General features: G+C 30.0%; 90 protein-coding genes and 4 tRNA genes (1 of these 94 cut by a window edge). 32 read left to right on the forward strand and 62 right to left on the reverse strand.

Annotated elements, in window-relative coordinates:
• Positions 1 to 210 precede the first annotated feature (210 nt).
• The 14 genes from atpC to FVE73_RS08095 all read right to left on the reverse strand — a co-directional run bounded on the left by atpC (position 211) and on the right by FVE73_RS08095 (position 21,814).
• Positions 211 to 600: an ATP synthase F1 subunit epsilon gene (gene atpC / locus FVE73_RS08030; protein WP_018498553.1), complete on the reverse strand. Its 390-nt coding sequence runs from the start codon at positions 598 to 600 to the stop codon at positions 211 to 213.
• Positions 601 to 705: 105 nt separating this feature from the next.
• Positions 706 to 2,103, reverse strand: coding sequence for a F0F1 ATP synthase subunit beta (gene atpD, locus FVE73_RS08035; protein ID WP_018498554.1), 1,398 nt, complete (start codon positions 2,101 to 2,103; stop codon positions 706 to 708).
• A 113-nt stretch (positions 2,104 to 2,216) separates the two neighbouring features.
• Positions 2,217 to 3,077: an ATP synthase F1 subunit gamma gene (gene atpG, locus FVE73_RS08040; protein WP_018498555.1), complete on the reverse strand. Its 861-nt coding sequence runs from the start codon at positions 3,075 to 3,077 to the stop codon at positions 2,217 to 2,219.
• A 15-nt stretch (positions 3,078 to 3,092) separates the two neighbouring features.
• Positions 3,093 to 4,598 (reverse strand): F0F1 ATP synthase subunit alpha, encoded by a 1,506-nt coding sequence (gene atpA, locus FVE73_RS08045; RefSeq protein WP_018498556.1) that lies wholly within the window; start codon positions 4,596 to 4,598, stop codon positions 3,093 to 3,095.
• Between the two features lie 18 nt (positions 4,599 to 4,616).
• Complete coding sequence (gene atpH, locus FVE73_RS08050; protein WP_018498557.1) at positions 4,617 to 5,144, reverse strand: ATP synthase F1 subunit delta; 528 nt, start codon at positions 5,142 to 5,144, stop codon at positions 4,617 to 4,619.
• Position 5,145: 1 nt separating this feature from the next.
• Complete coding sequence (atpF, locus tag FVE73_RS08055) at positions 5,146 to 5,634, reverse strand: F0F1 ATP synthase subunit B (protein WP_018498558.1); 489 nt, start codon at positions 5,632 to 5,634, stop codon at positions 5,146 to 5,148.
• Between the two features lie 176 nt (positions 5,635 to 5,810).
• Positions 5,811 to 6,053 carry an ATP synthase F0 subunit C gene (atpE, locus tag FVE73_RS08060; protein WP_018498559.1) on the reverse strand — a complete coding sequence of 81 codons (243 nt, stop codon included), beginning with the start codon at positions 6,051 to 6,053 and terminating at the stop codon, positions 5,811 to 5,813.
• Positions 6,054 to 6,180: 127 nt separating this feature from the next.
• Positions 6,181 to 7,077 carry a F0F1 ATP synthase subunit A gene (gene atpB / locus FVE73_RS08065; RefSeq protein WP_018498560.1) on the reverse strand — a complete coding sequence of 299 codons (897 nt, stop codon included), beginning with the start codon at positions 7,075 to 7,077 and terminating at the stop codon, positions 6,181 to 6,183.
• Between the two features lie 420 nt (positions 7,078 to 7,497).
• Positions 7,498 to 8,739 (reverse strand): sodium/glutamate symporter, encoded by a 1,242-nt coding sequence (gltS, locus tag FVE73_RS08070; RefSeq protein WP_018498561.1) that lies wholly within the window; start codon positions 8,737 to 8,739, stop codon positions 7,498 to 7,500.
• 191 nt (positions 8,740 to 8,930) lie between these two features.
• On the reverse strand, positions 8,931 to 10,169 hold the full coding sequence (locus FVE73_RS08075) for a glycoside hydrolase family 10 protein (RefSeq protein WP_018498562.1): 1,239 nt from the start codon (positions 10,167 to 10,169) through the stop codon (positions 8,931 to 8,933).
• 210 nt (positions 10,170 to 10,379) lie between these two features.
• On the reverse strand, positions 10,380 to 16,718 hold the full coding sequence (locus tag FVE73_RS08080) for an autotransporter-associated N-terminal domain-containing protein (RefSeq protein ID WP_018498563.1): 6,339 nt from the start codon (positions 16,716 to 16,718) through the stop codon (positions 10,380 to 10,382).
• Between the two features lie 381 nt (positions 16,719 to 17,099).
• Entirely contained in the window at positions 17,100 to 17,465 is a 366-nt protein-coding gene (locus FVE73_RS08085) for a Rid family detoxifying hydrolase (protein ID WP_018498564.1), read from the reverse strand.
• Positions 17,466 to 17,557: 92 nt separating this feature from the next.
• Positions 17,558 to 19,921: a patatin-like phospholipase family protein gene (locus FVE73_RS08090; protein ID WP_018498565.1), complete on the reverse strand. Its 2,364-nt coding sequence runs from the start codon at positions 19,919 to 19,921 to the stop codon at positions 17,558 to 17,560.
• Between the two features lie 180 nt (positions 19,922 to 20,101).
• Complete coding sequence (locus tag FVE73_RS08095) at positions 20,102 to 21,814, reverse strand: proline--tRNA ligase (RefSeq protein ID WP_018498566.1); 1,713 nt, start codon at positions 21,812 to 21,814, stop codon at positions 20,102 to 20,104.
• A gap of 245 nt (positions 21,815 to 22,059) precedes the next feature.
• Between FVE73_RS08095 and FVE73_RS08100 the strand changes: the two genes are divergently transcribed.
• Positions 22,060 to 22,491: a hypothetical protein gene (locus FVE73_RS08100; RefSeq protein WP_018498567.1), complete on the forward strand. Its 432-nt coding sequence runs from the start codon at positions 22,060 to 22,062 to the stop codon at positions 22,489 to 22,491.
• A 164-nt stretch (positions 22,492 to 22,655) separates the two neighbouring features.
• On the opposite strand, the gene FVE73_RS08105 is transcribed toward FVE73_RS08100, so the two are convergent.
• The gene (locus FVE73_RS08105; protein ID WP_146997856.1) at positions 22,656 to 29,210 is read right to left on the reverse strand and encodes an autotransporter-associated N-terminal domain-containing protein; all 6,555 of its coding nucleotides are present in this window, start codon (positions 29,208 to 29,210) and stop codon (positions 22,656 to 22,658) included.
• Positions 29,211 to 29,438: 228 nt separating this feature from the next.
• Here FVE73_RS08105 and FVE73_RS08110 point away from each other — a divergent pair, with 228 nt between their 5' ends.
• From FVE73_RS08110 to FVE73_RS08120, 3 genes are all read left to right on the forward strand, one after another.
• Positions 29,439 to 30,212 (forward strand): class I SAM-dependent methyltransferase, encoded by a 774-nt coding sequence (locus FVE73_RS08110; RefSeq protein WP_018499415.1) that lies wholly within the window; start codon positions 29,439 to 29,441, stop codon positions 30,210 to 30,212.
• 74 nt (positions 30,213 to 30,286) lie between these two features.
• Positions 30,287 to 30,640, forward strand: coding sequence for an AtpZ/AtpI family protein (locus tag FVE73_RS08115; protein ID WP_018499414.1), 354 nt, complete (start codon positions 30,287 to 30,289; stop codon positions 30,638 to 30,640).
• Positions 30,641 to 30,693: 53 nt separating this feature from the next.
• On the forward strand, positions 30,694 to 31,107 hold the full coding sequence (locus tag FVE73_RS08120) for a hypothetical protein (protein WP_018499413.1): 414 nt from the start codon (positions 30,694 to 30,696) through the stop codon (positions 31,105 to 31,107).
• A 187-nt stretch (positions 31,108 to 31,294) separates the two neighbouring features.
• On the opposite strand, the gene FVE73_RS08125 is transcribed toward FVE73_RS08120, so the two are convergent.
• From FVE73_RS08125 to lptB, 18 genes are all read right to left on the reverse strand, one after another.
• Positions 31,295 to 32,392 carry an RNA-guided endonuclease TnpB family protein gene (locus FVE73_RS08125; protein WP_146997857.1) on the reverse strand — a complete coding sequence of 366 codons (1,098 nt, stop codon included), beginning with the start codon at positions 32,390 to 32,392 and terminating at the stop codon, positions 31,295 to 31,297.
• 221 nt (positions 32,393 to 32,613) lie between these two features.
• Complete coding sequence (locus FVE73_RS08130) at positions 32,614 to 33,561, reverse strand: acetyl-CoA carboxylase carboxyltransferase subunit alpha (RefSeq protein ID WP_018498089.1); 948 nt, start codon at positions 33,559 to 33,561, stop codon at positions 32,614 to 32,616.
• 33 nt (positions 33,562 to 33,594) lie between these two features.
• On the reverse strand, positions 33,595 to 34,446 hold the full coding sequence (gene accD / locus FVE73_RS08135; protein WP_018498090.1) for an acetyl-CoA carboxylase, carboxyltransferase subunit beta: 852 nt from the start codon (positions 34,444 to 34,446) through the stop codon (positions 33,595 to 33,597).
• 308 nt (positions 34,447 to 34,754) lie between these two features.
• Positions 34,755 to 35,726 carry an RluA family pseudouridine synthase gene (locus FVE73_RS08140; RefSeq protein WP_018498091.1) on the reverse strand — a complete coding sequence of 324 codons (972 nt, stop codon included), beginning with the start codon at positions 35,724 to 35,726 and terminating at the stop codon, positions 34,755 to 34,757.
• Positions 35,727 to 35,747: 21 nt separating this feature from the next.
• Positions 35,748 to 36,854: a rod shape-determining protein RodA gene (gene rodA / locus FVE73_RS08145; RefSeq protein WP_018498092.1), complete on the reverse strand. Its 1,107-nt coding sequence runs from the start codon at positions 36,852 to 36,854 to the stop codon at positions 35,748 to 35,750.
• A gap of 43 nt (positions 36,855 to 36,897) precedes the next feature.
• Positions 36,898 to 38,130: a M16 family metallopeptidase gene (locus tag FVE73_RS08150; protein ID WP_018498093.1), complete on the reverse strand. Its 1,233-nt coding sequence runs from the start codon at positions 38,128 to 38,130 to the stop codon at positions 36,898 to 36,900.
• 90 nt (positions 38,131 to 38,220) lie between these two features.
• Entirely contained in the window at positions 38,221 to 39,297 is a 1,077-nt protein-coding gene (locus FVE73_RS08155) for an LptF/LptG family permease (protein WP_018498094.1), read from the reverse strand.
• 13 nt (positions 39,298 to 39,310) lie between these two features.
• Positions 39,311 to 40,408, reverse strand: coding sequence for an LptF/LptG family permease (locus FVE73_RS08160; protein WP_018498095.1), 1,098 nt, complete (start codon positions 40,406 to 40,408; stop codon positions 39,311 to 39,313).
• A gap of 65 nt (positions 40,409 to 40,473) precedes the next feature.
• Positions 40,474 to 41,055: a CvpA family protein gene (locus FVE73_RS08165; protein ID WP_018498096.1), complete on the reverse strand. Its 582-nt coding sequence runs from the start codon at positions 41,053 to 41,055 to the stop codon at positions 40,474 to 40,476.
• 10 nt (positions 41,056 to 41,065) lie between these two features.
• Entirely contained in the window at positions 41,066 to 42,163 is a 1,098-nt protein-coding gene (gene alr, locus FVE73_RS08170) for an alanine racemase (protein ID WP_018498097.1), read from the reverse strand.
• Between the two features lie 63 nt (positions 42,164 to 42,226).
• A complete protein-coding gene (gene secF / locus FVE73_RS08175) occupies positions 42,227 to 43,198 on the reverse strand; it encodes a protein translocase subunit SecF (RefSeq protein ID WP_018498098.1) in 972 nt (323 codons plus the stop codon).
• Positions 43,188 to 44,405 (reverse strand): protein translocase subunit SecD, encoded by a 1,218-nt coding sequence (gene secD, locus FVE73_RS08180; protein ID WP_018498099.1) that lies wholly within the window; start codon positions 44,403 to 44,405, stop codon positions 43,188 to 43,190. Before secD ends, secF begins: the two co-directional genes overlap by 11 nt.
• Before the next feature lie 170 nt (positions 44,406 to 44,575).
• Positions 44,576 to 44,992, reverse strand: coding sequence for a Holliday junction resolvase RuvX (gene ruvX / locus FVE73_RS08185; RefSeq protein ID WP_018498100.1), 417 nt, complete (start codon positions 44,990 to 44,992; stop codon positions 44,576 to 44,578).
• A 98-nt stretch (positions 44,993 to 45,090) separates the two neighbouring features.
• Positions 45,091 to 47,706, reverse strand: coding sequence for an alanine--tRNA ligase (alaS, locus tag FVE73_RS08190; RefSeq protein ID WP_018498101.1), 2,616 nt, complete (start codon positions 47,704 to 47,706; stop codon positions 45,091 to 45,093).
• Between the two features lie 86 nt (positions 47,707 to 47,792).
• A complete protein-coding gene (locus FVE73_RS08195; protein ID WP_018498102.1) occupies positions 47,793 to 48,416 on the reverse strand; it encodes an RloB family protein in 624 nt (207 codons plus the stop codon).
• Positions 48,395 to 49,672, reverse strand: a complete 1,278-nt coding sequence (locus FVE73_RS08200) for an AAA family ATPase (RefSeq protein WP_018498103.1) — start codon at positions 49,670 to 49,672, stop codon at positions 48,395 to 48,397. The genes FVE73_RS08195 and FVE73_RS08200 overlap by 22 nt, the downstream gene beginning before the upstream one ends.
• A 29-nt stretch (positions 49,673 to 49,701) precedes the next feature.
• Positions 49,702 to 50,334 carry a Type 1 glutamine amidotransferase-like domain-containing protein gene (locus FVE73_RS08205; protein ID WP_018498104.1) on the reverse strand — a complete coding sequence of 211 codons (633 nt, stop codon included), beginning with the start codon at positions 50,332 to 50,334 and terminating at the stop codon, positions 49,702 to 49,704.
• A 13-nt stretch (positions 50,335 to 50,347) separates the two neighbouring features.
• On the reverse strand, positions 50,348 to 51,082 hold the full coding sequence (lptB, locus tag FVE73_RS08210; RefSeq protein ID WP_018498105.1) for an LPS export ABC transporter ATP-binding protein: 735 nt from the start codon (positions 51,080 to 51,082) through the stop codon (positions 50,348 to 50,350).
• A 774-nt stretch (positions 51,083 to 51,856) separates the two neighbouring features.
• Here lptB and FVE73_RS08215 point away from each other — a divergent pair.
• Positions 51,857 to 52,234 carry a hypothetical protein gene (locus FVE73_RS08215; RefSeq protein ID WP_026239004.1) on the forward strand — a complete coding sequence of 126 codons (378 nt, stop codon included), beginning with the start codon at positions 51,857 to 51,859 and terminating at the stop codon, positions 52,232 to 52,234.
• Positions 52,235 to 52,354: 120 nt separating this feature from the next.
• On the opposite strand, the gene FVE73_RS08220 is transcribed toward FVE73_RS08215, so the two are convergent.
• From FVE73_RS08220 to FVE73_RS08235, 4 genes are all read right to left on the reverse strand, one after another.
• Positions 52,355 to 53,059 (reverse strand): radical SAM protein, encoded by a 705-nt coding sequence (locus FVE73_RS08220; protein ID WP_018498107.1) that lies wholly within the window; start codon positions 53,057 to 53,059, stop codon positions 52,355 to 52,357.
• 94 nt (positions 53,060 to 53,153) lie between these two features.
• Positions 53,154 to 53,876: a queuosine precursor transporter gene (locus FVE73_RS08225; protein ID WP_018498108.1), complete on the reverse strand. Its 723-nt coding sequence runs from the start codon at positions 53,874 to 53,876 to the stop codon at positions 53,154 to 53,156.
• A 220-nt stretch (positions 53,877 to 54,096) separates the two neighbouring features.
• Positions 54,097 to 54,852 (reverse strand): tRNA1(Val) (adenine(37)-N6)-methyltransferase, encoded by a 756-nt coding sequence (locus FVE73_RS08230; RefSeq protein ID WP_018498109.1) that lies wholly within the window; start codon positions 54,850 to 54,852, stop codon positions 54,097 to 54,099.
• Between the two features lie 62 nt (positions 54,853 to 54,914).
• Entirely contained in the window at positions 54,915 to 55,634 is a 720-nt protein-coding gene (locus FVE73_RS08235) for a YebC/PmpR family DNA-binding transcriptional regulator (protein WP_018498110.1), read from the reverse strand.
• A gap of 191 nt (positions 55,635 to 55,825) precedes the next feature.
• Between FVE73_RS08235 and FVE73_RS08240 the strand changes: the two genes are divergently transcribed.
• The gene (locus tag FVE73_RS08240; protein WP_018498112.1) at positions 55,826 to 56,710 is read left to right on the forward strand and encodes a fructose bisphosphate aldolase; all 885 of its coding nucleotides are present in this window, start codon (positions 55,826 to 55,828) and stop codon (positions 56,708 to 56,710) included.
• Positions 56,711 to 56,876: 166 nt separating this feature from the next.
• Here the strand turns inward: FVE73_RS08240 and FVE73_RS08245 are convergent, their stop codons facing one another.
• From FVE73_RS08245 to nadE, 3 genes are all read right to left on the reverse strand, one after another.
• On the reverse strand, positions 56,877 to 57,413 hold the full coding sequence (locus FVE73_RS08245; RefSeq protein ID WP_018498113.1) for an adenylyltransferase/cytidyltransferase family protein: 537 nt from the start codon (positions 57,411 to 57,413) through the stop codon (positions 56,877 to 56,879).
• 117 nt (positions 57,414 to 57,530) lie between these two features.
• Positions 57,531 to 58,727: a nicotinate phosphoribosyltransferase gene (gene pncB, locus FVE73_RS08250; protein WP_018498114.1), complete on the reverse strand. Its 1,197-nt coding sequence runs from the start codon at positions 58,725 to 58,727 to the stop codon at positions 57,531 to 57,533.
• 1 nt (position 58,728) lies between these two features.
• Positions 58,729 to 59,466, reverse strand: coding sequence for an NAD(+) synthase (nadE, locus tag FVE73_RS08255; RefSeq protein WP_018498115.1), 738 nt, complete (start codon positions 59,464 to 59,466; stop codon positions 58,729 to 58,731).
• 231 nt (positions 59,467 to 59,697) lie between these two features.
• On the opposite strand from nadE, the gene FVE73_RS08260 reads away from it, so the two are divergent.
• From FVE73_RS08260 to FVE73_RS08290, 7 genes are all read left to right on the forward strand, one after another.
• Entirely contained in the window at positions 59,698 to 64,041 is a 4,344-nt protein-coding gene (locus tag FVE73_RS08260) for a PolC-type DNA polymerase III (protein WP_018498116.1), read from the forward strand.
• Positions 64,042 to 64,133: 92 nt separating this feature from the next.
• The gene (locus tag FVE73_RS08265; RefSeq protein WP_018498117.1) at positions 64,134 to 65,804 is read left to right on the forward strand and encodes a formate--tetrahydrofolate ligase; all 1,671 of its coding nucleotides are present in this window, start codon (positions 64,134 to 64,136) and stop codon (positions 65,802 to 65,804) included.
• A gap of 39 nt (positions 65,805 to 65,843) precedes the next feature.
• Positions 65,844 to 66,338, forward strand: coding sequence for a pyridoxamine 5'-phosphate oxidase family protein (locus FVE73_RS08270; protein ID WP_018498118.1), 495 nt, complete (start codon positions 65,844 to 65,846; stop codon positions 66,336 to 66,338).
• 41 nt (positions 66,339 to 66,379) lie between these two features.
• Complete coding sequence (locus FVE73_RS08275; protein ID WP_018498119.1) at positions 66,380 to 67,960, forward strand: SEL1-like repeat protein; 1,581 nt, start codon at positions 66,380 to 66,382, stop codon at positions 67,958 to 67,960.
• A 17-nt stretch (positions 67,961 to 67,977) separates the two neighbouring features.
• Positions 67,978 to 69,183 (forward strand): MalY/PatB family protein, encoded by a 1,206-nt coding sequence (locus FVE73_RS08280; protein WP_018498120.1) that lies wholly within the window; start codon positions 67,978 to 67,980, stop codon positions 69,181 to 69,183.
• A gap of 513 nt (positions 69,184 to 69,696) precedes the next feature.
• Positions 69,697 to 71,343: a L,D-transpeptidase gene (locus tag FVE73_RS08285; protein WP_018498122.1), complete on the forward strand. Its 1,647-nt coding sequence runs from the start codon at positions 69,697 to 69,699 to the stop codon at positions 71,341 to 71,343.
• 34 nt (positions 71,344 to 71,377) lie between these two features.
• Complete coding sequence (locus FVE73_RS08290; protein ID WP_018498123.1) at positions 71,378 to 73,123, forward strand: L,D-transpeptidase family protein; 1,746 nt, start codon at positions 71,378 to 71,380, stop codon at positions 73,121 to 73,123.
• Between the two features lie 159 nt (positions 73,124 to 73,282).
• Here the strand turns inward: FVE73_RS08290 and ilvC are convergent, their stop codons facing one another.
• A complete protein-coding gene (gene ilvC, locus FVE73_RS08295; protein ID WP_018498124.1) occupies positions 73,283 to 74,293 on the reverse strand; it encodes a ketol-acid reductoisomerase in 1,011 nt (336 codons plus the stop codon).
• Between the two features lie 218 nt (positions 74,294 to 74,511).
• On the opposite strand from ilvC, the gene FVE73_RS08300 reads away from it, so the two are divergent.
• From FVE73_RS08300 to cbiB, 15 genes are all read left to right on the forward strand, one after another.
• Complete coding sequence (locus FVE73_RS08300; protein ID WP_018498125.1) at positions 74,512 to 75,546, forward strand: DUF2207 family protein; 1,035 nt, start codon at positions 74,512 to 74,514, stop codon at positions 75,544 to 75,546.
• A 115-nt stretch (positions 75,547 to 75,661) separates the two neighbouring features.
• Positions 75,662 to 76,798 (forward strand): cysteine desulfurase family protein, encoded by a 1,137-nt coding sequence (locus FVE73_RS08305; RefSeq protein ID WP_018498126.1) that lies wholly within the window; start codon positions 75,662 to 75,664, stop codon positions 76,796 to 76,798.
• Positions 76,799 to 76,886: 88 nt separating this feature from the next.
• Positions 76,887 to 77,678, forward strand: a complete 792-nt coding sequence (locus FVE73_RS08310) for a Cof-type HAD-IIB family hydrolase (RefSeq protein WP_018498127.1) — start codon at positions 76,887 to 76,889, stop codon at positions 77,676 to 77,678.
• A 34-nt stretch (positions 77,679 to 77,712) separates the two neighbouring features.
• The gene (gene dnaE / locus FVE73_RS08315; protein ID WP_018498128.1) at positions 77,713 to 81,270 is read left to right on the forward strand and encodes a DNA polymerase III subunit alpha; all 3,558 of its coding nucleotides are present in this window, start codon (positions 77,713 to 77,715) and stop codon (positions 81,268 to 81,270) included.
• A 24-nt stretch (positions 81,271 to 81,294) separates the two neighbouring features.
• Entirely contained in the window at positions 81,295 to 82,065 is a 771-nt protein-coding gene (locus tag FVE73_RS08320; protein WP_018498129.1) for a hypothetical protein, read from the forward strand.
• Positions 82,066 to 82,158: 93 nt separating this feature from the next.
• A complete protein-coding gene (rsmD, locus tag FVE73_RS08325) occupies positions 82,159 to 82,713 on the forward strand; it encodes a 16S rRNA (guanine(966)-N(2))-methyltransferase RsmD (protein ID WP_018498130.1) in 555 nt (184 codons plus the stop codon).
• A gap of 75 nt (positions 82,714 to 82,788) precedes the next feature.
• A complete protein-coding gene (locus FVE73_RS08330; protein WP_018498131.1) occupies positions 82,789 to 83,817 on the forward strand; it encodes a DUF262 domain-containing protein in 1,029 nt (342 codons plus the stop codon).
• Between the two features lie 111 nt (positions 83,818 to 83,928).
• Positions 83,929 to 85,047 (forward strand): AAA family ATPase, encoded by a 1,119-nt coding sequence (locus FVE73_RS08335; protein WP_018498132.1) that lies wholly within the window; start codon positions 83,929 to 83,931, stop codon positions 85,045 to 85,047.
• On the forward strand, positions 85,041 to 85,526 hold the full coding sequence (locus FVE73_RS10965; protein WP_232058505.1) for a hypothetical protein: 486 nt from the start codon (positions 85,041 to 85,043) through the stop codon (positions 85,524 to 85,526). The genes FVE73_RS08335 and FVE73_RS10965 overlap by 7 nt, the downstream gene beginning before the upstream one ends.
• A gap of 175 nt (positions 85,527 to 85,701) precedes the next feature.
• Entirely contained in the window at positions 85,702 to 85,977 is a 276-nt protein-coding gene (locus FVE73_RS10970) for a hypothetical protein (RefSeq protein ID WP_232058506.1), read from the forward strand.
• A gap of 22 nt (positions 85,978 to 85,999) precedes the next feature.
• A complete protein-coding gene (gene xseB / locus FVE73_RS08345) occupies positions 86,000 to 86,221 on the forward strand; it encodes an exodeoxyribonuclease VII small subunit (protein WP_026239006.1) in 222 nt (73 codons plus the stop codon).
• Between the two features lie 12 nt (positions 86,222 to 86,233).
• Positions 86,234 to 87,124 carry a polyprenyl synthetase family protein gene (locus FVE73_RS08350; RefSeq protein WP_026239007.1) on the forward strand — a complete coding sequence of 297 codons (891 nt, stop codon included), beginning with the start codon at positions 86,234 to 86,236 and terminating at the stop codon, positions 87,122 to 87,124.
• Between the two features lie 43 nt (positions 87,125 to 87,167).
• Entirely contained in the window at positions 87,168 to 87,947 is a 780-nt protein-coding gene (locus FVE73_RS08355) for a polyphenol oxidase family protein (RefSeq protein WP_018498136.1), read from the forward strand.
• Between the two features lie 20 nt (positions 87,948 to 87,967).
• Positions 87,968 to 88,525, forward strand: coding sequence for a hypothetical protein (locus tag FVE73_RS08360; protein WP_018498137.1), 558 nt, complete (start codon positions 87,968 to 87,970; stop codon positions 88,523 to 88,525).
• A gap of 67 nt (positions 88,526 to 88,592) precedes the next feature.
• On the forward strand, positions 88,593 to 89,534 hold the full coding sequence (cbiB, locus tag FVE73_RS08365; RefSeq protein WP_018498138.1) for an adenosylcobinamide-phosphate synthase CbiB: 942 nt from the start codon (positions 88,593 to 88,595) through the stop codon (positions 89,532 to 89,534).
• 71 nt (positions 89,535 to 89,605) lie between these two features.
• On the opposite strand, the gene speB is transcribed toward cbiB, so the two are convergent.
• The 9 genes from speB to FVE73_RS08410 form a co-directional block, all read right to left on the reverse strand.
• The gene (speB, locus tag FVE73_RS08370) at positions 89,606 to 90,457 is read right to left on the reverse strand and encodes an agmatinase (protein WP_018498139.1); all 852 of its coding nucleotides are present in this window, start codon (positions 90,455 to 90,457) and stop codon (positions 89,606 to 89,608) included.
• A 31-nt stretch (positions 90,458 to 90,488) separates the two neighbouring features.
• Entirely contained in the window at positions 90,489 to 91,331 is an 843-nt protein-coding gene (gene speE / locus FVE73_RS08375) for a polyamine aminopropyltransferase (RefSeq protein WP_018498140.1), read from the reverse strand.
• 157 nt (positions 91,332 to 91,488) lie between these two features.
• Positions 91,489 to 92,019 carry a glycoside hydrolase family 108 protein gene (locus FVE73_RS08380; RefSeq protein WP_018498141.1) on the reverse strand — a complete coding sequence of 177 codons (531 nt, stop codon included), beginning with the start codon at positions 92,017 to 92,019 and terminating at the stop codon, positions 91,489 to 91,491.
• A gap of 71 nt (positions 92,020 to 92,090) precedes the next feature.
• On the reverse strand, positions 92,091 to 93,554 hold the full coding sequence (locus tag FVE73_RS08385) for an aminotransferase class I/II-fold pyridoxal phosphate-dependent enzyme (RefSeq protein WP_018498142.1): 1,464 nt from the start codon (positions 93,552 to 93,554) through the stop codon (positions 92,091 to 92,093).
• A gap of 589 nt (positions 93,555 to 94,143) precedes the next feature.
• Positions 94,144 to 95,007 carry an adenosylmethionine decarboxylase gene (gene speD / locus FVE73_RS08390; protein ID WP_018498143.1) on the reverse strand — a complete coding sequence of 288 codons (864 nt, stop codon included), beginning with the start codon at positions 95,005 to 95,007 and terminating at the stop codon, positions 94,144 to 94,146.
• A 248-nt stretch (positions 95,008 to 95,255) separates the two neighbouring features.
• The gene (locus FVE73_RS08395) at positions 95,256 to 96,131 is read right to left on the reverse strand and encodes a hypothetical protein (protein ID WP_018498144.1); all 876 of its coding nucleotides are present in this window, start codon (positions 96,129 to 96,131) and stop codon (positions 95,256 to 95,258) included.
• 12 nt (positions 96,132 to 96,143) lie between these two features.
• A complete protein-coding gene (locus FVE73_RS08400; protein WP_018498145.1) occupies positions 96,144 to 96,713 on the reverse strand; it encodes a hypothetical protein in 570 nt (189 codons plus the stop codon).
• Between the two features lie 309 nt (positions 96,714 to 97,022).
• Positions 97,023 to 97,988: an AEC family transporter gene (locus FVE73_RS08405; protein WP_018498146.1), complete on the reverse strand. Its 966-nt coding sequence runs from the start codon at positions 97,986 to 97,988 to the stop codon at positions 97,023 to 97,025.
• An 88-nt stretch (positions 97,989 to 98,076) separates the two neighbouring features.
• On the reverse strand, positions 98,077 to 98,304 hold the full coding sequence (locus FVE73_RS08410) for a hypothetical protein (RefSeq protein ID WP_018498147.1): 228 nt from the start codon (positions 98,302 to 98,304) through the stop codon (positions 98,077 to 98,079).
• Between the two features lie 294 nt (positions 98,305 to 98,598).
• Between FVE73_RS08410 and FVE73_RS08415 the strand changes: the two genes are divergently transcribed.
• The gene (locus tag FVE73_RS08415; protein ID WP_018498148.1) at positions 98,599 to 99,918 is read left to right on the forward strand and encodes an MATE family efflux transporter; all 1,320 of its coding nucleotides are present in this window, start codon (positions 98,599 to 98,601) and stop codon (positions 99,916 to 99,918) included.
• An 83-nt stretch (positions 99,919 to 100,001) separates the two neighbouring features.
• Entirely contained in the window at positions 100,002 to 100,313 is a 312-nt protein-coding gene (locus FVE73_RS08420; RefSeq protein WP_018498149.1) for a winged helix-turn-helix transcriptional regulator, read from the forward strand.
• Between the two features lie 530 nt (positions 100,314 to 100,843).
• Here FVE73_RS08420 and FVE73_RS08425 read toward each other — a convergent pair.
• The 8 genes from FVE73_RS08425 to FVE73_RS08460 form a co-directional block, all read right to left on the reverse strand.
• On the reverse strand, positions 100,844 to 101,893 hold the full coding sequence (locus tag FVE73_RS08425; protein ID WP_018498150.1) for a 2,3-butanediol dehydrogenase: 1,050 nt from the start codon (positions 101,891 to 101,893) through the stop codon (positions 100,844 to 100,846).
• A gap of 788 nt (positions 101,894 to 102,681) precedes the next feature.
• Positions 102,682 to 102,758 (reverse strand) — tRNA-Arg (locus FVE73_RS08430).
• A gap of 35 nt (positions 102,759 to 102,793) precedes the next feature.
• Positions 102,794 to 102,887, reverse strand: a tRNA-Ser gene (locus FVE73_RS08435).
• A gap of 13 nt (positions 102,888 to 102,900) precedes the next feature.
• Positions 102,901 to 102,987 (reverse strand) — tRNA-Ser (locus FVE73_RS08440).
• 172 nt (positions 102,988 to 103,159) lie between these two features.
• Entirely contained in the window at positions 103,160 to 104,605 is a 1,446-nt protein-coding gene (locus FVE73_RS08445; protein WP_018499266.1) for a TrkH family potassium uptake protein, read from the reverse strand.
• A gap of 141 nt (positions 104,606 to 104,746) precedes the next feature.
• Positions 104,747 to 106,099 (reverse strand): Trk system potassium transporter TrkA, encoded by a 1,353-nt coding sequence (trkA, locus tag FVE73_RS08450; protein WP_018499267.1) that lies wholly within the window; start codon positions 106,097 to 106,099, stop codon positions 104,747 to 104,749.
• A gap of 91 nt (positions 106,100 to 106,190) precedes the next feature.
• Positions 106,191 to 107,153, reverse strand: coding sequence for a porphobilinogen synthase (hemB, locus tag FVE73_RS08455; RefSeq protein ID WP_026239101.1), 963 nt, complete (start codon positions 107,151 to 107,153; stop codon positions 106,191 to 106,193).
• A 68-nt stretch (positions 107,154 to 107,221) separates the two neighbouring features.
• The gene (locus tag FVE73_RS08460) at positions 107,222 to 107,692 is read right to left on the reverse strand and encodes a precorrin-2 dehydrogenase/sirohydrochlorin ferrochelatase family protein (RefSeq protein WP_018499269.1); all 471 of its coding nucleotides are present in this window, start codon (positions 107,690 to 107,692) and stop codon (positions 107,222 to 107,224) included.
• Positions 107,693 to 107,905: 213 nt separating this feature from the next.
• On the opposite strand from FVE73_RS08460, the gene cobS reads away from it, so the two are divergent.
• On the forward strand, positions 107,906 to 108,673 hold the full coding sequence (gene cobS / locus FVE73_RS08465; protein WP_018499270.1) for an adenosylcobinamide-GDP ribazoletransferase: 768 nt from the start codon (positions 107,906 to 107,908) through the stop codon (positions 108,671 to 108,673).
• A gap of 129 nt (positions 108,674 to 108,802) precedes the next feature.
• Complete coding sequence (locus FVE73_RS08470) at positions 108,803 to 109,414, forward strand: histidine phosphatase family protein (protein WP_018499271.1); 612 nt, start codon at positions 108,803 to 108,805, stop codon at positions 109,412 to 109,414.
• A 356-nt stretch (positions 109,415 to 109,770) separates the two neighbouring features.
• Here FVE73_RS08470 and FVE73_RS08475 read toward each other — a convergent pair whose 3' ends face one another.
• From FVE73_RS08475 to FVE73_RS08490, 4 genes are all read right to left on the reverse strand, one after another.
• Positions 109,771 to 112,200, reverse strand: a complete 2,430-nt coding sequence (locus FVE73_RS08475) for an autotransporter family protein (protein ID WP_146997859.1) — start codon at positions 112,198 to 112,200, stop codon at positions 109,771 to 109,773.
• 168 nt (positions 112,201 to 112,368) lie between these two features.
• Positions 112,369 to 113,535, reverse strand: a complete 1,167-nt coding sequence (locus FVE73_RS08480; RefSeq protein WP_018499658.1) for a nicotinate-nucleotide--dimethylbenzimidazole phosphoribosyltransferase — start codon at positions 113,533 to 113,535, stop codon at positions 112,369 to 112,371.
• A gap of 141 nt (positions 113,536 to 113,676) precedes the next feature.
• Positions 113,677 to 114,996, reverse strand: coding sequence for a glutamate-1-semialdehyde 2,1-aminomutase (gene hemL / locus FVE73_RS08485; RefSeq protein WP_018499659.1), 1,320 nt, complete (start codon positions 114,994 to 114,996; stop codon positions 113,677 to 113,679).
• A 304-nt stretch (positions 114,997 to 115,300) separates the two neighbouring features.
• Positions 115,301 to 115,343 (reverse strand) — tRNA-Cys (locus FVE73_RS08490); it runs 32 nt beyond the window's last position.

Here is a 115,343-nt window from a genome sequence, read left to right on the forward strand (position 1 = left end):
GCTAAATCTAACAAAATTGTTATTATTAACTTTTTTTCTAAAGAATCTCTTTACTATTCCTTGTTTAAAAAATTTTTTAAACCAAATACTACTTCATAAAAAGAACTTTATTTCTTTGTTTATATTTTATCATAAATAAAAGAGAAATTCAAATATTTTTATTTTAATTTACTTGATTTTTTGAAACTATTTTAACACATTTTTTAAAATTTACTTTTTGCTCAAATTACTCTGAATACGTTTTTTTGTTCCTAAAATATCTCGATCTTCTTTTAACTTTTGATTTTTTGCCTTTTCAATAGCAACTTGTCTTGCCATTCTTTCAGCTTCTGCCTTAGTTGTTTCAACTATATTTACTCCCAAAATAACAACTTTATCCTGTCTAACTTCTAAAAATCCACCTTCCAGATAATATGTCACATCTTCCTTGTCCTTTTCACGTACAAGCATCTCTCCTGCACCAATAGCTGTTATGTAATTAATATGCTTTGCAAGTATTCCAATATCTCCACTTTCTGTACGTAATTTTACAAATTCGACAGGCTTTTCAAAAACGAGTCTTTCTGGAGTTACTGCTTCCAAAATAAATTCTGCTGCCATAAAGCCTCCTTCCATTTAAAAGTGATTTTTAAAAATTTAAAAAAATTTATGGGAAAACAGGGAATGTTAAATCCCTGCTTTCTTTAATATAATCTTTAAAATTAATTATTCACTCATTAATTCTCTTGCTTTTGCAACTGCATCGTCAATTGTTCCAACATATAGGAATGCTTGTTCAGGCAAGTCATCGTGAAGTCCATCTAAAATTTCCTTAAATCCACGTATTGTTTCCCTTAATGGAACATATTTTCCTTTCATTCCTGTAAACTGTTCTGCTACAGAGAATGGTTGAGAGAAGAATCTTTGGATTTTTCTAGCACGGTTTACTGTCAATTTATCGCTTTCATCCAGTTCATCCATTCCCAAAATTGCTATAATATCTTGCAATTCCTTATATCTTTGCAATACTTTCTGAGTTTCCCTTGCAATTTTATAATGTTCATTTCCAACAATTTCTGGCTCTAATATTCTTGATGTTGAATCAAGTGGGTCAACTGCCGGATAAATTCCAAGCGATGCAATTTGTCTTGATAATACTGTAGTTGCATCCAAATGGGCAAATGTTGTTGCTGGAGCCGGATCTGTCAAGTCATCTGCCGGTACGTATACAGCTTGCACTGATGTAATTGAACCTGTACTTGTAGATGTAATTCTTTCCTGCAATGCTCCCATTTCAGTTGCCAAGTTTGGTTGATATCCTACAGCTGACGGCATTCTTCCAAGAAGTGCAGATACTTCTGAACCTGCTTGAGTAAATCTGAATATATTGTCAATAAATAAAAGTACATTTTGTCCTTCCTTATCTCTAAAATATTCTGCCATTGTAAGCGCTGTAAGTCCAACTCTTAATCTTGCACCAGGCGGTTCGTTCATTTGCCCATACACCAACGCTGTTTTGTCGATAACTCCACTTTCAGTCATTTCATTATACAAATCACGTCCTTCACGTGTACGTTCTCCAACTCCTGCAAATACAGAAAGCCCTCCATGCCCTTTTGCAATATTATTAATTAATTCTTGAATTAATACTGTCTTTCCAACTCCTGCTCCTCCAAACAGTCCAATTTTTCCACCTTTTAGGTAAGGAGCTAACAAGTCAACTACTTTTATTCCTGTTTCCAATATTTCTGAATCAGTACCTTGTTGTTCAAATGTTGGAGCATCCCTGTGGATAGATTCTCTTAAAACATCTGCATCCAGTTTTTCTCCATCATCAACTGTTTCCCCCAGCACATTGAAAATTCTTCCAAGTGTAGGTCTTCCAACAGGAACTTGAATAGGTTTACCAGTATCTATAACTTCTAGTCCACGTCTTAATCCTTCAGTTCCAGACATTGCAACTGCTCTTACAACGTTATTTCCATTGTGGGAGTGGACTTCGGCTACTATTTTTTTGCCATTTTCATTATATATTTCAAGTGCATTGTAAATATCCGGCAATGTCTTTTCAAATTTTACATCAATAACCGGTCCAATTACTTGAACTAATTTACCTTTATTCATAGGTTAAGTCTAACCTCCTTCTTAAAATTCTGCTCTTTTATTTTTATTAATATTTCTATATTCATCTCCCAGTTATAGTACAAAGAGATTTCTTGGTATTTTTTTGTTAAAAATTACTGTACACTTGATGAACCACTTATTATTTCTGTCAGTTCCTGTGTTATTTGTCCTTGTCTTTCACGATTATATTGTACTTCCAAGTTCTTTATCATTTCAGAAGCATTATCGTTAGCCTGCTTCATTGCCGACATTCTAGCCGAATGTTCACTTGCTGAATTTTCAAGTAATGACTGATACAGCTTTATATTCAATACTTGTGGTACAAAGGAATTTAACACTTCTTCCTCTGATGGTTCAAATATATATTCCTTAGTTGGTAACCCTTCCTTTTTCTCAATTGGAAGCAATTTTTCCACTTGAATATTATATTCAATTGCTGATACAAATTTTGAATAAATCATATAAACTTCATCATAAAAGTCATTCAAATAAAACTGTACAACATCTTCACTAATTTTTTTTCCTGTTTCAAACATTGTTTCAGGAATCATCTGTGTATATTCACTATCCACATTAATATCCCGATTTTTACAATATTCTTTAGCCTTTCTTCCAATTGTTATAACTGAAACTTCCCTGCCTTCCTTCTGAAATTCCTTTTTCATACTTTCAAGCCTTCTAAAAGTATTTGAGTTAAAACTTCCGCAAAGTCCCCTATCTGATGTCATTACGATAATTCCAACTCTTTTAACTTCAGGCTTTCCATCAAAAATTACAAATTTATTTCCCGTAAGGCTTGCCACTAGATTATCAAAGGCTTCATTCACAGCACGTGCATAACTTCGTGACTTTAAAGTAAGAACTTGAAATCTCTTGAATTTAGTAGAAGATACAATATTCATCGCATTTGTAATTTGACTGGTATTTTTTACGCTGTCAATACGTTCTTTTATTTCTTTCATATTTGCTGCCATATATTTTCACCTGCTTTACCAGACATATTCTTTTTTATAATTAATTATAAATTCGTCAAGTTCATTCTTCAAGTTATCATCTAACGATTTTTTCTCTAAAATTTCACTTAAAATATTTGAATCATTTTTAATTGCTTCTATTAAATCCTTCTCAAATGTTCTCAATTTTTCATTTGGAATATCATCAAAATATCCATTTGTTACACAATAAAATGAAATAACCTGTTCTTCAACTTTATATGGACTATATTGTGGCTGTTTTAATACTTCCATAATTTTAGATCCACGATTAAGCTGATCTCTTGTAGCCTTATCCAAATCTGATCCAAATTGTGCAAATGCTAAAAGTTCATTATATTGTGCAAGTTCCAATTTCACTTTTGAAGCAACTTGTTTCATAGCTTTAATTTGTGCTGATCCTCCAACCCGTGATACTGAAACTCCTGCATTTATAGCTGGTCTAAATCCTGAATTAAATAAATCTGTTTCCAAGAATATCTGTCCATCTGTTATTGAAATAACATTTGTTGGAATATATGCTGAAATATCTCCAGCTTGTGTTTCTACAATTGGAAGTGCTGTAATTGAACCTCCACCTAATTTATCACTTAATTTTGCCGCTCTTTCAAGAAGTCTTGAGTGAAGATAGAAAATATCCCCTGGATATGCTTCCCTTCCTGGTGGACGCTTCAATAATAATGACATTTCACGATAAGCCACAGCATGCTTTGATAAATCATCGTAAACTATCAATACATCTTTTCCTTCATCCATAAAATATTCACCCATAGCAACTCCTGAATACGGTGCTAAATATTGAAGTGATGCTGATTCTGAAGCAGTTGCCGCAACAATAATCGTATATTCCAATGCACCAACTTCTTCTAATTTTTTATAAATTTGTGCAACAGTTGATCTTTTTTGCCCAATCGCTACATAAATACATATAACATTGTTATTTTTTTGATTTATAATTGCATCAATTGTAATGGCTGTTTTACCAGTTTGTCTATCTCCAATTATTAATTCCCTTTGTCCTTTTCCTATCGGTAACATTCCATCTATTGCTTTAATTCCAGTTTGCATAGGTTGTGTAACAGGTTTTCTAGCAATAATTCCTGATGCCTGTCTTTCAATTGGCATATATTTATCAGCAGTTATTGAGCCTTTTCCATCAATAGGATTTCCAAGGGCATCAACTACTCTTCCAAGCAGCTCTTTTCCTGCTGGAACTTCAGCTACTTTTCCCAATCCTTTTACTATACTTCCTTCTTTAATTCCTTGTGTTTTCCCAAAAACTACTGCTCCAATATTACTTTCTTCCAAGTTTAGTGCCATTCCGATAGTTCCATTTTCAAACTCTAAAAGCTCTCCTGCCATAGCGTCACTTAATCCGTAAATTCTGGCAATTCCATCTCCCACTTCCAAAACCGTTCCAGTATTGGAAATATCCAGTGAACTTTTGTAATTTTCAATTTCGCTTCGGATTACTTTACTTATTTCCTCTGGCTTGATTCTCAAAGAAAAGCACCTCCATTTCTAAAAATTTTTCTTTATTTCTTCAATTTGATTTTTTATCGAACCGTCAATAACCTCATTACCGATTCTTAAAATTCCTCCGCCGATAATTCCCTTGTCAATTTCAAGGTCAAGAACGACTTTTTTACCATATTTTTTTTCAAGTTTCCGTACTAACAGATCCCTTTGTTTTTCCGATAGCTCCTTTGCAAATATAGCAGTTATTGGAAGTTTATTATTTTCCTCATAATAAAGTTTTAAAAAATATTCCTTTATATCACTAATTAACGATAACCGCTGTTTTTTTACAATGTATTCTACTATTCCAAGTGCTTCGCTAGATACGTGATTAAAGGATTTTTCCAAGAACTTCTTCTTTTCTGGAAACTTTTTAAGAGGATCTTCCAAAATTTTTCTAAATTCCTCTTCTTCCTCGTAATTTTCCAGAAGAACATTCAATACTTCCCTAACTTCATTTATACTGTCAGAAGATTTTGCTATATTGTAAATTGCCGATGCGTATCTTTTTGCAATCTCATCATTAGCCATTTTAATCTCCTATCTCATTAATAAACTTTTCTATAGTTTTATCCTGCTTTTCATCAATATTTTCCTTGATAATTTTTTCTGCAAGTTCAACTGCCATTTCTCCAACTTCCTTTTGAAGTTCAAATTTAGCATTTTGACGCATTTTTTCAATATCAGCTTCCGCCTTTATCATCATTCTTTCACGATTACTCATAGCCAGCGATATAATTTGATCTTTTCTGTCATCAGCCTGTCTTTCAGCTTTTATCAAAATATCATTGGCACGTCTTTTAGATTCCCTTTTCAATTTTTCAATTGATTTTTTTTGATCTTCCAGTTTTTCCTTTTCATTTTCAACAATTTCCATTTCAGATAAAGCCAGTTTTTTTCTATCTTCTAGAACTTTACCGATTTTTTTTGAAAAAGTTCGTGAAAAAAAATAGACTAATACTATAAAGTTTATTATTTCAATAGCCATCGTAAAGTCGATGTTTATTAATTTTCCTCCCATATTTACTCCTTAACTTTGAGAAATTAACCTGATTTTACATATTAATCCTATTTTCTTTTTTATAGCTCTTCACTTTTTAGAATTTCTTTATTTTTTCTATCTTTAATATCCCTTTAAATTTAATTTTAATCAAAATTCTAAAAATACCTAAATACTGTTTTTTTATTTTTAAAATCTTATCCTTTTAAGAAAATCAATAGGAATGCTATTACTAACGCATAAATTGCTGATGATTCTGTAATTGCAAGTCCTGTAATTAACGTTTGCATAATATCTTGCTTAGCTTCAGGCTGTCTTGAAACTGCTTCTACTGCATAACCAGTTGCAATCCCTTGTCCTAATCCTGCTCCAGCACCTCCTATTGCTGCAATTCCCGCTCCTAATAAAGCTGCTGCCTTAATTAATTCTACTCCTGCCATTTTTAATCCTCCTAATTTTTATTTTTATTTTTTGTTTAATAAAGTTAATCTTGTCCTACAATACTCTTATTTATACAAAATACTAACTTTGAACATATAAAAGAATTTCAGGACTGCAGTTTTTATTTTATTCCTCTTCACCCAATGCTTCACTTATGTAAACTGATGAAAGTATCGTAAACACAAATGCTTGAACAATGCCAATGAATAAATCCAAATAAAGCTGTATAATCATCGGCCATCCAACTGAAAAGGAGAAACTTCCCTTCAGCATATCATGTGTTAATGACTGAAGCAAACCTCTTCCAACAAGGCTATACAAAAGTCCCACAATTACAAGCCCCGCAAGCATATTTCCAAATAACCGCATTGAAGTATTTAAAACTTTTGAAAAAATATCAACAATATTTAATGGAAACATAAACCACATTGGTTCAAACAGTGATTTTATATATCCTCTTAATCCCTTTTGCTTTATAGATACCGCCAAAAAAAGAATAATTACCACAAGTGATAATCCAATCGTAGTATTTGGATCTGCTGTTGGTGTTCTAAAAAACGGTTTTACCATTTTAACTCCATCTTCACTAACTACCATCATAATATATGGAAATAAAAATGTACTTAAATTTGAAAACATTATAAATGCGAATAATGCTGAAAAAAACGGTATATATGTCTTTTTATGTTTCCCAAATGTAGTTAAAAAAGTATTTTCAATAAAATGATAATATTCTTCCATCACAATTTGCATTTTACTTGGATTTTCAACACTTGCCTTCTTTGTTCCAGCTCTTACAATAAACATGATTATAAGCATAAGTACCCATGTATTAACTACTGTCTGACTAAGTGAGAACTTAAATCCCCCTAGAACAAAATTAAAATAATGTGGAGCTTCTACAACTGAACTTGGTGACTCAAATTTTACTGGTAAAAATGTCGAAATAATTGACAAAATCAAATTTACGACAACCATCATAAGAAATAGGAAGCCTAAAAACTTAAAAATCTTATTTTTCATTGATTTCCCTCCTTTCTCTCAACTTTGAGTAAAGATTAAAAAAACTTTGTTACGTAAATTTATTATACTCCAATTAATTCTTTTTTGCAAATTTTATTATTATTCTATCTAAGTCAATATTTATCGCATATCCCTTATATTTTTTATAAAAAACAGTAAATTATTTAAATCACTTTTAAAATCATTTTCATTTTTTTTCCAAAAAGAATATTAATGGTTTTAACAAATAAAATATAAAAAAGTTCACAAGTTAAAAATAACTTTACCAATATAAATTTTATATGTTTTTAAAATCAAAAAAATATTTTTATAAAATTAATAACACACAAAATTTACAATTTAGTAATCTTAAATTAACTTGTGAATCATACATTATTTAATTTGAGTTCTATTTTATTTTTATTACATTTTATTATTTTATCATTTAAAAAATTGTGTAAATACAGTAATAATACTAATATTAACAAAGTCGATAAATAGTGAACCAACTATTGGAATTACAAAAAATGCCATTTTTGAGTAAATGTATTTTTCTGTAACGGCCTTCATATTTGAAATTCCATTTGGAGTCGCACCTAATCCAAATCCACAATGTCCAGAAACCATTACAGCCGCATCATAATCTGATCCCATTGCCTTAAATGTTATCCAATTCAAATAGAAATAAATTAATATAACTTGTGCGATTAATAGAACAAATACTGGAAGCGCCAAATCAATAAGCTCCCACAATCTTAAAGTCATCAATGCCATTGCTAAAAACAGACTAAGGGCAACATCTTCAAGAATACTTATTTCCTTAATTGGAGCATTCAGAGCTTTTACATTGTCAGATATATTTCTAATAATAGCTGCAATAATCATTGGCCCGATATAAATTGGAAAATGTGCTTCAAAACCTGTAAAACTCATAAGATAATCAATAAACATTGATAAATAGGAACCTATTCCCATTGCTATTAAAATATAGAAAAATGCCATTGAAAAACGTTCTCCATCAAGATAAGGCTTTTGTCTTTTTAAAACTTCTTCATCAATATCTTCATCACCGTGTTTCGTTCCATCTTTTATAAAATGTTCAGGCAATAATTTATATTTGTTAATAAGTCTGCTGGCAATAGGACCTCCCATAGCAGATCCTACGATAAGTCCAAAAGTCGCTGATGCAATTGCAATCGCGTTTGCTCCTTTGTATATTGGACCAAGAGCTTCAATTGTAGGTGCAACAGCTGCTGAAGTACCGTGTCCACCAGTCATTGGAGTAGATCCAGTCATCAATGCCAGCAGCGGAGGAATTCCCACAAATTTTGAAAGTGCAACCGCAACAACATTTTGCATAACACATAATCCCGCCGCAACAAATAAAAATATAACAACCTTTTTTCCACCTTTTTTCAATACTTTAAGACTAGCGTTAAATCCCACACTCGTAAAAAACATTACCATAAAAAACTTCTGAAGCGTATCATCAAATTTAATTTGAGCTACATTCGTCTGCCTAAAAATAAAAACAATTATTGAAAATAAAAATCCACCAATAACTGGAGCTGGAATACAATATTTTTCAAAAAATTGGATTTTTTTTCTAAGCTTCATTCCAATTAAAAGCAGAATAACTGCCAATCCAATTGTCTGGATCATATCCATATTAATTTTCACCATAAAACATTATCACCTCGATCTAAATTTTTTTCACAATAAGTTATTATACTATAAAAGCTAGGAAAGTGCAAATTCTAAAAAAATAAAAAATAAAAAACCAGTATCATTTAGTTTTTGAAAACTCTTCTGATACTGATTTTTCTTGATTTTTTTAATTCCAATTCTAAATAAAAATTGCTTTTTCTAAAAAATTATTGATTTTCAATATTAGCATAAGGCCCTTGAGCTAGGCTGTTTGTAGCATTTTTTGGATTTGTCAGCAGGGACTTGTAACTAAAGAATATACTTCCTTTTACTTCTGGATAAGTTCTGTTGAAATTTACTTGATTTATTAATTCCTTTGCATTTTTCCAGTCGTTTACTTTGTAGGCTGCTTGTCCGATATATAAATCTGTATTGGTCTGTCCAGCATATTTGCTCCACCATTTTACAAGTGTATTATATTCAGCAGCTTTGAATCCTTGATTCCAGTAAATTTGAGGTGCAACATAATCTATCCATCCTTTATTCATCCAAAGTAAAATATCTGCATACAAGTCATCATAATTTTGAACCCCAGCAGTCGTAGCAGAACCTCTTGACGGATCAGTAGAGGCATTTCTCCATACTCCAAATGGACTTATTCCAAATTCCACATTTTCATTTTCTTTTTTTATGGCATTATGTAATTTTTCAATCAGTCTATTTACATTATCTCTTCTCCAGTCTCCAACTGTTGCAAAATTTTTACCATATTTTTGATATTGTGCTGAATCGGGATATTCTTGACCTTTAACTTTGTATGGATAAAAATAATCATCCATGTGAATACCGTCAACATCATAGTTTTTTACAACTTCTACAATACTATCTACAACATAATCATCAACTTCAGGAATTCCTGGATTTAAATAAAGCTGTCCTCCATAAGAAACCGTCCACTCAGGTTTTTTACGTCCAATATTATCCTTTGACAATTTATCTCTTGATCCAGATGTTGAAAGTCTGTATGGATTAAACCAGGCATGAAACTCGATTCCTCTCTTATGTGCTTCTTCCACCATAAATTTTAATGGATCATATCCAGGATTTACCCCTTGAGTTCCAGTCAAATATTCAGACCAAGGTGAATATTTTGATGGATAAAAGGCATCTGCTGTTGGTTTTACTTGAACAAACACTGCATTCATATTCCATTTTTTTACATTGTCAAGAATTGTCAAAAATTCCTTTTTTTGCTGTTCTACACTAAGTCCTTTTTTAGATGGCCAGTCAATGTTGCTTACACTTGCTACCCATACACCTCTTAACTCCCTATTTTTTGTTACTTTTTGATTATTAACTTTCGCCGCATTGTTACGATTTCCCATTATAATACTAGAGGCATTTAATGAGGCTGCCGTTAGAACTGTAATTGCTAATAATGATACTTTTCTTAAAATTGTTTTCACCAGTTTCTCCTTTCTGAATGTTAAATCTTCACTATAATTTTAGTACATTTTTTACAAATTTTCAACATATATTCTAATTTTTTTATTAACAGTATAGTTGTAGTAAATCTAAAAAACACAAAAACATATAATAATTATTATAAAAAAATAGTGAAGTCCAAAAAAGTATCACTATTTTTTTTATTAATTTAAATAACAAAGCTTATAAAATTAGTAGATTAATTTAAATCCAAGTCCACCTTTAACATTTTTACCTTTCGTGTCGTATCCTAAATTTGCTGTTACGCCAAATCCTGTATTTTCTACTCCAATATTTAAGTCAAATTTTCCATTTCCTTTTCTATCCTCTTTTTCGTTTCTCAAATTATACCAATCTGCTGTAGTATAATGAACTCTGGCTTGATTTAATCTATTAAGTTTTCCAAGTTCATTTTCATACGCTGCCAAAAGTCCTACTGAAAGTTGCATTCCCAAAATAAGTGGCTGAACATATTTAAATTCCACTCCAACTTCAGGCTTAACTGAGAAATAGTCATTCCCTTTAATTTCCAAGTTCATTTGACCATTATCTTCTTTTATACTCGTAAATCTTCCATATTCCATTTTTAATGCTCCATAAGGTCTCAAGTAAGTTCTCTCAGAAAATCTTATATCATAACCTAATTTATTTTTTACGGATGCTCCATAAGTATAATAATTAGCCTTAGACTCAAATACATCGTCTACAACCCAGAATTTACGGTGCATATAGTTTGTTCCACCAAATATATCTCCTGCGATTGTCCATCTAAGTGAGCCATTGTGGTCATTTGCTGGCGATATTGTCTTGAACACCCCAGCTTTAATCATAGATTGCTGTTCAATCGATTTTCCTAAATCTTTAAACTTAAATCTATTTGTAACAGCTCCAGTATACCATCCAGAAGAATTACCCATTTTAAGTGCTTCACCTTCATGAACATAAGCAACTCCATAAGCATTACTGTCATAATCTATAACTCCAGCTGTATCTGTTTTATACTCATCTTTCATTCCAAATACCTTAATCTTGTCATTTTGCTTAACTGGATTTTTCCATTCGTTTCGTAAATATTCAATTTCCTTATCCAATTTATTCCCAGTTGAATTAATACGCTCTTGAGTATTCGAATATTCATAACCTTTCATTTCATTTATAGCCTGTACAAATATCTTTTTCTCATCTTTTCTCAAATCGTTCAACTTATTAAAGAGCTGTTTTTCTCTCGAATTTACATTTTCAACTCCATATCTCTGTTCGAGTCCATCTAAAAAATGTCCAGTATCTGTATCATTTTTATTTGCAAAATCAGTATAAGGAATTTTTTCCATATATACAGTTTTTATCGGTGCTGCTACATTTCCAGATTCCACCATCTGTGCTTTCCAAGTCAAACTTGCTGAATCTACATTTACCTTAGCACCAACACTTCCCAAAGCATTATTATATGGCTGTAAAATGTTATCTCCTATTTGAATCGTTTTTGCATTCAAAGAATTGGCAACTTCTGTTCCCATTATTAAATTTATGTCTGTAAGTCCAGGTAAATTATTTAAACCTTGAATAGGATTCGTATAATTTATTCCTGAAGTATCCACATACATTCCTATAGTTGACACTTCTCTTGTTGAAATTGTATTATTATTGCTACTATTATTGTTATTGCTATTATTATCAAGATTATGACCTGTCTGTTCTACTGGCATATTTAATGTTGTAACTCCTGTAAAATCAGAAACAGGCATTTTGGGTATCTGTGGCAAAGCTATGTCTGTGTCAACTCTTGACATTCCAGCTTGCACAGCTGGTATCGGTATTGATACCGGGCTTGGATGCGCCGGAACTTTTACTACCAATTTTTCTGCTACTGTTCTACTAACTGCTGTTCCTACCGAAGATTTATTTGTTGAGTTGTTAGTTCCATGTTCTTGGTACGCACTAGCCGTATTAGTATATACTCCTGTATTGCTACCTCCAACGATATTTATTGTTCCATAATTTTTAATAATTCCTCCATTTGCTACAACTACACCTTTTATTCCAGTACCACTTGGAGTCGGTGCCGTTTTAATTGTTCCATGATTTTCTCCAATAGCATGATCGTCAATATACATTCCAATCGTATCATTACCTTCCAAATCAATAGTACCTCTATTTATTGCTTTTGAACCAGAACCTGAAGCGTACATTCCAACACTATTGTCTTTTGTAACATTAATTGTTCCATAGTTTTCTATTGTCCCCATTGATGCAGTCGTACTTCCTGTCGCCATTCCAATTCCATATTTTCCATTTACTGCATCACTTGGACCGACTTCAATTGTTCCATAGTTTTGACCAATTCCTTGAGATGAATAAATTCCGACATTTCCAGTTCCTGACTTTAAGTTAATATCTCCACGATTTATAAAATCTTGAGATGAATAAATTCCATAACTGTTTTTTCCATCAGTCACAATTTTTGACTCAGTTTCAATTTTTCCACCTAAACTTTGTGGCGCTCTAGAATAAATGTAAACTGAACCTTCTCCAATGTGAACATCACTTGATGCCTTTGTTTTTAAATCTGTCTTAGTATTTGCTGCAGTTATCAAATATCCAACTGAATTTTGCCCAACTTTCATATCTACATTTCCCTTAACAATTGTAGGTTTTGGAGCTACAGTAGCATCATCAATGTATATTCCTACTGCATTATTATTTGACACATTAATTTTTCCTGCAATAAGATTGACATCAGGCCCTTGAGAATAAATTCCTACTCCATCATCACCTACATTTATTGTACCACCATTCATTTCTATATTTCTTGCAAAAATACCATAAGAAGATCGTCCAACATTTATTATACTATTATTTCTTATTCTAGTTCCATTTTCAGTTTCTAATACATAAACTTTTGTCTTTGGATCATCTCCATACATTCCTATTGATTCATTTCCAGGAGTAGTTGCAACAACATTTATTATTCCAAAATTTTTCAAATCAGTATTATTTGTACCATACATTCCAAACGATTGTGTCCCATTTATATTAATTATTCCAGAATGATAAACATGAGTTACAGGGTCTTCACCTTCATAATTTGAAACGGCACCAAAACTAGACCCCATTCCTATCGCATGATTATTTCCATTTATTGTAATAGTACCTTCATTTACACCGACAAGCCAAGCTTTAGATGTAGACGGAACAGATTTTATAGTTGGATCAATACTGTTATTTTTTGTAAATATTCCAATTGCACCATCATCATCCATCGTAATTACACCCCATGGCAAATTCATAATATCTATTTTTCCAAAATTTTCTGGATGTACAGCACTTTTAAAATAAGGCTCATTAGATGGATCTATTGCCAAACCTGTAGAAGGGTCTATTCTATACGAAAGTCCTAAAATTCCAATTGAGTTTTTACCACCAACATTTATTGGGCCAGAACTTACCATATTTGAATTGTTTGTTCCGTACATCCCAACGGCTCTGTCATTATGTGTTGCACCTTGCTCCACTTCCAATTTTCCAGCATTATAGTTATTAAGCCATCCGTAATCAGCATAAAATCCTATTCCACCTTGCCCGGCATCTGTTCTGTCAACAAAAACTCTCCCCTTATTTCCAATTTCTGTTGTCCTATTATTAATTGATTTTGAACTTCCAGCAATTGCAAGTCCCACCGGTGCTAAAAATCTGTCATCTATCGCCCTCATCTGTGCTTTATTTAATTCTGCTTTTACCGAACCATATGCTTCTACATGCAGTCTCGAATTTTGATATAAAAATCTCTTTGTGAACACTTCGCTGTCTGAATCGCTTATCAAATTTGCTTTATCAATTGCCGATTTTATTTGAACTGTCGCATCATCCACCAAAGCATATTTATAGTTTGTCTTTCCATTTGAACTTGTAACATTTACATTTCCCCCAAGAAGCCGACTTTTCAAGCTATCGTTGCCAGCTTTATTTTCCACATTTATAATAAGCGGACTTGTTGAATTTCTTAAATCTGAAACTATTACATCATCAGAAAGCACATCAATATTAGTGGTATTATTAAAACTTATAACATTTGGTTTAGCCTGGTCATAAATATATCCAACAGCTCCTCCATCTAGTACCAGCGTTGCATCTTTCATATCAATGGCACTTGTAGAATTACTTGTGCTGTCAGTATAAAGTGCATACCCATTTCCCTTATATTCCACTTTACTGCCTTGTAAATCAATTTTTGCACCGTTAATTGAAGCAACATTTGTCGCTCCATCTGTAACTTTTATCCAGTTCTTCTGTGCATTAATTTTACCGCCATTATTGGCAAAAAGTCCAAATCCTACGCTTTTCTTAGTTTGAGAATCAATTCCACCTGTTATAGAAATATTTTGTGTTGAAGGGAGAGAAGTTCTGTTCATTGTTATTGTTGCGCCATTATCGGCATAAGCTGCTCCAACATTGTCTACTGATACATTTTTTGCATCAACACGGATTGGATCATAATGAAATTCCAGTCCAGATATTTGTACTCCTGCATTTGTTACTTTTATCGCATTTGTACCAATTATTGAAGGAGAAGAAATAGTATCATTTACAGTAATCTTTGCTCCTTTATCTGCAATAAGTGCTACTGAATTTGTGGCATCTTTTGAAACAACTGCATTTACAGTAACTTCATTATTTGCTTTATTTCCAGCATAAATTGCCATATTTCCCCTGTCATTTCTGCCATCACCTTCAATGCTGACAACATCCCCTTTTACTTTCCCATCTGTACTTTGAACTCCAGAAGCCGAAGTATTACTTCCACCAACTACAATACCAGTATTTTCAAATCCACCTTTTAGTGAAATTTCTCCAGCACCAAGTTTAATACTAGCTCCATCTCCAGTCAATACTCCAATACTATTTTTTACATTTTTAAAAAGATTTATTTGATGTCCATTTTCTATATTTTTATTTGCGGTTGATGTTTCCAAGTCAACAGTGCTAGAAGCGAAAATCCCGTAAGATTTATCAATGTACTTGTCATTATTTATTACAAATCTGCTTGGAATACCAGCTGTAGTTTGAGAATCAATATTTATACTATTTTTTGTTTCAAAAATTTCTCTGGAATTTCCACTAGAATCTCCTAAATTTACAGCAAAATTTCCCACAACTGGACCTGAAGCCTTATTTGGAATTAATTTAACAATTTCTTTTGAATCTTTGTCAATTGGAGCATATAGTCCAATACTGTTATCTCCATATATAGTTAGCGGTGCCCAATCGCCATTTGAAGATTTTGTTTTAAAATCAAGATTTGCAGAACTTATATATTTTCCTGTTTTTAAATATACTCCTACATCTTCTTCACCGTATGTATTTATTTTATTTCTATTAACAATTGTTATTTCTCTCGGATTTAATGTGTCATCGTCATAATATGTACCGCTAGGATTTGGAATTGAATTACTATATGGCTGTTCAAAAAATCCTCCATAATTGTGATTGCTATGATTTCTTGTATAATCCCCATTTGGATTCAAGAAAAAAATCGCAGATTTTTTATTATACATTTCTACTGTTCCAGCATTATAAAAAATTTGTGGATTTCCATTCCCTATAACTGATGGAGAAACCATAAATGCTGCTGAATTAGAATCATATATACCACCATTTACCGAATATGGATGAATTACTATATTACCTTTACTTGTATTTACAACGGAAGCAACTGTCGTATCACTTTTACCTCCAATATGTTCATAGCTATTAGAAAAGGTGACATTTCCACCTTCAATTACGTATGTCCCTGAATTTATAAACGTGTTTCCTTTTGCACTGTTTGTTGTTTTACCAGCAATTTTTATCACATCATCAAAAGCTCTGTATTCTGGTGAAGCCGTTCCTAACTTATCCCCTAATTTATTTTTTTCACTTTCAAGATCAGCCCCACTATGCATATCTAAACGGATAAATCCTTTGACATAATCATTAGGATTATTAGAAGCTCTGGTATACAAAAAACTTTTTCTATTTACTAAAGTTTCTTCCTGTCCAGTTATATTATCTCCACCATTTGTACCATGACCGTTATCATCATCTACAATTGTTTTTATAATTCCTGTCTTTTTGTACGAAATATCTCTAGTATATTTAACATCTTTTACTTTATCGCCACGACCTTTATAATGCCCTTGCCAGTTGTTATAAAATCCATTAATTCCAAATTGCCATCCTCCCCAAGGTGATTTTACAACATGCTCTCCTTGTTCCATAAGCTGAATTAATTCCGAATTTGTTTTTTTTATAAGTTTTTCATTTTCCATTCTTGCCCGTTTAAAGTCTTTTTTCTGCTGTGCAATTGAAGTATTTATCACTTTTGACTGGTTTTCAATCTCGCTTCCATCTGAAAATAGATTAGCTGATGCACCTCTTCCTATCGCACCAGTCAATAAAAATGTAATAAGTGCCGAATCTGTGTATTTAAAATCTTTCACTTTTTTAGCAAACGATTTTAATTCTTGTTTGAGTTCTTTTAAATTATTTGTCATCTTTCTTCCTCTCTAAAAATTAAAAAAATTTATTTAAATTATTTTTTATTTCCTATAATTTAATTTTTTATAATTTTTATAAACAAAACATCAATTTTACCTTTATAACAACCTTTATTTAATTATATAAAAGTTTTTGGAAAAAGTAAACTTTTTTACTAATTTTTTTATAAAAATTATTTTATAATATTCCCATCTAAAAAGCAAATATTTACTTTAATTATCTGAAAATAAATATCAGATTTAATCTACTAAAAGATTTATAATAAATTCGTTATTTTAATAGAATTTAGTATTAATTATAAAAATAATATTATTTTTTATTTTTAAAAAAAAAGATGATCCTAGATTTCTCTAAAATCATCAATTTATTTTTCTAAATTATTTTCCAAAATAAGCTATTGCTTCAATTTCTACAAGTACACCTTTCGGAAGTTTGTCTACAGCAAAAGCAGATCTTGCTGGATATGGTTCACTAAAATATTCTGCATAAATATTATTTACTGTTATAAAATCATCAATATTATCTAACAATACAGTAGTTTTTATTACATTTCCTGTTGTTAATCCGTTATTTTCCAAAATTGCCTTTAGATTTTCAAGTACTTGTCTTGCCTGATCCTCTACTGTAACAGCCTCAACCTTCTGATTTTCAGGGTTAATTGCAATTTGTCCTGAAATGTATAAAAAATCTCCTGCTTTTCTAAATGCTGAATAAGGTCCAACTGCTTCTGGTATTTTTTTCATTTTTTCCCTCCTAAGTTTTTATAATTTGTTAAGTTTACAGTTTTATTTTATCACACTTTTTCAATATTAAAAAGAAATTTATTATTTTTTATTTATTCGGGTGAATATCCAAAGTTCAGTAAATATCTCCAGCTTTCTCCAGGTACTTTTGCAAAACCAAAATAAATTGGTATTGTCAATGCTTTTACTCCAACTCCAAATCTATAACTTTCCTTCACATCGTTACCAAAACTATAACTTTTTCCAGAAATATTCGCCCTTGAATAAGTCGTGTCTAAATATACAAGCTTTGATAAATTATACTGGGCTTTTAGACTTCCCACAAAAATACTTCCTCCACGAATCTTATCAGATGGCATTCCTGCAAATTCCAATGAATTATCCGCCGTTCTTATTCCTCCCATTTTAGGTCTATATGTTTCAGGAATATCTTTTCCGTAGGATGTTAAATAGGCTATACCAGGAGTAATTGTTATTTTTTCGCCAATTGGAATATTAATTTCTCCACCTGCATCTAGTGAGTTAAATTTAGCATGCTTTGAATTCGCCAGTGTGTAATTTGAGAAAAAATAAACTCCTCTTGTTGCAAATTTAAGGCTGTCTCTTGTGTCATAATTTAATTTTGCTTCATAATATGGAAATGGTTTTCTCACATTTTCAGCATTATTTTCATGTTTTTCAACATCTGATATCTGATAACCTCCACCGATTGAAAACAATAAATTTTTATATACTTCTACACCTATTCCTGTTCCAATTTTAAATTTTCTATTTTCAAAACTGAAATATCCATTTTTATATTTTTGATTTTCTATAATATCACGTTTATATTCAAATTCTCCATAAATTACTGCCTTCGAATTTTTCCCAAGTTCTGCAGTTGCCTTACCTTTTACTCCATATTCATTTGCAACCGTTCCTTTTACTGAATATCTAACATTTGTATTATTCAAAAGTTTACTTCCTTGGAAACCTACATTTACAGTAGCCAAATCCTCATTATTTATATTTCCAGAAAGTGTTAAATAATCGCTTGGCTTTTCCTGAACATTTATTATCAGGTCATTATCCTTCACTTCATAATAAACAGTTGTAAAATCACCATTTTGATAAATATTATTAACAATTTTTTCCATATCCAGCCTAGTTAAAGTTCCGAGTTTTTTAGGGAAAAATTTGTCAAAATATGTTCTTGTATATTTTTTATTTCCATCAATTACAATTCCGGTAATATTATACTCATCCTTCCAAGTTCGCCTAAATTCTTTACGCTTTTCCTCTAACTTTTCATAAAGCTCAGGATTTGACAATTTTCTAATTTTATCTATGTTTGCTCTTGCCACAGCCTCCCCAGCCGCAATAATTTCCTTAACTTTTGAAAAATCATAAGACTCAAATTTTTCCAAATCAGGTTTCATATACAAATCAAGCATACGAATTTGCCGTTCTACTTCCTGTCTTCCCGCAATTGTTGTAGTATCTGTAATTACATCAATCAGATTCATTTTTGATTCATCCCTTTTTGTAAATCCATCTCCCACATTCACTCCAATTGTATAATCAGCACCAAGCACCTTTACATCTTGAACTGGCAAATTTCGCACTACTCCACCATCAATATAAAGCCTTTTCCCATCTCGTATTGGAGCAAAAACTGATGGAATTGACAAACTTTCTCTTATTGCCGTTGCAATCGATCCCTTATCAATCATCACACCTTCCCCAGATTCCAAATCAGTCGCAACTGCCGCAAATTTTCTTGGAAACTTCCTAAAATCTTCAACTCTCAATGCACCATAAAAAAGTTCATTTAACCTCTGACTAGCTGTCTTTCCTCCAACTACTCCACTCGGTAATTTCGGCATAAAGTTTTTTATCGGAATTACCGTGCTGTTTTTATCCTCAATTGAATTTCTTACAGCTCCCTTATCCTTCCTTTCAATTTTATCACTAAAAAGACTCATCCAGTCCATACTAATCGCTATTTCTTCAATTTCCTCCGGAGTATAACCAACACTATACATTCCTCCAATAATACTTCCCATACTTGTTCCAGTTACATATTCTATTGGCACTTTTTCTTCATCCAAAACTTTTAATATCCCAATATGAGCAAGCCCTTTTGCTGTTCCACCACTAAGTACCAGTCCAATTTTCTTATCTTCCTGATTGACAACATTTTTTTTATTAATATCACTTTCTTCATTTTTAAGATTATTTTTCAAATTTTTATTATTTTTCAAATCTACATCTTTTCTCAATCCAGATTCTTGTTCTTCATTATTTCTATTATCATTGTTATTTTTTAAATCTTTATCATTTCCATTTTCCAAAACAATATAATTTTCAGATTTTTCAATTTTTTCATCTTGACTCTCTTTGTTTTTAGAAAATCCAAAAATATTTACCAATAGAAAAATGACAAAAAAACAAATTACTCTTTTCTTTCCAATCACCGCCTAATCTCCTCCATTCTTTACTTACATTTGATTATTTATTTCAATAGTACAAAATCAGGAAACTTAGGGTAATTTCCTGACTTCTAAACTTATTTAACTTATAAAATATTTTTATTTTTCAATTCTTCTCCCAATTTAGTATAAGCAAGCAAGAAAACTTCTTTAAGTCACTTTATTTTAATTTTTCATAAAATTTTTTACAAAATTAATAACTTCCTCAACCTTAACCTCAACACTTTCTCCAGTTGCTCTATCCTTAATTTCCACAATTCCAGAAGATACACCTTTTCCAGCTACAATTTTAAGCGGGAATCCAATTAAGTCAGCATCTTTAAACTTAAATCCTGCTCTTTCATTTCTGTCGTCTAAAACAGCATCAATATTTTCATTTTTCAGCGCCTCATAAATTCTTTCAGCAACATTTACTTGAGTTTCATCTTTTACATTAGCAATAATCACATCTGCAATATACGGTGCAATTGATTTTGGCCAAATAATTCCATATTCGTCATTTTTTTGCTCAATTACTGCTGACATCAGTCTTGAAACTCCGATTCCATAACACCCCATCAAAATAACTTGCTGCTTTCCATTTTCATCTAAAACTTTCGCATCTAATGCTTTTGAATACTTATCTCCCAATTTAAAAATATGTCCAACTTCCATTCCACGAGCAATTTTTAGTACACCTTTTCCATCTGGCGAAATATCTCCCGCTCTAGCCGTTCTAATATCAGCAACCACATCATAATGCAAGTCTTCCAAATTAACATTAATAAAGTGATAATCCTTTTTATTTGCTCCCAACGCAAAATTTCTCACATATTTTACAGTTTCATCAATAACAACTGTAAGTCCTTCCTTTTTCTCATAAGATCCCGCAAATCCAGGAACAATCCCAAATTTTTCACATTCTTCTTCAGTCATCATTTCCAATTCCATCGAAGCATTCACTGCATTTTTCAATTTAATCTCATTTATATCTAAATCTCCACGAATAAGTGCCAATACATAATTTACCTTATCTTCCAACACTTCCTTCAACATAACCGCCTTAACAGTTTTTTCTTCTGGAATATTCAAAAATTCCGACAATTCCTTAATTGTCTTGGTATTAGGCGTTTCCACCAATTCTTTCGGCAATTTTTCCTCTGTACTTTCTTTCAATTCAATAATACTCGTAGCTTTTTCAACATTTGCAGCATAATCTGATGAATCACTGTATAAAATATCATCTTCTCCATTTTCAGCAAGTACCATAAATTCATTTGAAGAATCTCCTCCAATCGAACCTGAATCTGCATCAACTGCTCTAAATTTTAATTCCATTCTTTCTAAAACTCTAGAATACGCATTTTTCATATTCAAAAATTCTTCATCCAATGATTCTTTTGTCAAGTGAAAACTATAAGCATCTTTCATTAAAAATTCTCTACCTCTCATTAATCCAAATCGTGGACGCATTTCATCTCTAAATTTTGTTTGAATTTGATACAAATTTACAGGCAATTCCTTATACGAACCAATCATATTTCTCACAATATCAGTTACCACTTCCTCATGTGTAGGCCCCAACGCAAATTCTCTTTCATTCCTATCTTTCATTCTCATAAGTTCAGGACCATAAGCGAACCATCTCCCAGACTCTTCCCAAAGTGAAGCCGGTTGCAAAACTGGCATAAGTATTTCCTGCGCACCAGCTCTATCCATCTCTTCTCTAACAATTTTTTCAATTTTCTTCAAAACCTTATACCCCAATGGCAAATAACTATAAACCCCTCTCGTCAACTGTCTAATCATAGAAGCTCTCAACATCAATTTATGACTTATTACTTCCGCTTCTTTTGGCGCTTCCTTATATGTTTTTAAAAATGCCTTTGATAATCTCATATCTTCTCCTTCTATATTTATTTTTTTATTTAAATAAAGTATTTGTAATGCTTATATTGTATATTTTTTTTTGACTTTTAGCAATAGTTTTTTGAAAAATAAATTTTTTGAACCTGAATATTTGGAATTTTAGGAAAGATATAGTATAATTATTTTAGAGAATATAATAAAATTAAAATTAAAAAATATTGTATTAATGTAATTTATAAATTTTTACAAACAATTAAAAAAAGGAGTGATTCAAAATGAAGAAACTTGTTTTATTGGGATTATTAGTATTTTCAGCCTTTGGAATAGCAGAACCTTACAGAGATGAAAGAGGGGTACTTTTTATGTCTGAAGAAGAATGGGTAAAGTTTTATAATAAAGAAGGACAAGATGTGCCTGTATGTCTTCCAATCGGATCTATGATTATGGAAGAAAGCTATATAAAAGATGGCAAAAAAATGCCACATACTTTAACTGAAGTCCAAAATGCAATCAAACAATTTAACGAAATACTAGGTGAAACAGGGCTTCGTGATATTAATGGCGAAAAAGACAAAATTCATGAATTTTACTATGCGGCAGTATGTAAACAACCTACACAAAAGCAATATGATTTAGTCGGATCGCCAACATTTAAAAAAGAAATGGACAGAATTTTTGAAACTCATAAATTTGAAGAAGATAACTAAAAATAATATCTACTTATTTTTTTATGTCTATTAAAACATCTTTCAAGCATCTTTTTTTGAGTGCCATAGTGGCACTTATTAATTTTAATTACCCTGATATTCAAAATAAAACAAGGAGTCAAAACTCCTTGCTAAACAATTACATTAAATTTTAGTGACAAAAATTAATAAATTAATCTAACCCCAATTCCACCTCTAACGTTATTTCCCTTAGTGTCATATCCTGCATTTACTGTAACTCCAAATCTTGTGTTGTCAACGCCGACATTCAGGTCAAACTTACCATTTCCTTTTCTATCTTCCTTTTCTCCTCTGATTCCAAACCAGTCTGCTGTTGTATATCTTACTCTTGCCTTGTTGTTTACATCTCCAACTTTTCCTAGTTCATTCTCATAGGCTGCTGTAAGTCCCACTGTCAAGTTTGTTCTTACTGCTAACGGCTGAACATATTTGAATTCCATTCCAACTTCAGGTTTTACTGAGAAGTAGTCGTTTCCTTTTACTTCCAGTCTCATTTCCCCTCTGTCTTCCTTGATGCTGTTAAATCTCCCGTATTCCATCTTCAAGGCTCCATAAGGACGGAAATGTGTTCTTTCGCCCAGTCTTACATCATATCCCAGATCAGTTTTTAGAGCCGCTCCATAAGAATGGTAGTCAGATTTTGCCTGGAATACATCGTCTACAACCAGGTATCTACGTTTCATGTCGTTAATACCTACAAATACATCTCCGCCGATTGTCCATTGCAATGCCCCGTTGTAGTCCTTCTTAGGCGACATTGTCTTGAACACTCCTGCTTTAAGTATTGTCTGGTTTTCTTTAGATTTTCCAATATCCTTGAACTTGAATCTGTTTGTTACAGCTCCTGCATACCATCCGCTTGAGTTGCCCATCTTCACTTTCTCATCTTCATGAACATAGGCTACACCGTAGGCGTTGCTTGTATAGTTAATGATTCCAGCCGTATCAGTATTGTACTCGTCCCTCATGTCGAATACCTTAATCTTGTTGTTTTGCTTAGATGGATTTCTCCAGTCGTGTTTCAAGTACTTGAACTCTTTGTCAAGCAAGCCTCCAGTTGCATTGATTCTTTGTTGAAGGTTTCCATACTGATGTCCCATCATTTCGTCTGTTGCTTGATAGAATAGAATTTCTTCGTTTTTACCTATGTTATTCAATTTCAAAAATAGTTGTTTTTCTCTTGAATCTAAACTTTCTATACCATATCTTTGTTCCAATCCATCCAAGAAATTGTATGTATCTAATGAATTTACAGGAGTCATCTCATTTCCTGCAAATTCTGTATACGGTCTTTTAGCTAAGTATAAATTATTTATATAGCCTGAAGGACCTCCTAATGTTGCTGTTGCCATCCATGTCAATGAACCTGAGTAAATATTCCAATTTGTTATTCCACTCTGATCTATAGTGTCATTATAAGGTTTTAATATTTCATCACTTACTTTTATATATTTGCTATTTGAAACTTTTGTCGCTTCTGTTCCAATGATTAAATCTGCAGAATCAGTTACTGTTGATAATCCTTTTATTGGATTTGTTCCCCTTAAAGTATCAATATACATTCCAAGTGATGATGTCAGCATATCTCTTTCACCTACAGTCAATGTTACAGCCTCAGGTGTTACTGGTATTCCATTTACTGTTATGGTAGCTTCTGCAGCGCCTTTTGGTGCTCTTATCTTTATTGCACCAGCTTCTTTTGATGTGTCTGAACCTGGTGTTCCTGTTTCTCTTTCCCTGTTTTCAGCAGCTCCACTTGTTCCCAATATAATTGTTCCCGTATTATGAATTATACCTCCTCTTGCATTAAACATTGCTATTCCACCATCTGAAACAATATGTATTGTTCCTGTATTATAAAGTGTTGCTCCCTTTCTTACAACTACTCCTATTGCTACATTTGGTTTCGTTCCTGGTGTTGTCTGTATTACACCGTCATTATACCCTTTTGCCTTTTCATCAAGATACATTCCAATCGCTCCATCAGCTCCAAGATTAATTGTTGCACCTACATTATTTCTAGCTATTGAACCTTCTCCTGTTGCGTACATACCAATGCTGTCATTTCCATTTACATTTATCGTACCGTTGTTTATAATAGTTCCTGTATCTGATGTTTTATATCCTGCTGCCATACCAAGTGCATATCTTCTATCATCTAAGTTTTCTGGAGAAATATCAGAAGCTCCAATTGATATAACCCCATTATTTGTTGCAGTTCCACCATTTGAACTGTAAATTCCTACGTTTCCTATACCAGATAAGAAACTTATATTTCCTGTATTGGTTACACTTCCTGCTGAATATATTCCATAATTTTCATTTCCTGTAGAAGTTAAGTTTGTATTGTTATTTATATGTCCTGATTTATCATTTGAATAAATATATACAGTATTGCTTCCAACATTTACGTTTGATGTATTACTATGTAGTGTATTTCCACCAGATAATACATCATTTTTTATTACAAATCCAAATGAATTATCTCCTATGTTCATTACAGTGGCATTATTTGTAATTGTTCCGCCGTTACCTGTATAATAAATTCCCACTGCATTATCTGCTCCTGCTGTTATTGTTCCACCATTTATATTTATATTTCCGCCTTTAGAATATATTGCTGTTCCTCCCGTTCCTATTTTAGTTAAAGAACCAGAATCTACATTTATGTTATATCCATAAATTCCTACGGCTTTATTTCCTCCATCAATAGTTCCCTTGTTTTCCAGCGTTATAAATGGCTTATCTGTAAACATTCCTGCATTGGGACTGTCTGCATTGGAAGAATTTCCTAATTTTATTGTTCCACCATCATTTACTGCTGTGTATACTCCTGTTCCTGTCGCATACATTCCTGTAGACTTATCACCTTGTAAATATATGACTCCGCTTGCAGTATTTTTTAATACTCGATTGGTTCCGCTTATAGGATTTTCAAAAGTCATACCGATAACATTGTTTGATGAACTTTCTATTTTACCATTATTTATTACTCCTCCATTACTTCCAGTATTTGCTCCTGTTCCTTCAGCTTTATAATAAATTCCTGTTGAATTTTCACCAATCTTTATTAATCCCGTAGATTCATTAGTTACAGTTGCTCCTTGTACCCCAACAGCTCCATTATCTTCTACAAGGTAAATTCCTGTTGAATCCTTTCCAACATTTATTTTTCCGCTATTTTTTATTATTCCTCTTTTTGCATACATTCCAGTTGACTGATCTCCTGAAAGTGCAATTTCTGCTCCAGCTGCATTTTCCAAAGTAACTTTTGTTATGTCATTGACTACATTTTCCTGTGCCATTCCAACTTGTTTTATTTGAGAGCCAATCATTGTTTTTATATTTTTCATAGATGAATTGGATACTTCAAGCTGATTGAATGGATCAGTTACATTATCCAAGTTTACATTCTGATCAATATTCAGTTTACTCAAATAAAGCATAAATGTCTTATAGTTTCCTAAAGGATTTATCGTAGGAGTATTTGTTCCGATACTTGATATTGACGAAGTCAGAGCATTTGCTACTGATAAATCTGTTTCTACGTTTGAAGCTATGAAGAGTCTTGAACCTTCTTCCATATTTAATGTTAGATGATTTAATGTACTGCTACCTGAACCTCCTGTTCCAAATGTGTTATCAAAATAATTTTTTATACCAGCTGCATCAAATATTCCATAACCTGAACCTGTCGAATTGTAATAAAATGCCGTACCTCTTGTGCTTGGTGTTGTACCGCCTTTTATTGTTGCTGTTGTTGGACCTCCGAATGTAATCGTTCCTTTATTTGCACCATTGTCAGAAGTATAGAATAGCAATGACTTTTGTCCAGTGATACTGTTTCCTCCGTTTATTTTTATATCTCCACCTTCAGAAGCCAAAAAGTTTATTGCCCCATCTGTTGCAGTTACATTGGCACTTCCTACAGTTAGTTCCCCTTTTGAATAAAGTCCTATAGATTTATCAGTTGTAATTTTTGCATTTACAGTTGTATTTGTTCCATTAAATTTAGAATCTGCATCATTTACAATAATACCGTAAGAACCTTTTCCGTTTATTGGATTAGAAACATTTCCATTATTGTCAACTGTTATTGTTCCTGTTCCATTTAGAGTTATAGTTGATTTATCATTTGCAACTGCACCTGTAACATTGTCTCCAGAAACTTTTATATTTCCAGCCATTGTGTGGTTACTTTTATTTGTTATAAGAACTCCTGTTGATTTATTTCCTGTTACTTCCACTAATGGTGTCGTACTTCCAACAGTTCCTGTACTTCCTGTTGAACGATCACTTAAGAATACACCTATATTCTCTGTATCTCCTGAACCTTTTATTTGTATAATACCTCTATTTTCAATAACTGCTTGATTAATTCCAACGATACCAATACCATGTTTTTCATTACCATTTGCTTTTGTAATTATAGAACCACTATTAACAAGTTTTGATCCATCAGTAAGCATACCAATTCCGTAAGACCCATTTAATTCTATTATTCCTCTATTATCAACTTTTGCTGTTGAAGCCGCTTGAGTAGCTGCATCCATATCAGAACGCATACCAATATTTACCACTTGATTTCCTGATGTTACTTTGGCTATTTCGGAATCTATTTTAATTTTTCCATCTGTATCATTAATAATATTACTTGCAATATTTACATAAGTTCCAACAGAATTCTCTACACCATTAAGAGCGATTATTCCTTTATTGATTGTTCTATCAATAGGGAAAGTTGCTTTTCCAGTATCATTTATTGTGTTATCTTTCATAATTGCCATACCTACAGAATTATTAGCCTTATCTTTCCCATTTGTTGTTAATAAAATAGTTCCGCTAGCTTCATTTATCATTAAGGCTTGATTTGAAGAATAAGCTGCAACTTTCATTCCATAACTTTCTTTTCCAGATAGCGATATTGTTCCATTATTATGTAGTTGAGCAAAAGTTCCTATTGGAGCCGCATTTCTTCCTTGCCCAGTACTTGTTCCATTAGTCCTATACAAATAAACATACATACCTATTGAATTTGGTCCCTTAAAATCAATAGTCCCATTATTATACATTGGTTGTACATTTCCTATTTCTGTAACATTTTGTGTTGAATTTTCTGAAACCTGTGCTATTCCAACTTTGTATCCTAAATACCCCTCTTCACTTTTCTTTATTGTCAATGTTCCTGTTGCTGGAGTAGGAGAAGGAACATTAAGTACTAAATTATCTGGGGTATCTATTGCAAATTGTTCCTGATTTTCTCCTTCATCTGTAATTTTTCCATTATTTCTGAATATTACTCCATTTTCTTGAGAAACCATTCCTAAAGTTAAAGGTCCGCTTAAATAAAGAGTCTTATTTGCTGGCAAAGTAACATTAGCAACAGCAGGGCAATTATCTACACAACCATCTATAGAAGCTTTTCCTTTATTATCAATCTCAATAAATCGTGAACCTCCTACTAAAAAACGTTGATTATTATAATTTTGTGTATTTCCACCTACTGTCGAATCTCCTATTGGACCACTATACTCATTATTTCCTCCATTATAAGAAAAATTATAAGAATTAAAATAAATTTTGTTGGGCAAATTATTAAATGGATTTATATAATTATTAGCATTGTATTCATAAGGTGGCGCTCCACCGCCTCCATGCCAAGTGCCCCTTTTTGTTTTTCCATTTGAATCACTTTCAACTTCGTACATTCCAAATGCACCACCATCATCCATCCATAATTTGAATGCCACTGTTATCAATGATGTTGGAAAACCTAGTTGTCCTGTATAATTACTGTCTAATGTATAACGCAACTGTGTTCTAATATTCTGTTTACTCCTATTATCAGTTGCTAAAAAATTAGTATCTGTAAGTCGATTAACAAAAGTTGTTCCTCCAACGAGAGGTGACGTTCCCACATTAGAATCTGGACCTAAAAACAATTGAAAGACAGGTGCTGATGGTAAAGATGGATTACTTGGAATATTTATATTTGGATTTATTGCCGAAAATCTAACTACTTCTGGAAACTCTGGTGTATTTACTACTTTCGGCTGTAAACTTAAAGGAGCCCTGCTTATTGCCTTCGGTTTTATCCCAGCTGTAAGTTCAACAGTAACAATTGGTTCTTTTGCATCTTTATAACTTGCTATCCCATATTCTGATATTATACCAGTTCTCAAATTTGTTGAAGCATATTTAGAATTTGTTAATTTGGGTAAATATCCATAAAATAAACTTTCTGGAGATATGTATCTGTTAAACTCATTTGAATCCCTTTCAAAAATTCCTTCATAAGGATACTTTTTAGATTTGTCTCCTTTTCCTTTATAAGTTCCGTCCCAGTTATTATAAAATTCATTAACTCCATATTGCCAGTTACTCCAAGTGCTTTTTATAACATGATCTCCCTGTTCCATTAATTGAATTAATTCAAGATTTGATTGTTTTATTGATTTATTGTTTTTATCTTTAGTTTTTTTTAAGTTTTGTTCAAAATTATGAACTGAAGTGTTTATCTGCTTTATTTGATTTTCAATTGCGGTATCGGTTGTTTGTGCGGAAAACAGATTATTTTCTATTCCTATTGTACCTGTCAACAGGAACATAATTAACAGTTTGTCTGTATATTTAAAATCTTTTACTCTTTTTGCAAAAGATTTTAGTTCTTTTTTTATTCTAGATAAATTTTTAGTCATTGTCACACTCCTCTATTTTTTAGAACTAATATAAATCCTATCCAATGTTTATTATATCACAAAAAAAAGTATTTTCAAATAATTTTTATATATTTTTTTCAGAAATTTTCTTTAATTATTATCTCCATCCAAAATTATAAACTTGTAAAATTACAATATTTACAGTATAATATAAGAGAAATTTATAATATATAGAAAAAACTATATAAAATAGAATGGAGCGGATCTATGCACAAGCAATTTGCGGAAATTTATGATATTTTTATGAAATATGTAGATTACGATGGTTGGTATAATTTTTTAAAGAGATTTATAAAAACAAAAGGAACTGTTCTAGATTTAGGATGTGGAACTGGAGAATTTGTCTTACGATTTCTTAAAGATGGATTTTCTGTTGTTGGAGTGGACTTATCTGAAAAAATGCTGGAAGTTGCAGAGAAAAAATTAAATGATCCAAAAATAATCGGAGAAAAATTTTCAAAAGATAGGTATAGACTTATCAAGGAAAATATTATAAATTTTGAAAATACAGTAGATTTTGAAAATAATAAAAATAACAATTTATGCCAAGTTGATTATATTGTCTGTAATTTTGATACAGTAAATTATTTGAAAAATGAAAAGGAATTTTTGAAATTTATCGAAAAATGTAATAAAAATTTAAAAAAAGATGGATATTTAATTTTTGACGCTGTAACTGAAGATATTTTTACAGAAATATTTGAGAATGACATCTTCCTAGATGAAGAACCAGAATATACAAGCATCTGGCGGCACGAGCAATTATCCAAAAAAAAGCATCTGATAGAAATAGATTTATTCATCCGTGAAAATGAAAATGACAATCTATTCAGAAAATACAATGAAATTCAGAATAAATTTATTTTTGATCCAGAATGGATTATAAAAACCGTCCAAAATAAAGGCTTTGAAATATTCGATACCGCCTCAAATCCTGAATTTGGAGAAAGCCGAATATTTTTTATCTTGAAAAAATTATAATTATCCAATCTGAATTATAAAAAATATTTATTGATAACAATTATTTAATTAAAAAACGAAAAAGAAGGTAACTTATGAAAAAAGAAAATGAAGAAAACAAAAAAAATGATTTAACAGAGGAAGAAAGAATAAAAGAAGAAGAAAAAAGAAAACAAAGACTTTTTGAAATAGAAAAAAAACTTGGAAGACATAATAACGATAAGGCAGTAAAAAATAAAAGAAATAATAAAATTATGAAATACTTTGCCCTTGCAACAAATATGGTTTATATTCTTGCCCTGCCAATTTTAATTATGCTAGGATTTTATTTATTTTTAAAAAAATATTTATTTAAAACAGACCAGCCAATTGTCTTGATTATTTTTCTTATTTTAGGAGCTATCTCAGGCTATTGGTCACTTATAAAGCAAATAAATAATATAAAATAATTTTTATTTTTTCATGAAGTTAAAAAACAACAAGGAAGAAAGGAAATATAGAAATGCTGGAAAAAATGCCTAAAAATATAAAAAGTGCATACATTATCTCAATTTTTACTATGATATTTTTCCCTCTTTTAGGAATATTTTTTAACTGTGTTGAACTTTATTTTGGATATTTAGTCGGAGCAATAATTTCAACAATAAATATAAATTTACTTATAAATGGTGTGGAAAAAATCTTATTTTTTCAAGACAAACCTAAATTAAGAGGAAATTTAGAATATTTTAAACGGATGGCGATATTCTGCCTTGGAATGTTTATTGTTGGAAAAATCAGTCAGAAATATTTTCCAAATCACGTTTTAACAAATATTTTAGCAACTGGAATTGGTGTTTTGAACTTTAAGTTTTCGTATTTTTTATCTCATTTTGGAAAAAAGTTTCTTTTAAAAAATAAAAACAAGGGGTCTTAACCCCTTGCCAAATATATAAATAAGACTTCTTAATAAATATAATAAGACTTTTTACTAAACAATAAGCTCCTTGGTGAACTACTCCCGCTTTTAAAAGCGGGAGCTTCTTGGGAAGTATCTGCTTTTGCTAGCCAAATATATTTACCAAGCTCTTCGAGTAGTTCCTACCCTGTCTTCTTTTATTTTCCTAATATTCCAACATCAATTTTCCAATGTCTTTTATATTCAGTGCCGCATTGTAATCTCTATCAATTTCAATCCCACAGCACTCACATTTATAACTTCTTTCTGATAATTTCAGTTCCTCTTTAACATTTCCACATCTACTACAAGTTTTCGATGACGGAAACCACTTATCTATCTTCAAAAATTGCTTTCCCAAAAACATCAGTTTATACTCAAGCATCCTCAAGAACATTCCCAATCCATTATCTCCTACACTTTTCCCAAAATTTAATGCCTGGCTCATCCCTTTCATATTTAAATCCTCGACAACCACAGCATTATACACTTCAGACAATTTTTTCGATAATTTATGCAAAAAATCCCTTCGACAATCTTTGATATATTCATGCAATTTTGATATTTTCGCTTTTTGCTTATACCAATTTTTAGAAAATTTCACTTTTCTTGATAATGATTTTTGTAATTTTTTCAATTTTTTCTCCAGCATCCTAAAATATTTTGGATAATCAGCCCTTTGATTTTCAGAACTGACAAATAATTCAGACATTGAAAAATCAAGTCCAATTACTTTATCACTATTTGGCATTCTTTGAATTTCTTTTTTAAATTCCATCAAAACAGAAACATAGTAATTTCCATTACAGTTTGTCAATGTTACTGACTTTATCTTGTAATCCTTCGGTATTTCTCTATGATATTTTAATTTTACTCTTTTCAATTTTGGCAAAATCAAATATTTGTTTTCTTCAATTCGTATCGAATTATTCACACAATTTGTCGTGTAACTTTTAACATTATTCTTTTTAGATTTGAATCTTGGAAACTTTGCTCTCTTCTGAAAAAAATTCATAAACGATCGTTTTACATGTAATTGAGCATTTGCAAGCGCCAAGCTGTCTACTTCTTTCAAAAATTGATTTTCCTTCTTCAAACTGGCAGGTGTAATTATTTTATTTTTCCCAGTTTCTTCATAAATTTTATTCGCAGTATACAAAATTGTATTGTAAACAAAACGAACACATCCAAAAGTCTTGTTTATCAACAATTCCTGCTCTTTATTTGGATAAATTCTGTATTTGAATGCTAAATTATATTTCATAAAATTACACCTCCTTTTGATTTTGAATATTATTTTTAATTATTTCTTTAGAAATTTATCATTAGTGATTTCTCTTCGATATTTTATACAAAAATTGTATCATGGATATATCCTTTTTTCAATTTTTTTACAAAAAAAGCAATTGATCTCCCACTTGTAGAAGTCGGAGACTTCTTGCTATCTTTTTGTTAAATAATAAATCCACTAAAATATTATCAGAATTACTCTTCAAAAAAATCTCCAATTCTTCTATATTTTTCATATCTCTTTTTCAATAATTCACGTAACGAATATTTATCAATTCTCTTAAATTCCTCTACAACTGCAGCCTTCAAGTTTTGAGCCATTTCTTCAAAGTTTCTATGTGCTCCTCCCAACGGCTCTTTTATAATTCCATCTATAATTCCTAAACTTTTTAAACTAATTGCATCCATTTTTAAACTTCTTGCAGCTTCTGGTGCTTTTGTCGAGTCATTAAACAAAATTGAAGCACATCCTTCAGGAGAAATAACTGAATACACACTATTTTCAAGCATCAAGATAGAATCAGCCACTCCAATTCCCAATGCTCCTCCACTTCCACCTTCACCAATTACAACCGACACAATCGGCACACGCAGTCCAAACATTTCTGCCAGATTTTTGGCAATAGCTTCACCTTGTCCCTTTTCTTCAGCTTCTATTCCAGGATACGCTCCAGCCGTGTCAATTAATGTCAAAATTGGTAATTTAAAACGTTCGGCCATTCTCATTAATCTTAGAGCCTTTCTATATCCTTCAGGACTTGCCATACCAAAATTTCTGTAAAGATTTGAATCAATATCTCTACCCTTTTGATGCCCAATTACCATTATTTTATAGCCATCAATCATTGCAAGTCCACCAACAATTGCATGGTCATCCTTTGATAATCTGTCTCCATGAAGTTCTACAAAATCCTGTGTCAGTTCATTTATATAATCTAAAGTATACGGTCTTTGGGGATTTCTTGAGATTTGAATTCTATTCCATGCATCCATTTCATTTTCCTCAAAATCCTTATATTTATCTTCCAGTTTTTTTTCAAGTTCTGTGATCTGAGCAGAAAAATCAATGTTTTTTTCAGCTGAAAATGCCTTTAATTCTGATATTGCTTCTTCTAATTCCTTAATTTCATCTTTTATACTCATCATTTTATCCTTTCATTTGAAAAATTTTTAAATTTACACTAATTTTTCCAATACTCTGTAAATTGTTGTTTTCAAGTCTTTTCTTTCTGAAATTATATCAACCATTCCATGTTCCAACAAAAATTCTGCCCTTTGAAATCCTTTCGGCAATTTTTGGTTTACCGTTTGCTCAATAACTCTAGGTCCTGCAAAAGCGATGAAAGCATTTGGCTCTGTTATAATCACATCTCCAAGCATTGCAAATGAAGCTGTAACTCCACCAGTAGTAGGATCAACAGGTACAGAAATGAATGGAATTCCCGCATCATTTAATTTTTTTACTGCTCCTGAAGTTTTCGCCATTTGCATAAGTGACAAAATTCCCTCCTGCATTCTAGCACCCCCAGAACTTGAAACTACCACAACAGGTATTTTCTTTTTAAGTCCACGTTCCAATGCTCTTGTAATTCTTTCTCCAACAACAGAACCCATACTTCCACCCATAAAGCTAAATTCCATTGCCGCGATGCTAACTTCTATTCCATTAATCTTCCCAGTTCCACTTATAACTCCATCTAACATACGGCTTCTTTCACGTGAAACTTCCAGCTTTTCCTCATATCCTGGAAAATTTAATACATTTTTAGAATTAAGCGTCATATCCTCTTCCATAAAAGTTCCTTCATCAATCAAAAGTTCAATTCTTTCAAATGCTGTAAGCCTAAAATAATTTCCACATTTTGGACAGACATTCAAATTATTTTTCAGATCTTCATTGTAAATAATTTCATTACATCTATTACATTTTTTCCACTTATTATCATCTACAATATCCACTGTCAATTTTGATTTAGATGTAAGTGTAACATACTTTTTTTTTGATTTTCTACTTGAAAACAAACCCATTTTTTTCACCTCTCAAAAATTTTATTTTTTATAACAAAGTTATTTTAAAATCAAACTTAAAAATTATAACTATTTTACTCAAATCTTTATTCTTTATAGTTAACTCCCATTAAAAAAACATAAATTCTATTTATTACTTTAAAATATTAAATCTTAACCCTTTACATAATAATTCATTATTAAAATGAAAAATGATATTATTTAGTTTGATATTAATATAATTTGATTTAAACCTAAATAACAGGTGTTATAATACTATTATATAATACATCATTTTTATTAGAATAAAATTTGAAAAATTCATATTTCTAAAAAAATACCCTATCTAAAATCGAAAATTTATATTCATCAAACGAAAGAAAATAACAGCATAGAAAAAATCTGTCACTCCTATCCTTTATTCCATACTTCTTATCTCCAACTATAAAAAGCTCCTTATCAGCTAGCTGAGCCCTAATTTGATGCTTTCTTCCAGTAATCAGTTCGATATCCAAAAGCGAAATATTCTTATTTTTCCCTAGTAAATCCAATATTTTCTTCTGATTTTTCAATTTATCAATATTTGTATATTTAAAATAAGTAATGCTTTTTTTAGATTCCCTTGAAACAGGATTTTCAGAAACAATGACTCTATTTTCAGCCGTTGTCAAATAATTTTCAATTTTAAAGTCTTTTTTATTTTCTTCAAAATTATTTTCCAAAAATTTATTTTTCTTTTTAAATTTCCTATTATGAACAATTGCAAAATATTTTTTATGAACTTCATTATCTCTAATCTTTTGAGAAATATATCGCAAAAATTTCAACGTCTTACATCCAATAACAAGTCCTGATGTTTCAAAATCAAGCCTATTTGCAAAATTAATATTCTCTTTTTTATAAATTTTCTTAAAAACTTCAGCAAGTCCATATTTATGCCCTGTTCCCTTATGCATTGGAATTTTTTCTGCCTTATTTACAATAAAAAAATCTTCATTTTCAAAAATAATCATTTTTTTATATTTTTCAAGCTCATTTTGAGAAATTTGAAATTTTCTTATTTTATTTTCGGTTTTTTTTGTCTTTTTAATATTTTCCATCGACAGATTTTTTATTATAATTTTATCATTTAATAATAATCGATAATTTTCCTTTGTTTTTTCCCCGTTAACTTTCACATCTCCAGATCTTATTGCACCAAAAATCCTACTAAGTGGCTCATTTTTTAAACTCTTTCTCAAGTATCTATCTAACCGCATTCCTTCCATCTCAGAATTTACGTTGATTTCGTTCTTTTCCAAAAATTTCTCCTATTTTCTAAATTATTTATTATTATGGATTTTTATACTTTCCACTATTCCTATTATGATAAACGAAGCCAAAAATGAACTTCCGCCATAACTCATAAATAACAAAGGTTTCCCTGTAACTGGCACAAGTCCGATTGTCATTCCTACATTTACAATTACATGCATAAATATTACACCCGCCAGTCCATACAGTATGAGACGGCCAAAGCTATCCTGTATAATTCGGGCGATCCTCATTATATCATAAATTAATCCAAAATACAGAAGCAAAACTAATGTAGATCCAAAGAAGCCCATTTCTTCAGATAATACTGAAAAAATAAAATCTGTTTGTGCTTCAGGAAGGAATTCCAATCTACTTTGACTTCCTTGTAATACTCCCTTTCCCAATACTCCTCCTGCTCCAACTGAAATTTTTGACTGAATTACGTGCCATCCGCTTCCTTTTTTATCTTTTTCAGGATGTAAAAATGTTTCTACCCGATCTCTCTGATAACTGCTAAGTACGAATCTATAAACTGGATAAACCGATAACATTACTACGATTCCTATTATCCAAATTGGTTTCATGTTTGCATCATACAAAAAAATCATAAATAAAAATGCAGAAATTGTTATTAATGTTGTTCCTAGATCAGGCTGTATTAGAATAAGCAATATAAGAGGCAATGCAGGAAGAATTGAGCCAATAATATCCTTTAAATTATTTATTCCATTCTTATATTTTTCTACAATCCAGTAGGCAATAATCAAAATAATTATTACTTTTACAAATTCTGATGGTTGCAGCTGAAACGGACCTAATGCAATCCAACGCTGTGCTCCAAGCGTCTTTTTTCCAGCAAAACGAACAAGCAGCAACAATACTGCTCCAATTCCATAAATATGCCAGATGTATAGTTTTATACGTTTATAATCAAATGATGCTATAATAAACATCAGTATTGTCCCTATAACAATCCATAGGATATTCTTAACAACCATTCCATTTTGCCTTGTTGCACTATACACAAATATTGTACTAATCGTCACAAGTGCATAAACTATTGATAAAATCATTTTATCCATACGAAAAATATTATTTTTCAGATCTTCAATTATTCTTTGACTTTGAAACATTTTTTTCTCCTAACCCTATTTTTTAATTTATAACTATCATAAACTATTCTTTGCTTATTTTTTCAATATTTCCAAGAACTGTAATATTTTCTGTTAAATATGCAGTTTTTGCAAAATTATTTACATCTGTAAGATCTACTACACTTACTTCTCTTTTTATTCTTTCTGTATCTAAAATCTCATTTTTTCTAATATAATAATTTCCTAAAATTCCCATTCTCGAACGTGGATTTTCCATTGAAAATGCAAGTCTGCTCATATATTTATTTTTTGCCTTTTGAAGTTCATCTTTTGTTACTCCACTTTCACATAATTTTTTAAATTCTGCAAGTGTTATTTCTATTGCTTTTTCATAATTTTCTATATTTGTTCCAATATATGTTGATGTTAAACCTCCAGAAAGATAATACTGATTAAATGTATACACAGAATATGCAAGCCCCTTCTTTTCACGAATTTCCTGAAAAAGTCTAGAACTCATTGAACCTCCTATAATATTTGATAAAATATCAGTATATATTTTATTTTTACTGTTGTAATCTTCACTTTGATGTGAAATACAAATATTAACTTGATTTATATCCTTTGAAATAACTTTTTTACCAGCATTAAATGAAAAATCTATTTTCTCACATCTATCAACTTTTTTATCAGCCAATTTTCCAAAATATTCATTTACTTTCTGAATAATTTCATCTTTATCAAAATTTCCAGAAACAACAATTGAAATATTATCCTTTGTGTATCTTTCCATATAATATTTTCTAATTTCTTCTGCTGTAAATCCCTTCACACTTGCTTCTGTCCCAATAATTGGCTTTCCATATTGTCCATTTATACAATCTGCATAATTTATCTCAAACACTAAATCATCTGGCGAATCCTTATACATTTTAATTTCTTCCACAATTACATCCTTTTCCTTTTCTAATTCCTTTTCGTCAATTGTAGAATTTGTAACAATATCAAACAAAATATCAACAGATTTTCCCAAAAATTGTGTTAAGGCATTTATATAAAAAACTGTTTCCTCCTTTGTTGTATGTGCATTTACATTTGCCCCAAGATAATCAATTTCATCTGAGATTTCAAAATAATTTCTAGTTGGAGTCCCTTTAAAAATCATATGCTCCAAAACATGCGAAATTCCTTCCTCTGTATCACTTTCATCCCGTGATCCAGTTTTTACAAACACGCCAACTGAACAAGTTGAAATATTTTCTAATTTATCAAAAATAACTTCAATTCCAGTATTTGTCCTTATTTTTTCTATCATCTTAATCCTCTCTGAATTTTTATATTTTATTTATTTTTATCTTTTTTACTAAATAAACATTTAAATAAAAAATTAATATTATATTAAATACTAATACTCTGAATCTCTAAACAATTTTATCCCAACTACCAAAAATACAATTAATGGAATAAAACAAGCTGCATAAATTGGAACTGTGCCTGAAACTGCCATTGACCGTAAAATAGTACTAATTCCATAATAGGCATAACCTATTATTACAGACAAACCAATATTCAGTGCTGCTCCCCCTCTTACATATCTACTTCCTAATGAAAGTCCAATTAAACACATAACAAATGATGACAATGCAAAAGATATTCTATAATAGAATTCTATTCTTAAATTTAAAGAATCAGCCCCAACTCTTGTAAAGTAAACTGTTTTTTCACGTAATTCAGGCATTGTCAAGTTTTTAGCCTTTACTGGACTTGCCAGCACATCTTCCATACTTGCAATAAACTTAAATTTTTTTGTATCAGCAGGTTTTGTCAAATTGGTTCTGCTATCATACTCCTTCAAATTTTTAAAAGTCCATACATTTGTCTTTAGATTAATTTTTGCAAATGGTGAAGTATATATTTTACCAATTTTGCTAAATCCCTTTTCAAATTTAAAAATTTCAATATATTCCATTGTTCCAGTATTTTTATTTACATTTTCACTATACAAAACTGTTCTTTTATCAATTTTTACAAAAACAAATTTCTTTTGTGCCCTTACAGGCTCCTTATTATCAATTTTGAGAGATTTTAAATTTTCCTTTTTAGTATTTGACTTTCCTAACATGTCGTAGTTTATCCAAAATACTCCCATGCTTACAAGAAATGAAAAAATCATAGGAAACAATGCTATTCTTGCAAAACTTATTCCGCTTGTTTTCATTGCGGCAATTTCCAGCTGTTTTGCCATTTTGCTTATACACAATAAACTTCCCAGCAATACTCCAAGAGGAGCAGTATTGGTTATAATTTCAGGTGTTCCGTATCTTAGATATTTTATGGCATCGTGACCTTTAAGTTTTCCATCCATAAGCCATCCTGTCAAGCTAATACTTTCTGCAAGTAAAAATATCAAATAAAACATCATCATACCCAAAATAAAACTTTTTATATAATTTGAAATTATATACTTGTCTAATTTATTCATACTCCTCCTCTCGTTAATTTCTTCTATATTTTTTTATTGAAAAATATATACATAACATAAACAAAACAAAATTAGGAATCCACATTGCAATATTTGCAGGTACGTTATTTTTCAGTACCATAATTTTTGCATAACTTGCCATTCCTATATAGCCAAATATAACAATTAAACTTATTCCAAAACTTATTCCTCTTCCACTTCTTCTATGCCCAACTGAAAGAAGCACTCCAAGCCAGCATAAAAACGTACTTGCCAGCGGACCTATAAGCCTTTGGTAAATTTCTACCTGTGCCTTTAAAGCCGTTTCCTTTTCTCCAGGTTTATTTATATTTTCCTTATAAAATTTATTCAATTCCTTTATATTCATTTCTTTACGGCTTTTTTTCACTTCCTTTTTATTTTCTCTAAAAAAAGTAGTAATAGGTATCTCCTGTTCCATATACTCAGCTGAAACTTGATTGCTGCCGTCTTTTTCAAAAGCATAACCTTTTACTTTACTTAAATTTATAATTCCTGGATCAAATTTTGCATTTTCAGCTAAAAAAACTATTGGATAATGATTATCGCCACGTTTATTTATAATCAAAAAGTTCTTAGCTGTTGCTGCTTCATTATTTACCTCGTCAATATAAAAGCCAAATCCCTTTTCTTCATTTACCAGAAATACTTTTTCTTCCGTCAATGAACTAGGCTTTGAAGCAAGCACCTGTTTTGTCTGAGCATTTATATTTTCCAATGCACGAGGATTTACATAAATTTCAAGTCCTAATCCAATCAATGTCAATACTATACCAAAAATAAATGCTGGTCTAAGTATTCTAAAAAGTCCTATTCCAGAACCTTCCATCGCAACAATTTCATTTGTTTCTGAAAGTCCACCATAAACAAGCATTACTCCAAGAAATGCTCCCATAGGTATTGTCTGCACAAGAACTCCTGGCATTGCATAAAACAGATAGTCTATTATGGATATAAACGGTAAATCGCTTGCAAATAGACGCTCCATAACTTCCATTACAACATTTAACATCATAATAAAAGTAAATATGCTGATTCCAAACAATGACGGTAAAATGAGTGAATTGTAAATATACCTGTCAATTATTTTCATTTTTATCAATTTTCCTTTTTTATTTTTCTTTTATTCCATTTTTTTCATAAATTTTTTTATTTATTTTAATTAATCTCTTTTGATTTTTCAAATTTATCTGGTTCTGGATTTTCATAATCATGTAAAACATCATTTATTACTTCCTTTTCCCGTTGACTTATTACATATCTTTTTACATCATTTTCTATAAATCCAGGAAAAGAATCCGTAAACCTTAGTGCATATTTTGTCATAATCTTAATGCAAAAACTTTTATTCCTTGCATTTTTTATGCTTTTACTTTTTATAGATCCTGCAATTACTACAATATATACAATGATTGCAACAAAAAATAATTTTATCATCCCAAATATCATTCCAGAAAATTTATCAAATCTTTCTATTCTTATGCTTCTCAAAAATTTTTTGTTAATTATCAAAATGGCAGAATAGACAATACATTGGACTACAACAATGATAATAAAAATTTTTAATTGATTTTGCGGTTTAATTCTCTCTGAATCTAAAAAAAACTTATAAATATAATTTGTTATAAAAATAATAAAAATATACTTAAACATATTAAAAAATTCTAGAGAAAAACCTCTTCTATATCCAAGAAGAATAAATATTATCAACAAGGCTACAAATCCAATATCCAGTATCATTTTTTTACTCCTATTTTTCTACATAAATTCTAGGCACTCTTTGACTTATTCCACATAAAATTTCATAAGAAATAGTGCCACATAACTCAGCAACCTCCACAACACTAATATTCTCACCAAAAAATTCTACAACATCACCTTTTTTAGCCATATCTTTTAATTCATCAGGAAGCAAAATCATAAGCTGATCCATACAAACACGTCCTACAATTTCACATTTATGCCCTTTGTAAAAAACATGACCTTTATTTGATAAATCACGTCTTACTCCATCAGCATATCCAATGGAAACAGTCGCATAAGTTTTTCCAGCCTTTCCAAGATAAGTATTTCCATAACTTATAAAACTGTCTTCCTTTAATGTTTTTATATAACTTATTTTCGCAAAAAGAGACATTACAGGCTTAAATTTATACGGTGCAGTTTCTTTATTTGTAACTCCTCCATAAATTATAATTCCTGCTCTCACAAAATCCTGTATGCTTTCTTGAAATTTTAACATTCCAAAACTGTTGTGCAGATGTCTATATCGTATTGATGGTATCCCACTTGATATTTTTTCACACATTGCTTTAAATTTTCTTTCCTGCAATTTTGTATATCCTTTGTCGCTGTCAGATGATGAAAAATGCGAAAAGATTCCTATTGGATTAATATGTTTTACATTTTTAAGAATTTTATTTAATTGTTCAACTTCACTTTCTTGAAATCCTACACGTCCCATTCCTGTATCTATCTTTATAAACACATCTACAGTTTTACTATTTTCTGTTCCAGTTTTTTCCAAAAATTCTATTTCTTCAAAATCTGTCACCATAAAATAAATCTTCTTGTCAGCAATGAGATCCATATATTCATTTTCCACAGGTCCCAATATCAGAACCATAATATCATTATGGAGCTCCTTTATTTTAAGTGCTTCATCACTTGTTGCCACAGCAAAATTTTTAATTCCTTTTTTTATTAAGGCATCGCATATTTTTAACATTCCATGCCCATAAGCATCAGCCTTTATTACTGCTATTATTTTCTCTTTAGGCACAATTTTTTCAATTTCATCAATATTGCTATATAAATTATTTATATTTATTTCTGCCCAGCATCGCATTTTTCATTTCACCTTCTAAACTTATTATTTTATTTTTTTCATTATATTTATCAAATAAATTAGCTAAACTAAGACTTTATCCTTTTCATCGTATCCATTTACTGTTTTACCAGAATCTTTTACAGTATCTTTGGCTTTTGGCTCATCTTTACCTTTTTTCATAATATAAACTAAAGGGCTTGCCACAAATACTGATGAATATGTTCCAACTAACATTCCAACAAACAATGTCATACTAAATGTCTTTAACGTATCTCCCCCAAGAATAAGAAGTACAATTACAGAAAATAAAGTAGTCAATGAAGTATAAATCGATCTTGTAAATACTTGATTTATAGATTTTTCTATTATTTCACCAAATGACATCGAAACTTTATTTCTTCCTGCTCTGTTTTTCTTAATATTTTCCCTAATTCTGTCAAATACAACAATTGTATCATTAATGGAATATCCCAAAATTGTAAGAATTGCCGCAATAAATGGAGTATCTATCTCATATCTAAGCATTGTAATAACTCCAAATGCAATAATAACATCGTGAATTAATGCCGCAATTCCCGCTATTGCATAAATAAACTCAAATCTTACTGTAATATAAATAACAATCAATATACTTCCTATTAATAACGCTTGAAATGCATTTGCTGTCAATTCCTTACCAATTACCGCACCTACAGTTTCATTTTTTACAGCTTCAAATTTTCCAGTATTTTGTTTTAACTCTGACATTACTTTTGCTTTTTGAGTGCTGCTCATTTGCTCAGTTCTTATGATAACCGTATTATCCGTATCAGAAAACTGTACTCTCTTTGCCTTCATTTGAGGAATTTTCCCAATTAGACTGTTTAACGTGCTATTTACTGCATTTTGATCTATTTTTTTACTGTATTTCAGTTGAATTAATTCTCCACCTTTAAAGTCAACACCTAAATTTAATTTTATAGTAAATAGTGAAATTAGTGAAATTAAAACCATTACCGTTGAAATTCCCAAATAAAGTTTTCTATTTTTAATAACTTTCAAATTAATCTTCATTATTTAGAGCTCCTTTCCAGAACAACTGTTCTCTTTTTATCTTAAACACCTGTATAAACAATCTTAAAAATATTTTTGATACAAATACCCCTGTAATTACCGTAGCAACCACACCAAGTGACAATGTTACAGCAAATCCCTTTATTGGCCCTGTTCCAAAGAAAAATAACACAGCCGCCACAAGCAACGTTGTTATATTTCCATCAATTATCGCAGGAAAAGCATTTTCATAACCCTTTTCCACTGCATCGTGCAGCGATTCTCCAAACCGTAGCTCATCTTTTATTCTTTCATAAGTAATTACATTCGAGTCAACTGCCATTCCCAATGTCAAGATAAATCCTGCAATTCCAGGAAGTGTCAAGGCCGCTCCAACTCCACTAAGCAATCCTAAAACTAGAACTCCATTTATAAGAAGCGCAATATCTGCCACAATTCCAGGTATTTTATAAATAGCAATCATAAATACTGAAATTACACATAAAGCAATTAATCCTGCTACTCCAGTCTGTTTTATCGAATCTACTCCAAGTGTCGCACCAACCGTTCTATTTTCAACAATTTTGATTTCCACAGGCAATGCTCCTGATTTTAATAGATTTGCAAGGTTATTTGCTTCTTCCATTGAAAATCTTCCAGTTATGACTCCACTTCCTCCACTAATTTCACTGTTAATCGTAGGAGCCGACTGTTCTTTATTATCCAGCATTATTGCCAGTTGCTTTCCAATATTTTCTCTTGTAATCTTAGCAAAGGTATTTGCCCCTTGCGAACTCAATTCAAAACTAACTGATGGCATTCCCATTTGATCTCTTGTTACCCCTGCAGATTTCAAGGCAGATCCTTCCAAAAGCACAGGCCCATAAGAACCATCCCTATTTTTTATTCTAAACTCAAGTTTTGCAGTCGTACCAATTAATTCAACAGCCTTTTGAGGATCTTTTATTCCCGCAAGCTCCACTATCAATTTATCATTTCCACTAAGCTGAATAACAGGTTCAGCCACTCCAATACTGTTTACCCTTCTTTCAATAATACTTTTAACTTTGCTCATTGTATCAGGCTCAATTTTCCCCTGTGCCTGCAATACAACCGATGTCCCACCTCGTAAATCAAGCCCCAATTTTATTTTATTCAATGATAAAATAACAATTGGAACAATAATAACTACAAGTAACCAAATATAATGTGATTTTTTATTTTGCATTTTTTCATCCTTTCTTTTTTTATTTTTTTCTAAAATTTTCTAAAATATACTATTATTAATAAATCATTTCTCTCTTAATTTCTATGATTTTTTTTTACAAGCTGTCTTAATTTCTTGATAAATAAAATCTATAACAACTCTATTATTTAAGAAATAGTGCTAAATAATTTTTAAGCTAATGTATCCAAATATTTTTGTAAAATTATCGAAGCTGCCACCATATCCACAACTTTCCTTCTCTCTTTCCCGTTCTTTTTAGAATAGTTTTTCAAATAATGTTCCGCTTCTGTCGTCGTATATCTCTCATCCACAAAAATAATCTGAATTCCTATTATTTCTTTTTTTAACTCTTCCACGAATTCTTCTACTTTTTCAACTTGACGTTTTTTTGAACCATCAAGACTTTTTGGCATTCCAACGACAATTTTTTTCGTACCTTCATCATCTAAAATCTCTTTTATTCTTGCAATTGGATCTATTTTCGTCCTGTCAATCACTTCAAGAGCAGTCGCAAGAATTCCCAAAGGATCGCATTTTGCAACTCCAATTCTCACATCTCCGACATCAAGTCCAATAAATTTTCTCATCTTTTTCTCATTTCTAAATTTTATTATTCAAATTATAAATTAATTTTTTGACAAGGGGATAAACCCCTTGCTAATTGGCATTTATTCAATTATATAAATTATAATTTTCCATTTACAAACTCAAATACTTTATCAACAGCTTCTTTTACAGCATTTCCATCTTTTCCACCAGCTTGTGCGAAATCAGGTCTTCCTCCACCGTTTCCACCAGCAACTTGAGCCGCAACTTTTACGATTTCTCCAGCTTTTACTTTTGAAATCAGGTCTTTTGTAACTCCGACTACGAAAATCGCTTTTCCATCATTATTTGTTCCCAAAATAATAATTCCAGATTGAAGTTTTTCTTTTCCTCTATCTACGATTTCTTTTAATTCATTTACATCTTTATTTTCAAATGCAGCTTTTAATACTTTTACTCCATTTATTTCATCTACATTTTCAAGTAATTCATTGATTTCATATTTTACTAATTTAGTTTGTAATTGCTCATATTCTTTTACGATATTTTTAGCTTCTGCAATATATTTTTCTACAACATCAACTACATTTTTTCCATCAGTTTTCAACATTCCAGCAACTTTACTTAATTTTTCTTCAAGTTTATTAACATATTTCAAACTCGCATGTCCTGTTGTCGCTGTGATTCTACGAGTCCCTGAAGCTATTCCACTTTCAGATTCGATATTGAATAATCCGATTTCTCCAGTAGATTTAACATGTGCACCTCCACAAAGCTCGATTGAATACCCGTCAATTTCAACAACACGAACTACATCTCCATATTTATCAGAGAAAAGTGCCATCGCTCCTCTTTTTTTCGCATCTTCAATATTTTCAAAATCAATTTTAACTTTCAGGTTAGATAAAATAATGTCATTTACAGCTTTTTCGATTTTTTCAATCATTTCTGGCTCAATCGCTTCATAATGTGAAAAGTCAAATCTCAATTTTTCATCATCCACAAGCGAACCAGATTGCTCAACATGAGTTCCTAAATTTTCTCTTAAAACTTTATGTAAAATATGTGTTGCAGTATGGTTTCTTTGGATATCTTTTCTGCGATCCGCATCAATTTCCATTTTTACTTCTGCGCCAACTGCTGGAGCAATTCCTTTTACAATCTCTACTTGATGAATAAACACATCATGCTTTTTCACAACATTTACAACTTTTCCTTCAAATTCTCCAGAAGTGATAATTCCAGTATCCGCAACTTGTCCTCCTGATTCCGCATAAAATGGCGTTCTATCAAAAATCACTTCATACCCTGAAATTCCTTCACTTTTAGCAATATGCAAAATTTTTCCTTCATCTTCAAATTTTTCATATCCTGTAAATTCAGTTTTTCCGTGTTCTTCAAAGAATTTATCAATAAAGTCATCTTTTATCATATCTGAAACTGTAACTCTACTATTTTTTGATCTTTTTACTTGTTCTTCTAATCTTTGGTTAAATTCTTCTTCAGAAACTTCATATCCTTGATTTTCTAAAATTAATTCTGTCAACTCAAATGGAAGCCCAAATGTGTCGTATAATTTAAACGAAGCATCTGCAGAAAGTTTTTTAGTTCCCTCTTTATCCATTTTTTCAATTTCTTCAGTTAGCATTTCGATTCCATTTTTCAATGTCAACGCAAATCTTTCTTGCTCAAGTCTTAAAACTTTTTCAATATATTCTTGTTTTTCAACTAATTCTGGATAAGCCTCTTTCATATTTTCCACAACATAAGGTACTAACTTATACAAGAACAAATCATCTTTCGTAATTTCTAATTTTTGTTTCGCAACGATTCCCGCACCAAATGCTCTTCTTATAATTTTTCTTAAAATATATCCACGACCTTCATTTGATGGCAAAACTCCATCTGCTATCAAAAATACTGATGCTCTAATATGATCCGCAATAACTTTTACCGTAATTTCAAATTCTTCTTTCTTAATATCTAAAACTTTTTCAATACCTTTTATTATTGGCATAAATATATCAGTTTCAAAGTTATTATCTTTTTTTTGCACAACTGAAGCAATTCTTTCAAGTCCTGCTCCAGTATCAATATTTTTTTCTGGAAGTGGCACAAGCGAACCGTCTTCAAGTCTATTCCATTCAGTAAACACAAGGTTCCAAATTTCTAAGAATCTATCCCCTTCATCTCCTGGCTTACAGTTAATTTCTTCATTATTTTTCCCCATATTTTGTGTATCATAGTAAATTTCACTACAAGGTCCACACGAACCTACAGGCCCAGCTGCCCACCAGTTATCTTCTTCTCCAAGTCTAACAATTCTATCTTCAGGCACTCCGATTTCTTTATTCCAAATTTCATAAGCCTCATCATCTGTTTTATAAACAGAAACATAAAGTCTTTCTGGATCTAATTTCAAAACTTTTGTTATATATTCCCAAGACCATTCAATCGCTTCCTTTTTAAAGTAATCTCCAAATGAAAAATTCCCTAGCATTTCAAAAAATGTATGATGTCTAGGCGTTCTTCCTACATTTTCCAAATCGTTAGTTCTTATACATTTTTGATAAGTCGTAATTCTTGGAAACGGAGCTTCTTTCTCTCCCAAGAAAAATGGCTTAAACGGCACCATCCCAGCCACCGTCAACAACAAACTTTTATCATCTGGTATTAACGAAGCACTTTCAAAATGTTTATGCTCCTTTGATTTAAAAAAATCTACAAAACTTTTTCTTATTTCATTTCCTGTCATTTTTTCTATCCTCTCTTTAATTATATCTTTTTTATTTATAAATTTTACTTATCTTATTTTTAAAAATAAATTTAAAATTTTAATTATTACTCTAAATCAAAATTATAAAAAACTTCTTTAAATTTTTCTAAAATCATATAAAAATTTGTACAATTAAAACTATTATTTATTTTTTCTTCCAATCTCTGATATTTTTCATGTATCTTTTTGGATTGCCTAATCGCTCTTTCTTTATCATCAAGAGTAAATTTTATTCCTTCACTTTTCTTATATTTCTTATTTAGTTTCCTTGTAAGAATATTTTCATAATTTTTTTGACTGCATTCTCCTATCTTTATATTTTCATAATGATATAGCAACCAAACTTCAAAAGAACAATTGGAAAAAATCAATTTATAATTATTTTTCACACATTCCTTGTTAATTTTATCCAAATCATTTTTATCTTTGTCTAAAACACACCAAATTTCAATATTTTCATCAATTATATTTCTTTTTTCTTTATTTATTTCCTTTTCGATATTTTTCCAGCTTCCATCTCCACAGGAAATAAATCTAAATCCAATATCTACTGCCTTATCTTGAAATTGTCCGTAATACTCCTTTATATACTTATCTTCACTACAATTTTTAGAGCCTTCCATAAAAAAATAAATATACTTTTTCTTTAATTTTCGATTTTTGTTATTCATTCCTTTTTTTCTAGCCATAAATCAACCCCAAAATCTTCTAATTTAGGTATTCCACCAAAATTTCCATTCAAATAATCTCTTAACAAGTATTTATTTTTTTCGTATCCTTCTATATCTGATAATGAATAAAGTTCAGTTCCTGTTGACACATTATTATTTTCCAAAAACCATATTTGATCTTCTCTAAATAAATTAAAATCTAATAATAATAAATTGTGAGTAGTAAATATTAATTGAGCGTTTTTTCTATTATATTCTACAGAATTAAACATTTTTATGATTTCCTTTATCAAGCTATAATGCAAAGTAATGTCTAACTCATCTATTATCATTACTCCCCCATTATTTAATAAATTATAGATTGGAAAAAACATTGATAGTATCTTTTGTGTTCCTGCAGATTGCTCATAGTAGTCTAATTTATATTTTTGTTTTTGGTTATCTTCATAAACAAAATGTATTCTATAAATATAAGCTATTTGAGATAACAATTTCTCCTGTTCTTTTTCACTCAATATCTGAAATTCTTTACTTTCTCGTATATTTTTTAAGAAAAATTCATTTTTTTCTCTATACACCTCAATATCATTCACAATAATTCCTATTTTTTTTAAAAATTCTATGACTAACTTTTTGTTATTTTTATTTTCATATATATATTTTCCCAAATCATCACTATAATTATTAATTTTTATTTTATCTATATAAAATATATATTTTTCTATTTCTTCAGGAACTCTCCATTCGATAATTCTTGATATTACACTGTCACTATCTGTCAGAGTCTCATTTATAAAGCCTATAGTTATTTCATATTCTGAAAATATTTCTTTGTCATATTTTACAATTTTATTGTTTTCTCTTTCAAAAACAAGTTTTCTTTCTAAAGCAGTTATATATAACTTTTCTTTTATAATTTTTTTTGTATTAAAATTTATTTCTAATATATATTCATAAATTTTATTATCTACTACATTCCTTACTTTTATCGTTGAATTTTTATCTTCTTCCCCAAATCTAAAGCCTTCTTTATTATATTTTTCTATCCCTTTATTAAACAAATAATACCTAAATATACTTAAAACTGAAGTAAAATTTGATTTCCCACTGGCATTTCCTCCAAACAGCACAGCAGTTTTCAATAATTCAAATTTTTCTTTCCCTACTTCAACTTCAAAAGAATTTCTATCTTCAATTTTATTTTCAGCTTCCATTGAAAAAATTGTTTGATTTTTAAAAGATTTTAAATTTTTTATCTCTATATCTAATAACACTCTTACCCTCCTTATACCACAAGGAATCCTCACCTATTTTTATTTTTTTCTTTTATTATCCTAAAATCATCATTTTCAATCAATATAACTTCCTTATTATTTATTAATTTCAAATCCAATTTATCCTTATACAATTCAACTATTTTTTCAGAACTTTCTGCAAACGGTTCTTCCCCAAAATGAGGAACTATATAAAAATCTATTAGATTCATTCCCGTGTAATCACTCAGTTCCTTTGCCAACGTCTTATCATCTGCAAGAGAAGCATATTCGATATTAGGACCTGTTATTACAGACCCTGCCGATTCTCCAATATAAAGCAATCCTTTTTCTATTCTTTCCTTCAAATAAGAAATTAAATTTTTTCTTTTCAATTCTTGTAATAAATAAAATGTATTTCCACCAGAAATAAAGATTATCTCTGCCTTCGATAATTTCTCCTTTACAGTTTTTTCTGAAAAAATAGAAATATCTAAATTATCTACTTCATATCCAATATCCTCAAAAGCTTTCTCTGTAAGATACATATAATTCTTATATTCTTCCACATTAGCTGCTGTCGGAATAAATAATATTTTTTTACTTTTAGTATTTTTATCCAAAAATTCTTTTACAAATCCTATACTTTCGTATAAAGATGACGTCAAAATCATATTTTTCAAAAAAATCAACCTCCTAATCCAACTTGAAGTTATCTCCAAGGTAAACTCTTCTGGCAGTTTCATCATTCGCAATTTGCTCACCAGTTCCAGAAATCAAGATTGTCCCTTCAGCCATTATATATGCTCTTTCAGTAATTCTCAATGTTTCACGTACATTATGGTCTGTAATTAATATTCCAAGCCCACGTTCCTTTAATTGCATTATTATATTCTGAATATCTTCTACTGCAATCGGATCAACTCCTGCAAAAGGTTCATCAAGTAGTATAAAATCAGGATTTGTAGAAATCGTTCGAGCAATCTCCACCCGTCTACGTTCCCCTCCTGAAAGTGCATATCCCAAACTTTTTGCAACGTGCGATAATTTAAATTCTTCAATCAGACTTTGCATTGTAGCAATACGTTCCTTCTTTCTCACTCCACGCATTTCCAAAACTGAAACGATATTTTCCTCCACAGTCAAGTTTCTAAAAACAGATGCCTCCTGCGGCAAATATCCTAGTCCAAGCCTAGCTCTTTTAAACATCGGTAAGTTTGTAATTTCCTGACCATTATACATAACTCTTCCGTGATTTGGTCTTACAATCCCTGTAATCATATAAAACGTAGTCGTCTTTCCTGCCCCATTCGGTCCAAGAAGTCCCACAACCTCGCCCTTTTCCATCGCAAGACTTACATTTTTTACGACTTCCCTATTTTTATATATCTTTTTCAAGCTATCGGCTTCTATACTAATTTTTCTAGCCATATTCTCTCCTATTTATTTTCTTTTTTCTATTCATTTGTAAAAAATTCTAATTTTTTTATTTCTTTCCCTTTTTTTACAAGATTCAAAATCTCTCTTCGTTATAAACATTACTATTATTCAATTTTACAGCCTTCATTTTTACATTTTTTTCAATTTTTTTCTCTCTTTTTCAATGCCATTTAATGCCATTTATTTATTTTAACTTCTTTTAACTTCAATAAATCTGTTCGGTAATTTAATTTTTTATTTCACAAGGAATCAAAATTTCCTGCTTTAGAACATTTGTTTTATTAAATTCTAAATACATATAGTTTCCGAGCAAGCCTAATAATTTTAAATTCTTAAAATTATTATTACTTCGATATATTATAAATCATTTTTGCTTTTTTTTCTACTTTTTTTTAAAATTGACCACGTAAAAATTTAACAAAAGATAGCAAGAAGTCACCAACTTTCTATAAGTGAGAGATGAATTTCTTTTTTTGTAAAAAAATTGAGAAAAGAGATACATATATGATATAATTCATTTAGATTGAAAGAGATTTTTGAAAGAAGTAGACAGTTTCGCACTTTCAAATGCTCAATTAAATGTTAAACAATCGTTTACGATTTTCATAAGAGAGCGAAGTTTCAAGATCCAAATCTAAAAAGAATAGTGTTAAAAGTTACATAACAAATTGTGTGAATAATTTGATACGAATTGAAGAAAACAAATATTGGAGAAAAAATTTAAAAAATTACAGAAATCATTATAAAAAGAAAGGAAATAAAAAAATGATTTTTTTAGATAAAGCTATTTTGTACTTAACACAAAATATTGAAAAACCACGTGAAGTAATCGAAGAAGAACTGGAATTTGTAATAAAGCAATGCATTTTAAATTATTTAGTAAATGAAAAGAAAATCAATATTAATGAACTTTCTGATTTAAACATAACACTTGTTATAGATTTTGAAGATGATGATGTCAACAATAAGAAAAAAATGGTTGTAGAAGAATATATGTTTGAAGTAAACCATAAAAATACTCCTTTAGTACGAACTTTTAGACTTGGAACCGATAACGAACATTATATCAGAACCGACTTAAAAGAACTAGAAAATGAAATTGATATGTTTGAAAATGGTATTGGTATTTCTAAAAAAGATTAATTTGATTAAAAATACATTGAATAAAAAAGTTTTTAGAATAAATTTTAAAATAATATCATTATTATAATAAATTATAAATTGATAAAAATTATTGAGTGCCACCGTGGCACTCTAAAAATTTTATTGTACATATACTCCAAAATCTTTATTGTCAACTAAAATTTCAATATTTGGCATATCTTTGTATTTTGGATAAATTTCTGATAGAAACCATGCTACAAGTTCTTCATCTCTTTCGATCTCTGTATCATTATTTACAAATACACTTACAACCAGCTCCTTAAAATTTTTCAATCCCTTCTCAATATCGCTTAAAATCTGCTCTTTCGTCTGTCCTTTTGTACAAATCATTAACAGGCACATTTGATATTCACTTTTCAATTTTTCCAAAACTCTTTCATTCAAAATAAAATTTTTCTTCAAAACTTTAGTCCTATAATCATTGTCAAAAGTTTCCAATCCAAATGCAAATCTCACTTCCTGCTCAGAAAAATACTCTCTAATTTCATTCAATCTATTTAAGTACCCAAAATACGCTTCAAAATAAAGTATTTTTATATTTTTCTCTTTACAAACTTCTCTTATTTTCTCCAATGTCATACCATTCAACTCAAACACCGACCCAGAGTTTATAACTTCAAGAACTCCATATTCCCCAGTAACCCTGCTCAAAGCCTCAAAATTCACTTTTTTCATCTCTTCTTCGTTATTCGTATTATCCAAAATGTAATTACAGAAAGCACACTTTCCATAAGCACAGCTAAATCCTTTTAATAACACGATTTCACGAGGATTCTTCTCTTTTATTACACTATATCTTTCCATTTCCCATTTATGTCCCTTTTTATTTTTTAAATAATTTATCTTTTCTATGCTAACAATAATTTATAAAGAATTTAATAATTTTACAGATCCAATATTAATCACTTATTTTACCTTGTTTTTTCCATAAAGTCGCAATATACACAAAAGGTGTATCCAACAGCGAAATTACAATTTTTAATAAATATGTTGAAAATATAATTCCAATTACTGTTTTAAACGGATAAACTCCTGTAAATGCCAAAAATGAGAACACAATATTGTCTAAAATTTGACTTATCATTGTACTGGCATTGTTTCTAATCCAGATGTCCTTAAAAGATGGTCTAAATTTTCTAATAAATTGATAAGACCAAATATCAAATGACTGAGAAACTGCAAATCCGCACACACTTGAAATCGCAAGTCTTGGCATGAATCCAAATACTGCTGATAAAGCACCTTGCATTGTATCATCAGGCGAAACTTTTACTTTTAGCACAATTTGCATTATAAATGTTGTAAATAACATCGCAGCAAAACCTAGCGAAACCACTTTTCTAGAATAATGTTTCCCTTCGTTTTCTGTCAAAATATCCGATGCCAAATAAATTCCTCCGTAAGCAATATTTCCCATTGTAATTCCATCAAAACCAAACAAAGTCATCATTTTCCCAACTTGAATGTTAGCTAGAACGATTGACAATGGCACAACTGATAGCAGCCCTCCTTTTCCCCAAAATCTGTAAGCCAGTGCAACTGCTGAAAAATTCAATATTAAATATCCTAGCCACAATAATTCATTTACCCCAAATTGCAGGTGATTTAAAAAATTAAGCATTCATTTCCTCCTTAAAAATTTTTATTTTTTATTTTTTTCTATAATTTAAGCAATAAAAAAACATACTATCCTTTTGAATAATATGTGTTTCCAAAAGGTTTTTTTTATAGATGGAATATCCCAAACATCATTATATTTTTTATTACTATTATTTATAGTTATTTTTACTGGCTTTTATTATACAAGTATTTAGTCAAAAATGCAAGGAAATAATATTTTTTTATTCTTTTTTAATTTTTAAATCCGAACTTTTATATAAATTTTCAATATATTCATTCTTTTGCCTATTTTCATCATAAACAAAAATAGGCATTTCAATGGAAAATCCCTTCTTAGCATCTTTTATTGCTTCCAATAAGCAAATTTTTGAGTTTTCATTCCATTTTGTGTAGCAATTTTTCATTCTTTTTGGCTCTAATTTATATTTTTGTAAAAGTGCTAAAACTTCTACTAGCCGTTCACTTCGGAACACAATTGAAAAACTGCCCATATTTTTTAATAAATAGGAAGAAATCTTTATAATTTCCTCAAGTGTCAAATCGATATTGTGCCTTGCATTTGCAAGCTGTTCCAAGTCATTGGTTTGTGAAATATCGCCAGTAAATTCAAAATATGGCGGATTTGTAACTATTGTGTCAAATTCATCACGGTTAAAAATATTCTTGTAATTTTTTATATCCTCATTTATTATTTTAACTTGATTCTCAAATTTATTATTTTCAACATTTCTTTCAGCAATTTCCGCCATTGTTTTTTGTAATTCAATACCTGTAATTTGTGCCTTTGAGCATTGTGCTAAAAGTAAAGCGATAATTCCACAGCCAGTTCCAATATCAAGAATTTTTTTTGTTTTTCTATTAATTTTTACAAAATCAGAAAGTAAAACTGAATCAAGTGTAAAGTTTTGAAAATCATTTCGCTGAATTATTTTCATATTTTTTATTGGAGTAATTGTTTCTTCTCCAGTTTTTTTCATAAAATATAGCTCCTTTTTTAAAAAAATAAATGCGGAAATTAATTCCGCAATATCTGTATTTTCTATAATTCTCCAGCATAATTATGATGAACCTTTTGAACATCATCATCATTTTCCAAAACATCAATTAATTTTCTCAATTTTTGTAAATCATTTTCTTCAAGAGTTTCAACTTCAATTGATGGCAAATATTGAATATCCGCTTCCAATAATTTATATCCTGCATTCCTTAAGGCATCTGCCACAGCATCAAAGTTTGCTGGTTCAGTTGTAATATAAAAACTGTCTTCCAAAGTTTCCATATCTTCCATTCCAGCCTCAAGTGCCACTTCCATCAATGCTTCTTCATCAATGTCATCTGTTTTTTCAATAATAATTTCACCTTTTCTTCCAAACATATATGAAACTGACCCAGAAACACCAAGATTTCCACCATTTCTATCAAAAGCCATTTTTACAGATGAAGCAGTTCTATTTTTGTTATCAGTAAGAGCTTCTACAATAATAGCAACTCCTGCAGGTCCATAACCTTCATAATTCAAGGTTTCAAAGGCTGTTGAACCATCAGTTCCTGCTCCCTTCTTAATTGCTCTGTTAATGTTATCATTAGGCATATTAATTGCCTTTGCTTTTTCAATTGCATGTTTTAGGGCAACGTTAAATTCAGGATTTTCTCCACCTCTTGCTGCTACTGTTATAAGTCTGACAAGTTTTGTAAATGATGCAGCTCTTTTTTTATCCTGTGCTTCTTTACGCCCAGCTATTGTACCATGTCTTCCCATTTTTTCCTCCTAAATCGATTATATAAAATTATATCATAAAAAAAAAGTCTAATCAATGGTGAAATTAAAGGAATTTTTTTATTTTAAAAAATTTATATTTATTCTTGACATTTTAAAAAAAAGTGTTATTATAAAGATAGAGATGGAAAACTTTGTAAATCAAATTATCTTATATTAGGAGGATTATTACAATGAAAGAAAGATTAGAAAGAATGAGAAATGGAAAAGGATTTATTGCAGCATTAGATCAAAGTGGTGGAAGTACTCCGAAAGCATTAAAATTATATGGAATTGATGAAAGCGAGTATTCTAATGATACAGAAATGTTTGACTTAATTCATAAAATGAGAACAAGAATCATAAAAAGTCCTGCTTTTAGTGATAAAGAAATTGTAGGAGCTATTTTATTTGAGCAAACTATGGATAGAAAAATTGATGATAAATATACAGCTGACTTTTTGTGGGAAGAAAAAGGCGTTTTACCTTTCTTAAAAGTTGATAAAGGGCTTGAAGAATTGAAAGACGGTGTTCAAGTAATGAAACCTATTCCAGGATTAGATGAACTTTTAAAAAGAGCTAATGAAAGACATATTTTTGGTACAAAAATGCGTTCTGTTATTAAAAAAGCGTCTCAAACAGGAATTGCAAAAGTTGTAGATCAACAATTTGAAGTTGCAGATAAAATTATTGCAGCTGGCCTTGTTCCAATTATTGAACCAGAAGTAGATATTCATAATGTTGACAAAGCAGAATGTGAAACTATTTTGAAAAATGAAATTAAAAAACATCTTGATAAATTACCTGAAACTTCAAATGTTATGTTAAAAGTTACACTTCCAACAGTTGAAAACTTTTATGAAGATTTAACAAAACATCCAAGAGTTGTAAGAGTTGTCGCATTATCAGGAGGTTACCCAAGAAAAGAAGCAAACGAAATTCTTGCTAAAAATAAGGGAGTTATCGCAAGTTTCTCAAGAGCATTAACTGAAGGATTGTCAGCACAACAAAGCGATGATGAATTTAATAAAGATTTGGCAAAAGCTATTAAAGAAATCTATGATGCATCTGTAAAATAATTTTACATAGAATTAAGCACTAAAAATGTAATAAAATAACTATTATTTTGCAAAGGATTAAAGTCTTTTATCAAAAATAAAAGATATTAAACTATCAAATAAAAACTAGCTCGTTTTAAAAGAATGAGCTAGTTTTTTTAGTTGAAAGATAAAAATTAATCTAAAATTATATTTTAATCAAAATTTCCCTCATTTTTTCAAACTCACCCCAATTTTTTTCATTTACAAACTTCCTCCATTTTTCAAAATCATTTTCTTTCATATAATTTCTCAATGTGGAAGCATTTATTTTTATATCATCTCTGGAAATTACAATAAAATTTACAGATTTTTTTATTTTTTCACTAAACCAGCTCTTACATTTAGATTCCTCGCCATAAACAATGTAATCGACTTTTCCCAAAATTTTTTCTGCTTCACAAAACAAATAATCCCCCCATTTTGTAACATTTCCAGCTCCCAAGTCAGCGAGTGGGAAAATTACCAATTTATTTTCCACAATTTCATTTTCATAAACTTTTTTTATCAATTTTTTCCTTAATTCATAGGAAAAAGGATTTTCTATTGTTCCAAATTTATCGCTAGAACCAATAAATACCAAAACTTTGTCACATATCTCAAGAGCTTTATTTATAATATATTCATGTCCTTTGTGAAATGTCTGAAATCTTCCCAGAACCAGGCCTGTCTTATATTTTTTCATTAAAGTTTCTCCATTTTTTTATAAATTAAATATAAAATTTCAAAATTTTTTTTATATTTTTATAAGAGGGCAAGACCTCTTGCCACTATAACTGTTTATTTACAGATTTAAACTTTTTTAATATTCTTTTTCCCTCTCCAACCTAAATTTTACTGATGCCTTCAAATATTTTAAATATTTTTCATCATCACACATAACTTTCCCTTCCACATCACTTAATTTGGCAACTGGTCTACCATTTACATATTGAAGTTTGATTACAATATTTAATGGTTTTTCTTTTGTGTCATTAGTCACAAATGTCCCAATTCCAAAAGAGATTTTTACTTTATCTTTAAATGTCTGATAAATCTTTTCAGCTTCATCAAAATTTAGTGAATCACTAAACAAAAGTGTCTTTGTCTTTGGATCTATTCCATATTTTTGGTAGTGATTCAATATTTTTTCAGCCCAGATATATGGATCACCTGAATCATGCCGCACTCCTGTGTAGTTATTTACCATGCTTCTGTCAAAATCTCTTAAAAATAAGTCTGTCGTTATTGTGTCGGTAAGTGCTGTCCCGTTATCTCCCTTGTATTCATCATACCAGTCTTTTAATGCGTAATGATTTGTGTAAGACAATGGAATTGAATCAATTCCTTGGTACATTTGGACATACTCGTGTGCATAAGTCCCAATTGGCACTAAGTTGTATTTCATTGCCAAAAATACATTGGAAGTTCCGACCATATTTTGAGTTTCGCGGGATAATTTTTTTACTACTTCTTCCTGCCATTCTCTTGACAGCCTTCTTCTGCAGCCAAATTCCGCAAATTTAAAATTATATTTTTTATTTTTAAAATCTAAGATTTTTTTCTCCAATTTTTCTTTTGCAGAAATAATCAATTCATCATAATTAAATTTCATTCTAAAATACACTTCGTTAATAATTTCAAGCAAGTAAATCTCAAACTGCATTGCACTAAAAAGCGGTCCAGAGACAATAACTCTAAGTTCTCCATTTTCAAGCACAGTAGTCACATAATCCTTAATTGGATGCCACAGTCTCAAAAACTCAACATAGTCTGGCTTTATGAATCTTATTGAACGCAAGTAGTTCAATTCTTCATTTTTAAACCGCAAACCGCACAAATGGTCAATTTGCTCGTTTATTTCCGTAACCATTTCTTTTGTAAAAAAAATATTCGGAGTACGGCATTTGAAGTGATACTCTCCCACTAAATCAGTATGCTTGTGAAAGATTACCTGGTTCATATTAAATTTGTAAAGATCTGTATCAAGCAGTGATGTTATAATTGGCTTTAGTTTCATTTTATTTTTCTCCTTTTTTATACGATGACATAGGTAAAATTTTGTGTAAATTTATTTTGTGTAAATAGTCTATTTTTTCTTTTATTCTCAAATCTGAAATATTTCCTGTTCTAATATATTCATCCAAAACTTCGTAGCTAAATCCCAATTTTTCCTCATCAGATTTCCCGCTCATTCCATCTTCAGGCACTTTTTTCAAAAACATTTCAGGAAGTCCAAGTTCAGCTCCAAGTTTGCGCACTTCGGTTTTTGTAAAATCAGAAATTGGAGAAAAATCCCCCGCAGCATCTCCAAATTTTGTCGAATAACCCACAAAATCTTCCGACAAATTACAAGTATTAGCCACTCTCCCGCCAACAATGGCAGAAATTCCATAAAGCACAGCCATCCGTATTCTAGCAGGCTGATTAGTCTTATAGGCGTCAAACTCATCTGGATTTACTCCCATTTGCTGCAAAATTAGTTCTTTTAAATCATTTACAGGCTTTTCAACATTTATTTCATAATGCTTTATTTTCAAAAACTCAACTAATTTTTTGGAATAATCAATATCATGCTGCATACCTTTTGGCATAAGAACTCCTATCACATTTTCCCGTCCCAGAGCCGCTACACAAAGTGCTGTCACGACTGAAGAATCTGTTCCTCCTGAAATCCCTACAACTGCCTTACAGTTTTTTCCATTTTCTTCAAAATATTTTTTTATCCATTCGATAACTTTTTCTTTTTCATTTTTCATAAAATCACCTCTTTATTTTATTATACCTGGAAGTTTTGTGAATAGCAAGGTTTTCAAGAAAATTGTGTTGCTAAAACTTTGTAAAAATTATATAATAAATTTGTTTTATAATTAAATTTATTTTTTAAATCATCAATTAAGAAAATAACTTAATGAAAGAATTTAAGAATAAGTATTGAATTATAATTATTTGATATAAAAAATAAAAAAAGTAAGGGGGATAAATAAAAAGTGAATACTAAATACTTAAAAATTAAGCCATCAAATGATTTTTTTAGAAAATATGGGATTAAAAATTTTGAGATTGAGTATGTTAATTTATTTTCTAAAAAGAAAGAGATGGAGATATTTGTAAGGGTTCATAATTTTGCTGCACATAGTGAGATACAAGATTTAAGATGGTCGCTTTACAAAAGTTTTGAAGATGGAGTAAAACTTAAAATTAAGTTGGATGTTAATCCTGAATTAATTCGAGAAGATGTTACTGGATTTGTAAAATTTATGATTGAAAATTATAAGGATGAGAGCAAGAGATATCAGTATATTTTCGCAACTTATGAAGTAAAAAGTATAGAAAATTCAATATTTATAAAATTGCCATCACATCATTTGATAGAAGAAGCTCAAAAGACTGATGCAAAGGAAGAATTGAAAAATAAAATTTGTGAATGTAGCGACAATTCAGTGAATATTGAATTTATAAATGGTGAATTTAAGGAAATTAAAGAAATATTGAATGCTAAAGATAAATTGAATTCAGTAAAAGCTAGTGAACTTCCTAAATATGAAAATACTGGAGCAAATAATGGAAACGGATATTCAAATGGAGGAAACTTTAATGGAAATAATAATGGATATAGGCGGAAAAAAATTCCTGATATAGATGCTATGCCTTTTTCTATGCTTGATATTTTGAATATTGGAGATAATGTTGCCTTGGAAGGAAAAGTATTTAATCTGGATATAAAAGAAACTAAAAATGGTAAACTTATGTGTGATTTTATGATTACAGATTATACAGATTCTATCAGTTGCAGAATTTTCTTTAATATGGATGAGAATATTCAGGTAAAAGTCGGAGAATGGGTAAAAGTTACTGGAAGTTTTGAATCGGATATGTATACTGGAGAAATGTATGTTAGAACACAAAAGGTTAAAGCCATTGATTCTAAAGATGTGAAAAAAGAGGATAATGCTCCCAAAAAAAGAATAGAACTTCATGCACATACAAATATGAGTGAAATGAGTGGAGTTATGTCAATTAAGGATTATGCGAAAAGAGCGAAGGAATTTGGACATAGCGGGATTGCGGTGACAGATTATGGAGTAGTTCATTCTTTTCCATTTGCATTTAAAGAGGCAAATGAAGATTTTAAAGTTATTTTGGGGCTAGAGGCTTATATGGTTGATGATGAGCAGGACTTGATTACAAATCCTAAGGATAAGATGATTGAAGATGAAATTTATGTTGTATTCGATATTGAAACGACAGGATTTGATCCGTTTAATGACAAAATAATTGAGATTGGGGCTGTGAAAATGCGTGGAAGGGAAATTATTGGAGAATTTTCTGAATTTGTAAATCCTGAAATTCCAATTCCGCCAAAAATAACAGAACTTACAACGATTACTGATGAAATGGTTGCAAATGCTGAAAAAATAGAAACTATACTGCCAAGATTTCTAAAATTTTGTGCTGATACAACAGTTGTTGCCCACAATGCAAAATTTGACGTGGGATTTATAAAGCAAAAAACTATTGAGCAAAGGCTTGAATATTCTCCAAGTGTAATTGATACGTTACCTTTGGCTAGAACATTGCTTCCAGAATTGAATAAATATGGACTTGCCAGTCTGGTAGATTATTTTAAAATTACACTTGAAACGCACCATAGAGCTGTTGATGATGCGAAGGCGACTGCAGAAGTTTTTCAGAAATTTTTAAATATGATTTTAAGTAAAGGACTTATGAAACTAACTGAAATTAATACGGAATTACAGCCAAATATTCAAAATGCTGAAACATTGAATACAATGATTTTGGTAAAAAATCAAGCTGGACTTCGAGACTTGTATGAACTTGTGTCACGTTCAAATATAGAATTTTTTGGAATGCGTAGACCTAGAATACCAAAAACTTTGTTAAATAGCATGAGAAAGAATCTGTTAATTGCGAGTTCAGCTTCTGCTTCTGAAAGAAATAAGGGAGAACTTGTAAATCTTTTTTTACGTGGAGCAGAAAAAGATGATATTGAGGAAAAGGCAAAATTTTATGACTATATTGAAATTCAGCCTCATACAAATTATGCTGACATGGTGGAAAGAGCGGATAAGGAAATTGACAATTATGATAAAATTAAGGAAATGAATAAATATTTTTATGAACTTGGAAAAAATCAAAATAAAATTGTTGTTGCAACAGGAGACGCACAGTACCTTGAAGAGCGGGAAGCAATTAACAGAAATGTCCTGCTTTTGGGAAGCGGAACAATGTGGAAAACTAAAGTTTCAGAAGGAGTCAGAGAATATGAATTTTTCGATAGAAAACTGTATTTTAAAACTACTGAAGAAATGCTGAAAACCTTTGACTATTTGGGTGAAGATATAGCTATGGAAGTTGTCGTGGAAAATACGCATAAAATTAGCAATATGATAGAACAGGTAAGACCCGTTCCAACTGGATTCTATCCTCCAAAAATTGATGGAGCTGAAGAAGAAGTAAGGGAAATGACTTACAAAAGACTTAAGGAACTTTATGGGGAAAATATTGATGAAAGTTTGAAGGAAAGAGTGGAAAAGGAACTTAATTCAATTATTCAAAATGGATTTGCTGTACTTTATCTAATCGCACAAAAACTTGTACATAAATCAGTAAATGCAGGATATCTTGTAGGTTCACGTGGTTCAGTCGGCTCTTCAATTGTTGCCTATCTTATGGGAATTACCGAAGTAAACGGACTTTATCCACATTATAGATGTCCAAACTGTAAGTATACAGAGTTTATGAATGAAGAAGGAAGCGGAGTTGACTATCCCGACAAGAATTGTCCAAAATGTGGTACAAAATATATAAAGGATGGGCACGCTATTCCATTTGAAGTATTTATGGGATTTAATGGGGATAAAGTGCCTGATATTGACTTGAACTTTTCTGGTGAATATCAAGGGGAGATTCATAAATATACGGAAGAGCTGTTTGGAAGCGATAATGTCTTTCGTGCTGGAACAATTTCTACGCTTGCTGAAAGGAATGCTTTCGGGTATGTGAAGAAATATCTTGAAGAAGTGGAAGGAACACCTGAAATAAAGGAAAGAAAAGCGGAAATCATGAGAATTGCGAAAGGCTGCGAAGGTGCGAGAAAAACAACTGGACAGCATCCTGGCGGAATGATAGTCGTTCCAAAAGATAAATCTATTTACGACTTTTGTCCAATCCAGCGGCCTGCCAACGATATGAAGTCAACTTCCAAGACAACTCACTTTGATTATCACGTAATGGATGAACAGCTTGTAAAACTGGATATTCTAGGACACGATGATCCGACAACACTTAGAATTTTACAGGATTTGACAGGAGTCGATATTTATACGATTCCACTTGATGATAAGGAAGTAATGAGCTTATTTAGCGGGACTGAAGCACTTGGTGTAACTTCAGAAGAAATTGAATCTCCAACAGGAACATCAGGAATACCTGAATTTGGTACATCTTTTGTAAAGCAAATGCTTGTTGATACAAAGCCAAAAACTTTTGCTGAATTAGTTAGAATTTCTGGACTTTCACACGGAACAGATGTTTGGTTGAATAATGCACAAGATTATGTAAGAAGTGGAATTGCAACTTTGAGTCAAATTATTACGGTTCGGGATGACATTATGAATAAATTAATTGATGATGGACTGGATAAATCATTAGCATTTTCCATAATGGAATTTGTCAGAAAGGGGCAGCCTACTAAAAATCCTGAAAAATGGAAGGAATTTTCTAAAAAAATGAAGGAACATGGTGTAGAGCAATGGTATATTGATTCATGTGAAAAAATAAAATATATGTTCCCAAAAGGGCATGCTGTGGCTTATGTAATGATGGCAGTAAGAATCGCCTATTTTAAGGTGCATTATCCAATTGAATTCTACACAGCTTTTCTAAACAGAAAAGTTGGAGACTTTAAAATGACTACAATGTTTAGACCAATAGATGATTTGAAAAAAGCAAAAATGGAAATGGATAGAAAAGGAAATTTAAATGCTAAAGAAAAGCAGGAATTATTTTTGTATGAAATATTAATTGAAATGCATTATCGTAAAATTGAACTAGACCAAATTGATATTTATAAATCAGAGGCAAAACTTTTCACAATACAGGATGGAAAAATAAGAATGCCGTTAATTGCAATGGATGGACTTGGAGATGCTGTTGCTGAAAACATAGTTTCTGAACGAAAAGAAAACAGTTTTTTATCAATTGAAGATTTAGTGAAACGTACAAAATTGAATAAGACAATCGTGGAATTAATGAAGGAATACGGATGTTTTCAAGAATTGTCTGATACAAATCAACAGACATTGTTTTAGATTTTATCTAAAATCAAAATATTTATAAAATACTAATTGACAATTATAAAAAGATATAATATTATATAACAAAAAATATGGAGGACTTAGAGATGACAGACATTGAAATCGCTCAAAATGCGAAATTAAAAAAAATTGGTGAAATTGCACAAAGTATTGGACTTATGGAAGATGATTATGAACCTTATGGGAAATATAAGGCTAAGGTTAGTTTGGATGTGTTGAAGAGAAACGCGGGGAAAAAAGATGGAAAGCTGATTTTAATGACTGCTGTCACTCCAACACCTCCAGGAGAAGGAAAATCAACTGTTACTGTTGGATTGACTCAAGCATTAAATAAACTTGGGTACAAATCAATTGCAGCACTTAGGGAGCCGTCTTTGGGGCCTGTGTTTGGGATGAAAGGTGGAGCTGCTGGTGGCGGAATGTCGCAAGTGGTACCTATGGAAGAGATAAACTTGCATTTTACGGGGGATATTCATGCAATTTCGGCTGCACATAACTTGATTTCTGCGTGCATTGACAATCATATACATTTTGGAAATGAACTTGATATTGATGTGAATAATATTACTTTTAAACGTGTGCTTGATATGAATGATAGAAATTTGAGAAGTATTGTCGTTGGGCTTGGACCAAAAGTAAATGGCGTGCCTCGTGAAAATTCGTTTCAAATAACGGTTGCTTCAGAAATTATGGCGATTTTCTGTCTTGCTGATTCTATTACCGACTTGAAGGAAAGAATTGGGGAAATAGTTTTTGCATACAACAGAAAAGGGGAAATGCTTAAAGTTAAGCAGCTTAATATTCAAGGGGCAGTTGCGGCATTGCTAAAAGATGCGATAAAGCCTAATCTGGTACAGACTTTGGAAAATACGCCTGTATTTATTCACGGTGGGCCTTTTGCGAATATTGCACATGGATGTAATTCGTTGCTGGCTACAAAAATGGCATTGAAATTGTCGGATTATGTAGTTACGGAAGCTGGATTTGCGGCTGATTTGGGAGCTGAGAAATTTTTGGATATAAAAGCTAGGCTTGGGAACTTGGAGCCAAATGTTATTGTAATTGTTGCGACAGTTCGTGCATTGAAGCATCACGGCGGAGATAAGGACTTGAAGTCAGAAAATATCGAAACATTGACAAAAGGACTTGTAAACCTTGAAAAACATATTGAAAGTATGCAAAAGTATAATTTACCAGTTGTTGTGGCGATTAACAAATTTATAACTGATACTGATGCTGAAATTCAAGTGATAAAAGATTTTTGTGCAAAAATGGACGTGGAAGTTGCCAACTGTGAAATCTGGGAAAAAGGTGGAGAAGGTGGAAAAGAGCTTGTGGAAAAAGTTATGAACGCCATTGAAAAGAATGAAAAATCAGATAAAAAATACACTCCACTTTACGATTTGAACTTGTCAATTCAAGAAAAAATAGAAAAAATAGCAAAAGAAATTTACGGAGCAGATGGAGTAAATTTTGCCCCAAAAGCACTTAACAATATTAAAAAATACGTGGAAAACGGCTACGATAAATTGCCAATATGTATCTCAAAAACACAAAAATCATTGTCAGACAACCCGAATCTGCTGGGACGACCAACAGGCTTCACAATTACAATCAATGAAGTAAGATTATCAGCTGGAGCAGGATTCTTAGTAGCAATGGCTGGAGAAATTATAGATATGCCAGGATTACCTAGAAAGCCAGCGGCAGAGTTAATTGACATTGATGAAAATGGAGTAATTTCAGGATTATTTTAAATTTAATATACAGATATAATAGAATGGAAAAACATAAAAATGGAAAATACAAAAGTAAAAATGCGAAGACGGGACAGAGAAATTACAGACAACGAAAAAATAAAAGAAATTATAAAAGCCTGTGACTGTTGCCGTCTTGGCTTAAACGATAACGGAAAAGTCTACATCGTCCCACTAAATTTTGGCTTTACCGAAGAAAATGGAAACTATACATTTTATTTTCACGGTGCAAGAACAGGGAGAAAACTTGATATAATAAAACAAAATAACTACGTAGGATTTGAACTTGACACAAATCACAAAATTTACACAAAAGGTGATAAAGCTTGCAATTATACCGCCAGATTTCAAAGTGTAATTGGAAATGGGAAAGTTGAGATTATTGAAGATTCACAGGAAAAAATGAAGGCGTTGCTGGAACTGATGAAACATAATACTGGAAAAGCAGAATGGGAATTTGACGAGAAAATGCTGAAGGCGGTTTGTGTGTTTAAACTTGCGGTTGAGGAGATGAGCTGTAAGGAGCACGAGTAGAAATTGCACTTGTATAGTACAAGAACTGGATGGTGAAATAATTGGGAATATTTGGAAAAATAATAAATAAATTCCGAAATAAGAATAACGAAGAAGAAAAATATTTAAAAATTGCAAGAGAACATATAAATAAGGCAGGAGAAAATTTAACAAAAGAACAAATTGATGAAATGATGAAGTTGGGAATGGATACAAGGGAACTTTATCCAGAAGTTTCAAAATTGTATTTTGAACGAATAGAAGATTATTTTCCTCCTGCTTCAACAATGTTAGCTACTTTTTATATGGATAAAGATGATGAAATGTATGAAAAATATTGTTTAAAGGCTGCAAATCAAGGAGAAAACATAGCAAAGAAAAGTCTTGCTATATTTTATGCAAAAAATAATAATGAAGAAAAAATGCTGGAATGGTACAATAAACTTGATGATAAGGAAGATTATGATGTATTAGCCTACATGTCAAATTATTATATGTTTCAAGATAATTACGATAAAGTGAAAGAAATAAATTTTACAATATTAAAAAATAAGAAAGATGATAAGTATGCTCCTAATTGTTTAGGTGATGCATATTTTGCTGAAAATGATTTTGAAAATTCTGAAAAATATTATAAAATGGCTTTGGAAAATGGAAGTCCTGATTCAAAGGATAAATTATTCAATCTTTATCAAACAACTGAAAATATAGAAAAGTTTAGAGAGTTAATTGAAAGAGATGAAGCTAAAAGAGGAGAAGATTTTTTAAGCTTAGGAAATCTTTATTTTCATAAAAAAGATTATAAAATGGCTGAAAAATGGTACTTAAAGTCTGAAAAATTGGGATTTTTAGAAGCAAAATATAATTTAGGATATGTTTATTATGAAATTGGAAATTTTGATAAAGCTGAGAAGTATTTTCAGGAAGTGATAGAAAAAATCCCACATCTTAAAGAAAGTGCTGTTAAAAAATTAATAAATGTTTATAACAGTCAAGCAAATGTCTATCTAACCAGTGGAGATTTTGATAAAGCTGAAAAATATTTAAAAATATTGGTTGAAAAATATGGGATAAAGGAATGTTATTATAATTTAGCAGTAATAAATAGACAAAAAGGAAATATAGAAAAATACAAAGAATATATTTTGAAAGGAATTGAATTTGGAGATAACGAATGTATGTTTAGTTATGCACTATCTGTTTATTCAGAAACTGGTAAATATACAGAAGAAGTTGACATGTGGTTAAAAAAAGCCGCAGAAAAAGATCATGTTGATGCAATGTATGAGTTAGGTCTTTTTGCTTCTGAACAGAATAGAATTGAAGATTCTAAAAAATGGTATAAAAAAGCAGCTGAAAAAGGAGAGACAACTGCAATGAATAATCTTGCTAATATTTATAGTGAGGAAGGAAATAAAGAAGAAGCAATGAAACTTTATCTGAAATCAGCTGAAAAAGGTAATCCTTTAGCATTTTTCAACCTTGGAAATTATTATGAAGAAAATAACAATATAGAACTTGCGAAAGAATATTATGGTAAAGTATTAGATTCGTTGAAAGGTTATCCAACGTGTAAAATAGAGCAAGAAGCATTGGCAAAATTAAAAAAATTACAGAATAATTCAGAATTGAAAAATAATTAACGATAGAAGGTGAAAAAATGTCAGAAAATTACGATTTTGAAACACTTTTAAGCAGAAAAGGACAAGGTTCATTTAAATGGGAAGCAATGTACAGAGAAGTGCCTAATTTATCAGATGATATTGTTCCGTTTTCTGTGGCGGATATGGAGTTAAAGATTGCTCCTGAAATAAGAGAAGGATTGAAAAAATATATTGATGAGGTGATTTTAGGTTATACTGGAGCAACTAATAAATATTATGAAGCGGTTATTTCGTGGATGAAGAGAAGGCATAATTTTAAAGTGGAAAAAGATTGGATTGTTTGCACTAGTGGTGTAGTTGCGGCACTTTATACAGGGGTGAAGGCTTATTTACAAGAGGATGAGGGTGTGATTATTTTTACACCAGTGTATTATCCTTTTTATAATGCGATTAAATCTTCTAATAGAAAGATTGTCGATTGCGGATTGATTGAAATTGACGGATATTATGAAATTGATTTTGAGAAGTTTGAAGAGTTTGCAAAAGATGAGAATAATAAAATGTTGATTTTGTGTAGTCCGCATAATCCAGTTGGAAGAGTTTGGAAAAGGAAAGAGCTTGAAAAGATAGGAAAGATTGCATTGGAGAATGATTTAATAATTATTTCTGATGAGATTCATTGTGATATTTTGATGCCTGGATTTAAGCATACTGTTTTGCAGACTTTGTCGGATGAATTGGCAGAGATAACAGTTACATGTACTGCACCTACTAAAAGTTTTAATTTGGCTGGAATTGGAGTATCGAATATTATCATTAAAAATAAGAAGTTGAGAAAACAGTTTGAGGCTCAAATGACGAAAGATGGTTCACATGTGTTTGCAGCACTTGGATTTAAGGCTTGTGAATTGGCATATAATGAAGCAGAAGAATGGTTTAATCAGTTTTTGAAATTAGTGGATAAAAACCAAAAGTTGGTAAAACAATTTTTTGAAGAAAAGTTTATTGGATTTAAAGCTCCGTTAATTGAAGGAACTTATTTGCAATGGCTAGATTTTAGGGCTTTAGGATTGAAAGACGAAGAATTGAAAGCATTTATGACGAAAAAGGCGAATGCATTTTTTAATGAGGGATATATTTTTGGAAAAGCCGGTTCTGGATTTGAGAGAATTAATTTGGCTGTGCCTACGAGATATATTGAGGCGGTTTTAGAGAGAATTTATAATGCAATTAAAAAGGAATATCCAAAATTTTGTAAATAAGCTACTTAGAATAATAGCTCGTTTTAACATCAAGTTCTATAAAGATAAAAATATATTTATTTTTTAAAAATAAGAAATAAATCTCTCTTATTAGATAAAGATTAAGAAAATTACTATCTGGTAAATTATATAAATAATAAATTTATTATGAATTTTGACTTGATGAAAAAGTAATACTTCTTGTTATTAAATAAGATTCAGAATTAACATTAAATAATACTAAGTTTTTATATAAAATAGTCATAATTTTTGTATTTATTTTAAAAATGATTTTATTATGAAATTAAATTAATTTTATATATTACTTTTTTATAAGAATTGTGGTATAATATACTGAAAAAAGTAAATTGCTCATAACAAAATTTTTAAATCTTAAAAATACATAATTTTTAATAATTTATTTTAATAAAAAATTTTGGAAAGGGATGGAGATATAAAAAATGAAAAAAGTGGATAGCTTTTTTAATAATAAATTCAAATTTTTTAAAGGAAATAAATATTGGAGGGGGAATTGTGAGAAAAAAAATAAATAATATCATTAATTCTGGAAAAGAAAAGATAAAAAGAAAAAAAATAGAAATTGGAATGTTAGCACTGATTAATACAGTTATTGGATTTAATATAAATGCAGATCCTTTAAATTTACCAAAGGAATATTCTGAAAATATTGCAGTAAAAGGGTATGAAAATGATGTATTTGATTATGATTTCAACAATGATGGAATAGATGAAAAAATTGTCATATCTTATAATATAGTTGACAATTTAATTGGAGCCGTTGTTTCAATTTATACAAATCAAAGCGGAAAAGATATTTTAACGTATCAAATAACTTTTGATAAAAAGTTTAATATAATGGAACTTCAAGCAATGCAAAAAATGCTTGATAAAGTGAAGGAATATTATCCTGAATATTCTAAAAATATTCAGCCAAATGAAACTAGATATATTACAATTTATGGAGATAATAAAACAAATGACATTGTTTTTGATAAAGTAAAATTTAATAACCATTCTCCTGAAAATACAAATAACTTTTTATTCATAAAAAAATCATCAAGTATGTTAGATGCTCCAAATGGAAGTGTAATAGCTAACTTGGGGTTTAGCGAAAAACCTGAAATACTGTTTGATATGGTTTCAGATGCTCCAAATGCACAGACAAAATGGTATTATACTGAATTTACAAAAAGATTTACTACTAATGTAAGTAAAAAAGTTAAAAAAGATAAAAATGGTAAAGTTATCGCAGAAAATCCAACTACTGTTAAGGGATTTATTACAGGTGGAGATGATAATGTTTCTAAAAGAGGGTTTTACTGGGATAAAATGATTAATAAAATAGAAATTGTGAATGACTTTATTACTAAAGCTATAAATGATAATGAACAATTATATATTATTACAGAATATGCTCCTCTATCACGTGATAAGCCAAGTAAAAAGGATAAATTTGGAAATAAAAATAATCAAAGTATTATTGGCTATACAAATTCTAAGAAAGAAGGAGAAATAATTAATATTCCTGATCAAACAATTTTTAGAATAATTGGTGAAGAAAATAATATGTTAAAAATTGAAACACCATTTTATGGAGGACCTTATTTTATTGAGAAAGTACAAGGAACTTACCAAAAAGTTGAAAATATAAAAGAGGAAGTTAATAAATTTATCGCAATTGATCCAAGCAGTCAAACTGAAGTTCTTTTCCAGAGAATTCCTGAAACACAAAAATATGAAGTTATAACATATTCCTATGTAACAACTGGAAAAGATGGATACGGTTCTTATGAAACACCACATGGAGCGTTCTTAATAGCCTTTACAAGACCTTATATGACTTTTACAAGACATGCAAGACCTGGCGATAAAACAATTCCAGGAAGATCAGACTTAGCTGTTGCAGGAAGCGCAAAATATGCAGTAAGGTTCAGTGGCGGAGGTTATATGCATGGAATCCCAACAAACTTTGAATTTAAAGGTTCCACATTAGATACAAGCACTGCTCAAAAAATAGGAACTTATAAAGAGTCTCATAAATGTGTACGGCACTTTGATGATCAAATTGGATTTATCGTCAAATGGATAAATGCAGACAGCAAAATTAAGGACAGAGATAATACAATACCTGAAGAACCTGTAATAGCAGTAGTTTTATAAAATAAGTTTTAAAATAAAAAGGAGGAACAGATTTATGATAAAAAAAATAAATTTAACAAAAATGAAATTTTTAATAGCAGCAATAGCAATACTTTCTGTAATTTCAATTAATGCTTTTTCAGCACCAAAGGTAAAGGAAACAAAAAAAATCGAAGTAAAAAAAGCTGAACAGAAGAAAATAGAATGGAAGCAAATTTCCCTAGAACCTGATCTAGATGGAGATGGAATTAAAGATAAAATTGATGTAGATTATGCGGTGGATGGAAATAATGTCCATCTAAAATTTACACCATACATATTTAGCGAAAAAGCTAAATTTGTAAAGGGAAAAAGTGTGGAAAAAGTAATAAGTAAATCTGAGTTTGAAGCAAAATTTGATACTTTTATAAAAGGGTTTATAGCAGAATATCCTAAAAAGTCAGGAGTTTCACCTAAACCAAAACAAAATACACAAACTCCAATCTCAGAAAAACAAGAAATAACAAAGCCATCAACAACACCAGGAACTAAAATCAATAATGAAAATAAAAAACCTACTTTACAAAATGACACTCAAAAAAATAATAAAACTATAAAAAATAATACAGAATCTCAAGAAACAATTGATATGAAAAAAGAAGATAATCCAAAAGGAAACACAAAAATAGAAACACCTAAAAATTCAAATTCTCAAAATGGATCTCATTCCTATATAAAAGAATTTTCAGCCCAAAGGCCTAAAAATCTTACTTTTAATTTTCAATATGATAAAAATTCTCCAAAGGATATGGATGAATTTGTTTTCATAAAAACTGCGACAAGTATAAAAAAAGAGCCAAATTCAAGTTCTAAAACAATAAAATCTGCCTCTTATTCTCAAAAATACAAAACTACAGGTATTGTTGGAAATAAATCAGATGAATGGTATGAAATATTTTTTGACAATCAGCTTGGGTACATTCCAAAATCTGCTGCTGAAAAGAGAGAATTTGACTGGAACGATATGATGAATAAAGTTGAAAAAACAAATAAATTCATAAACGAAGCACTTTCAGCAAATAAAAAATTATATGTTTTAGATGACTATACTCCTCTTGGTGGTGGAGAAAATGGAAAGCGAGATAAATTTGGAAATCGTGCTAACCAAAGTGAATTTGGATATTTAGATAAAACTTTTAAAGATTATATAAATATTCCAGACAGAACTATTATGGTTATTGATGAACAAAATGATAAATATATAAAAGTTAAAATAGATGCTTATGATAACGGTATTTATTATTTAAAACCTTCTACAGGTAAGTATTTAAAAGATGCTGGAATTACAGGGGAAATAACTAGATTTATCTATGTTGACAGAGCTAGTCAAAATGAAATGGTTATTGAAAAATCTGGAAATAACTGGAATGTTGTAACTTCTTCATTTGTAACAACTGGAAAAGATAGTGGAAATTCATTTGCCACTCCCTATGGAACATTCTTAATTGCTTATTCTAAACCTGTAATGCAATACACAGGTTCAGATAATAAAACTGTCGTAGGAGATGCCAAAAATGCAGTAAGATTTAGTGGTGGTGGCTATATGCACAGTATTCCATCTTTATTTGAACCAAAAAATACAAGAGAACAAAGAAAAGCTGCAACAGCCAAAAAAATTGGAACTTATCCAGAATCACACAAATGTATAAGACATTATGATGATCAAATTAAATTTATTTACGACTGGTTAGGAAATTCTACACCAGGACACAAGGAAGGTTACAGAGTTCCTAGTGTTCCTACTGTAATGCTGGTTAAATAAAAAATTTATTTAAGCCCTATTTTGGGGCTTAATTTTTTATATTTTTTTAAAATAAAAACACCCTAATTTTAGAGTGTTTTACGATTTACTGATATTTTACTGATTTTGCCATTTTATGAATTGCTTTAAATAGTTATTTTTAAAGGTTTTGAAGTAATCTTATTTTTTAATCCAAGGCATAAGTTTTCTTAATTCTGCTCCAACTTTTTCTACGCCGTGATTAGCAAATTCTTGTCTTTTTTCTTTTAAGAATGGTTGTCCAGCTTTGTAGTCAGCTAAGAAGTCGTTAGCAAATTTTCCTGATTGAATATCTTTTAAAATTCCTCTCATAGCTTCTTTAGTTTCTTTTGTAATAATTTTTGGTCCAGTTAAATAATCCCCATATTCAGCTGTATTTGAAATAGAATTTCTCATTGTTGCAAGTCCACCTTCGTAAATTAAATCTACAATAAGTTTCATTTCGTGAATACATTCAAAGTAAGCATTTACTGGGTCATATCCAGCTTCTGTCAATACTTCAAATCCAACTTTCATAAGTTCTACAACTCCACCACATAATACTACTTGTTCTCCGAATAAGTCAGTTTCTGTTTCTTGTCTAAATGTAGTTTCAAGAATTCCACTTCTTCCACCACCAATTGCTGATGCCCAAGCTTTAGCTACTTCCATAGCATCTCCTGCTGGATCTTTTTCTACTGCTACTAAACAAGGTACTCCGCTTCCTTCTTGGAAAGTTCTTCTTACTAAGTGTCCAGGTCCTTTAGGTGCAACCATAAATACACTTATATCTTCTCTTGGAACTATTTTTTTGAAGTGAATGTTAAATCCGTGTCCGAATGCAATATATGCTCCTTCTTTTAAGTTTGGTGCGATGTCTTTTGCATAAACTTCTGCTTGTAATTCATCTGGAATTAAGATCATAACTATATCTGCACCTTTTACAGCATCTGCAGTTTCTTTTACTGTAAATCCAGCTTCTGTAGCTGCATCCCAAGATTTAGAACCTTTTCTAAGTCCAACAGTTACATCAAATCCACCTTCTTTTAAGTTTAATGCATGAGCATGTCCTTGAGATCCATACCCTAAAATTGTAATTTTTTTACCTTCCAATTTACTTAAATCGCAATCAGCGTCATAATAAACTGTTGTTCCTAAAATGTTTCCTGCCATTTTTAAGTCCTCCTAAATTTTTATTTAAATTTACACATCTATATAATATAACATTTTTTAAATTTTTTCAAATTTTTTTTAGTACTGTGTATAATCTCGTTAATTCATTTGCAATGCCAAGGTTGGATATTGAAAGAATTTTTGTTAGATGGTATAATCAATATAAATATTTAATCTTTATTGAAAAATCTATATTTTTCAGAAATAGGAGATTTACTATGAATATTATTATAACTGAAATTATTTTAGTTATACTTATTGGAATATATTCTATTTTAACGTGGTATTTTTTTGGAAGAGATCCGAAAAGGAAATCTATTATTCCTGAATTTTCTGAGCCAAAAAATATTTCGTCAATGTTTGTTGCATATATTAATGGCGAAAGGGATTCAAAGGAAATATTGAAAATTGGAATATTGTCATTAATGCTGAAAGGTTATATTTCTCAAGTTGATGAAAATGGTACTGGAAATAAGAAACATATTTTGAATAAGAAAAATAGAGATAATTTGAAATTGAGGAAGGAAACTTTGTTTCAGGAGGAAAATAATTTGCTGGATGTTCTTTCGGAAAATGATTTGTTTGGGAATAAACTAGGAATTATTGGATTTAAAAATCGTATTGTACATTTTTTGGAAAAAAAATACAAAAGAATAATTTATAAAAATAATTATTTGTTTTTTGTCCCTGTAATATCTGGAATAGCGGTTTCTATAGTTTTTATATTATTAAAATTATTACAGGGAAATCTTGAAAGTGCTATTATAGGTACAATGTTTATATTTATATGGCTTGAGTATGTACATAGGATGTCTGCAGGAATTTTAAAATTTTTATATGTAGCAGTTATGTTGGGAATAATTGTTGCTGTAATGATGTATATGGAGGTTTATTTGGGATTAAGCCTGTTTATTTTGGGAATAATATTTTTGGTTTATGAAAAGGCAATAGGAAAATATACAGTTTCGGGACAGCGAAAAATGGAGTATATTAAAGGTTTAAAAATGTATTTTGAAACTGCTGAAAAAAATAAAATAGATAAATTTGAAACAGAAGAAGAAAAACTTAATTATTTTAATCGAATATTTCCTTATATTATCGCACTTAAAGTGGAAGATGAAAAAATAGGAATTTTTAAGGATTCTTTGGGTTTTTTAAATATAATGGGAAGTTATGCTGAAGCTCAATATTATGTTAATGAATATGTAGATAGGAAATTTCCGATTTTTAGAAAAAAATATATTTTTTGGTAAGATAAGTTATGATTAGAAAAACAAAATATATTTTTGAATTAAAAATAGATTGTTATAATTATAAAATTTTATAAATTATAAAATAATGAAATGAAAAAGGAGAAGAAAGTTAAAAATGAAAATAGTGTATTTAGATAATGCTGCAACTACAAAAATGTCCGACAAAGTGATAGAAGAGATGACAAAATCGTTTAGTGAAAATTATGGAAATCCGTCTTCTGTGCATTCATTGGGACAACGGGCAAAATCAGCTGTGGAAAGGGCAAGACATATTATAGCACAGAATTTGAAGGTTGAAATAACTGAAATTGTATTTACATCTGGCGGAGCTGAAGGGAATAATCTTGCAATAAGAGGATTTTTGAAAGCAAATAAGGATAAAGGAAAACATATCATAACATCTAAGATTGAGCATTCTACGATTTTAAAAACCTTTGAGCAGCTGGAAAATGAAGGATATGAAGTTTCGTATATTGGTGTTGATGAGAATGGAGTTGTGGATATTGAGGAGTTAAAGCAGGAATTGAGGGAAGATACGGCTCTTGTTTCGATAATGTTTGTGAATAATGAAACTGGGGTTGTTCAGCCAATTAAGGAAATTGGGAAAATTCTGGAGGAAAGAAATATATTTTTTCATACAGATGCGGTACAGGCGATAGGAAAATTTGAGATTTTCCCAAAAGATTTGAAAATAGGAGCTTTGACGGCGACAGCTCATAAATTTTATGGGCCTAAGGGAGCAGGATTTGTATTTATTGATAAAAAATATTCGGTTGAAAAGGAAATCTGGGGTGGCTCGCAGGAAAGAAACAGACGAGCTGGAACAGAGAATGTCCACGGAGTTTTGGGGCTTGGTGTGGCACTTGAGGAAGTTTATGAAAATTTGGAAGAAATGTCAGAAAAAGAAAGAGAATTGCAAAATTATTTAGAAAAAAGATTAAAAAGTGAAATTGGGAAACTTGAGAAAAAAATAAAAATAAATGGAGAAAAGGTGAATAGAATAAAAACTACAACAAATGTCTACATAGAAGGAGTGGATATTCAAATGCTGCTGGTAGCACTGGATTTAAGAGGAATCTGCATAAGCGGCGGTTCTGCATGTATGTCAGGATCGCTTGAAAATTCGCATGTTTTGAAGGCTATGGGGCTTAATGATGAGGAATTGAAAGGTTCATTTAGAATTAGTATTGGTAAAGATACTACTATTGAAGAAATAGATTATTTTGTAGAAAATTTAATTGAAGTTATTTAAATATAGAATTATAAAACAGATTATCAGATAGTTTTAAAAAAAATAAGAAAGCAAAATTTAACAAATTGTTAGTAGAAAGGAAATTAAAATGAATAATATAAAAGCGATATTTATGGATTTGGATGGAACAGTGCTGACAAGTGAGCATAAGGTTTCGGAAAATTTGATAAGAAAATTGAGAGAACTGGAAAAAAAGGGAGTGAAAATATTTATTGCAACTGGGAGAACCTTTTCTTCGTCAAAGCCTTTTGTGGAAATGTTGGGGATAAAAAATCCAGTAATTAACTATAATGGCGGGAGAGTTACAAACCCGTTAAATAATGAAGTTATTTTTGAGAAACCTGTTGAGGCACAGGATGTTGAGGAACTTATCAAAGTTTCAAGAGAAAAGGGGATTCACTTAAATTTATATATGGATGACAAGTTATATATTGAAAATGAAACAGATGAAGGTAAAAAATATTCAGAAAGCGTGGAAATTCCATATTATGTGAAAAATTTTGACGAATTCATTGGAAAAGCCTCTACAAAAGCATTATTTATTGCAGAAAATTCAATTTTACTGGAGTTAAAAAAGGAATTGGAAGAAAAATTGCCACATATTAATTTTGTATTTTCAAAGCCGCATTATTTAGAATGCTTGAATAAGGAAGTAAATAAAGGGCTAGCAATAAAGGAACTGTTGAAAAAATATGATATTTCTCCAGAAGAAACAATGGCGTTTGGGGATCAGTGGAACGATTTGGAAATGTTGAAGTTTGTGAAATATGGGTATCTTATGGGGAATGCTACGGAAGAACTGAAACAGGAATTTTCAAAAGATAAAATTACTTTATCGAATGATGAAGATGGGATTTATGAAGTGATAAAGGCACTTTAGGTATTTTTATAAAAATAGAAATTAGGTAGAAATTATGGGAAATAAATTTGTACATTTGAAATTGCATACGGAGTATTCGCTGCTTGAAGGTGTTGGGAAGATTGATGAATATGTTGGAAGAGCTAAGGAAATTGGGGCAAAAGCACTTGCAATTACGGATACTTCGATGTTTGGGGTGATTGAGTTTTTTAAGAAGTGTAAAAATGCTGGAATAAAGCCGATTATTGGACTTGAGGTGTTTCTGGATGGACTTGAGAAAGTGGGAGAATTTTCGCTTACCTTACTTGCTAAAAATCAGAATGGGTATAAAAATTTATCAAAATTGTCGTCAATTTCATATAGCAGGTTTACACGGAATCGGAATAAAATTAAGTATGATGAATTGAAAAAATATTCAGATGATTTGTATATTTTGTCGGGCGGGATAAACAGTGAAGTTGTAAAGGGTATTCTGGACTTGGAAAATACTCAAGTTAGAAGGGTTATTGAGAAACTTGGCAAGGATTTTGGGGATAATTTTTTTATTGAAGTTCCTGCTGTGGAAAGGCTGGAAAAGGCTAGAAAAATGCTTTTTGACATTGTGCGTAAAAATAAATTTGACAATTTTGTTATTACGAATGATGTTTATTATCCGAATAGAGAAGATGCAGTTTTGCAAAAAATTGTGGAATCAATAAAAGAGGGAAGCAAAATTGATACAGAAAAATCGGGAAATAGTGAAATTTTGTATGATGATTTATATCTAAAATCTGAAAATGAAATAGAAAAAAGTTTTGAAAATAAGGAATATAGCGAATTTTATGGAACTGGAATCAATAATGTGGAAAAAATTGTGGAAAACTGCAATGTTGATTTTGAGTTTCATAATTTTAAATTTCCAAAATATTCGTTGCCGCAAAATATAAGTGAAAAGGAGTTTTTACGAAATCTAGTATTTGAGGGACTTTTTCACAAATATCTGAAAAAATCTGTTTCAGATTCTGAAAAATTGCAGCTGGATAAAAATTTTGAGATAATTGAAAAAGAGATTGCAAAAGATGAAATTGCTGGGCAGAAATTGAAGGAAGTTAAAATTTGGGAAGAATTATTAAAGAATAATTTGGAAAATGTTTTGGAGCGTGCAGAGTATGAACTGGAAATTATTGATAAAATGGGGTACAACGGATATTTTATCATTGTCTGGGATTTTATAAAATTCTCACGTGAAAATGGGGTTTATGTTGGGCCTGGAAGGGGTTCTGCGGCTGGGAGCATTGTTTCATATGCTTTGAATATTACGGAAATTGATCCGCTTGAGTATAATCTGATTTTTGAACGTTTTTTGAATCCTGAACGTATTTCGATGCCTGATATTGACATAGATTTTGATCAGGAACAGCGGGAAATTGTCATAAATTATGTGGTAAATAAATATGGGGCAGAATATGTGGCACATATCATTACGTTTGGAACGCTAAAGGCAAGGCTTGCGATTCGTGATGTGGGGCGTGTGTTAAATGTTTCGCTTGTAAAAGTCGATAAAATCGCTAAAATGATACCGTTTAATACGGAACTGAAAGATGCCTTGAACAATATTCCTGAAATTAGAAAAATGTATGAAACTGACAGGGAAATAAAAAGAGTGATTGATTATTCACTAAAATTGGAGGGAAAAGTGCGACACGCCTCTGTTCATGCGGCTGGAGTCGTTATTTCCAAAGATGTGCTAAGTGATGAGATTCCGACTTATTCTGATGGGAAGACGAAGATTGTTTCGACACAGTATCAAATGAAGGAACTGGAAGAGCTGGGAATTTTAAAAATGGATTTTCTTGGCTTGAAAAATCTCACGATTTTGCGGAAAACTGTGGAAAATATTGAGAAAAGACGAAAAACAAAAATTGTATTAAATGATATTCCTCTAAATGATGAAAAAACGTATGAATTGCTTACAAAGGCTGATACAATGGGAGTTTTTCAATGTGAGTCAGCTGGAATCAGAAGCCTTATGAAGAAAATGAAAATTGAAAAATTTGAGGACATAATTGCATTGCTTGCACTCTATCGTCCAGGACCTTTGCGAAGTGGAATGGTGGATGATTTTATAAATGTGAAAAATAACAGGACTGAGATAAAATATATTGATGATTCGCTAAAATACATACTTGAGGAAACTTACGGGATAATTTTGTATCAGGAGCAGGTTATGAAAATTGTGAGTGAAATGGCAAATTATTCGCTTGGGGAAGCTGATGAACTGCGGCGTGCAATTGGAAAGAAAAATCCTGAACTAATGAAGAAAAATCGTGAAAAATTTGTAACAAATGCTGAAAATAAAGGAGTTTTATCGAAAAAAGCAAACGAAATTTATGATTTAGTGGAAAAATTTGGTGGATATGGATTTAACAAGTCACATTCGGCAGCTTACGCCCTGATTGTTTACTGGACAGCATATTTTAAAGCAAATTATCCATTAGAATTTTTTGCTGCGATAATGACAACCGAAGTGCATAATCTGGACAGATTTGTTGTTTTTGTGAATGAAGCGAAGGAAAAAGGGATTAATATATTTTTGCCAGATGTGAATTTGTCTGATTATGATTTTGAAATTGAGGAAAATCAGGCGGATAAAGAAAATTTTGGAAAGGTTGGAATAAGATTTGGACTTTTTGCGATAAAAGGTGTGGGAGCAGCATTAATTAATGAAATAAAAAAAGAACGAAAAAACGGAAAGTTTGTTTCCTACAAAGATTTTGGATATCGGATGAAGCAAAACGGAATTACAAAAAAACAGCTGGAATCGCTAATTTTGTCGGGAGCATTGGATGGACTTGATGGAAACAGGTTTGAAAAATACAAGTCCATTGACAAAGTTCTAGAATACAGCCAGAAAAAATACGAATCTGAAGAAGATTTGCAAATGATTTTATTCGGAGGGAAAAAGGAAATATCAGTTGACTTCCAGATGGAAAAAAGCGATGAATTTCCTCAAAAAGTATTGCTTCAAAATGAAAAGGAATATTTGGGAATCTACGTTTCGAGCCATCCTTTAAATGAGAAAAAAAATCTGATAAATATAATTTTCCATAACAAAATATCAGAAATTTCTCAAAAAGAGCTAAAAAAAGTACGAATTATCGGAATAGTGAAAAATGTAAAAAAATTTGCAACACGGACTGGAAAAGAGCCAATGGTAAAATTTGAAATGGAAGATTTTCAAAAAAGTATTGAAGTTGTCTGTTTTCCAAGAGAATATGTAACTTTTGGCTATAAAATCACAGAAGGGCAGATTATGGTGCTGGAAGGAATTGTAAATTCCGAGCAAAATAAAAATACAGTTATTTTAAACAACATTTGCAACATTGAAAATCTAGAAGAAAATAAAAATCTAAAATTATACATTTTAATTGACGAAGAAGTGAAAGAAAAAAATCAGGAATTGAAGCAGATTATTTTAAAAAATAAAGGTGACAATCAAGTATTTTTGGCGTTTAAAACGAATGAGAAAAAGGAAGTTGTAAAACTGTCTGAAAAATATAATGTGAACTTATCGCTCAAGTTTATTAGGAAAGTTGCGAAATTGGTGGGGGTTGAGAGAATAAAGTTGAAATGATAAAAAAATTAAAGGAGTTGAGATATGTTTTTTTTGAATAATAAAAAATTAAAAAAATCTTTTGAAGTATTATTGATAATTATAATATTTTTTACAATAAATATTGTAACATTTTCTGAAAAGTCAGAATTTTTAGCAATTGGAAATTTGAAAATTGTAAGGCAGGAGCCGTTAGTTATAAAGAGGGAAGATTTGAATATTACGATTGAGAAAAATAAGACAATAAAGGTTGAGAGTGTTTATACATTTGAAAATATTGGGAATTATAATGTGAAATCGACGTTTATGTTCTGGCTGGATACGAATATTGAGAAGAGCTTAAAAGAGGATTTTAGTAATAAAAATACAAATAACCAGGGAAAATTTGTAAAAAATATAAAGTTTTTGACAGATTATAAAAAGGCACAAAATTTGAGAGCAGTTATAAAATTTGATGAAAATATTTATGAAAGTCAAGTTACAGATAGTATCCAGCGTGAATGGTTTGCCATTTCAAAGGTTATTCCGTCAATGGAAGAAGGGAAAATCGCTGTTTATTATGATTTAGTAAATACAAAATTTTCAAGAAATAAGGATTTTGTGTACAGTTTTGAGTTAGTTGACAATTTTTTTAACAAAAATAAGGCGGAAATATTGTATATAAATGTTTATAATAAATCAGATTTAAAAATTGACAGTATAAATTTTAAAGATTATGAATTTAAGAATATTAGTAAAAATAGTACAAAAGAGCATTATGAACTGCTAGAGAGTGGAGTAAATCTGGATGGAAAAATTTCAATAAAATTTAAGTAGGGCAAATGTTGGTAATTTTGCCTGAAATGTAGTAAAATATACACAGATTAATTCAAATATAGAGAGAATCATAAAAATTGAAAAGAGGAAAAAATGAGAATTGTAGCAGGAACATTGAAAAATAGAAGAATAAAATCAAGGGAAGGAAGAGAAACCAGACCTACGCTAGAAAGAATAAAAGAGGCAATTTTCAGTATAATTGGAGAAAAAGTTGCAGATGCAAAATTTCTGGACTTGTATTCAGGAACGGGAAATGTCTCATTTGAAGCACTTAGCCGTGGTGCAAAAAGAGCGATTATGATTGAGGAAGATAAAGAGGCGCTTAGAGTAATTATTGAAAATGTAAATCATCTTGGAGTGGAAGAAAAATGCCGAGCCTACAAAAATGATGTTTTTCGAGCGATAGAAATTCTTTCAAGAAAAAATGAAACATTTGATATAATATTTTTGGATCCGCCTTACAAGGAAAATATTTCAACAAAAACGATTGAAAAAATTTCAGAAGAAAATCTTTTGGAACGAGATGGAATTATAATTTCAGAACACAGCACGTATGAGAAAATGGCGGATAAAATAGGTAATTTTGTGAAATACGATGAAAGAGATTACAATAAGAAGGTAGTTAGTTTTTATAGGTTTGAGGATTAAATTGTCAAGTAAATTTAATGTTTATTGTTTTCAAGAACTAAAATTTTTTATTAAAAAATAAAAATAGGAGAAAATATGAAAATTGAAGAAACAAATGAAATAGAAGAAGAAATAGAGAATGAAGAAACAGAGAATGAAGAAACAGAAAAAAATAAATTAATAACAAATCCTTTTAATACAAAAGATATAAAAATAACTCCTAAAACAACAAGTTTAGATAATATAATTAAAAGATTAGAAAATGAAGAAATAGATTTAAATCCTGATTTTCAAAGAAATGGAGGATTGTGGGATAATTCTAAAATGAGCAGATTAATAGAATCAATTATTTTACGATTACCTCTTCCTATTTTTTATTTTGATATTTCAAATAATGATAAATGGATAGTAATAGATGGGTTACAAAGGTTAACAACAATAAAAAGATTTATTGTTGATAAAAATTTGAAATTAACTAATTTAGAATTTTTAAAAGAATTTCAAGGTAAAAAATTTGATGATTTAGAGCGAAATATAAGAAGAACAATAGAAGAAACAGAAATTGTGACATACCAAATGGAACCACAAACACCTAAAGAAGTGCGATATTCAGTTTTTAATAGAATAAATACAGGAGGAATAACTTTAAATCCTCAAGAAATAAGGCAGGCATTAAATCAAAAAAATAATGGTGTGAAATTACTTGAAGAAATAACAAAAGAAAAAGATTTTAAAAATATTGTAAATGTAACTTCTAAAAGAATGGTTGATAGAGAATTAGTTTTAAGATATATTGCTTTTAAAAAATATAATTATAGAAAACTTAATCAAGAAAAAAAATCTTTACCAAAGCTATTGGATGAAACAATGGAAATTGTTGATACTATAGAATTTGAAAATAATGAATATGTTGTTATGAAAACATCATTATTAAAAACATTAAGTAATTTAATAGAAATTTTTGAAAAGAAATACTTATTTAATAAAAAACTAATAGATAACAGTAAAATAAAAGTTCTGAATAAATCATTATTTGAAATATGGACAGTTTTAGTAAGTGATTTAGATAATAAAGAAATATTAAGATTAAAAAATAAGAAAGAAATTTTGAAAAAAAATATATAGAATTATTAAAAGATCAAGATTTTAATGATGCAGTTACAAGGGGTACAAATGATAGAAAATCTGTAGTAAAAAGATTTTCTCTTTTAGAAAAATTGATAAGGAGTGTTATAGATGATTAATAAATTAAAATTAATTAATTTCAAATGTTTTAAAGAAAATGAATTTTTTTTTAAAGAATTAAACTTATTGACAGGAATAAATAGTGGGGGTAAATCTTCTGTGATTCAAAGTTTGTTATTAATAAAACAAAATTTTGAAAAAAGACAAGAGATAAAAGAGTTAATAAAATTATTGAGTTTTAATGATAAAAATACTGTTTTTAAAGATATATTTCTGAATGATAAATATGTAAAATTAGGTTTAATTAATGATATTTTGAACGAAAAAGCAATAGATGATGAAATTTTCATAGAATTGGAAATAGATAATAAAAAATTAGATACAAAAATAAAATTAGATGATGAAAAGAAAATTGTAGCACAATATAAAAAAATAGAAAATTGGGAATTTCTAATAAGTGAAGATAATTTTTTTTATTTATCAGCTAATAGAATTTTCCCAAAAGAAAATTATGAATATTCTAGAGAAAAAATTTTAAAAGGTCAAATTGGAAATAATGGAGAATACTCAATACATTATCTTGCTGAATATTATAATGATGAAATAAAAATAAAAAATTTAAAATCAAATGATACAAATAATTATCAATTTAGAGAGAATGTATCAAGATGGCTTGGAAAAATAAGTAAAGGGATAGATATTACAGCAGTAGTTAATGATGCGAAAGAAGAAGTTAGGTTAAATTATAACTATGGTAGTAGAAATTTTTTGCCACAAAATGTTGGATTTGGTATTACTTATACTCTGCCAATAATAATTTTATTATTAAAAGCACAAAAAGGAGATATTATTATCATAGAAAATCCTGAAACACATTTACATCCAGCAGCTCAATCTGAGCTTGCAAAACTATGTTGTAAAGTTGCGGCAGAAGGAGTTCAGTTAATAATAGAAACTCATTCAGATCATTTTTTAAATGCTATTAGAGTATCTGTAAAAGAGAATATAATTTCTTCAAATGAAGTTCAAGTATATTATTTCAATAAAAATTATGAAGAAAATGAAATAGAAATGGAAGAAATAAAAATAGATTCTAATGGAAGAATAGAAAATTGGCCTAAAGGTTTTTTTGATGAATGGGATATTCAGTTGGAGAAACTTTTATGGTAGAGTTTGTGATATTAAATAGTTCTTCTTTACCATTTAAAGATAAATATGAGTTTGAAAAAAATATAATAGAATTTTTAAAAGTAACAAATTATCTTTCCCAAAAATTAAAGAATTATATAAAAATAAAAACTTTTATTGAAATTAAAGATATGATAATTTATTCAAATAAAACTTTAAAAGAAACTATATATAGCATTAAAGATGAGGTTTTAAGAAGAAAATTATTTTCATTAATATCAAATAAGGTTATAAAAATTGAAAATCCAATATTAAATAAAACAAATGAAAATAAAACTTATGGTTTAAAAGAATACAAATATGAAGATAAAGAAAATAAAGAGTTCGGATATGTAGATATTTTTGGAACAGTGCTTGTAAGTTTTTTATCTAATGAAAAATGGAATAAAATAGAGATAGAGTTATTAAAAATATCTTTTTTAGAAAATGAAGAAATAAAAGAAGAAAAAATAAATTCTTAATATTAGTCTGGAAAAGCATTTTGAAGAAATAAGAATAAAAGAATTTTTAGAAGATAGAAAAATAGAAATTATAAATGAACTAATAAAAAATTATGAAAACAAAAAAGATTTCTTAAAAAAAGTACATATTAATAAGGTTGTTGAAGAGACTTTTACAAAAATAAAAAATACTAGAATGTTTGAAGAATTTGTGACAATAGTTTGTAATTTGGAAATGGGAGCAAAAAAAATAAAAGATTATGAAGTTTCTGATGAATCTGATAGTGTTAAAGGTAAATTTAAGTTGAAGGAAAAAAGATGTTTTAAATTTGATGATGGTAGTTATAGATATATTTTTAAACATATGAAAAATTTTTCTAATGGTTATAGAATGTATTTTGAAGAAAAAAAAGATAAAATTATTATATGTTATTTTGGAAAACATTTATCTACTAAAAAACATAAAAATTAAGAATGAAAGGAGAAAAATAAAAATGGCAGTAAAAAAACAAAGTTATGAAGAAAATATTGCACAAATTGATGAAATTTTGGAAAAATTGGAAAGCGAGGAATTGTCGCTAGATGATTCAATTTCTGAATACGAGAAGGCAATTAAGCTTATTAAGGATTCGGAGAAATTGCTTGAAGCTGGGGAAGGGAAAGTTATGAAGGTACTTGAAAAAAATGGGAAAATGGAAATGGAAGAATTTGAATGATTGGGAGATAAAATGCTACAGAAATATTTAAAAGAAAAAAAGAAAGCTGTTGAAGACAATCTGATAGAATTACTTGGGAATTATAGGGGTAAATATCCTGAAAAATTGGCAGAGGCAATGGAATATGCAGTTATGAACGGAGGAAAGCGAATCCGTCCTATTTTGATGTATATGATTTGTGATTTGTTTGAAAAAAATAATTGTAAAAGTTATGATAAAATTAAGGAAATTGCTGCTGCACTTGAATTTATACATTGCTATTCACTTGTTCATGATGATTTACCAGCGATGGACAATGATGATTACAGACGTGGTAAACTTACAGTTCACAAAAAATACAATGAAGCAATCGGGGTTCTTGTGGGAGATGCTCTTTTGACGGAAGCCTTTGGAATAATTGCAAATTCTAAAAGTTTAGGAGATAAAAATAAAATTGAGATTATTTCAAGATTATCTGAATATGCAGGATTTTTTGGAATGGTCGGAGGACAGTTTGCGGATATAGAATCTGAACATAAGAAAGTGGAAATTGACACGTTAAAATATATTCACGCACATAAGACTGGAAAATTACTGACTGCTGCGATTGAATTGCCAATGATTGCTTTGGATATTGAAGGTGAAAAGCGTGAAAAAATGGTAGAATATTCAAAATTATTGGGAATTGCCTTTCAAATTAAGGATGATATTTTAGATATTGAAGGGGATTTTGAGGAAATTGGTAAAAAATCGAATGATGTGAAAAATGAAAAAACCACTTATCCTAGCATTTTTGGGTTGGATGAGAGCAAAAGGCTACTTCAGGAATATTTGGAAAAAGCAAGAAAAATTATTGTTGATGACTTTAATGGGAATCAATTATTTTTGGAATTGACGGATTATTTTGGGAATAGGAAAAAATAAATAATTAAATATATTGAAAATTATAATTTAAACGGGAGAAAAAATGTTTATCGAGAAGAAAAATTACTTTTATATTGAAGAATTTGAAAAATATGGGATAACGGCAGTTTATACAAAAAAAAATGCTGGAAATATGTCTGATTATTGTCCAATTAAAAATCAGGAAGAAGGAATACAGAAAAAAAATCGGGAAAAATTATTAAAGGAATTAGGTTTGTCAAATAAACAGGAAGTTATGACTTTTCAGACTCATTCTAACAATGTAAAAATTATTGATGAAAATACAGAAAAGTATTATTATGAAAAGCAAGATGATATTGATGGATTTTTGACAAAAAGGAAGGATATTGCGATTTTTACATTTTATGCGGATTGCTTGCCGATTTTTGTATATGATAAGGAAAATCAGGTTATAGGAGCGTGGCATTCAGGGTGGCCAGGAACGTTTAAGGAAATGATGAAGTCAGGGCTTTTGGAAATGCAAAAAAAATATGGGACGCAAGTTGAGAATGTAGTAATGGCGTTAGGAATTGGGATTGGTCAAAAGGATTATGAAGTTGGAAATGAATTTTATGATAAGTTTGTGGAAAAATTTGGGAAAAGTAACAGAGAAATTGTGGAAAAATCATTTTGGTTTAATGATAAAACAGGGAAATATCATTTTGACAATACAAAATTTAATGAACTTATGGCACTCAAACTTGGGATAAAACAGGAAAATTTGATTGTAGCAGATGAAAGTACATTTGATGAAAAATTTCATTCTTATAGAAGGGAAAGAAAAAACGCTGGAAGGGCTACGGCTATGATTAGTTTTAAATAAAAAAGGGAGGAGACAAATTTATGAAAAAAATTTTATTTTTAGTATTTTTAATGATAGAAGCAATAGGATTTTCAGTTAATTGCAATTGGTATACAGGGAATACAGAATCTGCAAGCAAAATGGTAGAACTGGTTAAAAATACAAAATTAACAGATAAAATTTATTGTGATGTAGAAAAAAATAAAATGGTATATGAAACAGAGGATAAAAATAATGATAGTTTTATGGAAGTAGGGTTAATTTATAACAAAGGAAGCAAAAAGGGACTTACCTATATTGAAATTGCTAATTATTTGGATGAATTTGAAAAGGATGTAATTAAATTATATCCTTGGAAAAATTTGACAGAGTTAGAATATAGTAATTCTCCAGAATATTATAAATACAGAATGTATATTTACAGTCCTGAAAATAAGGATGAATTTATGATTTATATGATTCTTTATGATACAATAAATGGTGAATGGAAGCGTTTATATAGTAAAGATTTTTGGAATAAAAATGATGAGAATGCTGTTGAAATGATAGAAATTATGGAAAAAGTGGGAGCAAGGGCAACAGATGATATAGTTTATTAAAAAAGTGATTTTTAAGTAAAATAGTTTATAGAAGAGTTACACAATAATGAATAATAGGAGATAAATAATGAATTTTTTAATAAAAATATGGACTGCATTTATTTTGGACTTGATTTTTGGGGATCCGGAAAAAATTACACATCCAGTTCAAATTATTGGGAAAATGATTACATTTTTAGAGAAAAAATTATATGGGAAAAAAGGAAGCTTTGCTGGTGGAGCAGTTTTAGGTATTTTAGTAGTTGCAAGTACATTTTTTGTAATGTATGGATTTGTGGAATTGACAAAAATTGTAAAAGTTTTGGAAATTTTGGAAATTTATTTGATGTATACAGTATTTTCGGTAAAATCACTGGCTCGTGAAGGAAAAAGAGTTTATAAAATTTTAAAATTAGGAAATCTGAAAGTAGCAAGGGAAAAATTGTCTTATTTGGTTTCAAGAGATACAGAAAAGATGGATAAAGTTATGATTATTAGAAGTACGATGGAAACTATTTCGGAAAATATGGTGGATGGCGTGATTGCACCGATGTTTTATATGTTTGTGGGTGGACTTCCGCTTGCAATGGCCTATAAGGCAATAAATACACTTGATTCAATGGTTGGGTATAAAAATGAGAAATATGCAAAGTTTGGTACATTTTCAGCAAAATTAGACGATATGGTAAACTTTATTCCAGCCAGAATTTCTGGGATTTTTATAACAGCAGCAAGCTATATTTTGAGATACAATTACAAAAATGCATGGAAAATATTTAAAAGAGACAGAAAAAATCACGCAAGTCCAAATTCAGGACATTCAGAAAGCGCAGTAGCAGGAGCGTTGGGAGTCCAGTTTGGTGGAAAAGTTTCCTATTTTGGAAAAGAAGTAAAAAAGCCGACAATTGGAGATAAATTAAAAGAATTTAGATTAGATGATATAAAAAAAAATATATTATTAATGTATATGACAAGTTTTGTCTCAATGTGCTGTTTTTCAACAATTTATTTAGTTTATTTAATGTTATAAAATTATTTTAATTTCAGATCATATTTAAGTTATGTACACAAGGGGTTAAGACCCCCTTGCTAAATCAAAAACTATCTATAAATAAACAACAAGATTTCCCTCAATAATTTACAAGCTAATGCCGTAGATTGCCCAGATTGATCATACACAGGCGACAGTTCATTCATATCAAGTCCAACAATATTTAACTGAGAAATTTTTTCTATTGCCTTATGAAGTTCCACAAAAGTAACTCCTCCAGCTTCAGGCGTTCCAGTTCCAGGAAATTCCGATGGATCAAGCACATCTAGATCCAATGTAAAATATACTGGTTTCCCTTTCAATTTTTCCACAACTTCATCAAGTCCGTCAAAATTAAATTTTGTCGTGTGAAGATGTTCCTTTGCAAACTTCCATTCATCTCTTTCTCCACTTCTTATTCCAAATTGAAAAATCTTACCATCTCCAACAATATCCCAGCATCTTCTAATTACAGAAGCATGCGAATAATACTGCCCTAAATATTCATCTCTCAAGTCTGTATGTGCGTCAAACTGGATAATATGCAAATCTGGATATTTTTCGGCAACTGCTTTCACAGCTCCCAGCGTAACAGAATGCTCTCCACCAATCATAAACGGAATTTTCCCATCTTTCAAAATTTTTGCCGTTTCATCCTGAATATCCTGCAACGTACTTTCTGAATTTCCAAACGAAAGTTCCAAGTCTCCACCATCAAAAACCTTAATATCCTCTAAATCCTTATCTTGATAAGGACTATAAGTTTCTATTCCAAAACTCTCATTTCTCATAACCGCCGAAGCAAATCTAGTCCCTGGTCTAAACGAAGTTGTACTGTCAAACGGTGCTCCAAAAATAGCAATTTTGCTCTCATTATATTCATTGTCACACCCTATAAATGTATGTATATTTTTATTTCTCATATATAAACTCTCCTTCTAGTTTTTATTCTAATTATTTTATTAAATCTTTCACATAATTTGGCAAAGCAAATGACCCTTTATGCAATTCCGTATTATAATATCTCGTTTCTATGCCAAACTTATTCCATTCATCAGCCTTCAAATCTTCTACAGGATTATATTTTTTTGAAGCAAATCCAAATAGCCAGTGTCCTGACGGATATGTCGGTATATGTAGCTGATAAACTGTTGCAAAGGGGAAAACTGCTCTTAACTGTTTATTTGCTCTTGCTGTTGCTTTAGCATCCGCCTCATAATAGGGACTTTCATGCTGATTTACAAGAATTCCGTCATCTTTTAGCGCATTAAAGCAATTTCCATAGAATTCCCTCGTAAATAAATCTTCTCCAGGCCCAAATGGATCAGTTGAATCCACAATTACAATATCATATTCATCTGTCTTGGAACGTACAAATTTCAATCCATCCTCGTAATAAATACAAACTCTTTCATCATCCAGCTTATTCGCTGTCTTAGGTAAATATTCACGGCAAAGATCGACAACCATCTTGTCAATTTCCACCATATCAATTCTCTCAATATGTTTATACTTTACAAGTTCACGGACAGTTCCGCCATCTCCAGCACCAATAACCAATATTTTCTTAGCTTTAGGATTTACCGCTATCGGAACATGTGTTATCATCTCATGATAAATAAACTCATCCTTTTCTGTTAACATCATAAATCCATCCAGCGTTAGAAACCGCCCAAATTCCTGTGATTCAAAAATATCTATTCGCTGAAAATCACTCTTCACACTAACCAATTGCTTGTCAACCTTTATAGAAAATCTAACATTTTTCGTATGTTCTTCTGTATACCATAATTCCATCTGCTACACTCCTTTCAATTTGTATTACCTTTTTTTATAAAAATCTTACAATAAAAAAATATCTAGTATTTTATTTTCAATATTTCTTACTTTGAAGCTTTTTTTAATTTCTCAATTTTTTCATTTTTTATAATTTTGTTCTATTTTCTTACATTCATTAAACGTTTCTCAAATAATTTTCCTTAACCTTAATCCTGTTTAACCATCCTGTCAAAAAATCATTCTGAGTCGCATCTCTTTTAGCAAGGTATTTATAGTATTCACGCTGTAAACTGTGATATACAACCAAAAATTTATCTGGATTAACTTCATTTAAATATTTTAGCGTCTGAGTTCCAATTGCTCCATCCATACTCACAACATTTTTACCATAAACCTTATTCACAGCCTCCTGTGCCTTTTTAATTCCATATTTTCCAGCATTTACTGAAAAATCAAATATGCTTAGTGCCACTTTATCATTTTTCACTTGATCCAATTTTCTAGCCTTATAATATTTTTCCTCATAAATTTTTTGTGCCATTGCTTTTGTTAAATCTTTCATATTTCCTTTGTACCCACATTCTCTGGCTCTTTCTTTAGTAATTCCGTACTTTGTTTCCCCGCCTTTATCATTCTTATCATTAGAGTAGCTTCCTTCAACTAGCAAAATATAATTAAAAAATTTCAAAAATCTGCTGTCAGCCATTTTTATTTCCTTCTTTCATTTATTTTAAGCAGAATCCTGCAGATACTGTCTGTGTTCTTATATCAAAAATTTCACTCCAAAACAACATTTATCTTTTCAACATGCATATCCTCAGTTCCTGTTAATAGACATCCTTTTTCTTTCGCATATTCAATATAACTTATAATTTCCTCTGTAATTCTCTCCCCTGGTGCTAATATTGGTATCCCTGGCGGATAAGCCATAACAAATTCTCCACTTATTTTACCCGCACTATCTTTTATAGGAATCATTTCTTTTTCTGAATAAAAGGCTTTTTGTGGCGGAAGCACAACATCAGGATTTATATATTCGTGATCAAACATTCCTGTTGAATCTTTTGAATAAAGCCGTTTAATTTCTGCAAGCGAAGATATTAGCCGTTCTATTTCCAATCCTCTGTCTCCCGCCGAAATTATCGCCAAAATATTTCCCAAATCTCCAAATTCAATCTGAATTTCATAATCATCCCGCAAAATATCATAAACTTCAATTCCAGCAAGCCCAATATCTTTTGTATACACAGATAATTTTGTCATATCAAAGTCATAAACCGAATCCCCATCAATCAGTTCTTTCCCATACGCATAATATCCACCTAGTTTATTAATTTCATTTCTGGCATATTCTGCAAATTTAACCGTCTTTTCAAAAAGTTCCTTCCCATTTATTGCTAAATTTTTTCTTGCCACATCAAGCGATGTCATAAGCAAGTATGAAGAACTTGTAGTTTGAGTCAAGTTAATAATTTGACGGACATAATCGGCATTTATTCGCTCTCCACTTAACAAAATCGAACTTTGTGTTAAAGAACCGCCTGTCTTATGCATACTAATTGCAGCCATATCCGCTCCAGCCGCCATTCCTGAAATTGGTAAATTATCGTCAAAGGAAAAATGTGCTCCATGTGCTTCATCAACTAGCACAAACATATCATTTTCATGTGCCAGTTTTACAATAGATTTCAAATCTGAACAAATTCCGTAATAAGTAGGATTATTCACTAATATTGCTTTTGCATCAGGATTTTCCTGAATTGCCTTTTTCACATCATTAATCGACATTCCAAGTGATATTCCCAATTTTTTGTTAAGTCCAGGGTTAATATAAACTGGAATTGCTCCGCAAATTACCATCGCATTAATGGCACTTCTATGCACATTTCGTGGAATAATGATTTTATCTCCAGCCTTGCAAGTCGCCATAATCATAGCCTGCACAGCCCCAGTTGTCCCGCTTACCATAAAATAAGCCTCTTTTGCTCCAAAAGCCTCTGCCGCTATATCCTGTGCCTCCTTAATAACCGAAGTTGGATGGCATAAATTATCAAGCGGCTTCATCGAATTGACATCCATCTGCATCGCATCCAGCCCAATAAAATCCCGAAATTCCTTATTTCCACGCCCTCCTTTATGCCCTGGCACATCAAATCTCACAACCCTGTTAGAAAGATGATTTTTTAAAGCATCAAAAAGAACTGTCTTATTCTGTCTATCTTTATCAATATTTTTCCCCATTTCTTCAACTCCTTTCATATTTTTACTTTTAATTATTACAATTCTAAATTCCAAAATTTTTCATTAAATATTTAGACAAGTTACATTTACATTTTGATTAGTAACTATTTTTTTATAATTTATATGCTTTTTTTCTTAAAAGCAAAGGGGAACAATCGCCATCCCCTTTTATTTCGCAATATTAGTTATTTCAATTTCTTCAAATTATAATATCTGAAGATTTTGGCGAAAGTACTACGCACTAATCCCAGCTCGTCTAAGCATTTTCAATTCAATTATAATATGTAATTTGATGAAAATAGATACCAAGCAAAATTTCGTTAGAAGAAAAATAGATGTTTGAGCTTTTGTAATTTATTTTAAAGTTAAATATATTTATTTGTATTAAAACAATTTATACTCAAAAGCAAGTTCTATTTTTCTTTTATAAGAAAGTTTTGCGTCAAGCGGGGTTGTAAGGGCATGGCGTTTGATGCCCTTACGTTAAAATAAAATATAAAAAAAGAAAAAATAACTATTAACTAGACAAATCTAAAATAAAATTTATAAAATAGTTAATTTGAAGACTTAATTTAAGTATAAAATATTCTTAATATATATTCATTCCACTATAAATTTCAATCATTTCCTTCCTAAGTCTATCCGTAATTTCCAGCCTTTTTTTAGGTGCGATTTCATAAACATCTTGATTGAATAGATAATTTTGTAATCTGATTTCCTTTATTAGCATTTTTGTATGGAAAATATTAGACTGATATACATTTACGTCAATTGCATCGTATATTTTTAATTTTTCAGGCTCAATATAATCTTGAATAGAAGTTATATTATGATCTGTAAAAAATTTCTTTCCTGAAATATCTCTTGTAAATCCACGTATTCTGTAATCAATTGTAATTATATCAGAATCAAAGCTGTCTATCAGATAGTTTAACGTATTTAATGGCGAGATTTCTCCACAAGTTGCAATATCAATATCCACTCTAAAAGTGGAAATTGAATTATCTGGATGGTATTCTGGGAAAGTATGCACTGTTATATGGCTTTTATCCAAATGAGCATGAACTGTATCAGTATCCTGACTTGCCCCACCTTTTTTTATACTGTTTTCATCCATTCCAATTTCCTCAAAAAATGACTTTCCTCTATTACAAGATTTATCGATATTTTCTGGACTTATTCTTTCTTCTGCAATTAAAACATTTACAGAGGCTCCTTGTGGCTCGTAATCCTGTTTTGATATGTTCAAAACTTGTGCTCCAATCATTTCTGCCACACGAATAAGTATTTTTGTAAGTCTTTCTGAATTATATTGCTCATCAATGTATGCAATATAGTCCTTCTGCTCCCTCTCTGTTTCCGCATAGCAAATATCATAAATATTAAAGCTTAACGTTTTTGTTAAATTATTAAATCCATACAGCTTAATTTTATTATTTTCCAATTCATTCATCACTTCCTATCTCATTTTCATAAATTTTTTTCACAACGATATTAAAAAACTATTTATAATACCAAAAAAATCTATATATTTCCCTAAATTTCACTCATAATTTCAAATATATTTTTTCGCCAAATTATAACATTTATACACAATTTTTACAATGAAAATTATAAAATGAATTTCCTTTTAAAAAATTAAATCAAAAAAATCACAGCTAAATTAATAACTGTGAATTTAAATTTATATTATGACAATTTTTATAAAATCATTCTATACTTTACTATTTTATTTTCACATCCCATTACATAAATTTCATTTTCAATCACACAAATTTTTATAATTCTCTCCTTTAATATTTTTTCCTGTTTTAAAATATTAAACTTCATGTCTGTAATTATCAATTCCCCATTTTCCAGTCCGATAAAATATTTACCTTCAAATTCTTCAATATATGTTACTTTTCTATCTGAAATTTTTATTGAATTATAAAGTTCCTGATCCAGAATATTCCATATTTCAACCTCTCCATCTTCTGTTCCCGCAAAATATTGAAGTCCAACTATTTTTGAATAGGCATGATTATTTTCTGTTTTTATTTCAAATATTTTTTTTAATCTGTTTTCAAAGATACTTATTGTATTTATTTGCTCATGATCTTCTCTAAATTTTATTATAACATTTTCTCCACTTGTGAATATTTTATAACTCCCATTTTTTTTACATTTTGAAAGTTTTGTAGAAATTAGCTCTTTTGTATCGACATCATAAGAAAAAAGAGCACTTTCTTTAATATAGACAATTCTTCCACTTGTTATAAAGTTCATAACTTGGATTATATCCCCCATATCAAATACAAGTTCTACTATTCTCTTTTTATTTCCATCACATTTATATACTTTTCCATTTGGAGTAGAAACAAAAAATATACTGGAAACAAACAATTGATTTTTTTCCTTTATATATTTTATAATTTCACAATTTTTTACTTTTCCTCCACTTTCCTTCTCAAATTTTCCCTTATTAAAGTATATTAATTTTTCTCCTGTCGTTATAATCCGCTTATTTATAGGTTCAACACCAAAATCATTTATTCTGGTTTTATAGTTTATATCTTCTTCTAAAATTAATTTCATAGATCCCCTTAATTAATACACTATATCTTCTGTTGGAAGATATCCGGCATTTTTCAAAACTCGTTGCATATTTTCACTTGTTCTTGAAAAAATTTCATTGTTATAATAAATTTTCCAATCTCCATCAGGCTTGGTTGTATCAAAAATATATTTAAATAACATAAAAGTGTCCCCTCTTTTAGCATCATAAACATATAGCCTATAAGTATAATATCTTGGTTTATTTTTTTCATTTTTTTCTGGTATATTTGTCGGAAGTAATTTTAAAATGTCCGATTGAAAGTCAGACAATATATTAAAAATATTTTTATAAGTCAGTTCTTTTTTTTCGTTTAAATTATAAAGCAGTCCAATTTCTATATTCCCTATTCCGACATAATATGTCATATAATCGTTTTCAACATCACAATAGATACTTCCTTTTAATTGTGAGTGATTTATTAGCTCAATTTCCTTGGATACATAAATATTTGGATTTTTAATCCATTTACACATACTTTTATTTTTAGTTGCACTTACATTTGTGTTTGAGAATGAAATTCCTGATACTAACAAAGCAAGTATTAATATTGATTTTTTCACTTTTCCTCCTAAAATTTATAGTTGATGTATTAGTACTAAATTTTATTTAATAAGAACGAATTTATATTTTAATTATTTTATTTAATTTCTTAACAAAAAATCTGATATTTAAATAATAAATAGCACATAACTATTTTAAAATCAAATTCAAAGATTATAATTACTCTATTCAAATTTACATTGTTAATAAAAGTTTACCATATTTTCTTATTAATTTCAAGAATAATAGTTTAATCAATAAAATTGAATTTAATTAATACTTTAATTACTAAAAAAGAAAATCAAATTAATGATTTTCTAAATTTTAAATCAAATATGAATTACATTAAGTATACTCATAAGAATTGGTACAACTAATATAAATAAAATCGTACTTGTAGTAACTACATTCGTAGAATATCCAATATCTCCATCAGTTTCATTTACTAAAATAGGCAATGCTGCAAATACTGGTGCTGCCGACTGAATTACAAAAGTTTTTATTTCCAAATCATTCAAATGCACATAATGTTCTGCAATTTTCAAAAGCACAATCATAACAATTGAAGAAAACACAAATCTTCCAAGTAACGCCAAATTTGTATCCAAATCAAATCTAATACTATGAAGCCCTGCATCTGCCAATACAATCCCAATATACAGCAAAGCAAGCGGTGTGACAATACTTCCGAGATACTTAGTAGTTTCTACAATCGGTGTCATAATTTTTATTCCTGAAAGAAGAACAACAAAGGCGATAACAAAGGCAATAAGTGGTGGTGATAATAATTTTTTCAGATTAAATCCACCTTTTCCATCTCCACTTCCTCCTTCCATCGGATCATTTGCCAAAAGCATATATCCCAAAGTCCATATTGATACTGTATTAGTAATGTAATACATTAAATAGTATTTTGAAGCAGCTTCTCCAAAAAGAGCCATATTTAAAGGAAGTCCAATAAATATTGTATTTGCATTAACTACCGCATTATAAAACACTCCACGTCTTCCATTTCTCATTTTTACTATTTTTATAACAACAAAAGCAGCAACATATCCAATAATCACTGAAGCAAATGTAAAAATCAGACGGTTTGACACTTCCTTCAGGGCATCCATATTTAAATATTTTAAGACTGAATAAAATATTGAACAAGGTAAAGCCACATTTGTTATAAGTTTTGATACATTTTCACTGAATGTATGATGAAACCAGTGTCTTTTTTTCAAAACATATCCAATTGCAATCATAACAATGATGGGAAAAATACTTCCCAACGATTTCAAAAAAATCATTTTTAAATTCCTTTCTTTTTATTAAATTTATTCAAAAAACAAAATTTATAAACTAAACAAGGCAAGGACTTTGAAAAATCCCTGCTCTTTAATTCACTTTATAATTTAAATAATAAATCTGTATAAGTTGGAAAATTCCAATATTCCTTACCAAATTATCATATAGAACTCTCAGCACTTCCAGTCCTGTCGCCAATTTTTCCTTTGATAATTCTATCTTACCAAGCTGCAATGTTTTAAATTCTTTGAAAACTTCTTCGGAAACTCTTTTTTTAAGGTTGTTATCTCTAAAAATATTTTCTCTAAAACTTTTCATAAATTTACCTCTTTCTTTTCAATATCCTTCTTATAGCTTAGTTTTTTTACTCTTCACTTTTATAAATATAAGTTTATTATACAATGCTAGAAAATATAAGTCAAATAAAAATTTCCTTATCTTTTTTTTCTTTTTAAAAATAATAAGATAATACAATTTTTCACAACCGAAATCACAAGTATCTTTGAGCTAACTAATAAAAAACATACTTACAAAAAAGTACGTTATTCATATTAGGTAAAATAAATGTTAAAATAACAATTAAGAAACATATAAAAATCAGGAGAAGATAAAATGAAAGATTTAACAAAAGGAAACGAATTAAAAACTATAATTTATTTTTCTTTACCAATTTTAATAGGAAATTTATTTCAGCAGATTTACAATATTTCAGATACAATCATTGTGGGAAATTTTTTAGGAAAGGAAAGCCTTGCGGCTGTAGGCTCAAGTTATCAGATTAATGTACTTATAATAGCTGTTTCGATAGGGATTTCGCTAGGGACAAGCATTCTAATTTCCCAATATTTTGGTGCAAAAGATATGGGAAATTTGAAAATTACTGCAAATACAGGATTTATTTTTTCCATAGTTTTATCTCTTATTGTTACAACATTAGGTTTTTTACTGTCAAACAATATTTTAATTTTAATTAATGTTCCACAAAAATTGTTACTGGAGGCAAATATCTATTTAAAAATTATTTTTATTGGAGTTGTCCCAACTTTTGGCTATAATTCTCTCACAAATACGTTAAAAGGTGTAGGGGACTCAAAAACGCCGACTTACATCTTAATTACTTCCGTAATTTTAAATATTATCTTAGATATATTTTTTGTAGCAGTACTAAACTCTGGAGTTGCAGGAGCGGCAATTGCAACTGTTATTTCACAGTTTGTTTCTTTTTTTCTTTGCTTACTTTACATAAAATTTAAATATCCAAATTTAATTTTTAAAAAATATTATTTCAACTTAAATTTTAATATTTTAAAAGAAATACTGATTATTGGAATGCCAGCAATGTTACAGCAAGTTTTAATCAGCCTAGGATTTATTGTCATTCAAATTCTTGTAAATGGATTTGGAACAGACTGTATTGCAGCTTTTATTTCTGCTTCCCGAATTGATTCCTTCGCAGAATTGCCATCCATAAATTTAGGACAGGCGTTGATGACTTTTACAGCCCAAAATTATGGAGCCAAAAAAATGGATAGAATAATTAAAGGTGGAAAAGATAGCCTAATTTTAGGAATCTCATTTTCCATCATAATCTCAATTATTATTTTTATTTTTCCATCATTCTTTATTTCAATATTTAACCGAAATCCCGAAGTGATTTTTATAGGAAATCAATATTTACGTATAATTTCAGCATTTTACGTAATTTTCTGCACAATGCAAATACTAAATGGATTGCTACTAGGCTACGGAAAATCCTTAGTTCCACTAATAGCCTCTATTACTTCATTTTGTATGTTTCAGGTGCCTCTAGCCATTTTACTTTCCAAAACATCGTTAGGCTACAACGGAATTTGGATTGCAGCACCGATAGGCTGGACAGGAGGACTGCTAATTCGAGTATGGTATTTTATAAAAATTTCTAAAAAAATATAGAAAAAATAAAAAAATTATAGTAAAATCAAGATTATTTGGTATTTTTTAAAATTTCAAATAATTTCATCGAAAGGAAAATTTATATGGAAGAAAAAATTTACACTTGTCCGCTGGAATTAACTCAAAAAATATTATCAAAAAAATGGACAGTCATCATATTATGGCTTTTAAGACACGGAAAAGTCAGAACAAAAGATTTCAAAAATCAAATAAAAGGCAGTAACGAAAAAATGATTATCGAGCATCTAAACTATTTAATCGAAGAAAAACTCATTGAAAAAAGGGAATATGATGTTTATCCAAAAAAGACAGAATACGTTCTCACTGAAAAAGGAAAAGATTTGCTGCCTATTTTGGAACTTATGCAAAGTTATGGAGAAAAATATTATGTTTAAGAATTTCTATTTTTATTTAAAAATAAGGGGTTTTAAACTGACCCCTTGCTAAATAATAATTATAATTAAATTTGAGGAAGAATAATTTAAAAAAAATTCCTATTCTTACTTTTCCCAATTAATTTTAAATTGTTTTCTGCATAATGATTCCATCTTTCTGTTATTTCATTTAATTTAAAATTAGCAGCTTTATATTTATTATTATTTGTATTCTACTTACAATTTTTATGAATTATTATTATTATTCATTAATTCTTTATTTTTCATTTAAATATTCCTAAATTAATATTTATTAGAACTTTTATTTAATTTTTTTACTTTTCTTCCAAAAAATAATCATAAAAATATTGTTATTTTTTTAAAAAAAATCTGCTTTTTTTAATTTTAGAAAATCATAAAAAATAAAAGCAAATTCGTTTAATATTAGTTAATATTTAATAAAAGCGATAAAAAATTAATTTTATTAGTAACAAGGGGATAACCCCCTTGCTAAACATTATTTATAATTTGAAATTTAACCAATTATGAAATTATTTTGGCGACACTAAAATCTTAACTTGGCTCTTTTCTTTAACTAATGCCTCAAATCCTTCATTTACAATATCTTTCAGTTTAATTCTCTTTGTTACTAACAAATCCTTTGAAAAATATCCCTGTTTCATTAATTCCAATGTTTTAGGAAATACGTCACGATATGCGATAACTCCTTTTATTGTTCTTTCCTGAATTACTACTTCATTAGGCTGAATTGGTGCTTCTGTTTCCCAAATACTTACAACCATTAATTCTCCATCTTTTTCCGCTGCTTCAAGTGACTGTTGCAATACTGCGGGAACCCCTGTTACTTCATAAGAGACATTTACTCCTCCATTTGTTTTTTCCTTTATAAATTTAACTGAATCTACTTTTGTAGGATCTACAATAATTGCTCCCAATTTTTTAGCGATTTCCTGTCTTTCAGATGAAACTTCCACAGCATAAATTTCTGTCGCTCCAGAAGCTCTTAAAGCATCAATAATAAGAAGACCAATTGGTCCGCATCCAAATACTGCTGCTGTATCTCCTGTGTTAAATTTACTTTGTCTGACAGCATAAACTGCCACTGCTGCAGGTTCAGTTAATGCTCCTTGTTCATAATCAATTTCATCTGGCAATTTATGAGCCTGATCCTCATTTACAACTACAAATTCAGAAAAACCTCCTCCTCCACCTGCAAGTCCAACAAAATTCAAGTTTGGATCCAAATTATACTTCCCAATTAATCCATTTTTTGCCAAAATTGGCTCAACTGTAACCCTATCTCCAACTTTAAATTTAGTAACTTTACTTCCAATCTCTATAATTTCTCCACAAAATTCATGTCCCATTGTAATCGGTGCTTTTTCTCCTGTATAAGGATGTGGTTCATTTACAGGAATAAAAATTGGTCCTCCTAAATATTCATGTAAATCACTCCCACAAATTCCTGCATATTCTACTTTAATCTTTATTTGATTTTCCCTTCTTATCTCTGGAATTTCAACTTCTTCTACTCTTACATCTTTTCTATTATGCCATCTTGCAGCTTTCATTGTTGCCATCTTATTCCCTCCTATGCTTAAGTCATTTGTAAAAGTCTAAAATCTCCAATAATTACAATGCTTTTACACTTGTAATTCTTACTATTTTTCTCCAACATTTTTGATATAAAATTTTAATATTTCAGATTAAAATACTATATTTTTGAGTTTTTATATTATTACTTTTACAATCACCTATTATACTATTTTAGACTTTAATAGTATACCCTATTTTTTTTCAAAATCAATATGTACTTACAATTTTTTGTATCTAAATATTTTAATAACAAAGTAATTTATACTAAACCCCATTTAAATAACGAATTTATTACAAATTTTTCTAATAAAGGATATAAACCTAATATTTTCAAGTAATTTAAGATATAATTTTTATTTTTTAAACAGAGTTTAGTATGAACTAATCCGTCGGAGCATTTTTCTGTGCTGGCAAAACTGTTTGAGCATAGCGGCGAGTCTTTTGTCAGTGCAGAAAAATGTCGTAGACTAGCCATAGGTTGTAGGATTTGCGGCAATGAGCAATCCTACGGAAATAAAAAAGAAAAAAGTTGAATGATTATGAATTAGCTATTGAACAATTCTATTATAAAAATTTATTCTCATTTTTAAACGGGGTTTAGTATTAAATAAAATATTATTTTATATTATTTTATATTATATTATATTATATCATTCTAATAATTAAATACTATTACAAAAAAATGAAGAGTTTTAAAAACGCCCCCAAAATGTCTCCAAAGGTTTTTTTAAATCTCTTCAAGCTATATAAATACTGTATTCTATTTATAAAATGGCGCACCTGACAGGAGTTGAACCCATAGCCTTCTGATCCGTAGTCAGACGCTCTATCCAATTGAGCTACAGATGCATGTATATTTTTTCCATTCTTTTATTAAAAAAAAATGGCGGAGAAGGAGGGATTTGAACCCTCGATCCAAGTTTTAGCCCGGATACTCCCTTAGCAGGGGAGCGCATTCGGCCTCTCTGCCACTTCTCCAAAATTATTTAAATGGCGGGTGAACTGGGATTCGAACCCAGACATCTTGCGATTTCGCCGGTTTTCAAGACCGGTCCCTTAGCCGTTCGGACATCCACCCGTAAATTACTCAATTAGTATATCATATTTTTATATTACTTGTCAATAACTTTTTTAAAAATTTATAAAATGGCATATTGTCAAGTCAAGTATAAAAAAAATATGCCAATTACTTTATAGTTAAAACTACTAATACTCTGGCATAATTTATAAATTGATTTTATATGTGTTTTTTATTTTAATCTCCATGTCGTTGGTGAAAATAATATTAACATTGGAAAAATTTCTAATCTTCCTGCCAACATTCCAAAACTCAAGATTACTTTTGAAAAATTATTTAATTCGACAAAACTAAATGCCGGACCAACTTTTCCCAATCCAGGTCCAATATTGTTAAACGTAGCGGCAACAGCACTAAAAGCTGTCATAAAGTCATCAGTAGAATAGGAAATCATTAATAGTATTCCTCCAAAAACTAATGAATAGATTAAAAAGTATACTGCGATACTTTTTTGCATTTTCATATTTACTGGCTTGTCATCATATTTTATTGTGACTACACGATTTGGACTTATCATCTGAATTATTTCTGCAAAGTAGATTTTTACCATTAAAATAACTCTTGATATTTTTAACCCTCCTGCTGTGGATCCCGCACATGCTCCAAAAAACATTAAAATTAATAATATGACTTGTGAGAATAACGGCCATTTTCCAAAATCAGCTGTTGAATATCCCGTTGTTGTAATAACTGATGAAACTGAGAAAAATACATCTCTTATACAATGTAAAATTGAATCATAACCTTTACAGATATTTAAAACTATTAAAACAATTGCTCCAAAGACAATTAACAAATAATATCTTAACTCTTCATTTTTAAATACATCTTTTATCTTTCCAATTAAAATAAAATAATAAATGTTGAAGTTTACTCCAAACACTATCATTCCAATTCCAAGCACTACTTCAATGTAAGGACTCTTGTATGGTAAAATACTTCCGTTTCTTACTCCAAATCCACCTGTTCCAGCTGTACCAAATGCCAGAAGTGAAGATTCAAATAAATCAAGTCCTCCAAATATTAGTAAAATTATTAAAACTATTGTCATAACAATGTAAATTTTATAAAGCATTCTAGCAGTTGTTGACAATTTTGAAACTAATTTTCCAAATGTTGGTCCAGGAACTTCAGCCTTCATTACGTGAACTGATGTTGCAGAACTTGGAAAAATTGCAAGTGCTAGTACCAGAACTCCCATTCCTCCCACAAAATGGGTAAAACTCCTCCAAAACAAATTAGAATGGCTAATTTTAGTAAGATCTGTTATTATGCTTGATCCTGTGGTTGTAAATCCGCTTACAATTTCAAAAAAAGCATCAATAAACGACGGTATTTCCTTTGTAAACACAAACGGCAATGCTCCAAATATAGACATCAGAATCCAAGACAAGGACACTATTATGTACCCTTCTCTTCCTTGAATCCTCTGATCTTCAGGAAGTTTTGCCGAAAGTGCAAATCCAATTGCCAAGAGAAGACCTATTACAGATCCGTAAGCAACTTTATATTTTGCACTTTCATTATATAAAAAACTTATAATCAAAGGCAAAACCATTAATCCAGCCTCAAGTATAAGTATTTTTCCGATTATAAAACTTATCATTTTTTTATTCATTTTTACTCCTTAAACCCAATATGTATATCAAAAGTTTATACAGCAGTATTTTTTAGCTTAATTCTAAAATTTTTAATAAAAAATTTTAGCTGTCATTTTATTTTTAGGGCTTTCACTTTTATATTAACACATATTTAAATTTTATTCTAAAATATCATCAAAATCTTCGATCGAAGATGCTGTTGTAACGACCATCACACTATCGTTAATTTTTATTGCATCATTTCCTCCAGGAAAAATCATTTTTCCATCTCTTAATATGCTCGCAATTAATGTACCTTTTTTTATTTTTAAATCTTTCAACGAGATATCAATAGCACGGCTGTTTTTATTAATTTCAAAAGTAATAAATTCTACTTGACTTTCTAACCTATATAGAAAGCTCATTGTAGAGCCTCGCATATTAGTTTTTGATCTTACAACGCTTATTATCATATCGGAAATAACTTTTTTAGGTACAACTGTAGATGTTCTTGTATTTTTTTCAAGTATTGAAAGCATTAGAGTCCTGTTCATTTTTGTGATTAATTTAGAATTTGTTATGGAATTTACAAACATTGTAATAACTGTATTCTCTTCGTCACTATCTGTAAGAATTACAGTTGAATCATAATTATTTATCCCTTCCTGCATCAGAAATTCCTGATCAGCTTCATCTCCTCTTATTACAATTGCCTTTGGATACGACTCACTTAATTTTTCTGCACGTTCCTTATTATTTTCTATAACTTTTACTTTAATTTTGTTTTCCAGCAGCTTTCCTATTAAATAATGGGAAATTGTTCCTCCACCAACAAGCAGTGCAGAATCAATTTTTAAATTGCTTTTTTCAATTTTATCGTAAAATTTATGTACTGCTTCCTTTGATCCTGCAATATGGACAATATCCCCTTCTAAGATAGTAAAATCTCCACTTGGAATAAATACATCTTCACCTCTTCTAACAGTACAAATAATCACTTTATCCTTTGAACTGAATTCGAGTTCTTTTAACTGCATTCCATTTAAAAAGTTATCTTTTTGAACTCTTATTGAAATAAATCCAGCTCTTTGACCAAAAAAGTTTTCTACACTTAAAGCGACTGGAAACATTAATTTATTTGCAATACTTTTAGCAGTTTCCTGTTCAGGATTTATCATAAGCGAAATTCCAAGCCCTTCCCTTACAAACTGCATATTTGAACTATATTCAGGATTTCTCACTCTTGCTATTGTAAATTTTGTTCCAAGTTTTTTTGCTATAATAGAAGAAATTATATTTAACTCATCTGATTCTGTTGCCGCAATAAAAATATCAGCCGTATCTGTCCCCGCTTCCAACAAAGTTTCATAAGAAGCCCCATTTCCAACAAGTCCTGTTATATCATAAGTTTCCACAAGTCTATTTAATATTTTCTCTACCTTCTCAATTAGAATAACATCATTTCCTTCTGCTGAAAGTTCACTGCAAAGCGACTCTCCAACAACACCAGCTCCCGCTATAACTATTTTCATACTTTTTCTCTTTCTTTCATAAAATTTTTATTTATTTTTTATATAATATATTTGATAATTTTTTATTTTATTACCTTCATTTTAAAGAATCTTAAATGTATCTTGCAACTTCCTTCGCATAATAAGTAATAATCGCATCTGCTCCTGCACGTTTCATAGCATACATTTGCTCCATCACAATTTTCATTTCATCAATCCACCCATTTTGAGCCGCAGCCTTTACCATCGAATATTCCCCCGAAACACTGTAAGCTACAATTGGAACTTCAAAAGTATCACTTACTTTTTTTATTACATCAAGATATGCCATCGCAGGCTTTACAATTATAATATCCGCTCCTTGCCGTAAATCTTCGGCAACTTCATCTATTGCATCCTTTGAATATTGAAAGTTCATCTGATAGGACTTTCTGTCACCAAATTGTGGTGCCGAATCTGCTGCATCTCTAAAAGGTCCATAAAATGCAGATGAATATTTTACAGAATATGCCATTATTGGAATATTTTCTAAATGATTTTGAGCTAAAACTTTTGAAATCTTTTCTACACGTCCATCCATCATATCCGATGGAGCTACAATGTCAACTCCTGCCTTTGCATAAGAAAGTGCCGTTTTTCCCAAAACTTCCAAGGTTTCATCATTCTTAACATAGCCATTTTCATCAAGTATCCCACAATGTCCGTGGTCTGTATATTCACAACAGCAAATATCACAAATCACAAGAAAATTATCATAATTTTTCTTAATAAATCTAACTGCATTTTGAATAATTCCATTTCCATTATATGCTTCTGTAGCACAAGCATCCTTTTTTTCAGGAATACCAAAAAGTAAAATTGAATTTATCCCTAATTTTACAAGTTCATCTAATTCTTCCGAAAGTCTATCAATTGAATATCTAAAAATTCCAGGCATCGACAGAATTTCACTTTTAATATTTTCACCTTCCTCAACAAAAATCGGATAAATCAAGTCCTCCTTCGCAATATAGACATCTTTTACAAGATTTCTAATAACTTCATTTTTTCTCAGTTTTCTATGTCTTTTAAACAATTTTACTTCACCTTTTTTCATTTCCTCTATTTATAATTTAAAATCAGATTATTCAACAATCTATTTTTTTATTTTTCAATTCTATCCAAAATCTTTTGAATCTCGCTTTTCATAGCACGTGAACGTCTGCAATTTTTCCCGCTCGTAGAAACTGCAATTTGAAACTCATCATTTTTTACAATTCCTCCAAACATCACATTCATCTTAGTTTTTGAAGATACATTATTAATCAGTATTCCTTTAGAATCACAAATTTCAGCCACATTTTCATTCAATTCCTCATTATCCGTAGCTGCAATAACTAAAAAATACTCTTTTACAAGTTTTTCAATCTCATCGTTATCATTTTCAATTTTTCTATTATTCTCTATTCTCAAGTTTTCCAGTTCCAGCAACTTCTCTTCTGCAATATTTTCCGCAATAACCGTAATATCAGCCTCATATTCCATAATTTTGCTAATCTTTTTAAATGCAACTTTTCCGCCGCCAATAACCAAAACTTTTTTATCTTTTAAATTTACAAATAATGGAAACCACATATTTTAATACTCCTTCTGTTTTTTATTTGATGACAATAGAATAACATATTATAAAAAGAAAAACAAGCGATTTACAGCATAATATTTTTTTCACTAATTTTTTAAAAAAGAAGTAAAAATAACGTGATTTTTTAATATAAAAATGATAAAATAAATCTGTTTGACAACTACGAAAATAAACAAAAAAATCCAAAAAATAAAAATGGAGATATTATGAAGTACATAAAAAATTTTTTTGAACAATTTATCATTCTCATTCAATTTATGACACGAATCCCAATACCGCTAAAAATCAGCTACAGCGAAAAAAAATTTGGAAAATCAATAAAATTTTTCCCTTTAGTCGGCTTAATCATCGGCTTAATTTTATATTTTGCAAATTTTTTAATTATAGTCTATTTAAAAAATATTTTTTATAACAAAACAATAATTGCCATATTTTTAATAATTTTAGAAATCCTGATTGTAGGAATAATCCATATTGATGGGCTTGCTGATACTTTTGATGGACTATTCAGCTACGCAAAAAAAGAAAAAATGCTAGAAATTATGAAAGACTCAAGAATCGGAACAAATGGAGCGGTTGTTTTAATTTTATATTTTATCACAAAAACTGTCCTAATCTCTGAAATAATTACAACAAACCCCAAATATCTCATAATCTTTCCGATTATTGCCAGACTTTCAACCCCAGTAAATGCTGGACTTTCTAACTATGCCCGAAAATCTGGAATGAGCAATTCCATAATTTCTGAAAATGGCATCTTTGAAGCGATTTTTTCACTTGCTCTATCAACTATCCTAGTTTTTTATATAATTAGCATAAAAGGAATTATTACTATATTCATTGCATTTATATTTATAATTATTTTTATGCTAAATGTAAGAAAAAAAATTGATGGAATAACTGGCGACACAATGGGAGCTTGTCTTGAACTTACTTCAATTCTAGTTTTATTTTTAGGAATTGTTTTGAGATAAAATTTAAATAATAGATAACCATACAAACTTAGAATTTAATAAAATATTCTGAGGCAAGGGGTCTTGACTCCTTGTAGAAATAAAAAAAATTAGGTTATCGAATAAAAAATAAAGAAAGGAAAAAATAAAATGACAGAAATTTTATTTATACGCCACGGCGAAACAGATTATAATAAAAAAAATTTATATTACGGACATTTGAATCCAGGTTTGAATGAAACTGGAATTAATCAGTTAAAAAATACAAAAAAGAAACTTGAAGAAATGAATGAAAAAATCGACATAGTTTTTTCAAGCGACTTGAAAAGATGTAGACAAAGCCTTGAATTACTTGAACTTGATGAAAATATTGAAAAATATTTTTCAGAAGAGTTAAGAGAACTTAATTTTGGAGATATTGAAGGAAAAAGTTATGATAAAATTAGAAAAGAATTTCCGTATTATATTGATGAAATGAAAAATAATTGGAAATATTTTAGAACAAAAGGAGGAGAAAGCCTTGATGATTTACAAAAACGGATTATAAAAAAAATTGATGAAATAAAAGAAAAATATCAAAATAAAAAAATTCTTATTGTAGCTCATGCTGGTGTCATTCAAACTGCAATTAGCTATTATTTATTTAATAATTTAGATGGATATTGGAAATTTAAGCTGGATAATGGGAGTATTACGAAGATGGTTGTGACAGATGATGGGTTTATTTATTTTGATTATATAAACCATAAGCCGCAATATTAAAAATCATATAAACTTAGGATTTGAGTAAAATAGTCACAGTTTTGGAATTTATACTAAACCCCATTTGAATAACGAATATGTTGTAAATCTTTTTAGCAGATTAAACCTGATATTTATTTTCAAATAATTAAAATAAATATTCGCTTTTTAAACAGGGAATAGTATTAGTTTTAAATCAGTTTTACTACATTTGTCATCAGTCAATAAATTTGTTATGGATATTATTTAATAAGGGGCCTTGACCCCTTGTCAGAAAGCAAACAAAATATCTTCTCTATTTTTCAAACAGGATTTGACATAAATATTTTTACTGTGCCATAATTAACAAAAAAATCAATCAAATTTTAAAATTTTCACTAAAAAGTATGTTTAAATCCAATTGTTCCTTTGTATCCTGAACGATTTGAATTATTGAAAGAATGTTCATATCTCGTATCAACGTAAAGATTACTTTTTTGTCCTAAAGGAGCTTGAGCACCTAGTCCAATTTCTCCCCAAGTTGTACCAAGTTTTTCAGTTATTTTGTCTGAACCAATGTTTGTGTATTTGCTATCGTATTTTGTGAAGTCGTGCCACACGTTTGCGACTGCGTAATATGAGTTTGTTCTACTATTACCATTATCACCATTGTATGCTAATCTTACGCCAGCTCTTCCACGAAGTCCGTTTCTGTTATCTTGGTTGACATTTCTTAATCCGTCATTAAACGATTTTGTATTCAGATATTGGTAAATTAATTGAGCTTGTGGTTCAACTGACCAATTTCCATTTTTTGAGATATTAAAAGATTTTCCAGCTTCTCCTGAAAGTAATAGTCCAAAGCCGTTTTGTTTTGCACTGTAATCATCTCTTGAATTATATTTATTTTGTAAGTAAGAAACTTGTCCTACTAAATCGTAATATGAACCTTTGGGAGTATATTTAGTTTTTGTAATTCCTAATGAAATACTTTCAGATTTTCCTTTTCCTGTATACTTGCTATCGGAAATTTTTCCATTTTCAGCACGGTATTCATCAAAAAAGTCCGTATTTGCTCTGTTATACGAAATATATCCACCTAGCAAATGATCATTTCCATTTTTATCCTTATTAATTTTAAAATCGTGTCCAATTTGTACCCCGTAAAGATTTCCTTCATACTGGAATCTGTCTGTTCCATTTTCATTTAATCCGCTTCCATAAATTCTTGTCCAAATTTGTCCTTTATCAGCCGACATATTTTCTAAATCAAGAATTCTATTTTCCCCTCTTCTTTCATGTAAAGTTCCAACAGTTGAGTATCCCATTTCCATATTAACTTTTGGCATCAATACATATGCAGAAACAGGTTGTGCCATAATGTAAATTGGACGGCTAGAACCAGAAGATCCGCCAGTTGTTCCCCCAATTATTCCAGCAGTTGCCCCAGAGCTTCCAAGTGGCGAGATTGTCCAGTAATATTCCCAAATTCCATTAACTTGTCTACTAGTAAGTTGTGCTTCAGCGGCTCCAGCAGTTTTTGCAGTTCCAGTAAATGTAGTTGGCGATGAATTTCCAGCTACTTTTACAACTGGGACACTGTTTATCCGTTGCGATAGTTGCTGAACATTTCCAGGAATATAATTTTCAAATATATTTTCTTGTGGGGTATCATCAATATAAATTGGTACTACTTTTGTTGTTCCGGTTGCATTTCCTGTGATATAGACTAAATCCGATTCTGAGTTTTCCCCATTTTCACCACCTGGTGCATTCCAAATAGTATTCATTTCAATTCTACCATTATCTCCATGATAATTTCCTTCTATAATAAGTTTATCCTTATTAGAATCATTTGTTAACTGAATAAGTCCACTGTTATTTAAAGTTCCATCATTATTAATTCCATCAGATGTCAATTTTATATGATAAATTGAAGTTACCCCATCACTTTCTGTAACATTACTTTCATCAAACGATAAAAAAGATTTTTTATCTATATTTAATGAATTAATTATTGCTCTTTGTTCAGAAAGAGAACTATTTTTACTTAATCCCCAGTATGCTCCACCTACCAAATTTACATTTAAAACAGATTTTCCATGTTTTGTCATCAAACCTAATATTTGTGTCCCACCATCACCTTCAGTGCTATCATCTATTCCATTAACTGTCAATTCTGAATAAACACCATTTGCTTCATCTGCATCAACTTCAACTAACCAACCATCAACAGCTGAATGAATTTGTGATTTAAAACCATTAGTACCGATTAAATTAAGTTCCGCATTTTTTATTCCATATCCATTCTTAGCTTCAACTTTTACAGTAGGCACTGTTGAATTTGGTGCTGTTATAAAAACATCTTTTAAAGTTACTTTCTGATTTGTAGCACTAGAATTTGCTCCTGTAATTGGATTTATTACTGTATATAAAATTGCTTCTTTTGATGAACCAAAATTCATGTCAATATTACTTGATACTCCAATCTGACCAGTCGCTTTAAATTCTGTATTTGAATCTGTCACTGTTATCAAAGTTCTAGGTGTAAATAAAGGACTTGGCGTTCTTGAATCTATATCTCCTTGCCCTGTAAAAATAAATTTTTTACCTTCACTAATTCTAAAAACACCATGTGAATAATTATTATAATTAAGAACATCCCCATCTCCAGTACCAGAATTTACAATATATTCTCCATTTGCATTTGAAGTTATAGGTGTTGCCACTGCAAGTCCACCTGTCATCAAAAATGTGATTAGAAGTGCTTTTGTGTACTTTTGTTTCTTTTTTAGAATTTTCTTTAAAAATCTTTCTATTTCTTTCATAATTGTCTCCTTCGTTGCTTTTTTTTTTTTTTGAAAATTTAATTAAATTATACCATTTTTTTTAGTTTCTGTCAAAAAAATATAAAATTATAAATCAGCAACTCTCTGATGAAATATTACAAAAAATTTTATTATCAACATAAATTAAATTTTAATATAGCAAAATTTCTAAACATCAGGATATTCCCTCACAACCTTCGTAATATTACAAGCACCCTCAATCACAGGAAACATCATAACTGCTCCAGTTCCTTCCCCCAATTTCATATTCATAAAAAGCATTGGCTCTAAATCCAGTTCCTTCATAATATATTTCATTCCTGGCTCTTCACTTAAATGTGAAGCAATCATAAATTCTCTTGAAATTGGACAGATTTTATAGGCAATAAGAGCGGAAACAGCGGAAATAAAGCCGTCTATCACAACAGGAACACGATTTTTAGCACATCCTAAATAAGTTCCAGCCATTCCGGCAATATCCAATCCCCCAACTTTAGCCAGCACATTTATTATACTTTTTTGATATTCTTCTGTTTTAAAGTTTTCAAAATTTATTTTACTTTCAAAATCTGTATTTTTTTTATCTTTTTTAACATTCTTTTTTTCTTCAACATTTTTACTTTTTTCAAAAAAATCCAGCAAACCATTTACTTGAATTGCCTTTTTCACAACATTTTTTTTATGCTCCAAAGTTTTATCATCAATTCCACTCCCATAACCAACAATCTCATCTATCGGCAAATCCGTAAGAACCTTCAAAACCGCACTGCTAGTCGTAGTGTTTCCAATCCCCATTTCTCCCGTTGCAAACAAATTATACCCATCCTTCACAAATTCATCAACCATCTCAATTCCAGTTTCAATCGCTTTCACAGCCTGCTCATAAGTCATTGCAGCTTCTTTAGCAATATTATTAGTACCAGACTTTATAATTTTTTTTTCAATGATTCCTGAAAGATTTATCTCATTTTTAATATCTGAACTTTCATCAATTCCCAAATCTACTACTCTAATATCTGCATCGTAAACCATCCCAAGAGCATTAATCGACGTTTTTCCATTTAACATCGCTTCCACAACATATTGTGTTATCACTCTTTTAGATTTACTTACCTTTTCCCGTTCTACTCCATTATCAGCCGCCATAACAAGCACCATCTTTTTATCAGGCTTATAATTTTTGTCAATTCCTTCCAGCCGAATTGCCAATTCTTCCAGCTTTCCTAGTCCTTTTGGAGTTTTTAACAATGAATTCAGTTCTTTTTCCTTTTCTTCCATTCTATTTTTATCTAGTGGTTTTATTTTTTTTATTGTATTAAATAATAATTTCCCCATTTATTATTCCTCTATTCGTAATTTTATTATTTAGAAATGCTAACAATAAGTGTTTTTCAACAAGGTATCAAACCCTCTTACCATAAAATATATTTTCTATTTTTCAAATTACAAGTTTATGTAATTTTTAATAATTCAATTTTAAATATATTTGGGTATAGTTCCAGATTTTTTAGCAATTTTTTCAAAAGTTTTTTCCACACCAGCCAATATTTTCTCCATATCCTCATCATTATGAACATAAGAAACAAAATGCGCTTCATATTTTGAAGGTGGCACAATTACACCATTTTCTAACATTGTGTTAAAATATATGCTGTAAAATTCGCTATTTGTACTCATTGCATCTTCCAAGGTTTTTACTTTTTCCTTTGCAAAAAATATTGTAAAAAGGCTTCCAAAATAATTTACAGTTGCTGGAACATCGTATTTTTTTATTAATTCATTAATTTTATTTACTAGATTTTCTGTTTTTTTATTTATACTTTCATAAATTTCAGGATTTTCCTTTAAAATTGAAATAGTTTCTATTCCCGCCGCAACTGAAATCGGATTTCCAGAAAGTGTTCCAGCATGATAGACATTTCCGACAGGCGAAATTAAGTCCATAATTTCTCTTTTTCCTCCAAAGCCGCCAACTGGATAGCCACCGCCAATAATTTTCCCCAAAATAGTCAAATCAGGCGTAATCCCAAACACTTTTTGAACTCCTCCCAATGAAACTCTAAATCCTGAAATTACCTCATCAAAAATTAAAACAATATTTTCCTTTTGTGTAATTTCACGCACTTTTTCCAAGTACTCCTTTTCTGTTTCAATAATTCCCATATTTGCAGGAATTGGTTCAATAATCACACACGCAATATCCTTATCATTTTCCAAAGTCTCCTTTAACTTTTCAAAATCCCCAAAAGGCAACGTTATCGTATCCTTCACAACGCCTTCAGTAATTCCGTTACTATCCTGATGCTCAAAAGTCAAAAGCCCTGATCCAGCCTTAACTAACAGCGAATCCGAGTGTCCGTGATAACATCCTTCAAACTTTATAATCTTATTTTTACCAGTAAATGCACGAGCGAGTCTCACACTAGCCATAGCTGCTTCCGTCCCTGAAGTAGTCAATCTCAATTTTTCGATCGACGGAAAACAGCTTTTCACAAGCTCCGCCAATTCCACTTCCTTTTTCGTAGGCAACCCGAACGAAGTTCCCTTTTCAAGCTCCTTTTTCACAACTTTCAAAACTTGTGGATAATTATGCCCCAAAATCATCGGTCCCCAAGACCCAATCATATCCACATACTCATTTCCATCTTCATCATAAAGTTTACTCCCATTTCCACTTTTAATAAAAATCGGATATTCGTTATTGACAGATTGAAATGCCCTAACTGGACTATTTACTCCACCAGGTATCGATTCCTTTGCTTTTTCATAAATTTTTTTGGAATTATTTGTATTCATTTTTGCTTTCCTCTTTTCCTTATTTTACTTAATTTAAACTAAAATTACATTTGAGTATATTTTATCATATTTATTTTAATTTTGGAAATATTATGCTATTCCTCATTTAAATAGTAGATTTTTAAGACTCCTTTTTAATAAATAAATATGTTTCTCTTCTAAGTTATAATAATAAAAATAATATTCTGATTTAAATCTTCATCATATTTTCACTCCAAAATTCAAAAAAGAAAAAATCTTTATAAAACAAAAAAATAACTACATAAAGTAGTTATTAATATAATTATTATTGGTAATTTATTAATGGAGGCGACAACCAGATTCGAACTGGTGTACAAGGTTTTGCA

Origin of the sequence: Leptotrichia wadei (assembly GCF_007990545.2) — a bacterium.
In the GTDB taxonomy this organism is placed as follows: Bacteria; Fusobacteriota; Fusobacteriia; order Fusobacteriales; family Leptotrichiaceae; genus Leptotrichia; species Leptotrichia wadei.

What these genes read in the sequence shown, in the direction of transcription:
- atpC (WP_018498553.1), bottom strand. Translation starts at nt 600, where the DNA reads ATGGCAGCAGAATTTATTTTGGAAGCAGTAACTCCAGAAAGACTCGTT.
- atpD (WP_018498554.1), bottom strand. Translation starts at nt 2,103, where the DNA reads ATGAATAAAGGTAAATTAGTTCAAGTAATTGGACCGGTTATTGATGTA.
- atpG (WP_018498555.1), bottom strand. Translation starts at nt 3,077, where the DNA reads ATGGCAGCAAATATGAAAGAAATAAAAGAACGTATTGACAGCGTAAAA.
- atpH (WP_018498557.1), bottom strand. Translation starts at nt 5,144, where the DNA reads ATGGCTAATGATGAGATTGCAAAAAGATACGCATCGGCAATTTACAAT.
- atpF (WP_018498558.1), bottom strand. Translation starts at nt 5,634, where the DNA reads ATGGGAGGAAAATTAATAAACATCGACTTTACGATGGCTATTGAAATA.
- atpE (WP_018498559.1), bottom strand. Translation starts at nt 6,053, where the DNA reads ATGGCAGGAGTAGAATTAATTAAGGCAGCAGCTTTATTAGGAGCGGGA.
- atpB (WP_018498560.1), bottom strand. Translation starts at nt 7,077, where the DNA reads ATGAAAAATAAGATTTTTAAGTTTTTAGGCTTCCTATTTCTTATGATG.
- gltS (WP_018498561.1), bottom strand. Translation starts at nt 8,739, where the DNA reads ATGGTGAAAATTAATATGGATATGATCCAGACAATTGGATTGGCAGTT.
- FVE73_RS08080 (WP_018498563.1), bottom strand. Translation starts at nt 16,718, where the DNA reads ATGACAAATAATTTAAAAGAACTCAAACAAGAATTAAAATCGTTTGCT.
- FVE73_RS08085 (WP_018498564.1), bottom strand. Translation starts at nt 17,465, where the DNA reads ATGAAAAAAATACCAGAAGCAGTTGGACCTTATTCAGCATTTAGAAAA.
- FVE73_RS08095 (WP_018498566.1), bottom strand. Translation starts at nt 21,814, where the DNA reads ATGAGATTATCAAAGGCATTTTTAAAAACATATAAGGAAGCGCCAAAA.
- FVE73_RS08100 (WP_018498567.1), top strand. Translation starts at nt 22,060, where the DNA reads ATGAAGAAACTTGTTTTATTGGGATTATTAGTATTTTCAGCCTTTGGA.
- FVE73_RS08105 (WP_146997856.1), bottom strand. Translation starts at nt 29,210, where the DNA reads ATGACTAAAAATTTATCTAGAATAAAAAAAGAACTAAAATCTTTTGCA.
- FVE73_RS08110 (WP_018499415.1), top strand. Translation starts at nt 29,439, where the DNA reads ATGCACAAGCAATTTGCGGAAATTTATGATATTTTTATGAAATATGTA.
- FVE73_RS08115 (WP_018499414.1), top strand. Translation starts at nt 30,287, where the DNA reads ATGAAAAAAGAAAATGAAGAAAACAAAAAAAATGATTTAACAGAGGAA.
- FVE73_RS08120 (WP_018499413.1), top strand. Translation starts at nt 30,694, where the DNA reads ATGCTGGAAAAAATGCCTAAAAATATAAAAAGTGCATACATTATCTCA.
- FVE73_RS08125 (WP_146997857.1), bottom strand. Translation starts at nt 32,392, where the DNA reads ATGAAATATAATTTAGCATTCAAATACAGAATTTATCCAAATAAAGAG.
- FVE73_RS08130 (WP_018498089.1), bottom strand. Translation starts at nt 33,561, where the DNA reads ATGAGTATAAAAGATGAAATTAAGGAATTAGAAGAAGCAATATCAGAA.
- accD (WP_018498090.1), bottom strand. Translation starts at nt 34,446, where the DNA reads ATGGGTTTGTTTTCAAGTAGAAAATCAAAAAAAAAGTATGTTACACTT.
- rodA (WP_018498092.1), bottom strand. Translation starts at nt 36,854, where the DNA reads ATGTTTCAAAGTCAAAGAATAATTGAAGATCTGAAAAATAATATTTTT.
- FVE73_RS08150 (WP_018498093.1), bottom strand. Translation starts at nt 38,130, where the DNA reads ATGATAGAAAAAATAAGGACAAATACTGGAATTGAAGTTATTTTTGAT.
- FVE73_RS08155 (WP_018498094.1), bottom strand. Translation starts at nt 39,297, where the DNA reads ATGAATAAATTAGACAAGTATATAATTTCAAATTATATAAAAAGTTTT.
- FVE73_RS08160 (WP_018498095.1), bottom strand. Translation starts at nt 40,408, where the DNA reads ATGAAAATAATTGACAGGTATATTTACAATTCACTCATTTTACCGTCA.
- FVE73_RS08165 (WP_018498096.1), bottom strand. Translation starts at nt 41,055, where the DNA reads ATGATACTGGATATTGGATTTGTAGCCTTGTTGATAATATTTATTCTT.
- alr (WP_018498097.1), bottom strand. Translation starts at nt 42,163, where the DNA reads ATGCGATGCTGGGCAGAAATAAATATAAATAATTTATATAGCAATATT.
- secF (WP_018498098.1), bottom strand. Translation starts at nt 43,198, where the DNA reads ATGAAGATTAATTTGAAAGTTATTAAAAATAGAAAACTTTATTTGGGA.
- secD (WP_018498099.1), bottom strand. Translation starts at nt 44,405, where the DNA reads ATGCAAAATAAAAAATCACATTATATTTGGTTACTTGTAGTTATTATT.
- ruvX (WP_018498100.1), bottom strand. Translation starts at nt 44,992, where the DNA reads ATGAGAAAATTTATTGGACTTGATGTCGGAGATGTGAGAATTGGAGTT.
- alaS (WP_018498101.1), bottom strand. Translation starts at nt 47,706, where the DNA reads ATGACAGGAAATGAAATAAGAAAAAGTTTTGTAGATTTTTTTAAATCA.
- FVE73_RS08195 (WP_018498102.1), bottom strand. Translation starts at nt 48,416, where the DNA reads ATGGCTAGAAAAAAAGGAATGAATAACAAAAATCGAAAATTAAAGAAA.
- lptB (WP_018498105.1), bottom strand. Translation starts at nt 51,082, where the DNA reads ATGGCTAGAAAAATTAGTATAGAAGCCGATAGCTTGAAAAAGATATAT.
- FVE73_RS08215 (WP_026239004.1), top strand. Translation starts at nt 51,857, where the DNA reads ATGATTTTTTTAGATAAAGCTATTTTGTACTTAACACAAAATATTGAA.
- FVE73_RS08220 (WP_018498107.1), bottom strand. Translation starts at nt 53,059, where the DNA reads ATGGAAAGATATAGTGTAATAAAAGAGAAGAATCCTCGTGAAATCGTG.
- FVE73_RS08225 (WP_018498108.1), bottom strand. Translation starts at nt 53,876, where the DNA reads ATGCTTAATTTTTTAAATCACCTGCAATTTGGGGTAAATGAATTATTG.
- FVE73_RS08230 (WP_018498109.1), bottom strand. Translation starts at nt 54,852, where the DNA reads ATGAAAAAAACTGGAGAAGAAACAATTACTCCAATAAAAAATATGAAA.
- FVE73_RS08235 (WP_018498110.1), bottom strand. Translation starts at nt 55,634, where the DNA reads ATGGGAAGACATGGTACAATAGCTGGGCGTAAAGAAGCACAGGATAAA.
- FVE73_RS08240 (WP_018498112.1), top strand. Translation starts at nt 55,826, where the DNA reads ATGAAAGAAAGATTAGAAAGAATGAGAAATGGAAAAGGATTTATTGCA.
- FVE73_RS08245 (WP_018498113.1), bottom strand. Translation starts at nt 57,413, where the DNA reads ATGAAAAAATATAAGACAGGCCTGGTTCTGGGAAGATTTCAGACATTT.
- pncB (WP_018498114.1), bottom strand. Translation starts at nt 58,727, where the DNA reads ATGAAACTAAAGCCAATTATAACATCACTGCTTGATACAGATCTTTAC.
- nadE (WP_018498115.1), bottom strand. Translation starts at nt 59,466, where the DNA reads ATGAAAAATGAAAAAGAAAAAGTTATCGAATGGATAAAAAAATATTTT.
- FVE73_RS08265 (WP_018498117.1), top strand. Translation starts at nt 64,134, where the DNA reads ATGACAGACATTGAAATCGCTCAAAATGCGAAATTAAAAAAAATTGGT.
- FVE73_RS08270 (WP_018498118.1), top strand. Translation starts at nt 65,844, where the DNA reads ATGGAAAATACAAAAGTAAAAATGCGAAGACGGGACAGAGAAATTACA.
- FVE73_RS08280 (WP_018498120.1), top strand. Translation starts at nt 67,978, where the DNA reads ATGTCAGAAAATTACGATTTTGAAACACTTTTAAGCAGAAAAGGACAA.
- FVE73_RS08290 (WP_018498123.1), top strand. Translation starts at nt 71,378, where the DNA reads ATGATAAAAAAAATAAATTTAACAAAAATGAAATTTTTAATAGCAGCA.
- ilvC (WP_018498124.1), bottom strand. Translation starts at nt 74,293, where the DNA reads ATGGCAGGAAACATTTTAGGAACAACAGTTTATTATGACGCTGATTGC.
- FVE73_RS08300 (WP_018498125.1), top strand. Translation starts at nt 74,512, where the DNA reads ATGAATATTATTATAACTGAAATTATTTTAGTTATACTTATTGGAATA.
- FVE73_RS08305 (WP_018498126.1), top strand. Translation starts at nt 75,662, where the DNA reads ATGAAAATAGTGTATTTAGATAATGCTGCAACTACAAAAATGTCCGAC.
- FVE73_RS08310 (WP_018498127.1), top strand. Translation starts at nt 76,887, where the DNA reads ATGAATAATATAAAAGCGATATTTATGGATTTGGATGGAACAGTGCTG.
- dnaE (WP_018498128.1), top strand. Translation starts at nt 77,713, where the DNA reads ATGGGAAATAAATTTGTACATTTGAAATTGCATACGGAGTATTCGCTG.
- FVE73_RS08320 (WP_018498129.1), top strand. Translation starts at nt 81,295, where the DNA reads ATGTTTTTTTTGAATAATAAAAAATTAAAAAAATCTTTTGAAGTATTA.
- rsmD (WP_018498130.1), top strand. Translation starts at nt 82,159, where the DNA reads ATGAGAATTGTAGCAGGAACATTGAAAAATAGAAGAATAAAATCAAGG.
- FVE73_RS08330 (WP_018498131.1), top strand. Translation starts at nt 82,789, where the DNA reads ATGAAAATTGAAGAAACAAATGAAATAGAAGAAGAAATAGAGAATGAA.
- FVE73_RS08335 (WP_018498132.1), top strand. Translation starts at nt 83,929, where the DNA reads ATGATTAATAAATTAAAATTAATTAATTTCAAATGTTTTAAAGAAAAT.
- FVE73_RS10965 (WP_232058505.1), top strand. Translation starts at nt 85,041, where the DNA reads ATGGTAGAGTTTGTGATATTAAATAGTTCTTCTTTACCATTTAAAGAT.
- FVE73_RS10970 (WP_232058506.1), top strand. Translation starts at nt 85,702, where the DNA reads ATGTTTGAAGAATTTGTGACAATAGTTTGTAATTTGGAAATGGGAGCA.
- xseB (WP_026239006.1), top strand. Translation starts at nt 86,000, where the DNA reads ATGGCAGTAAAAAAACAAAGTTATGAAGAAAATATTGCACAAATTGAT.
- FVE73_RS08350 (WP_026239007.1), top strand. Translation starts at nt 86,234, where the DNA reads ATGCTACAGAAATATTTAAAAGAAAAAAAGAAAGCTGTTGAAGACAAT.
- FVE73_RS08355 (WP_018498136.1), top strand. Translation starts at nt 87,168, where the DNA reads ATGTTTATCGAGAAGAAAAATTACTTTTATATTGAAGAATTTGAAAAA.
- FVE73_RS08360 (WP_018498137.1), top strand. Translation starts at nt 87,968, where the DNA reads ATGAAAAAAATTTTATTTTTAGTATTTTTAATGATAGAAGCAATAGGA.
- cbiB (WP_018498138.1), top strand. Translation starts at nt 88,593, where the DNA reads ATGAATTTTTTAATAAAAATATGGACTGCATTTATTTTGGACTTGATT.
- speB (WP_018498139.1), bottom strand. Translation starts at nt 90,457, where the DNA reads ATGAGAAATAAAAATATACATACATTTATAGGGTGTGACAATGAATAT.
- speE (WP_018498140.1), bottom strand. Translation starts at nt 91,331, where the DNA reads ATGGAATTATGGTATACAGAAGAACATACGAAAAATGTTAGATTTTCT.
- FVE73_RS08380 (WP_018498141.1), bottom strand. Translation starts at nt 92,019, where the DNA reads ATGGCTGACAGCAGATTTTTGAAATTTTTTAATTATATTTTGCTAGTT.
- FVE73_RS08385 (WP_018498142.1), bottom strand. Translation starts at nt 93,554, where the DNA reads ATGGGGAAAAATATTGATAAAGATAGACAGAATAAGACAGTTCTTTTT.
- speD (WP_018498143.1), bottom strand. Translation starts at nt 95,007, where the DNA reads ATGAATGAATTGGAAAATAATAAAATTAAGCTGTATGGATTTAATAAT.
- FVE73_RS08395 (WP_018498144.1), bottom strand. Translation starts at nt 96,131, where the DNA reads ATGAAATTAATTTTAGAAGAAGATATAAACTATAAAACCAGAATAAAT.
- FVE73_RS08405 (WP_018498146.1), bottom strand. Translation starts at nt 97,988, where the DNA reads ATGATTTTTTTGAAATCGTTGGGAAGTATTTTTCCCATCATTGTTATG.
- FVE73_RS08410 (WP_018498147.1), bottom strand. Translation starts at nt 98,304, where the DNA reads ATGAAAAGTTTTAGAGAAAATATTTTTAGAGATAACAACCTTAAAAAA.
- FVE73_RS08415 (WP_018498148.1), top strand. Translation starts at nt 98,599, where the DNA reads ATGAAAGATTTAACAAAAGGAAACGAATTAAAAACTATAATTTATTTT.
- FVE73_RS08420 (WP_018498149.1), top strand. Translation starts at nt 100,002, where the DNA reads ATGGAAGAAAAAATTTACACTTGTCCGCTGGAATTAACTCAAAAAATA.
- FVE73_RS08425 (WP_018498150.1), bottom strand. Translation starts at nt 101,893, where the DNA reads ATGGCAACAATGAAAGCTGCAAGATGGCATAATAGAAAAGATGTAAGA.
- FVE73_RS08445 (WP_018499266.1), bottom strand. Translation starts at nt 104,605, where the DNA reads ATGAATAAAAAAATGATAAGTTTTATAATCGGAAAAATACTTATACTT.
- trkA (WP_018499267.1), bottom strand. Translation starts at nt 106,099, where the DNA reads ATGAAAATAGTTATAGCGGGAGCTGGTGTTGTTGGAGAGTCGCTTTGC.
- FVE73_RS08460 (WP_018499269.1), bottom strand. Translation starts at nt 107,692, where the DNA reads ATGTGGTTTCCATTATTTGTAAATTTAAAAGATAAAAAAGTTTTGGTT.
- cobS (WP_018499270.1), top strand. Translation starts at nt 107,906, where the DNA reads ATGAAGTACATAAAAAATTTTTTTGAACAATTTATCATTCTCATTCAA.
- FVE73_RS08470 (WP_018499271.1), top strand. Translation starts at nt 108,803, where the DNA reads ATGACAGAAATTTTATTTATACGCCACGGCGAAACAGATTATAATAAA.
- FVE73_RS08475 (WP_146997859.1), bottom strand. Translation starts at nt 112,200, where the DNA reads ATGAAAGAAATAGAAAGATTTTTAAAGAAAATTCTAAAAAAGAAACAA.
- FVE73_RS08480 (WP_018499658.1), bottom strand. Translation starts at nt 113,535, where the DNA reads ATGGGGAAATTATTATTTAATACAATAAAAAAAATAAAACCACTAGAT.
- hemL (WP_018499659.1), bottom strand. Translation starts at nt 114,996, where the DNA reads ATGAATACAAATAATTCCAAAAAAATTTATGAAAAAGCAAAGGAATCG.